Consider the following 99,631-nt stretch of genomic DNA (forward strand, 5'->3'; position numbering starts at 1 on the left):
TGCAGCCCTCCCGCTCGGACATCGCGCTGCCGGACCCCGAGGCGGGGCTCTACGTGCGCACCCGCGGCGGGCAGGAGCGCAAGGTGATCATCCCGCGCGACTGCATCGCGTTCCAGATCGGCGAGAGCTCGCAGATCACCACCGGCGGCCTGCTGCGCGCGACCCCGCACGCCGTGCAGGCGCTCGCGTACCCGGCGAGCCGCAACATCTCGCGCGCCACCTTCGCGGTGTTCATGCAGCCGGACAACGACGTGCGCATGCGCGCCCCCGAGGGCACCCCCGAGCGCGAGGTGCGCGTGGGCGCCTTCGAGCCCGGCATGACCTTCGGCGACTTCGCGAAGGCCACCTTCGCCCGCACCTACAATCCCTACGCCTAGTTCCCCGCGCGCCGGGCCGCCTCCAGGCCCTGCGCGCAGGACGGGTCCCCGGCGTGCGCGATGCACTCCTGGAAGGCCTCGGTGGCCTGCGGGTACTGCCGCAGCTGCAGCAGGGTGACGCCCAGGTCGTGCCAGGCGGTGGCGTGCTCGGGGGAGAGCTGCACGGCGGTGCGGAACTCGGCCGCCGCGGCCTGTAGGTCCTGCTCGCCGAACGCGAGCTCGCCCAGCGCGTGGTGGGCGTCGGAGAGCTCCGGGTTCACGGCGAGGATCTTGTGGAGCTCGGCGCGCGCGCGGCGCCGGTAGTCGGCGTCCTTCTCGGCCAGGCGCATGTACGCGAGCCCCAGGTTGAAGCGGGCCTCGTTGAAGGCGGGGTCCACCTTCAGGGCGCGCGTGAAGCTCTCGGCGGCCTTCGAATAGGCACCCTCCTCGAAGTAGAGCACCCCGAGGTTCTGGTAGGCCTGCAGCTGCTCCTGGTTGAAGCGGATGGCGCGCACGAACGCGGCCTTGGCGTCCTGCTTGCGCCCGTCCTTCAGCGCGATGAGCCCCTTGTTCACCCAGAGGTCGCCGTCCTTCGGCGAGTACTCGAGGCCCAGGTCGCACTCGGCCTCGGCCTTCACCAGGTCGCCCTGCGCGAGCTCGTGCGCGCAACGGTCCCGGTGGAGGGCGGCGTTCGGATGGGGCCTCTGCGCCGGGGCGCACGCGAGGGCGAGCAGGGGCAGGAGCAGCGCGGCGGAGCGGGGCAGGGCCATGGAGCGCGGGAGTGTAGGGGGCGCGGGACGGGTCCAGCAATCCGCGCTTTGACCGACTCCGCGCCACCCGGTTGCATCTAGAGTGCGCGCCACCATGCGCCTCGCTCTCCTCGTCTCCGGCCTGCTCTGCGCGCTCGCTGCCGCGCCGGCCCACGCCCAGTACGCGAACCACAGCCTGGGGCTGTCCGCCGGCTACATGCGCTTTGCCGAGCCGAGCGCGGGAGAGGCGCAGCTGGAGCCGGGGCTCTTCCTGGGGCTCGAGGGCAGCTACTACCTGGACGCGGGCTTCGAGCTGGTCTCGCTCACCAAGCTCACGCTGCCGCGCGAGCACGTCACGGGAAAGCGCGTGGTGGGCGTGGCCCCGAGCCTGGGCCTGCGCTACCTCTTCTCCGAGGAGACGGTGCGGCCCTACGTGGGCGCGGACCTGAGCTACCTGATGGTCTTCGCGCCCGCGCAGACGCTGCAGTACGGAGGCGTGGGGCCGAACGTCGGCCTGGACCTCTTCGTGGGCGAGAGCACCAGCGTGGGGGCGCGGGCGCAGTACAACTTCTACCTGCGCCTCAACGAGCCGCTGCAGACCTCGCTCACCTTCAGCCTCGGGATGGCGACCTGGTTCTAGCGGGCCGGGTCCCAGCGCATGTCGTAGGTGGTGTCCAGGGGGCCGGTGGTCCAGCCCTCCACCTGCACGCGTGTACTGGCCAGCGTCTCGAGCGTCTGGCGCAACAGCCCGACGTGGTAGGCGGGCGGCATGAAGTCGCGGCGCATGGCCATCACGCAGTGGGTGGGCTCGGGCCACACCAGCGTGCGCTCGCCATAGGTGACGGCCGTCGCGTACGCGGACGGCGCGTTCTGCATCACCGTGCGCACGTCGCGGCCGGCGACCATCAGCAGCACCTTGCCCATGGGAGAGCCGAGGAAGGCGCCGATGGCGCGCTGACCGAAGCCGTCGAAGGCGGCCTCCACGCTGCCGTCGCGCCCGGCGCACAGCAGCGCCGCGGGGAACACCATGCGCAGGAAGTCCGCGATGGGGTAGTTCAGCACGTCCACGAAGCGCTTGCCGCCCGCGAGCAGCCGGCACTGCTCGCGCAGCGCCGCGCCGTCCGGCAGCTCCCCCACCGCGTCCAGCACGCTGTTGAAGAACATGCCGCGCGCCTGGTCCGCGGGCCTCGCCAGGGCGAGCCGCCCGGCGAGGTCCTTCTCGAGGGCGGCGGGCAGGGGCGGGAGGCCGGGCATGGAGCTGCGCGAGCCTAGAGCTCGTCGAGGAACTCGTCGTTGTAGGTGTAGCGGCTGAGGCGCTTGACCAGGGCCTCCATCGCCTCCACCGGCTTCACGCTGAAGAGCATCCCGCGCAGCTTCTTCACCTTCTCGTACTCCTTGTGGGTGAAGAGCTTCTCCTCCTTGCGCGTGCCGGACTGGGGCACGTTGATGGCCGGGAAGATGCGCTTCTCGGCCAGCAGGCGGTCCAGGGTGACCTCGGAGTTACCGGTGCCCTTGAACTCCTCGAAGATGACCTCGTCCATGCGGCTGCCGGTGTCGATGAGCGCGGTGCCGATGATGGTGAGCGTGCCGGCCTCCTCGGTGGCGCGCGCCGCGCCGAACAGGCGCTTGGGGCGCTCGAGCGCGCGGCTGTCCACGCCGCCGGTCATCGTGCGGCCCGAGCTGTCGCCCTCCTTGTTGTAGGCGCGCGCGAGGCGGGTGATGGAGTCCAGCAGCACGAGCACGTCCTTGCCGCTCTCCACGAGCCGGCGGGCGCGCTCGATGGCGATCTCCGCCACGCGCAGGTGGTCCGCGGTGTTGCGGTCCGAGCTCGAGGCGAGCACCTCCGCCTTGATGCTGCGGCGCATGTCGGTGACCTCCTCCGGGCGCTCGTCGATGAGCACCACCATCACGTGCATCTCCGGATGGTTGGTGAGCACCGCCTGCGCGATGCGCTGGAGCATGATCGTCTTGCCCGTCTTGGGCGGGGCGACGATGAGGCCGCGCTGGCCCTTGCCCAGCGGCGCGATGAGATCCAGCACGCGCGTCACGTACTCCTTGTGGCCGTTCTCCAGCTTGATGCGCTCCACCGGGTCGATGGAGGTGAGGTCGCCGAAGTGCGGCAGGCGCGCGGCCTGCTCGGGCGGGCGCCCGTCCACCGAGTCCACCCGCTGCACCAGGCCCTTGTTGCCGCGCATCTGCGCCTGCGCCTGGATGAACTGCCCGGTGCGCAGCCGCAGCTTCTGCACCAGGTTCTTCGGGAGCTCCGCGTCGTCCGGCGCAGGCAGCAGGTTCTTCTTCACCTGGCGCAGGAAGGCGTTGGGCCCCTTGGCCTCGGTGTCCAGCACGCCCTCCACTGCGGTGAGGTTCGCCTCGCCGCGCTGCTGCTGTTGCTGCGGATGGCCTCCGCCGTGGCCACGCTGCTGCTGCTGCTGGCCTCCGCCGTGCGGGTGCTGGGGGCGCCCCTGCTGCTGCTGCTGCTGCTGGCCCTGCTGCGCCTGCTGTTGCTGCTGCTGGGCGAGGCGCTGCTGGTACTGCTCGAGCTCCTGCGGGGTGAGGAACACCTGCACCTGCTGCCCGTCCGGGCCCGCGGTCATGCGGTAGGCCTGGCCCTCGGGCGTGAAGAGCACCTGCGCGCCACGCCGCCGGCGGCGGCGACGGCGGCGGCGGCCCGTGCCCGGCGCGCCCGGCTGACCCGGTGCGCCACCCTGGCCGGGCGCTGCGCCCGAGCCCTCGCCCTCGTCGGGGCCCTCGTCCCCCTCGTCGTCGCCCTCGTCGTCGGCGCCGGCGCTGACGCCGGAGCTCCCTTCAGGCCGCACGGCCTGGGGCGGGGGGAGATCGTTGGGATCGCGGTTGTCGGAGTTCTCGCTCATGGGATTCCGTAGGCAGGCGCCCGGAAGGGGTCCAGGGTCGCGCGATGCTGTGGGGCAGGGGGCCTGCCGCGGGGTCTTCGGGGCCGGGCCTCTGTTCGAGTCCCGTGCCTCTCGACCGAAACCACCGGCCTCCTGATGCCTCCCGGGGGCCTGGGGCCACCCGGGTGGGCAGGGGAAGAATACTCACACGGCGCCCCGCGCGCCGAGCCTTTTTTCCGCCCCGTCCGGCTACTGGACGACCACGGAATAGGGCAGCGCCGCCTGGACGCCTGGCGCCAGCGCCGTGCCGGCCGCGCCGCCTACCTCCTGCAGGAAGTCCTGGAGCAGCGGGGGGACGGGCGAGGGCTGTGGCGGCAGCACGTCGTTCAGTGCCTGGCCCAGCACCCCGGGCTCCCCGCCGAGCGACGAGAAGAGCCCGCCGGCCTCCCCGAGCAGCTGCAGGTCCAGCTCCTCCGCCGCCGGCACCCCCGCGCGCTCGCGCGCCACGGCCACCGCGTCCAGCAGGCCGCCGAAGCGGTCCACCAGCCCGCGCGCCTTCGCGTCCTCGCCGCTCCACACCCGGCCGCGCGCCATGGCGTCCACCGCCGCCTTCTGCAGGTGGCGCGACTCGGCCACGTTGGAGATGAAGTCGTCGTAGGCGCTGTCCACCCAGGCCTGCGCGGCGTGCTGCTCCTCGGGCGTCCACGGCCTCCAGCCCTGCAGCAGCCCCGGCAGCGGCGCGCGGGTCACCGTCTCCTGGTGCACCCCCAGCCGCTCGCCCAGGCCCCCCAGCGCCGGCTTGAGGAAGAACACGCCGATGCTGCCGGTGAGCGTGGTGGGGGAGGCGAGGATCTCGTCGGCGCCCATGCTCGCGTAGTAGCCGCCGCTCGCGGCCACATCGCCCATGGAGGCGACCACGGGCTTGTGCTTCTTGGCCTCCAGCACCGCGCGGTACATCAGGTCCGAGGCGAGCACGTCGCCGCCGCCCGAGTCCACGCGCACCACGATGGCCGCGACGCCCGGGTCCTCCTGCGCGCGCTGCAGCGCGCGCACCACCGTCTCCGCGCCCGCGATGCGGCTCGCGCCCAGCGGGTCCTCGCGGCTCTTGCCCCCGGCGATGGCCCCGATGACCGGCACGATCGCGATGCGCCGGCGGCTGCCCCAGCGCCGGTCGCGCTCGTCGCGCGGCGCGTAGTCGGGGTCGAAGCGGCCGCCGGGCACCAGCTCCGCCGCCTTGCGGTCCAGCTCCTCGGGCACCAGCACCCCGTCCACCAGCCCCAGCTCCTTCGCCTGGCGCGCCGTCACCAGCCCGGAGGCGTAGGCCTGCTGCAGCCGGCCCGGGGGCAGCTTGCGCGCGGCCGCCACCGTGCGCTCGTAGTGGCGCACCTCAGTGTCCAGGTAGGCGTTCACCGTCTCGCGCTGCGCCTCGCTCATGTCCTTGCGGGTGAGCTGCTCGGGCGCGTTCTTGAACTCGCCCACGCGCGCCACGTCCCAGCTCACGCCCAGCTTCTCCATGGTGCCGCCCAGGTGCGTCACCGTGGCGCTGAGCCCGTTGATGCGCAGGTTCGCGGCCGGCAGTGCCCAGATCTCATCCGCCGCGGAGGCGACCATGTAGCCCGCGTCGTCCACCGAGAGCAGCACCGCGAGCACCCGCTTGCCCGAGGCGCGCAGCCGCAGCACCGCCTGGCGCAGCTCCTCGGCCTTGCCCCAGCCGCTGCCGCGCAGGCCCTCGATCTTGAGCACCACGCCCGCGAGCTGCGGGTCTCGCGTGGCCTCGTCGAGGAAGCGCATCAGGCGCAGGTACGGATCCGGCGCGCTCCAGCCGAGCACGCTGCGCACCACGCCGCTGCTGCTCGCGAGCCGGTCGTCCAGGTCCAGCAGCGCCACCTTTCCACCGCCCGTGGGCAGCGAGGCGTACTTCTCGCGGCTCAGGCGCACCGCGAGCACGTGGTCCAACCCCTCCCCGTACCCGCCGCCCGCGTAGGTGAGGCCGAGGTGCGCGGCGTCCAGGGTGACGCCGAACTGCAGCGCCAGCTCCTCGCCGCTGCGCAGGCCGTGGCTCAGCCCCGCGCTCAGGCCCACGCCGCGAAAGAGCTGCGCCTGCAGCGTGTAGCCGAGCCGGCCCTGGTTCAGGCTCTGGCCGCTCGCCACCCGGTAGTCCGCCGCGAGCGAGTAGCGCTCGCCGAAGGGACGCACGCCCACGCCCAGGTCCCACTCGCGCGGCAGCTTCGCGGGGCCCGTTCCCGGCGCGTCCACGTTGCGCACCACGAAGGAGAGCGAGAGCGGCCGCCAGGGCCGGGCGCTCAGGCCCAGGTCCCAGCTGCTCAGCGCGTCCACACGCGAGTTCTCGCCGCTCGCGTACCAGTGGTACCCCACGCCCAGGCTCAGCGGCTCCGCGCCCAGCGACAGCCCCAGGCCGCTGCGCCGGTAGCTCGCCATCTCGCGGCCGCGCAGCCACTCCACGCTCGCGCCCAGGCCGAGGGAGCCGAAGAAGGTGCTGCCGACGAAGAGCCCGTCGCCGAGCCCGTCGCGCGCCACGTCCCGCTCGTGCACGTAGACGAGCTGGCCCGAGCCCAGGGTGGAGAGCGCGGCCGGGTTGAGCGAGAGCGCGGTGGCCTCGTCCACCAGGGCGGGAGAGGTGGGCGGGAGCGTGATGCCGCGCGAGGGATCGTTGGGGCGCACCAGCTCGGAGGTCTGGGCGAGCGCGAGCGACGGCAGGAGCGACAGCAGCAGGGCAGGGCGCATGGCGGGGAGCCACTCTAGGACTGCTCCCGGTGCAGGTGGGTGGCACCCGCACCCCGGCTGTCCTCGACTGGACCGCCGCCGCGGGCGTGGGGCACAGTGCGCCGATGCTGCGCTTCGCAACCGTCCTTCCCGCCGCCCTCTCCCTCCTGCTGCTCGCCTCCGCCTGCGGTGAAGGAAACACGGGCGACCCGGCCACCACCCCCTTCTCCGAGCAGCTGGGCGTGGACCTCTCCGCCATGGAGAAGCGTCCCTCGGGCCTCTACGTGCAGGACCTCACGGTGGGGCAGGGCTCGGTCGCGGCCGTGGGCAGCACGCCCTCCGTGCGCTACACGGGGTGGCTGGCGGATGGGCAGGTGGTGGACAGCAACCTGGCCGATGCGCAGCCCTGGACGTTCAAGCTCGGAGCGGGGAACGTCATCCGGGGCTGGGACGAGGGCCTGGTCGGGATGCGCGTGGGCGGCGTGCGCCGGCTCGTCATCCCCTCGGACCTCGGCTACGGCGACAAGGGCTACGGTCCCGTCCCGGGCAAGGCGGTGCTCGTGTTCCGGGTGGAGCTGGTCGCGGTGACCTTCTAGCTACCAGTCCTCGGTGCCGGAGACGGTGTCGAGCGGGTCCGTGGCCTTGCGCTTCTTCTCGGCCTGCCGGCTCTTGCCCCCGCGGTCCTCGCCGCTCCACTCCTCGGTGCCCTGCGTGTGGTCCAGCGGGTCGCTGGACTGCACTGCGCGCGCGCTGCCGCCCGCCGCCTCCGCGAAGAGGTGGTTCACCAGGCGCTCCAGCTCGCCCTGCAGCTGCCCGAACTCGTCGCCCTGCAGCTTCATCCGCCGCAGCGCGAGCCGCTTGCCGCTGCCGAGCTCGTAGAGCGCGAGCGCGAGCTCACTGCCCGCGCCGTCCGGCAGCGTGCGCACGCTGCCCAGCAGCGCGCGCTCGAGGCCCAGGCTCTTGCCCAGCGCCACCGCGGCAGGGGAGGGCGCCTCCTTGCCCAGCTCGCGCACCACCGCGTCCAGCTTCGCGCGCGCCGCGCTGTACGCGGGCGTCGCGGTGAGCGCGACCGTGACGGTCTGCTCATCCGCGCCCGCCTGCAGCAGCTGCCCCTCGGTGCGAAAGCCCGGCCGCTCCACGCGCACGAGGTGCGCGCCCACCGCGAGCGCCGGGATGCTCACCGGCGCGTAGCCCAGCGCCTCGCCGTCCAGGTACACGCGCGCTCCGGCGGGCCGCGCCACCACCGTGGCGCTGCCGCGCAGGGCCGCCGCGTGGCTGGTGCCCACCTCCGCGCGCAGGGCGAGCAGCTCGCGGCGGAAGCGCTGCGGGCTGAGCGCATAGGTGGGATCCAGCGCCATCAGGTCCAGCAGGGCGTGCTTCGCATCGTCGGGCTCGCCGCGCTCGAGCAGCATCCCCGCGAGCAGCGCCGTCGCGTCGCACAGGGGGGTGCAGCCGCGCATCGCCGCGGCGGCCGCCGGCACCTCCTGCAGGCTCGCCCGCACGCGCTCCTCCGCGCGGCCCGGCTTCTTCGCCACGAAGGCCGAGAGCGCGTCCGCGTACGCCCCCTTCGCGCGCTCGAGCGCGGCTTGAGCGCCCGGGTCCACGGGCTGGCCGTAGAGGGCCTCGGGCGTGCGCACCTGCAGCTCGTCGTAGGTTCCCAGCGCGCGCGAGAGGTCCGCCTCCATGCGCGGCACCAGGCCTTCTGCCTGAGGGTCCAGCGCCACGAGCAGCGCGGCGGCGCGGGGCGCCGGAGCGCGGGCGGGGGCAGTAGCGAGCGCGAGCGTGGGCAGCAGGAGCAGCGCGAACGGCTTCATGCGTGAGGACCCCGGGTGGGTGGGAGCCCTCGGAACGCTAGCAGCGCGCGCGCTGCGGGGTCGATACGACAACGGGCCGGGGTGGGGAGCGGGTCCTCACCCCGGCGGGGAGCGCTAGACGTCCAGCTCCTCGACGGTGGCGGCGCGGTCCATGATGAACTTGAAGCGCGCGCTCACGTCCTTGCCCAGCAGCTCGTTGATGACGCGGTCGGTCTCCAGCTCGTTGTCGATGGTGACCTTGAGCGCCATGCGATTCTTGGGGTCGAGCGTGGTCATCTTCAGCTCGTCCGCGGTCATCTCGCCCAGACCCTTGAAGCGCATGATGCTGGGCTTGGCGTTGCCCTTGGCCTTCTCGCGGATGATGCGGTCGCGGTCGGCCTCGTCCAGCGCCCAGTAGGTCTCCTTGCCGATGTCCACGCGGTACAGCGGCGGCTGCGCGATGTACACGCTGCCGTTGGTGATGAGCCCGCGCAGGTGCCGGTAGAAGAAGGTGAGCAGCAGGGTCGCGATGTGGTGGCCGTCGCTGTCCGCGTCCATCAGCAGGAAGATGCGGCCGTAGCGCAGCTTCGTCGCGTCGAAGTCCTTGCCGATGCCGCAGCCCAGCGCGCTCACGATGTCCGTGAGCTCCTTGTTGCCCGCCACCTTGTCCGTGCTGGCCTGCTCGGCGTTGAGCACCTTGCCGCGCAAGGGGAGGATGGCCTGGGTGCGCCGGTCGCGGCCCTGCTTCGCGGAGCCACCTGCCGAGTCGCCCTCCACGATGAACAGCTCGCTGAGGCCGGGGTCGGTGCTCGAGCAGTCCGCGAGCTTGCCGGGCAGGTTCATCCGGTGGCTCACGGCCGTCTTGCGGCTCACCGCGGCGCTCGCCGCACGGCTCGCCTCGCGGGCGCGCGCCGCGAGCACGATGCGCGCGATGACACTCTCGGCCACGCTCTTGTTGTCGTTGAGGTACTTCTCGAGCGCGGGGCGGACCACGTTGTCCACCTGGCCCGCAACCTCCGGGTTGTTCAGGCGGCCCTTGGTCTGGCCCTGGAACTGCGGCTCCACCACGTAGGTGGAGAGCAGCGCGGTGAGCCCCTCGCGGATGTCCTCCGCGGTGAGCGTTACGCCCTTGGGCGAGAGGTTGTGCGTCTCGATGTAGTTGCGCACCGCCTTCACCACGGCCGAGCGCAGGCCGGCCTCGTGGGTACCGCCCTGGGCGGTGGGGATGCCGTTCACGTACGAGCGGATGGACTCGTCCGTGGACTCGGTCCACACCAGCGCGCACTCCAGCCGCACGCCGTTGTCGCGCGAGAGGTAGAAGCCGGTGGTGCCCGCCGGGACCACGGCCTTGCCGCGCTCGGTGACCACCTTGGTCAGGTACTCGGCGAGGCCGCCGTCGTGCTTGTAGGTGACCTCCTCCACCGGGTGGGCCGTCTCGTTGCGGAAGACGACCGTCATGCCCTTGTGCAGGTAGCTCTTCGCCTCGAGCCGCTCGCGCACCTCGTCCGCGTCGAACTTCAGCTTCTCGCCGAAGATCTCCGGGTCCGGGGTGAAGGTGGTCGAGGTGCCGGTGCCGCGGCAGGGCCCCTCCACCTTGAGCTGGCTGGTCGCGCGGCCGCGCGCGTAGTGCTGCACGTGGCGCTTGCCGTCGCGCTTGATCTCCACGAGCAGCTTGCTCGCGAGCGCGTTCACCACCGAGCTGCCCACGCCGTGCAGACCGCCCGAGTGGATGTAGTTGCCCTGCTCGAACTTGCCGCCCGCGTGCAGGGTGGTGAGGATCACCTCCACCGCCGGCTTCTTGTGCTTGGGCATGATGTCGACGGGGATGCCGCGCCCGTCGTCCGTCACCGTGACGGTCTTGCCGTCCTTGTGGATGGTGACCTCCACGGTGGACGCGTAGCCGTTGATGACCTCGTCCACCGAGTTGTCGAGGATCTCCCACAGCAGGTGGTGGTAGCCCGTCGCGTCGGTGCCGCCGATGTACATCGCGGGGCGCTTGCGCACCGGGTCCAGGCCCTCGAGGACCTGGATGTCTGCGCCCGTGTAGCTGGTCTTCTTCGTCGCCATGGCTTCGGGTTACTCCTTCTTCTCCGGCAGCGGGATGAACACCACGGCCTGCGTGACGTCCTTCACCGAGTCCTTGCGGCTCATCTCGTGGCCCTTGCCCCCGCGCCCCGTCACCTCGTACTTCGCCGGGGACAGCGTCAGCGTGCGGCCCTTGCCCGTCTCGAAGCTGATGGCCGCGTCCTTCTTGCCGGGCGCCGCGGTGAGGAAGGCCACCACGCGGTCGCCCTCGTCCACCTTGATCACCGTGACGCCGCGCCCCGGGCCCGCCAGCTCGTTGATCTCCTGCACCTTGCACACCAGCGCGGCCGTGCGCTCGGTGAGCACCGCCACCAGGTCCTTGTCACCCACCGGCTGCACGCCGATGAGCTCGTCGCCCTCGGCCGCCTTCGCGTAGCGGCGGCCCGCGCGGGTAGAGACCTCGGTGTGCGCCTCGAGCGGGAAGCGCATGCCGTAGCCGTGCTTGCTCACCGCGAGCATCTTGGTGGGCTGCGGCAGGCGCGGGTCCAGGGACAGCGCGCCCACGATGCGCTCGCCGTCGTCGAACTTGAACAGCTTCTGCACCGGGTCGCCGTAGCCGGTGGAGGCCGGCACGTCGTTGAAGCGCGTCACGTACGCAGTGCCGAAGTTGCTGAACAGCACCAGGTTCGCCTTGAGGCTGCCCGCGAGCACCGCCATCACCGCGTCGCCCTCGCGCAGGCGGGTGGTGGAGGGGTCCTTCACCTCGCGCACGCGCTTGATCCACCCGTCCTGCGTGAGCACCACGTGGGCGTCCTCGTCCGCGATGAAGGCGTCCTCGCTGAACTCCACCTCCTCGATGGAGCCGCCCACCTTGGTGCGCCGCTTGTCGTTGTAGGCGGCCTTGATCTCGCCCAGCTCGTCGCGCACGGTGGCCCAGATCTTCTTCTTGTCCCGGAGGATCCCCTCGATGCGCTTGACCTCGGCGCGCTTCTCCTTGAGCTCGTTCTGCACCACGAGGATCTCGAGGCGCGCGAGCTTGTAGAGCTTCATCTCGAGGATGGCGTCCACCTGGACCTCGTCCAGGCTGAAGCGCGCCATCAGCTTGCTCGCCGCGTCCGCCTTGCCCTCGCTCTTGCGGATGATGCGGATCATCTCGTCGAGCGCGTCGTAGACCTTCTCGAAGCCCTCGAGGATGTGGACGCGGCGCTTGAGCTCCTCCAGCTCGTGTTGGAAGCGACGAGTGACCACGCCGAAGCGGAAGTCCAGGAAGTACTGGAGGATCTGCTTGAGGTTGAGGCGCTGCGGCGCGCCCACCTCGGGGTTGTCCGTGGGGGTGAGGCAGGTGAGGTTGACGTTGAAGTTCGTCTGCAGCGGCGTGTTCTTGTAGAGGTACGCCATCACGAGGTCCGGGTCCGCCTCGCGCTTGATCTCCAGCACGATGCGCACCTCCTTCGTGGACTCGTCGCGCACGTCGAGCAGCGGCGGCAGCTTCCGCTCGCGCACCAGGTCACCGATCTTCATCACCAGGGTGCTCTTGTTCACCGCGTAGGGGATGGAGGTGATGACGATGTTCTGGCCGCCCTTCTTCTGCTCCTCGAGCTTGTACTCGCCGCGCACGCGCACCGAGCCCTGGCCGCTCTCGTAGATCTCGCGCAGCTCCTTCTTGCTGTTGAGGATCTGCCCGCCGGTGGGGAAGTCCGGCCCCTTCACGTGCTTGAGCAGGTCCTTCGTCTCGAGCTCGGGGTTCGCAATGAGGTCCACGCACGCGTCCACGAGCTCGCCGAGCTGGTGGGGCGGGATGTTGGTGGCCATGCCCACCGCGATGCCCGTGGTGCCGTTCATCAGCAGCTGCGGCATGCGGCTGGGGATGACGATGGGCTCGTTGCGGGTGCCGTCGTAGGTGGGGCGGAAGTCCACCGTCTTGCGCTCGAGCTCCATCAGCAGCTCGGTGGAGAGCTTCTCCAGGCGGCACTCGGTGTAGCGGTAGGCCGCGGCGCTGTCGCCGTCCAGCGAGCCGAAGTTGCCGTGCCCGTCCACCAGCGGGTAGCGCAGGGAGAAGTCCTGCGCCATGCGCACAAGCGCCTCGTAGATGGAGGCGTCGCCGTGCGGGTGGTAGCGGCCCATGATCATGCCGACCACCTGGGCGCACTTCTGGTACTTCGTGTCGTGGCCGAGGTTCAGGTCGTTCCACATCCCGTAGAGGATGCGGCGCTGCACCGGCTTGAGGCCGTCGCGCACGTCCGGCAGCGCGCGGGACGTGATGACCGACAGCGCGTAGTTGAGGTAGCGGCGGCGCGCCTCGTCGGCGAGCCCCGCGGGCACGATGCCGTCCCCGCCGCTGCCGCCCGCCGCACCACCGGCGCCATTGCCCCGGCCGGCGCCACCCGCGCCACCTGAACCGGGCTGCTTCTTCCGCGTCTTGATCTCGGCTGCGTCGACCATGCTCATGAGTTCTGAAGGCTGAAGGGAGGACTGCCCGCCACCCGAACGCGGCGCGCAGCTTGCGCAGTCCGCGCCCCGGAGGGCCGGCAGCTCAGTGTGGCCGGCGGACTACCACGCCGGGTGGCCAAAGGGAACGAATACGGGGGGTTAAGCCGTCTCGGTACGAGCAATACTGTAATTACGTTCAGGGTCTGACACCACGAAATCACAGGCTTTTTCCCCTTCGGGACGCCTGCCTGCCCGCCCCCACGGCGCGTGCGGGAAACGGGCAGCCGGGGGCGGAAGAGGGGCTCCCCGGCGACCGCCGGGAGGTGCAGAGTTACCCACCTTCGCCCGTCGCCCAGGAGCCTTCAAGGAGCCCCCATGAGCCCCCCGCCGAGCCCGCAGACCCCGCTCTACACCCGCCAGCTCAAGCTCGGCCCCATGGACAACTTCGTCTACCTGGTGGGCGCGGCGGACGCGCCCGAGGTGCTGGTGGTGGACCCGGCCTGGGACGTGCCGGCCATCGAGCGCGCGCTGCAGGAGGACGGCAAGCGGCTGGTGGGGGCCTTCGTGAGCCACTGCCACAAGGACCACATCAACGGCCTGGGCGAGCTGCTCTGCCGCCACGACGTGCCGGTGTATGCGCAGCGCGAGGAGGTGGACTTCTCGCCGGACCTGCGCGAGCACGCGGGCGCCCTCAAGCCCCTCTCGCCGGGAGACACGCTGCAGGTGGGCCCGCGCGCCTTCCGCGCCCTACACACGCCCGGGCACACGCCGGGCTCGCAGTGCCTGCACGCGGAGGACGCGCTGGTGAGCGGCGACACCGTCTTCATCAACGGCTGCGGCCGCTGCGACCTGCGCGGCGGAGACCCCGAGGCCATGTACAGGAGCCTCACCGGCGTGCTGGGAAGGCTGCCGGACGGCACGCGCCTGCTGCCCGGCCACGACTACGCGGACGTGCCCGTGGCGCCCCTCTCCGACGTGCGCGCGAAGAACCCGTACTTCGGCTTCCCGGACGTGGCCTCCTTCGTCGCGTTCCGCATGCGCCCGCGGCGCTAGCCGGGGCGTAGAGGGCTGTAGCGCAGCAGCGCCCCGTGCGGGTCGGCGAGCGACCGAGCCACGTGGGCGCAGGTACGCCTCGTGCCGCATGTGCCGCACTCACGGACGCGTAACCCCCCGCGCTCTCTCGCGTGAGACTTGCGCGCACCTGCACTCGCGCAACCGAGTTGCACTATTCCTCCGGGCCTACATTGACCCGGCGTGAGTCCGCGATGACACTCGCTCGCGTTGTGTGGGGCGGGTGCAAGCACCTTCGATTTCACACCTGAGCAGCTGACCCGGAAGCGCGCGGAGAGGCCCCGCCGCGAGTGCGCTGGGAGGGGACATTCGAATGAAGCGGTGGATGAGCGGTTGGCTTGCGGCCTCGGCCCTGGTTGCGACTGCGTGTGGTCCCACGGACGAGTCCGAGCTCGCGCAGGACGCGCGCGTGACCGCGCAGGAGGCCACGGGCACCGACCAGGTGCTGCCGCGCTGGGAGACGGCGCAGGAGCGCCAGGTCAGCGCGATGGCCGCGGGCGACGCGTTCTGGGCCTGGCAGTGCGACCCGAGCACCTACCAGTTCACCTCGGTCGGTACGGGCGCGCGCTTCCCCACCGAGGCCGAGAGCACCACGGGCGTGCTCATCGGCTGGCCGGACTACGGCTGCACCGTGCCGGAGCTCGCCGGCCTGGTGAAGGCGGGCCTGCAGGGCAACACCCAGGTGAGCATCCTCACCGCGCCCAACAACAACAACGGCGTGACCAGCTGCCTGCGCCGCGCGGGCCTCACCGACGCGCAGCTCGCGCGCGTGGAGTACGTGCCGGTGGACGTGGACTCCGTGTGGATCCGCGATTACGGCCCGGAGATCCTCACGAAGACGGACGGCAGCCGCCGCTTCGTGGACATGAGCTACTACCCCGTCACCTCCAGCACCTGCAGCAACATGCAGGGGCGCGTGCGTGACGACGCCTCGCCCACCCGCCTCGCGGCGCAGTGGAACGCCGAGGTGGTGCGTCCCAAGCTGCGCCTCGAGGGCGGCAACCTGCAGACGGACGGCAAGGGCACCTGCTTCCGCGCGCAGCGCAACGCCGAGGCGCGCAACAACTTCAGCGAGTGGCAGTACACCCCGGACGAGCTGAACGAGGTCATCGGCGCCGCGCACAACTGCAAGGTGCAGGTGATGGAGTCGCTGGTGGGCGGCGTCATCGACCACATCGACATGTTCATGACGGTCATCTCGTCGAAGACCATCCTCGTGGGTCAGTACGACCCGGCGGATGACGCGACCAACGCGGCCATCCTGGACCGCAACGCGGCCAAGCTCGCCGGCCTCGGCTACCGCGTGGTGCGCGTGCCCATGCCCAAGACCTACTGCCGCAAGGTGCTCGCCGGCTGCTACGGCCAGGAGCAGCAGGTGCAGGCCTGCGACGGCACCAACGAGCGCGTGTGGGCCACGTACATGAACAGCATCCGCCTGGGCAACGTGCTGGCGGTGCCGGTGTTCAAGTGGGTGCCGGCGGCCGACAAGGCCACCGTCGCGGCGCAGGAGGCGAAGGCGCTCTCCATCTACCAGTCGGAGATGGACCGCGAGTTCGGCAAGAACAAGGTCAAGGTCGTGACCATCCAGGGCGACGGCCTCATCCCCTGCCAGGGCTCGCTGCACTGCACGACGATGACCTACAAGTAGACGGCAGCTCCGGCTGCTGAAGTGGGGAAGGGCGCGCAGGGACCTCCGGGTTCCGCGCGCCCTTCGCCTTTTTGCCAAGCAGGCAGGCGAGCGCGCCGCCACGTGCCGGCCCGTGCGCCCCCGGCTGCCTGCCGGGCGGGAGCGCGGTGCTTACTCCTTGGGGAACGCGACGTACGACACACCGAAGCCCCAGGGAGGCTGCACCATGAGCGACAAGGACACGCTGTTCCCGGACAAGAAGGCCCCGCACGAGGTGCCCGCCGCACCGCGCACCCCTGCGCGCGAGGGCGACGCAGAGGCGCCGGTGATCCGCCCGCAGGAGGGGCCCGCGGGCACGCCCGGCGAGAGCGACGACGGGCGCGTCATCAAGCCGCAGCCCGTGCGCGACCCGTACCCCGGCGTGAAGGTGTTCTAGACGGCGCCCCGCCCGCGGGGACGGCGCGCGGCAGCCGGCAGGCTGCCGCGCTCGGCGCCGCCCCGCAGGCACGCGCGCACGGCGAGCGCGAGCAGCAGCGCGCCGAGCCCCGTCCACAGCACCGCCCACAGCACGGCGGGCACGTGGGTGAGCTGCGCGAGCAGGGCCGCGTCGCTCTGGTCGCGGGTCGCGGCGCTCCACAGGTCGTCGCGCAGGTCGAAGAGCGCGTAGAGCGCGGTGAAGGCCGCGAGGAAGAGGTTGAGCGCGTCCACGGCGCCGTCCGGAAGCAGCCGCGCCGCGAGCGCGAGCCCGAGCGCCATCACGCCGCAGAAGAGCAGGGTGAAGGGGTCTCCCGCGTACAGGAGGCCCATCGCCGCGAGCCACCCGCACGCGGCCACCAGCACCGCGCGCCGCAGCCGGAAGCGGAAGGTGGCGAGCAGGAGCAGCGCACCGGCCACCGCGCTGCCCACATAGCCCGCCGAGTACACGGCCACCGCACGGAAGAAGCCCGGCGGCACGCGCGAGAGACAGGCCCCCGACTCGTCCAGCGCCACGTGCACCCGGTCCACCTGCCCGCCCATGAACAGGGTGGCCAGCGCGTGCCCGCTCTCGTGCATCATCACCACCAGCAGCTTGAGCGGCGCGAGCAGGGGCGAGTCCCAGAAGTACCAGCCCACCGCGAGGCAGAGCAGCAGCGCGCCCAGCCGCACCGGGTCCAGCCTTCCTCCGCTCGCGGTCCGCATCGGTTGCGCCTCCCGGGCTGCTGCCCCTCTCACCTCTCCACGAACGGCGGCTCGCGTCAATTGCAGGCCGCCCCTGCAGAGGGTAGGGATCGCGTCATGACCAAGACCCTCGTTCTGGCACTGGCCCTGGCGGCCTCCCCCGCGCTCGCGGTGGAGGGGAAGTGGACCCCGCAGCAGGTCCTCGAGCTGTCTCCTGCGTGGCTCAAGGCGCAGGGGCTGCAGGTGTCCCCGCAGCGGCTCTGGGATCCCAAGCGGGGCACCGGCCTGCTCGCGGCGACGGTGAACACCGGCGGCTGCTCCGGCTCGTTCATCTCGGGCACCGGCCTCATCATCACCAACCACCACTGCGCCTTCGGCATCATCCAGGAGCACAGCACCAGCGGGAAGGACCTCATCACCCAGGGCTTCCTCGCCCAGAGCCGCGAGCAGGAGCTGCCGGGCAAGGGCGCGCGCGTGCAGGTGCCGCGCAGCTTCACGGACGTGACGAAGCAGGTGCTCGCCGCGGTGCCCGCGGGCGCCACGGACGCGCAGCGCTTCAAGGCCATCGAGGGCAAGCAGAAGCAGCTGGTGGCCGACTGCGAGAAGCGCCCCGCCACGCGCTGCCAGGTGGCGGTGTTCGACGGCGGGCTCACCTACACGCTCATCGACGCGGTGGAGCTCAAGGACGTGCGCCTCGTGTACGCGCCGCCGCGCGCCGTGGGCGAGTACGGCGGCGAGGAGGACAACTGGATGTGGCCGCGCCACACCGGTGACTTCTCCATCATCCGCGCCTACACCGCGCCGGATGGCTCGAGCGCCCCGTTCAGCGAGAAGAACGTGCCCTACAAGGCCGAGTTCTTCTTCCCGCTCGCGACCCAGGGCGTGCAGCCCGGCGACTTCGTGATGGTGCTGGGCTACCCGGGCCGCACCTACCGCGAGCTGCTCGGCGAGGAGATGGCGGAGCGCCAGGCGCGCGCCTACCCGCGCCTGCGCGACGCGGGCGGCGAGTACATCCGCATCATGGACGAGGAGGGGGAGAAGAGCCCCGAGGGGAAGATCCGCCTCGCCTCCAACGTGAAGAGCCTGAACAACCGCTGGAAGAACGCGGCCGGGCAGCTCGACGGGCTCGCGCGCGGGCACCTGGTGGAGAAGCAGCTCGCGCGCGACGCCGAGGTCGTGAAGTGGGCCCAGGGCAAGGCGCAGTACGCCGAGGGCCTGAAGGCGCACGACGAGCTGCTGCGCCTGCAGCAGGAGGCGGGCAAGACCTTCGAGCGCGAGTTCCTGCTCGGCTTCGTGGGCTCCGGCGCGCGCGCCGTGTCGCTCGCCACCACGCTGAACCGCCTCGCCGTGCAGCGGCAGAAGCCGGACCTCGAGCGCCGCCCCGCGTACATGGAGCGCGAGCTCGCGGGGCTCAAGGATCGGCTCGAGCGCGAGCAGACCAACTACTTCCTGCCCGCGGACCGCCGCCTCTTCCTCGCCTTCGTGCGCCGCGCCCAGGCGCTCGGGCCCCAGGAGCGCATCGCGGCGGTGGACAAGCACTTCGGTGGCCGCTTCGACGAGCGCGCGGTGCTCGCGAAGATCGACCAGCTCTACGCCGGCTCCAAGGTGATGGACGCGGCCGAGCGCATGAAGATGTTCACGGAGACCCCCGACCAGCTCGCGGCGCGCAAGGACCCGCTGCTCGCCTTCGGCGCGGACCTCGCGCAGGAGCTCGAGGCGCTCGAGGAGGTGCAGGACGCGCGGGCCGGCGCCTCGCTGCGCCTGCGCCCCGAGTGGCGCAAGCTGGTGCTCGCCCACGCGGGCAAGCCCGTGGCCCCGGACGCCAACAGCACCCTGCGCGTCACCTTCGCGCACGTGAAGGGCTACGCCCCGCGCGACGGCGTCGTGTACACCCCGCAGACCACGCTCACCGGGATGATGGCCAAGCGCACCGGGAAGGAGCCCTTCGAGGTGCCCGAGAAGGTGGCCCAGGCGGCCGAGGCCAAGCGCTTCGGACCCTGGATGGACAAGCGCCTCGGGGACGTGCCGGTGGACTTCCTCGCGGACGCGGACACCACGGGCGGCAACTCCGGCAGCCCCACCGTCAACGGCAAGGGGCAGCTGGTGGGCGTGAACTTCGACCGCGTCTGGGAGAACGTGGCCAACGACTTCGGCTACAACCCGGACATCGCGCGCAACGTGAACGTGGACGTGCGCTACGTGCTCTGGAACCTGGACCAGGTGGAGAACGCGGACGCGCTCCTGCGCGAGCTGGGCGTGCGCAAGGGCCCCGCGCCCGCGGCCGCTCCGGGCTCCCGCTAGGCGGCGCGCGCGAGCCCCGGCGACCAGGCAGGCCCCGGCCCGGCACTTGGGTCGGGGCGGGAAGTCGCGGTACACCGGAGAGCACATGTCCAGCGGTCCCGACGCCCCCGAGTCCCCTGCAGCGGAGTCCACCGTCGCCTCAGCGCCTGACGGTCTGCCTCCGCTGCCCGTCTTCGCCGCCGCGGAGCAGGTGTGCGGAAACTGCAAGCTCTGGCGCGCACACTCCGTGGACCACCGCGGCTGGGTGGGCCCCTGCCGCATCCAGGGCGGGCGCGGGATGTTCCCGCCCTCCGCCCCCATCTGTGACAAGTACGTGGCCAAGGGCTCTGCGGCACCGGCTTCGGCGCCGGCCGCCGCGCCGCGCGCGCGCAACGTGCTGCGCGGCGGGAGCCCGGGCATCGGTCCGCGGGTGGTGCGCCACCGGCCGGGCCCCCAACAGCAGGTCGACCTGGGAGACTTGAGCATGACGCGCGAGGAGCTGATGGAGATCTTCCGCGAGGCCGCGGGCGAGGGCGAGGCCCCGCCGCTCGCGGGCAAGTGGGAGGGCGGAACGCTGCAGCTCATCCCGGGCAAGCCGGAGCTGCAGGCGAAGGAGCTGCCCATCGACAGCCTCTTCCACAAGGTGGTGATGGTGCGCGACCGGCTGCGCGTGCTCGAGCAGAAGCTCAATGCGCACCCCAAGCTCACGGACGCGGAGAAGGTGGAGCTGCAGAGCTACATCACCCGCGTCTACGGCTCGCTCACCAGCTTCAACCACCTGTTCCGCGACAAGGACGACCAGTTCACCGGCGCCAAGTCCGAGGAGTAGGCCCCCCGGGGGCCCCGCGCTACTCGGCCTCGTCCTGGCGGGTGAGGCCCCAGTCCTTGAGCCGCTTGAACAGGGTGGAGCGCGCGACGCCCAGCTCGCGCGCCACGCGCTCGCGGTTGTTGCCGCAGCGGCGCAGGGTCTGCTCCACGATCTGCCGCTCCAGCTTCTCGAGCATCTGCTCCAGGGTCATGCCCGGCGGCATTTCCGGAACGCTGATACCGGTCTCGGGGTTCATCTCCTGATCGAAGGTGAGATCCGTGGCCTCGATGAGCGTCCCCTTGCGCAGCAGCAGCGCGCGGTGCACCACGTTGCGCAGCTCGCGCACGTTGCCGGGCCAGGCGTGGGCCTGCAGCCGCTCGGCGGCCGCGGGGGTGAGGCGCACGCTCTGCCCCTTGGGCGCGAAGGTGCGCACGAAGTGCTCGGCGAGCGCGAGCACGTCGCCGCGGCGGTTGCGCAGGGGCGGCAGGTGCAGCGGGATGACGCAGAGGCGGTAGTAGAGGTCCTCGCGGAACTTGCCCTCGCGCGCCGCGGCGAGCAGGTCGCGGTTGGTGGCCGCCACCACCCGCACGTCCACGTTCATCGGGCGGCTCGCGCCCACGCGCTTGATCTCCCCGCTCTCCAGCGCGCGCAGCAGCTTCGCCTGCAGGTCCAACGGCAGCTCGCCGATCTCGTCCAGGAAGAGGGTGCCGCCATCCGCCTCCTCGAAGGCGCCCTTGCGCGCGTTGGTGGCGCCGGTGAAGGAGCCCTTCTCGTGGCCGAACAGCTCGCTCTCGATGAGCTCCTTCGAGATGGCCGCGCAGTTCACCGGGATGAGCGGCGCGCCCGCGCGCCCCGAGCAGGCGTGCAGCGCGCGCGCCACCAGCTCCTTGCCGGTGCCGCTCTCGCCCAGGATGGCCACCGCCGCGCTGGAGGGGGCCACGCGCTGGATGAGCTCGGTGAGCTGCCGCATGCTCGCGTCCTGGCCGAGGATGCCGTGGAAGGCCGAGTCCTTCTTCGCGGCGGCGGCCGAGGCCGGCAGCGCGGCCTCGAGCACCAGCTCGGTCTCGCCCACCCGCAGCGTGGTGGGCAGGGGCACCTCCACGTCGAAGATGCGCACCGGGCCCAGGAAGGTGCCGTTGGTGGACTGCTGGTCCACCACGTGGAAGACCGCGTCGTTGCGGGTCACCTTGAGGTGGCGCCCGGAGATGAAGCGGTCCTGGAGCACCAGGTCGTTGCCCGCGTCCTTGCCTACGGTGAAGCTCTCGCCGCTGAGCCGGTGCACCGCCTCGCCCCCCGCCTGGCGCACCCGCACCTGCGCGGGCTGCCAGCGCGGCTGCTCGCGCGCCTGCAGCTCGGTGTGGCCCTCGCCCACGGCGGTGGCCGCCTCGCCCTCGCTCCCGCCGCGCAGCCGGAACACCGCGCGCCACTGCCCGAGCTGGATGTCCGCCCCGTCCGTCAGCGGCGCCTCGCGCACGCTGTGACCGCCCACCCGCGTGCCCTTGCCGGAGAGGTCCTCGAGCCGGAAGGCCGTGCCGTCGAAGGAGAGGGCCACCTGCTGCCGGCTCACCTCCGGGTCCGGGATGACGACGTCGCTGCGCTCGCCGCGCCCCAGCACCACCCGCGTGCCGTCCAGCGCAAAGCGCAACACCTCTTCGCCGCGACGAAAGAACACCAACTCGGACATGCACCCCTCCCACGAAGACCGCCCGGGGCCTTAGCACGCCGATTTTTCGGCTTTCAACCCTGCGGGCTGGAGGAAAGCCCTGGTTGGGGTATGCAGGGGCCATGGCGAAGGCGTCCGGTAAGACGAAGCAGCCGCCCCGGGAAGGCAGTGAGCCCCGGGAGCCGCGCGACCCGCAGGCCCCCGTGGTCCCCGCACCGGCCTCGCCGGCGCGGCTCTCGCGGCGCGGCCGCTGGGTGCTCGCCGCGGTGCTCGTGCTGGTGAACCTGCCGCTGCTCCACCGGCTGCTGCGCGGCGCGCCGGACGTCACCGTCACGCTGCCCTACACCAACGACTTCAGCCGCCGGGACACGCTCGCGCAGGACTTCTGGTCGCTCGGCGGCGGGCTCTGGGTGGTGGAGGAGGGGCAGCTGTACTCGCCCGCGGTGCGCGGCAACCCGCTGTGGCTGCAGGCGCGCCTTCCCCAGGACGTGGTGGTGGAGTTCGACGTGCGCGCGGCGGACGCGGGCGGCGAGGCCCAGCTCACGCTGTTCGGAGACGGCCGCGACAGCAGCCTGCGCAACACCGGGCAGGCACAGACGAGCGGCTACCTCCTCACCCAGGGCGTGCGCGGCGGCGCCACCGCGCGGCTCGCCAAGCGCGACGAGCTGGCCTGGCCGCTCGCGGACCTGCAGCGCCGCGGCACCCTGCGCGAGGACAGCGCCTTCCTCGTCGAGGCCTCCGCGCCCAGTGTGCCCATGGACCGCAGCTCCCACTGGCGCGTGGAGCGGCGCGGGGCACGGCTGCGCTGGTTCATCGACGGCGAGCGCGTGCTCGAGGTGGAGGACCCGTATCCCCTGCAGGGCCGCGGGCACGACCGGCTCGGGCTGAGCAGCCGCGACACGCCGCTCTTCTTCGACAACCTCAGCGTGCGCCCCCTCGCGGCGGGTGAGGACTTCGTCGCGCGCCCGCAGGCGCCCCTCGCCCCGCCCGCGCCCTTCTCGGACGCCTTCGACGCGCCCGCGCTCGGCGAGGCGTGGCGCCCCACGGCGCCCGCCGCCGTGCAGGTCTCCGACGGGGCGCTGGTGGTGGAGAACCTCCACAACCGCCCCGTGTGGCTCAGCCGGCCGCTCGCGCAGGACGCGGTCATCGAGCTGGACGCTTGGACGGACGACCCGCGCGGCGACATCAAGCTGGAGGCCTGGGGAGACGGGCGCTCCGCGTACGCGGGCGACCTCACGCGGCAGTACACGGCCACCGGCTACGTCTTCATCTTCGGCGGCTGGAAGAACAGCGCCTCGGTCATCGCGCGCGGCAACGAGCACGCAGCGGGCAACGCCGTGCGCGAGGGCGCCGCGGTGCAGCCCGGCAAGCGCTACCACTTCCGCATCACCCGCCAGGGCGGCCGCTTCACCTGGGAGGTGGACGGCAAGCCCTTCCTCTCCTACGAGGATGCGCAGCCGCTCTACGGCCCGCGCAACCAGTACCTCGGGCTCTCCGGCTGGGAGACGCGCGTGCACTTCGACAACGTGAGCGTGCGCCCGCTCTAGCGCGCGGCCCTACCCGCCGTGGCCGCCGCACAGGCGGATGATCGTCTCCGGCTGGCCCGAGACGTTCTCCTTCGTCGCGCGGATGCACTCCGCGGCGTCCGCGCGCGGCGCGGCGCAGAGGCGCACGACCGTGTCCGGCTGGCCGGAGACGAGCTCGCGCGCCGCGCGGATGCAGGCCGCGGAGGCCGTGTTCGCGCTGCGGCAGAGGCGGGCGATGGTGTCCGGTTGGCCGGAGACGTTCTCGGCCGCCGCGCGGATGCACTCCGCGGTGCCGGGCCGGGCGTCCGTGCACAGGCGCGCCACCGTCTCCGGCTGCCCCGACACGCGCTCGCGCACGGCGCGGATGCAGGCGGCCGAAGAGCTGGTCTCCGGCACGCTCGCCTCGACACGCGGCGCGCTGCCGCAGCTCTGGCGGAACTGGGAGAGCTGCAGCTCCAGCGTGCGCGCGAGCTCGAAGCAGGACTGTGAGCAGCTCTGCTGGCAGGCCGCGAGCGCCTCGCGGGCGTCCTCGGCCCTCGCCTGCGTGGAGGCGAGCGAGAGCAGCAGGGCGGGGGGGACGAGCAGCAGGCGCATCATGCGGAGGCTCCGGACGGGGCGGGTTGCGCGGGCGCGGACTGGGCGCCCCGGCCGGATATTCAACCGCGGCTAGCGGGCGGGCAGGAAGCGCGGCCCCGAGAGGTAGCCGGAGAGGCGTGCCGAGCGGAAGCCGGGCTCCTGACGGTCCATGGGCAGGATGGTCAGCGCCGAGCCCAGGATCCCGAGGCGCTTGGTGAACTCCGGCTCGGCCTTCACCTTGAGGTCCATGGCCAGCTCGCTGAAGGGCAGATTCTTCGCGAGCTTCACGGTGCCGCCGCCGCGCAGCTCCAGGTCGTCGCTCTTCGCACTCAGGGCCTCCACGGTGCCCACGCCCTTGTCCACGTTGATGCGCACGTCCACATTGCCCAGCGCGATGCGCGGCAGGTCCACCGGGGTGGGCGTGCCGTAGAGCGGCACGGTGGCGGTGCCGCCCTTGATGGTGAGGCCGCGCCCGTCCAGCGTGATGGCGCCCTGCGCGGCCGAGTAGTCCGGCGCCTTGGCGGGGGTGTTGTCCACCGGCACGTCCAGGCGCACGTCGCCCGAGAGCTTGCCCTCGAGGTCCAGGCCGCTGAAGCCCTTGAGGTTGCCCTGCGTGGTGTCCAGGTCCTCCAGGTGCAGGCGCACGGCGCGCGTGCCCAGGCCGCCCACGGCCCCCGTCACCGTGCCGCCCAGCGCGTCCGCGTGCAGGCTGACGCCCAGGGGCAGCAGCGAGGGACGGAAGGCCACGCTCTTGATCGCGAGCGCCTCGCCCAGGTCCCCGACCACCACGCCGCCCGTGACGAGCGCGTCGAGGGTCTCGGGGGGCAGCGGCTGCGCGGGCTTGCTCAGCCGCACGTCCGTGGCCGTGATGCCGTGCAGGCCCGGGCGCAGGTTGCCGATGCGCACCGCGTAGCCTGCCGCCGCCGCCTCCGTGACGATGCGCGCGCGCAGCGTGTCGTACGGGAAGGTGAGGGCGAGGCAGAGGAGGAGCGCGATGAAGGCGAAGGCGCCGTACGCGAGCGCCAGCTGCCAGCGGGGGGTCTTCGTTTCGGTGGGCATCAGGGCTTCATCTTGTAGGTGGCGACGGTGGTGGACGCGGCGAGCGTGTCGCTGCCGGGGCGGGGATCCAGGCGCAGGTTCTTCACCTTCACCATGCCGGGGCCGCTCTCCACCGTCTTGAGGAAGTCGGTGAACTCGCGCAGGTCCACGTCCGTGAAGGTGAGCTCCACGGAGCTCTCCACGATGCGCCCGTCACCCAGGCTCACGTCCGGCTTGGGATTGAACGACGGCACCTCGAGCCCCGCCGCCGTGGCCTTCTCCTCGATGTAGCTGATGAGGCGCACGTCCGACTGGGTGAGCTGCTGCTCCACCTGCTGGCGCGCCTGCTCCGCCTCGCGGTAGCTGGTCGCGAGCGTCTGCACCTCCTGCAGCTTCGCCACCTTCTGCTTCGTGCGGGTGCGGTATCCGTCAGCGCTCGAGGAGAAGGAGAAGAGGATGATGAAGAGCAGGAAGACGGTGAAGGCCGCGGCGAGCCCGCCCACCATCCGCTGCTCGCGCGCGTTGAGCCGCTCGAACCACGCGCGTGCGTTGGCCAGCAGCGCCTTGAGCTGTTCCTTGAGGTTGTCCATGGCCGCCTAACCCTCCGCCCGCTGCTCGGCGGGGCACTGCACCTGGATGCTGAGCCGGAAGGTCACCTTGTTGCCCTCCCGCGTGCGCTCCACCTTGCCCTCCTGCACCTCCTTCACGCAGCGGTGCGAGCGAAGGGCGGCGGTGAGCGAGTCGATCTGCTTGGAGCTGTCCGTGGTGCCCATCAGCTGCACGCGGTCCGGGTCCACCAGGATGCGGTCGAAGGTCACCGGCACGTCCGCGGGCACCTTGGCAGTGAGCTCCGCGAGCAGCTCCACCGCGCTCGTCTTCGGCAGCGCCGCCGCGGGGCTCTCCTGGCCGCGCAGCAGGTTGAGCGCGCGGTCGTAGTTCGTCTCGCAGGTGCCCAGGATGCGCTTCGTGGTCTCGCACAGCATCGCGTCCACCTGGTGCTCGCGCCGCGCGAGGACCTGGTTGCGCACGATGCCGCCCACGATGAGCAGCACCAGCAGCGTGGCGGCGAAGGCGCCCACCAGCCCCAGCCGGTCGCGCACGTAGTCGTAGCTGCCCTTGAAGCTGAACTCGCCGCGGCGCAGGTTGAAGCGCGGCGCCTTGGCGCCCGAGGCCGCGCCGCGAAGCGCGAGCGCGTAGGCCTGGGTGGCGGAGGGCTGGATCTCCGCCGGGGCCACGGCCGCCACGTCCGCGGGCAGGGGCAGGAGGCTCGTGGGCAGGTTCAGGTCCCGCCCCAGCTGCTCGGCGAGCCCCGGCATGCGCGCGCTGCCGCCGCACAGGAACACCGCGCCCACGCGCTTGCGGCTGCGCGCCGTGTAGCTCTTGAGCGTGGGACGCAGCTCGCGCAGGAGCGGCTGCAGGCCGCGCGCGAAGGCCGCCGCGGCGCGCTCCGCGTCCGGGCCCACCGCGGCGCTGGCCATGGCCCCGTGCGCCTCCTTCCAGTGGTGCGCCTCGGGCAGCGGGGTGTTGAACTCCACGGCCAGCGCGCGGCTGAGCTCGCGGCCGCCGCCGGCGAAGGTGCGCGCGAACTCCACGCCCACCCCCGGCTTGCCGATGGCCACCGTGGTGCGATCCTGACCGATGTCCACCAGCGCTACCGCCTCCGCCTCCGCCGCGCCGTCGAAGAGGGCGGGGTGCTGCAGGAGCAGGTTCTGGTAGGCGACGCCCGGGTGCGTGACGATGCGCGGGTCCAGCTTCAGGTCCGCGAGCGTCTGCAGCAGCGGGGCGAGCTCGTCCTTGCGCACCACGCCCACCAGCAGGTCGCTCGCCTTCTCCTTCTGCGTGGTGACCTGGTAGTCGAACACGGCCTCGGAGAGATCGTAGGGGAGCTGTCCCTCCACTTCGAAGGGCACCACCGAGTCCAGGCGCTTGGGGTCGTTGAAGGGCAGCGTGAGCTGGTGCGTGGCGAGCGAGGCGCCCGGCAGCGCGATGATCACCTGGTCCGCGCGCAGCTCCGGATGCTGCGTGAGGAGCTGCTGCAGCGCCGCGCGCAGCGTCTCCACCGGCTCGCCTTCCGCGCGGCGCACCTCGGCGTAGGCCTTGGGCGTGGGGCTACGCCCGGAGCTGTCCAGGACGAGCCCCTTCACCGAGTAGCTGCCGAGATCGAGGCCAAGGATGCGGGCCATGTGCGTCTATTCCTCTCTCCAGTAAAGGAGCTTGCCGAGCGTGTCGTCGAGCCGCACGACCGCGTGCACGGTCTTCTGCACGGAGCCTGCCTCACCCACGGAGGTGATGCTGAAGGTTTCGCTCTTGTCGGTCAGCGGGCCGCTCGTACTCTGGGCGGTGGTGAGACGCGGGTCCATTGTTACGCCGTAGCGCGTGACGGCCCCACCCACGACGCTGACGAAGGTCTTCACGTCCATGCCCAGCACGCTGATCTGCCGCGCGAGCTTCACGGCGTTGATTGCCTCCTGCAGCGCCACCGGCTTCTGCAGGAGCACCGGCCGGGTCTGCGGGGTGACGGCGGAGAGGATGGCGGAGATGAGCACCGTCGTGTCGTCCGAGTTGATGTTCAGGCCGTGTGACTGGTCCGGATACACGGTGAAGCGGTCGCCGAAGGCGGCCATCAGCTTGTCGTTCACGCCGTGCACCCGGTACAGCTCGTCCAGGCTGTCGAAGAGCGCGTTCTTGGGCCGGTAGCGCGGCTCGTAGCTGTCGTAGCCGCTCGTCTCGCTGGCGAAGCCCGTGGCGAAGGGAGGACCATTCGGATCCGGGTTGAGCGCCGACTGCGTCTCGTCCTCGTCCATCCAGTCCTTCAGCGCGATGACCACGTCCTGGGCCGTCACCTTCGTCCCGTTCGCATCCTCGTGCTCCCAGAGGAAGTCGTAGTGCTTGTCCGTGAGCATGGTGAGGAGCTGGTCCGTCGTAGAGCGCGCGTCCGGCCCCGTCGCCAGGGCGAGGCGACGCAGGTTCAGCTTCGTCTCCTCGTCCTGGATGGTGGAGAGGAAGCAGCCCTCGAAGCCTCCGAAGGACTTGCGCTTCTGCGTCGTCGCCTCCTCGGGAAGCTCCTCGTCGGAGCTGGAGGCCACGGTGCGCGGCGCGTTCTCCTCGAGCGCGCCCTTCTCGTTGCTCTGCACCATGCCCTGCAGCATCTGGCAGTCCACGCGCGCCATCTTCCAGATCTGCAGGTTGAGCTTGGGCATGCCGGGGATGGCCGGCATCTGCATCCCGTTGAGCTGCTTCTGGAAGCGCAGCAGCAGGCGCGACATGCCGATGCCCGACTGGGCGAGGTAGTGCGCGCGCAGCTCGTCGCGCTGGTTCGTCGCGAGCTGCAGGTCCACGCGCGTGTTGTAGGCGAAGTCGGTGGCCACCACCGTGAGCAGGGTGATGGCGACCACGGCGATGATCAGCGCCACGCCGCGCTCACCCGGGCGGCCGGCGCGCCGGCGGCGGCGCGGGGCAGGGGAGGGGCGGCTCATCGGTACGCCTCGAGGGTGGTGTTGAGCATCAGCCGGGTCTGCGTCGTGTAGCGCGTCTCCTTGCCGTTCTCGTCGTTGGCCACCAGCGTGATGCGCACGCGCGTGGGCAGCAGGTTCTGGCGCTCGGGGCGGCGGGTGTCCCACTCGTCGTCCCACTCCTTGCGCTGGCTGTCCCAGTAGGCGAACTCGATGCTCTTCACGCCCTCGAAGAGCACCTCCTCGCTGCCGCCGCGGTCCATGCGGTCCTCCACGTTGGCGTTCGCCCGGCGCATCAGGTCCTGCCGGCCGCGCGCGTCGCGCTCGGAGCTGGTCTTCACCGAGTACTCGAGCACCGCCTGGTCGCTCTCCTTCGCGTCCGTGTAGAGGCGCTGGTTGGAGAAGGAGGTGAAGAGCAGGTGATCGCGCTCGCCGATGAAGTTGGTGGGGCGGTCGTTCTGGTCGCGGTAGCGCTTGTGGTCGTAGCGGTCGCTCACGTACGCGTTGCCGATCTCGCGCGCCATGCGGTTCATGGCTCCCCGCAGCATCCGGTAGTGCTCCGCGTCGGCCTCCACGGACTCCTTCGCCGTGAAGCCCGTCTGGAAGGCCATGGCGATGATGCCGCCCATCATCGCGGTGATGGCCACCGCGATCATGACCTCCATCAGCGTGAAGCCGCGCGCGCGGCGCCGCAGGGCCGGGGCGCTCATTGGAACACGCTCCCGCTCTTGTTGAAGCCCGGCGGCTGAGTGCCCGGGGTGGGGCGCCAGTTCCCGTTGTTCTGGCCAGCGCCCGCGGGAGGCGAGGCGTACATGATCTGCCCGGTGTACTTGTTGATCCACTGCCCACCGCGGCCCGTGATCATCGCCGCGGGCACCATCGTGCCATCCGCGGCGTACATCGGCCCGGGGGGCTGCTGGCCGTCGGCAGGCGGAGCGCCATCACCGCCACCACTGCCAGGCGTGTTCGTCACAACCCCGGACTCCGCCGCCTGGCCGCCGTTGCGGTCCGAGCCCGTGCCCAGCGAGACCACGTGCGTCACCAGGTCGAAGCTCTCCACCTGCGTCCCGTCCTTCCAGGACACGGTGAGGTGCACCTCGCGCACGCTCTTGGTGATCTGGTCGATCATCTGGGTGAACTGCCCCTGGATGAGCGGGCCCATGGCGCCCGCGATGCCTGCCGATGCGTCCTGGGTCGCACCCGGAGGCAGTGCGGGGTTGGCCGCCCCGTCCTTGCCGCCCTTGCCCCCGAACGAGTCCAGCATCTCCTGCAGCCCGCCCGTGCCCATCGGCACGTTGAAGATGGCGCTCACCATCTGCTCCGGGGACACGCCCTGCGTCTTGGGCGCGAGGATGCGGGCGCGCCACTTGAACTGGCTCCAGCCCTCTTCGGAGAAGTCGCCGGACTCCTCGTCGTCGTCGTTGGAGAAGCCCTTGTCGTAGAGCTGCTGCTCCAGGTCCGTCATCTTCGAGCGCGCGAGCAGCGTCGCCACGGTGAGCTTCTTCGTGTACGCGTGGTTGGCCACCGCGCCCGCGTTCAGGTCGAAGATGGCCATCAGCGCGAGCGCCAGGATGGCGAGCGCGACGACGGTCTCGAGCAGCGTGAAGCCCCGGGGGCTCGGAGGTACGCGGCGCTGGCTCATGAGCTCGGGACCTCCAGCTCCTCGCCCACCACGTCCACCTTGCCGGTGAGCGGCTGGATGCGGAGCGTCCACACGTTGCTGCCCTGGCGCACGTACACCTGGGCGCGCTCGGTGAAGCCCTGCGGGAAGAAGTAGAGGTACGCGAGCCCCTTGTCCGCGGGCTCGCGCTGGTGGCGCGTCCACACGCTCACCTTCACGTCCGAGGGCAGCTTGCGCGGTGAGATCTCGGGCGCGGTGAACTCGGAGAACTGGGCGGCCTTCTCCACGCGGCCCTTCTCCGCGCTCAGCTCCTCGTCGAGGTTGGGGCCGCTCTCGCTGCGGAAGTCCTTCATGCGGCTCGCGCCGCCTCCGGACTTGTCGTTGCGCGCGAGCTCGTCCGCGCTGCGGTTGCTCTCGCGCAGCTCCACGTCGCGGTCGCGCGAGGTGGTCACGTTGCCGGCCGCGCACTCCGCGCGGTAGCTCGTGCTGCCGTCCGACTTGGGGTCTGCAATCTCGAACACCAGCCGGCAGGTCTTCCCGCTCAGCGCCGCCGTGTCGTAGAGCGAGCGGATGGTGCCCGCGAGCTCCGAGGTCGCCGCCTTCGCCTTGGTGCCGGTGATGGAGCCGATGCTCACCACCACCGCGCCGAAGAGCACGGCGGCGATGGCCAACGCCACCATGATCTCGATGAGCGTGAGCCCGCGCGGGGCCCGGGAGCGCGCAGGCCTCATGGGCGCGAGACCTCGCTCGCACCGCCCGCGTCCAGGTCCGCGGCGTCCCCGCTGCCGCCGGGCATGCCGTCCTCGCCGAGCGAGAACACGTGCCCCTCCTTGCCGCTCTTCACGTAGTGGTAGGGCCGGCCCCAGGGATCCAGGGGGATCTCCTTGAGCACGCCGGACTGCACGATGGTGGTGAACCCCTCCGCATCGGAGGGGTAGCGCCCCATCATCCGGTAGAAGTCCTTGAAGAGGCCGTCCAGCTTGCGGATCTCCCCGCGCGCCTGCCGCTGCTTCGGGCTGAGCGTGCTGTCGTTGGTCAGGTACACCACCGCGAAGGCGAGCACCGTCGCGCTGAGCATCACCAGCCCGAGCACGAGCTGCGCCGCGCGCGGGGCGCGCGGACGGCTCTGCGTCGGGCTCTGGGCGGGCAGGGAGGTCACGTGGAGGGTCCGGAGCTACTTGTTGCTGGCGGAGGCGCCGACGTCCTTGGACGAGATGTCCGCGCTGCTGCCCTCACCGCCCTGAGTGCCGTCCGAGCCGTAGGAGATGATCACCGGCTTGCCACCCTCGTTGAGGTAGACGAAGTCGTTGCCCCAGGGGTCCTTGGGCAGGGTCTCGAGGTTGTTCGTATCGACGAGCGCCTTGAGGCCCGTGGCGGTGTCCGGGTAGTTGCCCTTCTTGGCGTAGTAGAGCTTCAGCGCTCCCTGGATGGTGTGGATGTCGAGCTTCGCGCGCTCCACGCGGGACTCGTCCAGCTTCGGGATCACGGCCACACCCACGGCGGCGGCGATGAGACCGAGGATGGTGATCACCACCATGATCTCGATCAGGGTCATGCCGCGGCGGCGGCGGCGCTGCTGCTTCGTCAGGGTCTGGGTCATGGCGTCTTCTCTCCTCTGTCTTGGTCGGTGACTTTTCGGCAGGCGCGGAGCGCCGGGCTGGGTCTTTCTGTCAAAGCGGGCTACGGGGCGCGGGCCGAGGCGGCGGCGGGCGGGGCCGGAGCAGCGCCGGAGGCGGGCGCGTAGAGCACCACGCCCACCGTGACCAGCGTCGCCGCCAGGGCGACCAGGGCCGCGAGGGCCACGCGCTGGATCCACTGGTCGACTGCGTCATTCATCGCGAGCGTCCTCGAAGTGTGCAGCGCCTCGGGGAGCCGGGGCGCTAATGGATGGCCGAGTTCACCTGCAGAATCGGCATCAGGATCGAGAAGGCTACGAATGCAATAATCCCGCCCATCACCACGATGAGGATGGGCTCCATCAGCGAGGTGAGGGCGCCCACCTTCACGTTCACCTGGTTCTCGTAGCTGTCGGCCACCGAGATGAGCATCTCCTCGAGCTGGCCGCTTTTCTCGCCGATCGCGACCATGTGGTAGACGAGCGGCGGGAACTCGCCCGAGCGCTTGAGGGGCGTGGAGATGCTCTCGCCCTCGCGGATGGCGTCGCGGGCCTTCTCAACAACCTCCGCGAGCACCGAATTCGTCATCACCGCCTTCACGATGTCCATGGCTGCCAGGAGCGGGACGCCGCTCTTGAGCAGGGTGGAGAGCGTGCGCGCGAAGCGCGAGATGGCCAGCAGGCGGACGAGGCTGCCGAAGATGGGCGCGTGCAGCGCGAAGCGGTCCCACTTGGGGCGCCCCGCGGGGCTGCGGAAGTAGGCGACGAGCGCCATGGTGCCGCCGATGAGGCCCGGAAAGATGATCCACCAGTAGCCCTGCAGCGTGTTGCTGAACCAGATGAGCGCGCGCGTGGTGAAGGGCAGGGTGGCCTTCATGGTGGTGAAGATCTTGGTGACCTTCGGCACCACCACCGTCATCAGCAGCACGAGGATGCCGCCGCCCACCACCATCATGATGGCGGGGTAGAGCAGCGTGCCCATGACCTTCTGGCGCAGCTTCGCCTGGCTCTCGGTGAAGTCCGCGAGCCGCACCAGCACGGCGTCCAGCGCGCCCGAGCTCTCGCCCGCGCGGATCATGTTCACGTAGAGCGAGCCGAACACCTTCTGGTGCACCGCGAGCGCGTCCCCGAGGCTCGAGCCCTCGTTCACCCGGCTCTTGACCTCGGAGAGGATGCGCTTGAGCCGCTCCTTCTCCACCTGGTCCACGAGCGCCGTGAGCGCCTCCACCAGCGTGACGCCCGCGCCCAGCAGGGTCGCGAGCTGGCGCGTCGTGATGGCGATGTCGTCCGTGGTGACGCGGCCGCGCGCGAGCTTGCCGAGGTTCACGTCGCGCGAGGCGGCGGCCGCGCTGGCGCCCGCCGCGCCCTTGCGCGCTGCGGTGCGGGCGTCCGCCATGCCCAGCACCTCGGTGAGGTACACGCCGTTCTTGCGCAGGTTCGCGCGCAGGCTCTTGGCGGAGTCGGCCTCGAGCAGGCCGCTCACCGTCTTGCCCGCCTCGCTCAGCCCCTTGTACTCGAAGACCGGCATACCAATCCCTCGCGCCAGGGGGCGCTAGATGTCCTCCTGCGTGATGCTGAGGACCTCGGCGATGGTGGTCTCACCGAGCGCGATCTTGCGCGCGCCGTCGTCGATGAGCGTCAGCATGCCCTTGCTCACCGCCATCTTCTTGATGGTGGAGGCGTCCACGTTCTTGAGCACGAGCTGGCGGATGTCGTCGTCCACGAGCAGGAACTCGTAGATGCCGGTGCGGCCGCGGTAGCCGTTGCGGTTGCAGTTGGCGCAGCCGGTGGCCTTGTAGATCTGCTCCACGCCGTAGCGCTCGCGCATCAGCTTCTTGCTGAGGCCGATCTCCTTCAGCTCCTCGTCCGTGGGCGTGTACTTCACGCGGCAGTCCGGGCACACGCGGCGCACGAGGCGCTGCGCGAGCACCGCCGTGAGCGAGGAGGCCACGAGGAAGGGCTCCACGCCCATGTCCACGAGGCGGGTCACCGCGCCCGGCGAGTCGTTGGTGTGGACCGTGCTGAACACCAGGTGGCCCGTGAGCGACGCCTGGATGGCGATCTCCGCCGTCTCCTTGTCGCGGATCTCGCCGACCATGATCACGTCCGGATCCTGGCGGAGGAAGGAGCGCAGCCCCTGGGCGAAGGTCAGCCCGATCTTCGGGTTGATCGCCATCTGGCCGATGCCCTTGAGCTGGTACTCGACCGGGTCCTCGACGGTGAGGATGTTCAGGTCCACCGTGTTGATCTTGCTGAGCGCGCCGTACAGCGTGGTCGTCTTGCCGCTACCGGTGGGGCCGGTGACCAGGATGATGCCGTGCGAGCGCTTGATCACGCTCTCCATGCTCGCGAGCGTGGCCGCGCTCATGCCGACCTCTGCGAGGTCCAGCAGCGTCGCGCTCTTGTCGAGCAGACGCATCACGATGCGCTCGCCGAAGGCGGTGGGGATGGTGGAGAGGCGGATGTCGATGTCGCGGCCGGCGAGCTTGATGCGGATGCGGCCGTCCTGCGGCAGGCGCTTCTCGGCGATGTTCAGCTGCCCCATCACCTTCACGCGCGAGACGATGCTGTTCTGGTAGCGCTTGGGCGGCTTGATGATCTCCTGCAGCACGCCGTCCACGCGGAAGCGCACCAGCAGCTCGCGCTCCGCGGGCTCGATGTGGATGTCGCTCGCGCGCTCCTTCGCTGCGCGGAACAAGAGCGAGTTGACGAGGCGGATGATCGGCGCCTCGTCGTCGGTGTCCAGCAGGTCCTGCGGCTCCTCGAGCTCGTGGGCGAGCGTGTCGAGGTCCGCGGACTCCATCTCGCCGACCAGCTGCTCGGCCTCGTTCACCGCGCGGTCGTAGACGCTGTTGATCGCATCCACGATGGTGGAGCCCAGCGCGATGCGCGGGCTGATGCTCTGGCCCAGCAGCGTGCGCGCGTGGTCCAGCACGGGCGTGTCCAGGGGGTCCGCGACCGCGAGCGCCACCACCCCGTCCTCCACGGAGAGGGGGAGGATGCGCGCCTGCTTGGCGAAGTTGATGGGCACCCGCTTCACCAGGTCCGGGTCCACCTCCTCGGCGAAGATGCGCGCGAGGTAGGGCAGGTCCAGCTGCAGGCCCAGGGCCTTGGCCACGTCCTCCTCGCCCACCGCCTTGAGGCCCACCAGCACCTCGCCCAGCCGGCCGCCCTTCTCGGCCTGCGCGGAGAGCGCCTCCTCGAGCCGCTCGGCGCTCAGGCCGGTGGTGACCTGGAGGATCTCCCCCAGCATGCGGCCGCACAGGGCGGACGGCTGGAAGAGGTTGGGCGCGGGCGCGGGGGGGGTGGGCGCGGCGTCAGGAACGGAGAGGGGGAGCACGTCGGCAGGGGTCATGAGCGGGTGGCGCTGGTGCTATCGGGCTGGACGCGGATCCGCTCGGGAGGCGGCTCCTGCACCGGCGCTGAAGGAGAGGAACCGCTCTCGGGAGACGCGTCTTCCCGCTCGCTCGGGGGCTCCGCGGGCGTGGGGGAGGGAGCGGGCGGGGAGGCGGGGGCCGGGTTGCTCGGCGTCACCTCGCCCGGGCTGGCGGGCTCGGCCGGGTTGATGATCCGCTGGCCCGGGGCGCCGGGGCCGCCGTTCTCCGCCTTCGTCTCCTCCTCGAGGAGCGAGCGGTTCATGCGCCCCAGCGGGCCGGGCTTGCGCTGGAAGTCCACCGCGACCTCGTAGCCCGGCACCTGCCCGTAGAACTGCTCCACGAACTGCTGCCGCTCCTTCATCTTGCGCTCGAAGATGCGCCGGAAGTCGCTGCTGTCCTTGATGATGTAGGGCGTGAGGAAGAGCAGCAGGTTGGTCTTCGTCTTCTGCCGCGTGGTCTGGCGGAAGAGGTGCCCGATGATCGGCACGTCCCCGAGGATGGGCACCTTGGACACGCTCTCGATGGTGCGGTCCTGCATGATGCCGCCCAGCACCACGGTCTCCTGGTCCTTGGCGACCACCGTGGTCTTCGCGCTGCGCTTGGAGGTGGTGGGGCCGAGGGTCGGGTTGTTGGAGGCGATCTCCTCGGTCTGCTCCGCGATGACGAGGCGCACGAACTCGCTCTCGTTGATCTGCGGCTTGATGGTGAGCTTGAGCTCCACGTTCTGGCGGGTGATGGGCGCGTAGAGCGAGCCCAGGCCACCGAGGCTGCCCAGGATGGAGGCGTTGAGGCCGTTGGCGCCGTTGACGCCCGTGTTGCCCAGCGCGCTGCCCACGCTCGAGGGGCTGAAGCCCGCCTGGAAGGGCACGTTCTGGCCCACCGTGATCTCCGCCTCCTCGTTGTCGCTGGTGAGCAGGTGCGGCGTGGACAGCACGTTCACGTCCGAGCTGGTCTGCAGCGCGTGCAGGATGACGCCGAAGGAGGGGATGCCCAGCGCCTTGAGCTCGGGGATGACCGGGCCCTGCAGGCCCGCGAGGAAGCCGCCGAAGCTCGCCAGGTTCGCGAGGTTGGTGGAGGGCGGCAGGCCGCCCTGATTGTAGTTGGTGCCCACCACGCCGATGGACTGGTTGTCGCCGCTGCCCAGCGCGTAGCCGGAGTGCAGGTTGATGCCGAAGTCCGACTTGCGGTCGAGGTTGACCTCCATGATGACCGCCTCCACGAACACCTGGCGGCGCGGCTGGTCCAGCTCCTCGATGACGCGCACGATGTTGCGGTAGTCGCTCTGGCTCGCGACGATGACGAGGCTGTTGGTGCCCTTGTCCGCGGAGATCTTCACCTCACCGCTGAACAGCTCCGCGGCGCCCGAGCTGCCGCCGGGGCGCGGGGCGACGCCGGGGATGTTCGCGGGGGCGCCCGTGCGCGGGCGGTTGCTGGTGCCCTGCGCGAGGCTCTGAAGCGTGCTCGCGATGTCCTCCGAGTTCGCGTTGGCGAGCCGGTACACGTTGATGCGGCCCTCGCCGGAGATGGGCACGTCGATCTCGCGCACCAGCTGCCCGATGCGCTCGAAGGCGGCGGGGCTCGCCACGATGATCAGCTTGTTGGTGCGCTCGTCCGGGATGATCTGCGAGAGCGTGGCGGGGCCGCCCGAGCCCGCGCTGCCGCTGTTCACGCCCTCGCCGCCCGCCTGCGCCGCAGGCGGAGCGAAGGTGCCCGCGCGCTGGCCAGGGCGGTTGCTCTTGGCCTCGAAGATCTTCTGGATGGTACCCGCCACGTCCTGCGCGCTCGCGTAGCGCACCTGCAGCACGCGCACCTCGTCGCTCGAGGCGCGGGTGTCCAGCTGGTCCACGATCTTCTCGAGCCGGTGGATGTTGCTGCCCACGTCGTTCACGATGATCGTGTCCGGCGGGTAGGGGATGGTGTCGCCGTCCTTGCTCACCAGCTGCTGCAGCACGCCGCGCAGGGGCTCCACGTCCGCGTAGCGGATCTTGAAGAGCCGGGTGATCATCTGCTCGTTGAGCGTGTACTCCTGGTCCGGGTCCACGATCGTGGGGATGGTGTTCTGCTTCGCGCTGCGCTTGTCGACGATCTTGAGGAAGCGCCCGGAGGGGTAGACCGCGAGGCCGTTCGCATCCAGCGCGGCGAGGAAGGCGGAGTAGAACTCGTCCGGGCCCACCTCGAGCCGCCCGTTCTCCGGGCCGATGATGGAGATCTTCCCGCGCACGTTCTCCGGGAGGATGAAGCTGCGGCAGGTGGCATCCGAGACCGTCTGGATGAGCTTCTCGATGTCCACCTTGTCGAAGTAGATGCCGTAGCGCGCGTTGCGCCGGGCCTGCTCACAGGTGGGCTTGCCGCGCGTGCCCTCGCCCTGGGCCTCCTGCGCGGGCGTGATCTGCCGCTCGCTGGCGCCCGCACCGGCACCGCGCGCCGGGGAGGCCGGGGCTGCAGGCTGTGCGGGGGCGGGGGAGGGCGCGGGAGTGGGGCGCACGGGCTGCGCGCCCGCGGGCGGCAGCGTGCCGGGGCGGCGCTGGGCGAGCGCCGGGAGAGCGAGCGCGAGGCACAGCGGGAGCGTCCACGTCGAAAGCGTCTTCATGGTTCAGGGCCTGGGCGGGGTGCTGTGCGGCTTAGCGGATGTTGTACGTCTTCTTGACCGGCGCGCCGTTGCGCTCGAGCTCGATCTCGATGCGGCTCGACTCCTTCAGCTTGGAGTAGACCTCGAGCGCCTTCTCGGGACTGTTCATCTCGAACCCGTTGATACGGCGGATGACATCACCGTTCTGCACGCCGATCTTCGAGTAAAGCGAGTCCGGACGGATGCTGAACAGCTTGAAGCCCTGCGCCTGGCCATCCTTGAAGGCCGGCACGATGCGCGCCTGCATCGCGAGGTTGTTGAGGTTGTTGAGCGCGTTGTCGATCTCGGGGCGCGGGACCTCGTAGTCGTTCTCGCTGGTGGCGCGGATGCCGGAGCCCAGGGTGCCCGTGGGGGCCGCGGTGTTCACCGCGACCGGCGCCACCACCGGCGTATTCGTGGGCAGCGAGGAGCCGTCACCCGGCTGCCCGTCGATGTACTCGCGGCGGTTGTTGTTGAGCACGATCACGCGCTCGCGCTCGATCTCCCTGACCTCCGCGCCCTGCACGGTGTCGCCGACCATGTACGTCTGCGAGCGCTGCGTGCCCATGTCCTGGATGGAGGCGAAGGACCACTGCGGCTGGGAGGCCACCAGCGTGCCCAGCAGCTTCACGCGCAGGCCGCTCTTCACCGGCGCGGCGTTCGGATCGTAGGCGGCCTGGGTGGGCGCCTGAACCGCCACCTCCGGCTGGGAGATCTTCAGGCCGGTGAGCTTGCTGAGCCGCTCCAGGTCCAGCGTGGCGCGCGCAGGGGTGGCCTTCGCGCGCTGGGCGCGGGCCACTGCCCCGGTGGGCAGCGGCGCGATCGCGGACTCGACGAACACGTTCACCGTGCGCGCCACGATGAAGGCGGCGAGCAGGATGAACAGCGCCGTCACGGTCCAGAAGTACTTGCGGAAGAAGAGTTCCATCCAGGTCCCAGGAGATACTGCGTACCGACACAGCAAGCGAGGTGCCACCGGCAGGGGGGCGCAGGCCGGGGGAAGGACGACTAAGCCCCCGGAATTATTCCGTCCCTCGGGGGGCGGGCAGGGGGGCCGGCGGTGCCCGTGGCCGCCTGAGACATTTTGTCAGCGGCCGGTGCGCGCCGCGTGACGCGGTGTCAGCGCGCGGGTGCGTCCGGGAAGGGCCTAGGAGGCGTCCTCGTCGTCCTCCCGGGAGCCGTCGCTGGAGCCTTCCTTCGCGCTGCCCGCCGCGGCCTCGGCGCCCGCCGCGTCGCGCTCGAGCTTGCGGTAGATGGTGCGCGCCGCGATGCCCAGCAGGCGGGCGGCCAGGGTCTTGTCCCCCTTGGTGTGGCGCAGGGTCTCGTGGATCACGCGCCGCTCCACCTCCTCCATCGGCGTGCCGATGGGGATGACCAGGTGGCCGGCGCTGCCGCGCGGACCCTTGCGCACGCCCTCCGGCAGGTCGCTCGCCTCGACCACGTCGCCCTTGGCGAGCACCACGCCGCGCTCCACCGCGTGCTCCAGCTCGCGCACGTTGCCCGGCCACGCGTAGCTCTCCAGGAGCACGGTGGCCTCGGGAGAGAAGCCGCGCAGCGCGCGCCCGTTCTTCGCCGCGTGGCGGCGCAGGAAGGCGTCCGCGAGCAGCGGGATGTCCTCGCGGCGGCTCGCGAGCGCGGGGATGCGCACCTCCACCACGTTGAGGCGGTAGTAGAGATCCTCGCGGAAGCGCCCCTCGGCCACCTCGCGGGTGAGGTCCTTGTTCGTGGCGGCCACCACGCGCACGTCCACGCGCACCGTCTGCGTGCCGCCGAGCCGCTCGATCTCCCCCTCCTGCAGCACGCGCAAGAGCTTCACCTGAGCGCTGGGGCTCATCTCGCCCACCTCGTCGAGGAAGAGGGTGCCGCCGCTCGCGCGCTCGAAGCGGCCCTCCTTGCGCGCCACCGCGCCGGTGAAGGCGCCGCGCTCCACGCCGAACAGCTCCGCCTCGAGGATGCTCTCGGGCAGGGCCGCGCAGTTGATCGCCACGAAGGGCCCGCGCGCGCGCGGCGAGAGCTCGTGCACGGCCCTGGCGGCGAGCTCCTTGCCGGTGCCGCTCTCGCCGATGAGCAGCACCGTGGCGCTCGAGGGAGCCGCCTGGCGCAGCGTGTCCATCAGGGCGCGAAACGCCGGCGACTGGCCCACCATGGCGCGGCTGCCCGCGGCGCCCATCTCGGCGAGCTTCGCCTTGAGCTCGCGGTTCTCCGCGACGAGCGACTGCTTCTCCAGCGCCTTCTGCACCGCCTTCACCAGCGCGTGGCGCTTGAGCGGCTTGGTGATGAAGTCGTAGGCGCCGTCCTTCATCGCCGCCACGGCCGTCTCCACCGTGCCGTAGGCGGTCATCAGCACCACCTCCACGTCCGGGCGGATGGTGCGCGCGGCGCGCAGCAGCTCCTGCCCGTCCATGCCGGGCATCATCAGGTCCGTCACCATCACGCTCACCTCGGGGCGGCGCAGGTGCTCGAGCGCCTCCTGTCCCTGGCTGGCGGTGAGGGTGGCCAGCCCCTCGCGCTGGAAGATGCGGGCCACGGAGTCGAGGTTGGCGCGGTCGTCGTCGACGACCAGGACGGTAGCGGAGCTCATGGGGCGGTGTGCCGGTGCAAGGGTCGGGCCCGATCCTCGCACGGAAGGAGCGCCCTAGTCTTCGTCGCCCTCGCCGCCACCGCCGCCGCCCATGCGCCCGATGTCCTCGCGCTTCACCTTGTCCACGTTGAAGCGCTGCACGCTGCCCAGCATGCGCGCGACCGCGTCCTCGAAGTCCGGGGGCTCGCCCTTGTGGAAGCGCAGGAAGTTCGCGCGCGCGACCACGAAGTTCTTGAGGTAGGGGCTCTGCAGGCCGCGCTCCTTCAGCCGGCCCACCACGGCGTTCACCGCGTCGTCCAGCTCCAGCAGTTGGTCGGCGCGCGCCTCGCGCAGCGGGAGGGCCTCGGAGAGGGGCTCGTCGAAGAAGGCCTCCAGGCGCTTGACGAAGGGGTGGTAGGCGCCGGCGCTGAAGCGCGGCCGCTTCTGGTACGCCGCGCCCAGGGTGATGAAGGCCGGCTCCTCGAAGAGGTGCGCGTAGTCCGCCTCGTTGCCCTCGCGCACCGCCGCGAGGTCGCGGTACATGCGGATGACCTCGAGCGAGCGCTCCTTCAGGTTGTGCGCCTTCTCCGTGTTGAGCGCGAGGATCTGGTACGCCACGTCCACGTCCGGCAGCACCAGCGCCACCACCGTGCGCGCGCCCAGCAGCTTGGAAGCGTGCAGGCGGTGGTTGCCGTTGGGCGTCCAGTACTTGCCGAGCTCTGCGTTTCGCACCGCGATGACCGGGTCGAGGAAGCGGTCGAGGCGCTCCATCGCCGTGGCGAGCCGCTTCACGTGCGGCTCGGAGAGGTCGCGCTGGTAGGGGGTGGGCTCCACCTTGTCCACCGGCAGCGCCGCGAGCAGCACGGGGTGGCCGCCGAGGGGGTCCCGGTACTGGCCGATGACCTCTCCGCCGTCCTCGCGGATGAGGGCGGCGAGGGCTTCACCCTGGGGCATCGAGGAGGCCACGTCGCGCGGGGGGAGCCCGCGCGAGCTGGGTTGCGCCTTCTTGCGGCGGGGCTTCTTTGCCTTCGGCTTGGTCTTCGCCTTCGTGGCCATGGTGAGGGACCTTGGCCCTCTCCCAGGGGGAGAGGGGAACTATTCTCCCGAGATCGTCAGCTGCTTGAAACGCAGCGTGGGCGCGCCCGAAGAGCCGCGGAACTGCAGGTCGCTGCCGATGCCGTCCAGGTCCTGCAGCATCTGCAGCAGGTTGCCGGCCACCGTCACCTCTTGCACGGGATGCGCGAGCTCGCCGTTCTCGATCCACAGCCCGTTCGCGCCGCGCGAGTAGTCGCCCGTCACCGGGTCCGCGCCACGTCCGAGCATGGACGTCACGTAGAAGCCCTGCTTCACCTCTTTGATGAGCTGCTCGGGCGCGTGCGCACCCGGCTCGAGGTAGAGGTTGTTCGTGCCGATGGAGGGCAGCCCCCGGTAGCTGCGCGCCGCGTTGCCGGTGGTGCGCGCCTTCGCCTTGCGGGCGGTGAAGGAGTCGTAGAGGAAGCTCTCGAGCACGCCCTCGTTCACGATGGCGGTGCGCCGCGTGGCCACGCCCTCGCCGTCGAAGGGGCTGGTGCCGAGCCCCCGCGCGAGCAGGCCGTCGTCCACGATGGTGACGTTCTTGGCGGCGAGCCGCTTGCCCATCAGCGGCGCGAGCACGCTGGACTTCTTGTACACCGCGTCCCCGTTCGCCGCGGAGGCGATGCTGCCTACGAAGGAGGCGGCCACCATGGGGTCGAAGATCACGGGCACCTGCTGGGTCTTCACCTTCTTCGCCCCCAGCATGCGCAGGGCGCGCCGCGCGGCCTCGCGGCCCACGCTCTCCGGGCTCTCGAGGTCCCCGAGGAAGCGCTTGTAGTCCATCCAGTAGCTGGTCTGGAGGCCCTGGCCGTCGGACGCCACGGGAGAGGCGAAGAGGTACACGTAGGTGCCCGCGTACGCGCCGCTGAAGCCCTCGCTGCTCGCCACGTACACGTCCGAGACGTAGTCGCCCGCGCCCACGCTGTCGAAGGCGGTGATGCGCGGGTCCACGCCCTTCGCCGCGCGCTCCACCTCGAGCGCCGTCTTGATCTTCCAGTCGCTCGCGAGGCTCGCCACCGCGGGGTCGAAGAGCTCGCCCACGTCCGGGGGCTTGCCCAGGTCGCGCTTGCCGGGAAGGCCGTTGAGCTTGTTGGGCGCGGCCGCCTGCGCGAGCTGCACCGCGCGGTCCACGAAGGCGTCCAGCGCCGCCGGGTCGAAGTCGCTCGTGGAGGCGAAGCCGAGGCGCCCCTTCACGATCACGCGCAGGCCCACGCCCTTGCTGGTGGCCTCGGTGAGATCTTCGATCTGCCCCTCGCGCACGCGGCAGCTGCTCTGGCGGCCCACCTCGAGGAAGGCCTCCGCCTCGGTGGCGCCGCGCTTGAGCGCGCGCTGCACCAGCCGCTTCGCCAGCTTCTCGTAGTCGTGCTGTGCCATGGCTAGCTCCGCACCTTGGTGCCGCCCACGGTCATGTTGTCGATGCGCAGCGTGGGCAGCCCCACGCCCACCGGCACGCTCTGGCCGTCCTTGCCGCAGGTGCCGAGGCCCGGGTCCGGCATGGGATCGCACCCCACGCGGGAGACGTTCTTGAGCGCCTCGGGCCCCACGCCGATGAGGATGGCGTTCTTCACCGGGCGGCCCAGCTTGCCGTCCTGGATCTCGTAGGCCTCGCTCACCTCGAAGACGAAGTTGCCGTTGGTGATGTCCACCTGGCCGCCGCCGAAGTGCGCGCAGTACAGGCCGCGCTTCACCTCCTTGAGGATGTCCTCGGGGTGGTGGTCTCCGGGCGCGAGGTACGTGTTCGTCATGCGCGGCAGGGGCATGTGCTTGAAGGACTCGCGCCGCCCGCTGCCGGTGCTCTTCTGGCCCATCAGCTTCGCGTTGTGCTGATCGTAGAGGTAGCCCTTGAGCACGCCCTTCTCGATCAGCACCTTGCGCTCGCCGGGGCTGCCCTCGTCGTCCACGTTGATGGAGCCGCGGCTGTTGGCCACGGTGCCGTCGTCGATGACGGTGACCAGGTCGCTCGCGACCTTCTCGTTGAGCTTGCCGGCGAAGAGGCTGGTCTTCTTGCGGATGAAGTCCGCCTCGAGCCCGTGGCCCACCGCCTCGTGCAGGAGGATGCCGCTCCAGCCCGGGGCGAGCACCACCGTCTGCGGGCCCGCCTCGCACTCCACCGCGCCCAGCGTGGCGATGGCCTGGCGCGCGGCCTCCTGCGCCACGCTCTCCGGGGTGAAGGTGTCGAAGTGGCTGAAGGCGACGCGGCCGCCGCCGCCGTAGAAGCCCGTGCGCCGCTCGCCCTTCTTGCCCTCGGCGACCACGTAGACGCTGAGGCGGCACAGGTCCTGGGTGTCCTCGCTGTAGTGGCCCAGCGTGTTGGCCACCGCGATGCGCTTGGTCTGGTCCACGTAGGAGGCGTTCACCTGGCGCACGCGCTTGTCGAAGGCGCGCGCCGCGAGGTCCGCGCGCACGATGAGGTCTGCCTTGCGCGCGACCTCGATGTCCGCGAGCGAGGTGGGCACCTTGTAGAAGCTGGGCGCGGGCACCCGGCTCACCTTGAAGCCCTGCTCGCTCCCGCCACCCTGCGCGATGAAGGCCGCCGTCTGCGCGGCGCGCAAGAGCGCGGGCTCGTCCAGGTCGTCCGAGTAGGCGTAGCCCACCTTGGCGCCCGCGATGACGCGCACGCCCACGCCCTGCACCAGGCCCGTCTGGGCGCTCTTGATCAGCTGCTCGTCCAGCACCACCGCAGTGGTGGTGGCGCGCTCCACGTACACCTCGGCGAACTCGCCGCCGCGCGCCATGGCCACGCCGAGCAGCCGCTCCATCAGCGCGGGCGCGAGAAGGGGAGAGGCAGGGCGGTGGCGGGTGGCGAGCGGAGCGAGAGGCGGGGGCTGGGGCCGCTTGGCGGCGGCCGACGCGCGAGGCATGCAGGGACTCCTGGGCAAGGGGCAGGAAGGCGAACGGGGGACGGTAACGAGCACCCCGGGGTCGGGCAACGGCCAAGGCGCGAGGGGTGTTCCTCGGCGGCACGCCCGCAGCGCTCTCCTGGAGGGCAGAGGGGCGGGCGCCCCTCAGCTGTGGCTCGCCCACACGTAGACGGTGTGGCTCGCATCGTCCACGAGCACCCTGCCGCCGTCGGCCTGCGCGTCCTGCGCCACCTCGAAGAGGCGGCCCGCCTGTACGCCGCGAGGGTCGAAGGCGCTCCCGCCGGGCGGCAGCTGCAGCAGGCGCGGCGTGCAGCGCCCGCTGCCTGCGTCCACGAAGACGGCCGCGGTGTCGGGCGGGAGCTCGACAGGCAGCGTCTGGCTGGCCGGGTCGCACAGGCGCTGCGGCCGCACCGCTGCGAGCCCCGGCGAGGCTGCAAGGAAGGTCTCGATGGCGTCGGAAGAGGCCTCGAAGCGCACCCAGCCGCTGCGGCTGAAGAGGTTGCCAAGGGTGCGCACCTGCACCTCCTGCGCTCCGGCGGGCAGGGGAGCGAGGCGCGCGAGCGCGAGCACCTCGGGCGTCGGAGGCGGGGAGGCACAGGCGCAGAGCAGGCACACGGCAATGATGGGGCAGGAGCGCATGGGGCTTGCGCTTGCAGAGGGCGTGCCGGCCGCTTGCGGGCGCAGGAGTCCCGGAGGCGTGTGCGAGGATGCGGCGGCACGCCGGTCGAGGGGAGCGAGATGAGCGAGTCGTCACTGCGGGAGCTGGGGCTGGACCTCATGGCGGAGCGGCAATTCGAGCGCGCGCTCGCCGTGTTCGCGGAAGGGGTGCGCCGCAGTCCCGCGGACCACCGCGCGCGCATGCTCGCGGCGCGCTGTCTCGTGGAGTTGGGCGAGCGCGAGCGCGCCGTCACCACGCTGCACGCCTGCGCGGAAGGGCTGCTGCGCCGCGACTACCTGCTGTCCGCCATCGCCGCGTGCAAGCTCGCGCTCGAGCTCAGCCCCACCGAGCGGCGCCTGCGCGACACGCTGGTGCGCGTGCACGCGCGCGCCGCCCGCGCGACGTCCGGAAGGGCCCAGGTCCCGCCGCCCCTGCCGCCGGACGCCCTCTACGACGGCCGGGTGGACACGGACCTGATGGGGCTCGCGGGCGAGCAGCTGGTCTCGCGCGCCATCGAGGTGCTCGCCGCGCCCGACCCCGGGGGCGCGGCGGACGCGGACGCGCGCCCGCCGCTGCCGCTCTTCGCGGACCTGGAGCGCGAGGCCTTCCTCGACCTGGTGGGGCGCATGGGCTACCGCAGCGCGGAGGAGGGCGAGGCGGTGAGCCGCGAGGGCGAGCGCGGCGACACGCTCTACGTGCTGGTGGCCGGCAAGGCGGAGGTCGCGCGCCGCAGCGAGGGCAGCGCGCGCACCCTGGGCTTTCTCGGCGGCGGCTCCATCTTCGGCGAGCTCGCGCTGCTCACCGGCGCGCCGCCCACGGCCACCGTCACCGCCGTGGCCCCCTCGGAGCTGTTCGAGATCCGCCGCGAGCACCTCAACGCCGTGGCCAAGAGCCACCCCTCGGTGCCGCAGGTGCTCGCGGACTTCGCCCAGCAGCGCATGGCCCGCAACCTCACCGCGACGAGCCCCCTGTTCCAGGGGCTGCCGGAGAGCGAGCGCGCGGCGCTGCTGCAGCGCTTCAGCTTCCGCGCGCTGCAGCCGCAGGAGCACGCGCTCACCGAGGGCGAGCACTCCCCCGGCCTCTTCCTCGTGCTCGCCGGGGAGCTGGTGGTGCAGAAGGAGGACCCGGCCGGCGGCCACGTGAGCCTGGGCATCCTGCGCGAGGGGGACGTGGCGGGGGAGATCTCCCTGCTCACCGGCCTGCGCGCCACCGCCACCGTGGTCTCCACGCGCAAGACGGCCGCCGCCTTCCTCGAGCGCCGCTCCTTCGACGACCTGGTGCAGCGCTACCCGCACACCCGCAGCTACCTCGAGCAGCTGAGCACCCGGCGCCTGAAGCAGATCGGCGAGGCGCTGCGGCCCGCGGAGATCATCGACGCGGACGAGCTGGTGGTGGACGCCGAGCGGGAGCTGCGCCCGTGACGCTGCCCGCGGGCAGGGTGCTGGGGGTGGTGCTCGCGCTGGCCGCGGCGGGGCTGGTGCTCGCGCTGTGGCCCTCGAAGGAGCCCGGGGTGCCCGAGGCCATCGAGCGGCGCGTGCGCGAGCTCGCGCACGCGGCCGAGGAGCACGACCTGGGCGAGCTCAACGACGGCGTCTCCGAGCGCTTCCACTCGCGCGAGGGCTGGGGCAAGGACGAGGTGCGCCGCGTCTTCGCCGCCCAGGTGCTGCGCGCCGAGTGGCTGCGCGTCTTCGTCGCGGACCTGCACGCCGAGGAGGCCTCGCCCACCCGGGGCACCTTCCGCGCGAAGCTGCTCTTCGCGCGCTCGGAGGCGAAGTCCCTGGAGGGGCTCTCGCGCGACGCCGTGACGAGCGCCTACCTCATCGAGGGCACCTTCGAGCGCGAGCAGGACGGCACCTGGCGGGTGGTGGAGGCGCGCCACCGGGCGCTGGGGGCGAGCGAGCTCTTCTAGTGCTCCCTCAGTGCTCGGTGACGACCGCCTGGGCCTCGTTGAGCCACAGGCGCGAGAGGCGCGACTTGCCCGCGCCCAGCAGCCGCCGGTTCACCGCCTTCACGTACCCGTGCAGCTGCGGCTGCACCGCGCCGCTGCGCCCCATGCGCGCGAGCGCGTAGAAGGCGTGCTGGCAGCCGGCCGAGAAGTCCCCTTGCGCGAAGAGCAGCTCGCTCATCGCCCGGTACGCCTCGGCGAGCGTGCCGGTGCCGTCCTCCGGGGCGAGCGGAGAGAGCAGGGCGCGCGCCGGCTCGTACTGCTGGCGCTGCACGAGCAGGGCCCCCTTGGCCACCTGCGCGCGCGCGTGCAGCACGCCGCGCGCGGCGATGGCGTGGTCGAAGGCGCTCAGCGCCTGGTCGCTCTGGCCCAGCGCGCTCAAGAGCTCCCCGCGCGCGAGCCAGTAGCGGTCGTCCGCGTCCAGCGCGGGGGCGCCGCTCTCCCCGCCCAGCCGCACGCCGCGCTGCGAGGCCTCGTAGGTGTCCAGCAGCGCGAGCGCCCCGGTGGCGTCGCCCGCGTCCTGCAGCAGGCGCGCCCCCTCGAGCACCAGGCGCGGAGCGCCGCCGCGCCGGGCGATCGCCGCCTCGTACGCGGCGCGGGCGCCGGAGTCTCCCTTCACCGCGAGCGCGCGGGCGCGGGCAGCGAGCGCCCAGGGCTCGTTGGGCACCAGCGCGAGCGCGGCCGTCACGTCCGCGAGCGCGGCGTCGGCGCGCCGCTGGTAGAGCGCGAGCTCGGCGCGGATGGCGAGCGCGCGCGCCCGCATCCCCGGGGTGAGCTCGCTGCGAGGCTCCAGCAGCGTGGCCACCGCGCGGCGCGCCTCGGGGAGGCGCTCGCGGCGCAGCACCTGGGTGAGCAGGCTGCCCGTGCGGGCCCCCAGGTGCTGGGGGCTCGCCGTCAGCGCGCGGGCGAAGGCGTCCGCCGCCTGGGCGTAGCGCCCGTCGTCCAGGAGCGTCTCGCCGTAGGCCACGGCGTAGCGCGGGTCCTGCCAGCCGGCCTCGGCGGCGCGCGCGAGCGCCTGGCGCGCCTCGTCCATGCGCCCCAGGGCCTGCAGCGTCGCCCCGCGCGCCAGCAGCAGCTTGGGGCTGCTGGACTGGGTGCGCTCCAGCTCGGTGAGGAAGGCGTCCGCCTCGTGCACCCGGCCCGCGTCCAGCATCAGCAGCACCTCGGCGGCGTAGCGCTCGCCGTTGTGCGACTCCAGCGCCCGGGCCCGCGCGAGCGCCCCCTCCGCGCGCACCCGCGTGTCAGGTTGTCTGTGGACGGTCCAGAGCTCGGTCAAAATGTCCGCCGCGAGCGCGTGGGCCACCGGCACGTCCGGGTCCTGGGCGCGCAGCCGCTCCAGCTCGCCCAGCGCCGCGTTGAGGTCCTGCGGGTTGCCCCGGAGCGCCAGGTCGCGGGCGGCCAGCACGTGGGTCTCGACGAGGCGCCGGTGCACCGCGTGCTGCACCACGGCGTACACCGCGCCCCCCAGGAGCAGGGCGGCGAGTGCCACCTGAACCAGGGCGTGCGGCAGTGTCTCGCGCCGCACCCAGTCCCGCGCCCGCTCCGCCGCCGCCGCCCGAACCCCCGCCAGCCCCACCCGCATCCCGTCCGAACCCGCCATCTGAACCCCCGACCCGAACGACGCCCCCAGCGAACGACCCCCGCGCGCGTGCCGCACGCCGGCCCTGGCCCCGGACGTGGCACTGTCCTAGGACTGGAGATGGTGTACCGGAAAGCAGGCCCGGGTCCCACCCGGCGCAGGTAGGAGAGGAACGTGGCGCTCTATACACATTTGGAGCCCCAAGTATTCGAGCGAATCGCAGAGGCGTTCGACCTGGGGGCAGTGCTGCGCGTGGAGGGCATTGCCCAGGGCTCCATCAATACCAACCACCGGCTGGACACCGCCACGGGCCGCTGGTTCGTACGCCACACCACGCAGCGCTCCGCGCAGGACCTGCGCTACGAGGCGGCGCTGCTCGCGCACCTCGCGGCAGGGCACTTCCCCGGCCCCACGCTGCGGCCCACCCGCGAGGGCGCCCCCTTCCTGGAGCTGACGGGTGACCGGACGCCGGCGCTGCCCCAGGCCCTGCTGGAAGTGCTTCCCGCGGGCGCCTCGGCGGTCGCCCTGCCCGGGGGCATGCCCCGGGCGGTGGTCGACGCGCGGGCCTCCGGCGCCGTGGCCCCGGGCGCGCTAGGAGGCGGAACGGCCGACGGCGGGCGGGTGAGCGTGTTCGCCTGGCTGCCCGGGGAGGAGCGCACGCGCGCGCAGCTCACCCCCGAGCACCTGGAGCGCCTGGGCGCGGAGCTGGGCAAGCTGCACCGGCTCACGCAGTCCTTCGGCCCCTCGCGCGAGAACCCCTACGGCCCGGCGCAGGTGACGGCGTGGCTGCGGCAGCTCAACGGCCAGCGCGACCTGGAGCTGCGCGCGCTCGCGCCGGAGCTGGCCCGGGCGCTCGCGCGCGCCGAGGCGCTGGAGCAGCCGCTCGCCCCGCGCGGCGCCATCCACGCGGACCTGTTCCTGGACAACGTGAAGTGGCTGGGCGACCGGGTGGGGGCCTTCTTCGACTTCGAGATGGCCTGCCACGACGCCTACGGGCTGGACCTGGCCATCACCCTCAACGCCTGGTGCTTCGAGGAGACCTACCGGCCCGAGCTCGCGCAGGCGCTGGTGCGCGGCTACGGCTGGGAGCGCGCGCTCGCGCCCGAGGAGCGCGAGGGGCTCTTCGCCCACGCGCTCTTCGGTGCGGTGCGCTTCACCGTGAGCCGCATCCGCGACTACCACCTGCCGGGGCTGCCGCCGGAGCGGCTCGCGCCCAAGAGCTTCCGCACCTATCTCGCCCGCGTGCGCGCGCTCGAGGCGATGGGCCCCGCGGGCTTCGCGGCGCTCTGCGCCCTCTAGATGCCGGAGAGGATCTTCCAGCCGTTGCCGGTGCGGTTGAACACCATCACCTCGAGCTCCGAGTCCTGCTGGGGCTTGTTGTTGAGGTGGGGCATCCGGTAGCGCGCGTTCCAGAGGTAGACGGCCTGGGCCTTGGCCCCCTCCACGTCGATGCGCTTCACCGTGAACTCGAGGTGCACGTCGTCGAACTTCTTCAGGCGCGCGGGCAGCTCGCGCATGAGGGAGTCGTAGGTGAGGTCGTCCCCGGGGTCCTCGGTGCCGGCGTTGTCGCGGAAGTTGGGGTCCACCATCGCCTGGATGGCGGCCGCATCGCGCGCCTCGAGGGCGCGCCGGTAGTTCTCCATCACGCCGAGGATGGCGCGCGTCTCGTCGGTGTCGCGGATCTCCGTGCCGGGGATGCGCCGCGGGGCGCAGGCGGCGAGCGGGAGCAGCAGCAGCGTGCAGGCGAGGAGGGGACGCAGGGTCATGTCGGGTCTCGGGGGGGATCAGGAGTCAAAAGCTTCTGGCCTCGCCATGCAAGAGCCGGGCTCAGCCCTTGCGGACGACCTCGGCAATGAAGCGGTTGAGCACCGGGAGCTCGCCGTCGAGGATCTTCATGCCCTCGCTCTTGATCACCTGCTCGCCGATCATGGCCAGCGGCTTCATCAGGAAGGGGAGCTTGAGCGAGATCTCGCCGTCCATGGTGCGCTCGGTCTGGCCGCCGCCCGCGTCGCGCAGGCGCAGCACGCCGGTGTTCACCACCATGCGGCTGATGGCGCCCGAGGTGGGCACGTTCTGGAAGGTGAGCTCCTTGCGCTTCTTGTCGTAGGTGGAGCTCTCCACGAACGCGAAGTACTCCGGCGGCACGGTCTTGGGGCCGATGGAGGCGATGACCGGCTTGGGGCGGTAGCGCACCTTGCGCAGCACCTTGTCGCCCTCCTCGCGCCGCTCCAGCGGCTGCACCTCGAGCAGGACGCCGTGGTGCTTGAGGAGGAAGTCGAAGTAGCGGGGATCGAGCAGTGCCCGCTCCACCTCGTCCACCGTGCCCTGGATGCGCTGCCTGGCTTCGAACTTCATCGCGTGGGGCCTCCTGCTTGCGTGAGGGCCACTGGCCTTAGCGGAAAGCCTCCTCGGGCACCAGAGGTCCCTTGAGCTGCCTATCCTCGAAGTCACAGCGCGCTTGCCACTCCTGGGCCTCGCGCAGCAGCGCCCGCCCCAGCTCCGGCAGCGCCCCCACCTCGTGGCGCACCGCGCCGCAGTCCCCGGCCTCGTAGGCGCTCTGCACCTGCAGCCGCAGCGCCTCGCGGCGGATCTCCGCGGGCAGGGGCTCCTCGCCCCCGCGGGGCGCGAGCGCCTGCGCCAGGTGCTCGAGCGCGAGCCGGGGGGCGCCGGCCTGCGCGAGCCTGCGCCCCAGCAGGTAGTGCAGGTAGGGGTCTCGGGGCAGCTGCTCGAGCGCGAGCGCGAGCCGCAAGAGGCGCAGCTCCTCCGCGTCCTGGCGGAAGTAGCCCCCGATGGCGCGCGCGCGCGCCGGGCTCTCGAGCGCGGCGAGCTTCACCTGCGCCGTGCGGGTGGCCTCGGGGGTGGCGGCGAGCTGCAGCGCCCGCTCGAGCGCCGCGCGCGCCTCCTCCGGCCGCTCGCGCGAGAGCGCCAGGTCCGCGACCGCGAGCTGCACCTCCGCCTCCTGCGCGTCCTGGCCCTTCACGCGGGCCGCGAGCTGGCGCAGGCGCTGGGCGGCCTCGCCCTTGCGGTCAAGGCGCTCCAGCGCGCTCGCCGCGCCCAGCTCGAAGCCCGGCTCGTCCGGCTGCAGCGCGCTGCAGCGCTCGTAGCGCGCGAGCGCCTGCTCCGGGTCGCTCGCGAGGAACTCGGCGGCCTCGCTGGAGAGCCGCGCCACCTCGCGCGCGCACGAGCGGGCGAAGAGGCTGGGCGTGCGAAAGCGCAGCAGCGCGCGGGCCACGGCCGCCTCGTCCAGGGGCAGCGCGTCCAGCATCTTCTCCCACTCGGTGACGAGCGCGTCCGTGCTGCGGCCGTAGGTGCCCTCCAGGTCGCCGTGGGCGTAGAGCGCGCGCAGCTTCTCGGCCCCGTAGGTGTCCGCGAGGTGGCGCAGGAAGGAGCCCACCAGCGTGTACGCGCGCGCCGGGGCCGCCTGGTAGAAGCCCTTCGGCCCCAGGATGGTGCGCAGGTCCGGCGCGAGCCCCTGCTTGCGCATCCCCGCGGCCCACTCGTGCAGGGTGAGGCCGCCCTGCACCGGGTCGTCCGCGCTCACCGCGAGCCCCTCGATGATGCCCATCAGGGGCCACAGCCCCCCGGCCACTGCCGCGACCTTGAAGGGGCCGCTGCCCGCGGGCGCCGCCATCACGTGCGCCAGCTCGTGCTTGAGCGTGGGGTGGGGAAAGGGCCGGTCCCCGACGTGCAGCTCCTGGCGCCAGGGCTTGGCGAACTGCGTGCGCCCCGCGCCCACCAGCTGCCGCTTCTCCTCGTCCGAGCGGTACACCCACACCGTGATGCGCCCCACCGGCGCCACGCCCAGGTACTGCGCGAGCTGCGTGTGGCGGAACTCCAGGTCGCGCGCGAGCCGGTCCACCGAGAGCTTGTCCTTGCCGCGCGGGTACACGATGCGGAAGTGCGGCGTGAGCCGCTCGCCGCCGAGGCGCTCCGCGAGGTAGCCCTCCGTCATCCGCGTGCCCAGGGACGGAGCGCGCTCCTCCAGCGCGGCGACGCCGAAGGCCACCAGCCCCAGCAGCACGAAGGCCCCGGGGCGCACGTGCGGGCGGCGCAGGCGCCCCTCGCGCATGTCCAGGAAGAAGGCGGCGAGCAGCCACAGCAGCGCCGCGAGCAGCAGCGTCTGCAGCCGGAACCAGAGCATCCCGGCGGTGAGCTGCAGGGCCTCGTCGTAGAGCGGCCCGGGCAGGAAGCCGAGGAAGTGGTTGTAGGCGTACACCTGCGGCCCGGCCACCAGCGGCCACACGGTGAGCACGAGCGAGAGCGCCACCAGCAGCGCGTAGAGCCCCAGCGCGCGGCCCGCGCCGCGCGCCCAGAAGCCGCAGAACACGCCCGCGGCAGCCGCCAGGGCCGCGGAGGGCAGGGTGAGCAGCGGGTAGAAGCCCAGGAGCGCGAAGGGGCTGCACGCGGTGGACAGCAGCGCGAAGAGCACCGAGGTCACCAGCGGGGGCACCAGGACGGCGGTGTTGAGCACCATCGCGCTGCACGCCGCCACCCAGGCGCTGCCCACCGCCCCGTCCTCGCGCAGCGCCCCCTTCGGCCGGGGGTCTCGCCCCTGGATGAGCCGGCGCTCCTGGAAGGCCGCCGCGATGCCCACCCCGCCTCCCAGGAGTCCCACCCCCAGCGACAGGGCGAGCCCCAGCTCGAAGCCGGGCACCCCGAAGAGCGGGAGGGCGACGAGGGCCGAGCCCCCCCCCGCGAGCAGCAGGACGAGCAGGAGGACGGCCGGACGGCGCAGCAGGGCGAGGGCGCGGAGGAGGACTTGCCGCATGGCCTCTCCTATACTGGCCCTCGCGATGCCCGAACAGAAGCCTGGCGCCGAGACGCGCCACCACAACCGCGCCCCGATCGAGCTCAAGGTCGATTACAAGAAGCTCAACTCTTTCTTCGCGGACTACACGAAGAACATCTCCAAGGGGGGCACCTTCATCAAGACGAAGAAGCCCCTGCCCATCGGCACGCGCTTCCTCTTCAAGCTCACGGTGCCCTCGCGCGAGGCGCCCTTCGAGCTGCTGGGCGAGGTGGTGTGGAGCAAGGCCGAGGGCGAGGAGCCCGGCATGGGCATCCGCTTCATCTACTCGGACGACCGGCAGCGCCGCGACTTCGAGAGCGTGGTGGAGCGGCTCATGTCCGACAGCCTCGGCTCCGAGCTGACCGGCAAGCTGCTCAACAAGCCCCTGCACTCGTGAGCCTTCGCCCGGGCCTCGCCGCGCTGCTCCTTCTCGCCGCCGGCGCCGCGCGCGCCGTCCCACCTCCGAGGCAGGCCCCCGTGCACGACGTCAGTGCCCAGAACTACGCCGCGCCGCCGCTGCCGCGCGGGCGCGTGCTGCTGAAGGACGCGCAGGGCCACGTGCACCGCGTGGAGGTGGAGATCGCCGCCACGCACGCCTCGCGCACCCGCGGCCTCATGTGGCGCAAGGAGCTGCTGCCCGGCCACGGCATGCTCTTCGTCTTCCGGGAGGACGAGGTGCAGAGCTTCTGGATGCGCAACACGCTCATCCCGCTGGACATGCTCTTCATCGACTCCAGCCTGCGCGTGGTGGGCATCCTCGAGCGCGCGGAGCCGCGCACGCTCTCACCGCGCACGGTGGGGCGCCCCGGGCGCTACGTGCTGGAGGTCCCCGGCGGCTGGTGCGCGAGCGTCGGGCTCGCGCCCGGAGGCCGGGTCGAGCTCGAGGGCGTCGAGGGGCTGCGGGTCGAACCCTGAGGCTGCGTCCGCCGCGGCAGCAGGCGCCGGAGCATGGGTGGACACGCTCTCGGCCGCCGCGGCCAGGGCGCCCGCCTCGACGTGCTGGGTGGCGGTGAGGCTGCGCAGGCGGCGCACCAGCCCCTCCAGCTCCGCGGCCCGCAGCTGCACCTGGCCGCTGCGCACGCCGAGCAGCGCGCCGCGGGTGCGGCTGAGCAGCGCCACCTGGGCGCGCAGCCGCGCGACGAGCCGCTCGCGCTGCAGCTGCCACTCGCCGAGCCGCTCCTGCTCCTCGCGCAGCGCCCGCGCCGCGAGCGCGAGCTGCTCGCGCGCGAGGGCATCGGGCGTCGCGCGCGCCCGCTGCTCGAGGTCATCCGCCTCGGCGGCCAGCTGCTCCTGCGCGAGCGACTCCGCCTGCGCCTCCACGCCCCGCCACGCGGCCGCGAGCTCCACGCTCTCGCCGGTGAGCGCGCCGAGGCTGCGCGCGAGCGCCTCCTGCGCGGGCTCTCGCGGCAGCCGCGCGAGCAGCTGCGTGCACTGCCGGTAGAGCCCGAGCGCGCGCGAGGCGAGCTCCTGCAGCTCACCGGAGAGGCCCGAGAGCAGCGCCTCGCAGCGCGCCTCCACCGGATCCGGGGTGAGCCCCAGGTGCGCGGCAACGGCCGAGAGCCCGAGGAACAGCCCCGCGATGGCGCCCGCCGCCGCCTCCGGCACCGCCGCGGGCGCCGCGGAGAGCACGAGCCACTGCGAGAGCACCCGCGCAACCTCGAGCCCCGCGAGCAGCAGCGCCGCCGCGCACAGCGCCCCGAGCAGGTAGTGCCCCGGCGCAGGCCTGCGCCCGCCCAGCTCGCCCTCCGCCTGCAGGCCGTTCACGTGCGCGCGCACGAGCAGCGCGCCGCCCGCGGCCGCCGAGAGCCCCGCGGCCCAGCCCTCCTGCAGCTCGAGCGCCCAGGGCAGCCCGGAGGCGAGCAGTGCGAGGCCTGCCACCAGGACCCGGTCGAGGCGATCCCCGCGCGCCGCCGCCCCCACCACGGCCGTCACCACGAGCCAGGGCAGGGGAGGCGCGAGCCCTGCGCGCGCGGCGAGCAGGTGCAGCAGCCCCGCCGCCGCGCCTGCGAGCAGCGCGCGCCCCACCGTGCGCTCGAAGGCCTCGCGGTGGTGGACCTGCAGCACGGCGACGGACGACGTCATGGGGGCACCTTCCAGGCGCGGGGGACCGACAGCCCCCCTGCGAACGCACGGGCACTGAAAAAGGTCTGTGCCGCTTCACGGGGCCGCCGTGGCACGTACCCGCGCAGGCGTGCACCCACATGGAAAGGCGCGGCCCGGCCGGGCTAGATCGAGGGCATGAGCCTCTCCCTCGCCATTGCGGCGCTCGCGGCCGCCGCCTCCGTCTTCCTGCTCTTCCAGTTCAGCGACCGGCTGCTGCCGGGCATCGCCGTGGTGGTGAGCGCGGTGGAGCTGCTCTTGCGCCTCGACATCCTGCGCCTGGACCTGCGCGGCGTGTCGCTCGGGCTGGTCCTGGGTGCGGCGCTCGCGGTGGTGGGCGCGGTGATGTACTTCCGCGTGAGCAGCAAGGCGGCCGTCACCGCGGCCACCTGCGTGCTGCTGGTGGGCGCGCTGCAGCTGCTCGGGGCGCTTCGCCTGGTGGGCTAGAAGGCTAGGCCTTGGGGCGCGAGATGGGCCCGACCTTGCCCTTCGTCACGCGCAGGTAGTCGGCCGGGGCGAGCAGCAGCTGCGTGCCGCGCACGCCCGCCGAGACCGAGACCACGTCGAAGAGCTCGAGCGTCTCGTCCACGAAGACGGGGTAGTCCTTCTTGCCGCCCAGCGCGGTGACGCCGCCGCGGATGTAGCCGGTGAGCGGCTGCAGCTCCTTGAGCGGCACGGTGTCCACCTTGCGGTCGCCGCTCAGGCGCGCGAGCGCCTTGAGGTCCAGCTCCGCGTTGCCGGGCACCACGGCGAGCAGCACCCTGGTGCGATCCCCCCGGGCCACCAGCGTCTTGAACACCTGCTCCGCCGGCAGGCCCACCTTCGCGGCCACCGTCTCCGCCGAGAGATCTTCGGGGTCGAAGGTGTACTCGCGCAGGGTGTAGGGGACGCCCAGCGTGTCCAGGAGCCGCGCGGCGTTGGTCTTCACGGACGGGCTCCCCTCTCAGGCCCCGAGCAGCGAGCGCGCCTGCTTCACCCGGGCGATTGCCTCCTCGGGCGTGCTGCCGGAGGCGGAGATGTGGCCCATCTTGCGGCCCACGCGCGCCTCGCGCTTGCCGTACAGGTGCAGGCGCACCCCGGGCAGCGCGAGCACCTCCTCGAAGCGCGGGCCGCCCTCGCGCAGCCAGATCTCCCCGAGCAGGTTCACGATGACCGCGGGGCGCACGACCTCGACCGAGCCCAGCGGCAGGTTGCACACCGCGCGCACCGCCTGCTCGAACTGGCTGGTGAGGCAGGCCACCTCGGTGGAGTGGAAGCTGTTGTGCGGGCGCGGGGCGAGCTCGTTCACGAGCAGGCGGCCGTCCTTGAGCAGGAACATCTCCACCACCAGCAGGCCCTCGATCTGCAGCGCGTCCGCCATGGCGCGCGCGATCTCCTGCGCGCTCGCCGCGAGCTTCGGATCGAGCTGCCCGGGCAGCAGGCTCCAGTCCAGGATGCGGTCCTCGTGGTGGTTGTAGGCGGGCGGGTACACCGCCGTCTCGCCGCGCGGGCTGCGGGCCACGAGCACGCTGAGCTCGGCCTCCAGGTCCAGCGCCGCCTCGGCCACCACGGGGCCTGCGCCCAGCTCCTTCCAGGCGCGCTCCGCCTCGTCCGCCCCCTTCACCGTCACCTGGCCGCGCCCGTCGTAGCCGCCCTCGCTGCTCTTGACGAAGCAGCGGCCGCCCAGCGCCGCGATCGCGGAAGCGAGCTCCTCGGCGCTCTTCGCCTCGCGCCAGGGCCCCTGGGGAAAGCCCCCCTTCGCGATCCACGCGCGCTGCCGGCCGCGGTGCTGCACCACCTCGAGCACGCTCGCGCCCGGGCGCATGGGGGCGTGCTGGGCCACGGCGCGCAGGGTGGAGAGTGGGATCTTCTCGATCTCCAGCGTCACCACGTCGCAGGCGCGCGCCATGCGCACCGCCTCGTGCGCATCCGAGAAGGGCGCCGTGTAGCACTGGTCCACGACGAAGCGCGACGAGCAGGCGGGATCCGGGTCCAGCGTCTGCACCTGGTAGCCCAGCGTGCGCGCCGCGAGCGCCATCATCCGCCCGAGCTGTCCGCCGCCCAGGATGCCCAGGGTGCCGCCGGGGGGGACCACGGCCTGGCCATTCGGCGCGCTCACGCGAGCTCCTTCTCGCGCAGCACCTCATCCGTGCGCGCCTTGCGGAAGGCCGCGAGCCGCTCGCGCAGCTCGGGGTACTTCAGCGCGAGGATGGCCGCCGCGTGCAGGGCCGCGTTCGCCGCGCCCGGCTTGCCGATGGCCTGCGTGCCCACCGGGATGCCCTTGGGCATCTGCACGATGGAGAGCAGCGCGTCGAAGCCGTTGAGCACGGTGGTGGGCATGGGCACCCCGAGCACCGGCAGCAGGCACTTGGCCGCCACCATGCCGGGCAGGTGCGCGGCGCCGCCGGCCGCCGCGATGATCACCGAGAGGCCGCGCGCCTCCGCCGTCTCCGCGTACTGGAACATCCAGTCCGGGGTGCGGTGCGCCGAGACGATGCGCACCTCGTGCGGGATGCCGAGCTCCTGCAGGATGTCGATGCCGGGGCGCAGGAACTCCAGGTCGCTCTTGCCACCCATGATGACGCCCACCCAGGGGGTGCTCGTACCAGCCATGTCCCAATCCTCGCTTCCGTGCGACGGGAGAGGCAGGCGGAGATAGGTTTTCCCCCCGGAAGGGTCAATGAGAATGCGTGGGCCCTGCCGCCTCAGTAGGTGGAGCCCACCCGCCCGTAGCCCTTGCGCGCCTTGGAGCGGGCCGCCTTCACCGCGCTGCCCACGGCCGCGCCGTCCTCGGCCCGCTCCATCTGCGCCGCCACCTCCTCCTGCGCGACCACGTCCGCGGCCACCGCCGCGGGGCTCGCCACCGCGCCCGCCTGCTGGAAGAGCGACTGGTTGGCCTGCAGCAGGCCGCGCGCCTCGTCCTTGCGCCCTTCGCCCAGCGCCTGGGCCGCGCGCTCGAGGTTCTGCGCCGCGCGCGCCCGGGTGGCCAGCACCGTGGCCTCCTTGTCCTGGCGCGCGAGCACCTCCTCGGCGCGGTCCGTCACCTGCGCCTGCAGCGCCACCGCCACCTCGCGCGCCGCCCCTTCCCCCTGCAGGTCCGCGTAGCGCAGCCGCAGCCCGGCCACCGCGAGCGGCGTCCCCGGGCGCGCGCCCTTCACCCGCACCCGCGCCACCACGCGCTCGAGCTGGCCCGCGCTGAAGTCCGGCAGCCGCACGCGCACGCTGCGGCCCTGCATCTCACTCGCGTAGCCCAGCACCTCGTCGAGCTGCACGCCCTCGGGCAGCTCGAAGGCCAGCTCCACGTCGCGCGCCACCGCGGTGGTCGCCTGCTGCAGGTCGCGCTCGAAGAGGGTGGCGAGCTGGCGCGCGTCCTCGAGGAAGCCGTAGGCCCCCGCGCCCGTCTCCGCGAGCCCCTGCATGAGGCGCTCGTCGTAGTCGCTGCCCACGCCGATGGCGCTCAGGGTGAGCCCCTGGCCCGAGCGCAGGCCACGCACCTGCTGCAGCAGCGCGGCCGCGTCCGTGAGCCCCTCCGTGGGCTGGCCGTCGCTCACCAGGATGAGCCGGCGCACGCCGCCCTGCACCGGCGCGAGCTGCTGGGCGGCGCGCGCGAGCCCCGCCGAGATGTTGGTGCCCCCGTCGTCCACGAGCGCGTCGATGTAGCGCTCCATGCGCTCGCGGTTCTCGGGCGTCGCGGCGAGCAGCGGCAGGCCCCGCACGTCCGAGCCGTAGTCCACCAACGCCAGCCGGTCCTCGGGCCCCAGCAGGGAGACGAGGTGGTGCGCGGCGCGGCGCGCCTGGGCGAGCTTCTCGCCCGCCATGGAGCCGGAGCGGTCGATGACCAGCGCGAGGCTCACCGGGCTGCGGCGGGTGCCGGGCACCTTCGCCCCCTGCACGTCCACCGTGAGGTAGAGCTCGGAGGCGCCCACGGGCAGCACCGGGTGCGAGAGGCGGCCGCTGAGCCGCAGCGTGCCCTCGCCACTCGAGGCCGAAGCCGGTACCGCTGCGGCAGGTGGGATGGGGGAGGGAGCCGCGGCGCGCCGGGGCAGGCCGAGCACCAGTGCGCTCAGGGCGAGCCCGACGGCGAGGGAGACGAAGAGGAGGGTGCGGTTCATGGCGGGGCTCCTGGCGACGAGGAACCCCGCTGTGCACGCACGAGCGGCGAAAAGGATCTACGCCGGGAGCTAGGAGCCCGCGTCCACGACCGGCGGCGCGCCCGCGCAGAAGTACGGGTTCGTGTTCTCGCCGAAGGTGTTGCGGTAGGCGGCCGGGTCCTCCTGGCGCAGCCGGTCCAGCGTGGTCTGGTCGAGCAGGAGCGCGCGGCACTCCATGCGCTCCTTCAGGTCGGCCGAGGCCTCACCGGAGACCGTGTCGCAGGTGGCGCCCCCCGGGATGCAGGCCTCGCTGCAGTAGCCGGTGGCCGGGTCGTTCGGGCCGCCGACGACGGGGGAGTCCTTGTCGTGGACGCAGATCAGCTCCACGCAGTCCGACGCGCCGAAGGAGATGAAGTCCTGGCCCGCGACCAGCTCGGAGTTGAGCACCACGGCGAAGGGCGCGACGCCGTTGGGGTCCTTCTTCACCAGCTGGCACTTCTTGCCGATCTCGGTGGAGTCGGTGCAGGCGGTGAGGAGCAGGGGAGAGAGGATCAGCGCACCGAGCGTGCGGACCAGGAGCGAGCGGCGGGGCATCGACGGGCCTCGAAAGGGAACGAACACGGCCGCGCACGCTATCACACGCGGGAGGTGCGCCAAGCGCTGCCGCCATTGCCAGAATTTTCGATCTCGCGTCTGCAAGACGCACCTTTTGCCACCTCTTTTGCACGTTGCTGGACTTCGATCCGGGCCGCTAGAGTGCGGACGTTTTTTGCCCGCGGTCCCTCGGCGGAAAGCGCGCCTCTCCACAGCATGGAGCCCTGGATTTGAACCGCCCTCTCATCACGTTGCTCGCGCTGTGCCTGCTGTCGGCACCGGCGCTCGCTCAGAACGATCCAGGCATGGGCCTGGACCTCACGCAGGATGCCAAGGAGCCCGCGAAGCAGGACGAGGCCCCGCCCGCGCCGCCGAAGGACGTGCCCAGCGTGGCCGCGCCGGCGCAGACCGAGCGCTCGCCGGACGCGGACCGCGAGATCACCCAGGACGACCGGGTGAAGAGCGTGCAGCGCAAGGTCTATCTGAAGAAGGGACGCTTCGAGCTCGCGCCCTTCGTCAGCGTCTCCGTCAACGACCCGTACTACACCAAGTACGGCGGGGCGCTGCGCGGCGCCTACTACCTGGCGGACTCGCTCGCCATCGCGGGGCGCTTCTCGTTGATGCAGTCCACGGGCACCGACGACGTGGTCTCGGCCAAGCGCACCTTCGGCAGCCGCATCTTCAACTCGGTGCCCAAGTGGTCGGCCATGGGTGACGTGGAGTGGAGCCCGCTCTACGGCAAGGTGGCCTTCTTCAACTCCATCCTCCACCTGGATGCGTACCTGCTCGCCGGCGCGGGCGTGGTGAACACCGAGGCGAGCGCGCTGCCGGAGATCGGCGTGCAGATCCCCGCCGGTGGCACCGTGGACGACGTCGCCAAGCGCGGCCCCCGCATCGCCGGCGACCTGGGCGTGGGCGCCCGCTTCGTCGCCAAGGACTTCCTCGCCTTCAACGTGGCGCTGATCAACACCACCTACGTCGACCAGCCCAAGGGCAGCACCAAGGGCTCGACCCAGAACCTCATGACCCTCAATGCTGGCGTCTCGATCTTCTTCCCGTTCCACTCGACGGGCCGGGAGGCCGAATGAGCCCGCGGCTGCGCTCTGTTCCGGCGGCGCTCGCGCTGCTGCTCTCGATCCTCGTGCCCCTGCGCGCGCACGCGCAGGACAAGGACCAGCCCACGGCGTCTCCGAGCTCGTCGGAGTCCGAGGCCGGTGACGTCTCCGAGGTGGACAAGGATGCCCAGGGGCCGCTGCGCGAGCGGATCCGCCCGGTGTCCGGCAACCTCTTCCTGCGCAAGGGGCGCTTCGAGCTCAGCCCCTCGGTGGGCGTCTCGATGCGCGACGCCTTCTATACGAAGTACCTCCTCGGCGGGACGCTGACCTACCACCCGCTCGAGACGCTGGGCATCGGGCTGCGCGCTGCGTACTCGGTGCCGGTGGTCTCCGGCTCCGCGCAGATCTGCTCCTTCGAGGCGGACCAGCGCGGCTGCCGCAAGCCCACCGAGGAGGAGCTCAACCGCGGCGGCCTGGGCAACCTGCGCCTGCTGGCGGGCGTGGATCTGCAGTGGGCGCCCATCTACGGCAAGCTCTCGCTGCTCTCCTCGTACTTCGCCCACTTCGACATGTACGGCATCGCGGGCGCGAGCCTGGTGCAGTACCGCGGCCCCACCCCGAACACCGAGTCGCAGGTCCAGGACTACTGGACCCCGGGCGGCAACGTGGGCGTGGGCTTCCACTTCTTCCTCACGCGCTCCATCACGCTGCGCACCGAGCTGCGGGACCTGATCTACGTGGAGAAGGTCCGCTTCGCGGGTGACACCAGCTTGCGCAACCAGCTGCTCTTCGAGCTGGGCGTCTCCTTCTTCTTCCCCAGCACCACGCCCGAGTCATGAACCGACTGAACCGGATCCTCCGCGTCGCTCTCGTCGGGCTCGCCCTCACCTGGGCCCTGCCCGCGCCGGCCCAGAGCTTCGAGGGCCTCGACACCACCGAGACCAAGCCCAAGAAGAAGAAGGGCAAGAAGAAGAAGACCACCGACAGCTCGACGGACAGCACCAGCAGCAGCTCGGGCTCGAAGCACTCCAAGCGCAAGGGCAAGTCCACGTCCAAGTCGACGGCCACGTCGACCGAGGCTCCGGCGGAGGCCGCGCCTGCCGCCCCGGCTCCGGCCGCTGCGCCGGGCAAGTCCGCCGCGCCCGTCACGCCCGCGCCCGCCCCCTCCATGACGCAGGGGCTGGACCTCACCCAGCCCGAGCCGCCGAAGGCGGCGCAGAAGCCCGCGCCCACCACCACCTTCGAGGCGCTGGACGTGTCCGGCAAGAGCGGGGACCGCCAGAAGCTGGACGCGGCCATCTCGCTGTTCCGCGACGAGAAGTACGAGCAGGCCTCGATGGCCGCCTACGAGCTGATGAAGGACCCGAAGGTGGCGGACCTGCACCTCGAGGCCCAGTACGTGCTCGCCAAGAGCCTGTACCGCATGGGGCTCTACCACTCGAGCCTCGGCGAGTTCTCCAAGATCCTCGCGCGCGGCCCCTCGTCCAAGTTCTTCAAGAGCAGCCTGGAGTGGCTGTTCTTCATCAGCCGCAAGACGAAGAACGAGACCGTCATCCTGGACGAGATCGCCAAGTACGCGAACAGCGAGTTCCCGGAGAAGTTCCGCAACGAGTTCCGCTACCTGCTCGCGCGCTACCACTTCGTGCGCGGCCGCGCGCTGGACCAGGTGGGCCAGAAGGGCGAGGCGGACAAGAGCTTCGACGAGGTGAAGCGGCTCGCGCTGATCATCCCGCGCTCGGATCCGTTCTACCCGCGCGCCAAGTACCTCGAGGGGCTCGCGTACTTCCGCGCCGGCAGCCAGGTGAAGGACCCGGCGCAGAAGCGCACGGACCCGAACTTCCGCGCCTCCATCGAGAGCATGAAGGAGGTCATCCGCCTCACGCGGCCCGGCACCAAGACGGGCGAGGAGGCGAAGCTGGACCAGAGCCTTCGCGAGCTCGCGTTCATGCAGCTGGCGCGCACGCACTACGGCCTGCAGCAGAACCGCTTCGCCATCTTCTACTTCAACAAGGTGGAGCGCGGCGGCAACCAGTGGCTCGAGAGCCTCTTCGAGAGCAGCTGGGCCAACTACCGCGTGGGCCAGTACGAGCAGGCGCTCGGTAACCTCATCACCCTGAGCAGCCCCTTCTTCCGCGAGGAGTACTTCCCCGAGGCGCTGATCCTCAAGGCGGTCATCTACTACGAGAACTGCCGCTACCGGGAGAGCACCCTCATCCTCGAGGACTTCGAGCGCATCTACCTGCCGGTGCACGACCAGCTCGAGCTCATCGCCAACAAGCAGATGGACCCGGCCGAGTACTACGGCATCCTCGCGGACATCCAGAAGAAGAACCGCGAGGCGCAGGCGAGCAACGCGCCCAAGAACTCCACGGACGTCATCCTGGAGCGCATCCTGCGGCTCGCCCTCACCGACCAGGACCTGAAGAAGACCAACGACTCCATCCTCGAGCTGGAGTCCGAGATGGACTCCTTCGGCGAGAAGCCGGACACCTTCAAGTACTCGGAGCTCTCCAAGAGCCTCATCGAGGGGCTCAAGGTGCAGCGCTCGGAGCTGGTGAACAAGGCCGGCATCATGGCCAAGGGCAAGCTGGAGACCGAGCTCGCGGCGCTCAAGCAGCTGCTGGCCAACGGCCTGCGCATCAAGTTCGAGACGACCACCAAGGAGAAGGAGTTCCTCGAGGAGCAGCTCAAGGCGGGCGGCCGCACCGCGATCGTCAAGAGCTACAAGTACTCGGTGGCCGTGGCGGACGACCAGCTCTACTGGCCATTCGAGGGCGAGTACTGGCGCGACGAGCTGGGCACCTACCAGTACACGCTCACCAAGGGCTGCATCGACCGCGACCGCGCAAACCGCACCGTGCCGGCCAGCGCGCAGTAGTAGGCTCCGGCGCCGCGAGCGCCCGCTTCCGGGCCGCCCCTCCCCACGAAGGAGGTGGCGGCCCGGTTCGTTCCAGGGGCCACAGAGAAAGGGCAGGGCGCCGGGGTGGGTCACGAGGCACAGCGGGAGCAGGGGGCGGCGCCGGGCTCGCTCGGGGTCATCTTCAGCATCGTGGCGCTGGACCTCATCGGGTTCGGCCTGCTCATCCCGCAGCTGGGCGTGTACGCGGTGAAGTTCGGCGCCTCGCCCCTGAGCGCGGCGCTGCTCTTGAGCGTGTACTCGCTGATGCAGCTGCTCTTCGCACCCTGGCTCGGGCGCTTGAGCGACCGCTACGGGCGCAGGCCCGTGCTGCTGGTGAGCCTCGCCGGCAGCCTCGCGGGCTACGTGCTCTTCGCCTTCGCGCACTCGCTGCCGCTGCTCTTCGTGAGCCGGGTGGTGGACGGGGTGAGCGGGGCGAACATCGCCACCGCGCAGGCCTACGTGGCGGACGTCACCCGGCCCGAGGAGCGCGCGCGCGGCATGGCGCGCATCGGCATGGCCTTCGGCCTGGGCTTCGTGCTCGGACCCGCGCTGGGCGCGCAGCTGGGCTACTGGGGCGGAAACCTCGCCATCGGCCTCTTCGCCGCCTCCTTGAGCGGGCTCAACCTGGTCTGGGCCTTCCTGCGCCTGCCCGAGTCGCGCCGCGAGGACAGCGCGCCCGCGCCCCAGCGCACGGTGCGCGGGGCCTCGGGGCTCCTGCGCCTGCCGGTGGTGGGCGCAGCCCTCGCCCTCTTCCTGCTCTTCCTCACCGCCTTCGCCCAGATGGAGGGCACCTTCTCCGTCTTCGTCCTCTCGCGCTTCCTCGCGCAGGGCCCCGTGGCGCTCGAGGCAGGGGGCGGCGGCCTCTTCGCGCTGCACGCCCGCGCGCCCGAGGCGCTCCTGCGCGAGGCGAGCCTGCGCACCGGCTACCTCTTCGCCTTCGTGGGGGTGCTGTCCGCGGCGCTGCAGGGGCTCTACGGGCGCATGGCCGCGCGCGGGCGGCGCCGGCACGGGGGGAGGGCGGGGCCGGGCGAGGCGGGGCTCGCGGTGGTGGGGCTCGCCGGGGTGACCCTGGGGCTCGCGCTCTTGCCCCTCGCGCCGAGCTACGCGCTGCTCTTCCTGCCCATGGCGCTGCTCGCGCTGGGCAGCGCGCTGGTGAACCCCTCCTTGAGCGCGCTCGTGTCCCTGCACGCGCCCGCGGGGCGGCAGGGGGAGGCCCTGGGGGCCTTCCAGGCCTTCGGCTCGCTCGGCCGCATCCTGGGGCCCGCCCTGGGCGGCCTGCTCTTCACGCAGGCGGGGCCCTCGGCGCCCTACGCGGTGGCGGCGGCCCTGTGTCTGGTGGCCACGGGGGCTGCCCTCCTGCTGCTCGGGCGGGTGAGAATGGGTGGGGCCCGGCGCGGGTGAGGGCCTAAGATGGGGGGGACCATGGCGAAGACCGTCACCATTGCCTTCGACGTGATGGGCGCCGACCACGGCCCCGAGGAGGTGGTGCGCGGCGCGGCGCAGCTCTCGCTCGAGAGCCCCCACATCCACGCCCTGCTGGTGGGCGACCGGGCAGTCATCGACGCGGCGCTCGCGGAGACGCGCCACTCGGGCGAGCGCATCTCGGTGCACCACGCGCCGGACTTCGTGGCCATGGACGAGAAGCCCGGCGAGGCGCTCGCGCGCAAGCCGCAGGCGAGCGTGGCGGTGGCGGCGCGGCTCGTCGCCGAGGGCGAGGCGGAGGCGCTCGTCTCCGCGGGAAACACGGGCGCCTGCGTGCTCGCGTGCGCGCGCAACTTCACCCTCATCCCGGGCGTGCGCCGCGCGGCGCTCGCCGCCGTGTACCCCACGCGCCGCAGCCGCGGCGAGAAGGACGACCCCTTCAGCCTCATCCTGGACGTGGGCGCCACGGTGGACGCCACGGCCGAGGACCTGGTGGCCTTCGCCGTCATGGGCACCGCGTACGCGCGCATCGTGAGCCGCAACGAGCGGCCCACCGTGGCGCTGCTCTCCAACGGCTCCGAGCCGCAGAAGGGCCCGCCGCGCGTGGTGGAGGCGCATCAGCGGCTCGCGGCCCTTCCCGGCGTGAACTTCGTCGGCAACGTGGAGGGCGTGGACATCCCCAAGGGGACGGCGGACGTGGTGGTGTGCGACGGCTTCGTGGGCAACGTGTGCCTCAAGATGCTCGAGGGCGTGCACGACACCGTGGTGGAGCTGGCCAAGTACGCCTACAAGGAGCGCCTCATGTGGCGCGCGGGCCTGGCCATGCTCTCCAGCGGCATCGAGCGCATCAAGGACATCACGGACTGGGAGCAGTACGGCGGGGCGCCGGTGCTCGGCTTCGACCGCATCTTCATCAAGGCGCACGGCCGCGCGCGCGCGCGCGCCATCGCGAACGCGGGCAAGGTGGCCGCGAAGGCGGTGGCCAACGACCTGGGCCGCTCCATCCAAGAGGGCCTCTCCGGAGGGCTCGCGCGGTGAGGCGCCCGTGAGCCTCCCGGACCGCATCGACCCGCGTCCTCCCAAGCGCATCTACCGCTGGGACCTGGACAAGACCTACCTGCGCACGGAGTTCGACTCCTTCCGCGACCTGGTGCGCACCGCCTTCCAGAAGGCGCACGAGAAGGTGGCGGTGCCGGGCGCGAGCGCGCTGATCAAGGAGCTCGCGTCCAACGGCGACAGCCGCCTGTGCATCGTCTCCGGCAGCCCGCGGCAGATGCGCGCGGTGCTCGAGGAGAAGCTGAAGCTGGACGGCGTGCACTGGGACGAGCTGGTGCTCAAGGACAACGTGGGCAACCTGCTGCGCGGGCGCTTCCGCGCGCTGCGCGGGCAGGTGGGCTACAAGCTGCCCGTCATCCTCGAGAGCCGCCTGAACGCGCCGGTGGACGCCGAGGAGGTGCTCTTCGGGGACGACGCCGAGGCGGACGCCTTCATCTACTCGCTCTACGCGGACCTCATCGCGGGGCGCGTGGACGAGCGGGTGCTGGGCCAGGTGCTCGAGGCCGGCGGCGTGTACCCGGACGACGCGGCGCGCGTGCACAAGGCGTGGAAGGCGATCGCGGTGGGGGACCCCGTGCGCCGCATCTTCATCCACCTGGACCGGCTCACCCCGCCCGCGCAGTTCGCGCGCTACGGGCCGCGCGTGGTGCCCATCTTCAACTACTTCCAGGCGGCCCTGGTGCTGATGGCGGACGGGCACCTCACCGCGCCGCAGGTGCTGCGCATCGCGGTGGAGATGGTGCAGACGGCCGGCCACAACCTCATCACGCTCTCCAACTCCTTCCAGGACCTGCTGCGCCGCGGGCTCCCGCTGCAGCAGGCGGCCGCCGCGCTGAGCCAGGCGGTGGAGGGGCGCAACCCCCTGCTCAACGTGATGCGCCCCGTGCCGGACATCCTCAAGGCCTTCACCCAGCGCCTCGCCGCGCTGGGCACCCCGCCGCCCCCGCCGCCCGCACGGCCCGTGAACTACCTGGAGCTCATCGAGCACGCCCTGCCGCGCACCCACAAGGCGCGCAAGTCACACTAGGGCAGGGGGGAGTCCGCGGCGCCGGGACGGGTGCGCTATGCTCCGGCGTTGCGGCCCGCTGGCGCAGGGCCGCAGCCCCGGAGGGCGCATGCACACCACGACGCGGAGCACCCGAGGAGCCGTCACGCTGGGCCTGCTGCTGGGCGCCGCCGCCCTCGCCGCGCCCGGCAAGCACGCGCCGCCCAAGAAGCCGCTGCCGGTGGTGCGCGCGGAGCCCTCCACGACGCACCCCGCGGCCCTCTCGCGCTACCCCGCGCAGCTGCCGCTCGCGGAGAAGGTGGAGGGGGAGCAGAAGCACAAGAACGCCCTGGTGCGCGACGTCACCTTCGCGGGGCTCGACGCCTCGGACCGGATGCGCGCCTACGTGGTGCAGCCCGCGGGCCGGGGGCCCTACGCGGGCCTGCTCTACGTGCACTGGCTCGGCGACCCCGAGACGACCAACCGCAAGCAGTTCCTCGACGACGCGGTGGTGATGGCGAGCCAGGGCGTGGTCTCGGTGCTGGTGGACGCGATGTGGTCCGAGCCGGGCTGGTACGCCAAGCGCACCTACGAGACCGACTACGAGCGCTCGGTACAGCAGGTGCAGCGGCTGCGGCGCGCGCTGGACCTGCTGGTGGCCCAGCCAGGCGTGGACCCGAAGCGCATCGGCTTCGTGGGCCACGACTTCGGCGCGATGTACGGCGCCCTCATGGGCGCGGTGGACGGGCGGCCGCGCGCCTACGTGTTCATGGCGGCGAACCCCCACTTCAGCACCTGGTACATGCTGGGCAAGCGCCAGCCCAAGGACCCGGACGCCTACGTGAAGCAGATGTCCGTGCTGGATCCCACGCGCTACCTGCCCGAGCTCTCGCCCGCGCCCGTGTTCTTCCAGTTCGCCACGAAGGATCGCTACGTGAGCGCGAAGGAGGCGGACGAGATCTACGCCTCCGCCGGGGAGCCCAAGCTCGAGCGCCGCTACCCCACGGACCACGGCCTCGAGCTCAAGCGCGGCGCGCAGGATCGCTTCCAGTGGCTGCAGCGCCAGCTCGAGCTGCGCCGCTAGCTCCCGCGCCGCCTCAGGGCGAGACGCCGATGGACAGGTACACGCGCACCTCGCCCGGGTTCACGCCGTACGCCACGTCCACGCCGAGCAGCGGCAGCACCACGGTGGCCAGGTACAGCCTCAGGCCCACGCCCACGCCCTGCGCGACCTCGGCTCCGCTCCGGCCCTGGGCCTGGCCCGGGAGGTAGCCGCGCGCGAGCTGACCGTCCTGGTCCAGCAGCTGGCCCGAGGCCGGCAGGTCCCGGAAGTAGGTGATGGCGGTGTCCGAGAAGCCCACCCCGCGCACCTGCAGGGCGCGGATGTCGAAGAGCGGGAAGTGGTACTCGGCCGTGACGGAGGCCCGGGTGTCGCCGCGGAACTGGCGGTGGAGGAAGCCGCGCAGGTTGCCACCGCCGCTGAGCAGCTCGGTGTGGAAGGGCAGGTCGCGCGCGTACTGCCCCTCCACGCGCAGCGTGAGGTTCTGCGACTCGCGGACGCGGAACCCCTGCCGGTAGAGCAGCCCGTACTTCTGGTAGTCGTAGGCGGACCCAAGCTCGGCGAGGGAGAACTCCGTGGACGCCTCCAGGTTGAGGCCCTCGAGGATGGGCCCCAGGTTCTGGCGCGTGTCGATGCCCGCCATGAGCCGCATCGAGGCATCCGAGGTGGTCTCGTGCGCGACCTCCGCGGGCGCGGTCACCGGGTAGCCCTCCTGCGGCGCGAGCGGGTGCACCCGCGTGAAGCGGTACTTCACCGCGGTGCGGAAGGTGTCGCGCCAGTTGATGGTGAACTCGGTCACCACGCCGAAGGTGTTGATGCGCGTGCTGCGCAGCACCTGGGGGTCCGGGTCGCCGGGCCCGTCCCCGTACTCCTGCATCCGGTCGCTCTTGAGCTGGCCCTCGAAGGAGAGCCGGAACTGGGGGTTGTTGAAGACGTTCGGGTCCAGGAAGCCCACGTAGACGCCCGACTCGTTCGTCGTCGTCTGCGCGCCCACGACGAACTTCTTGCTGAGCCCCAGCACGTTGTTCTCTGCGTAGATGAGCCCGCCGCCCGTGTTCGAGGAAGAGGACGTGAAGATCGGCGCGACGATCCAGGAGAGCTTCTCCGTCACCTCGATGAGCAGGCGGATCTCGCCGGGGCCGGCGGGCACGGCCGTGAGCTTCACGTCCTTGAACAGCCCTGTGGCGTCCAGGTAGCGCCGGGCGCGCACCTCGTCCTCGGGACCGAAGGTGTCCCCCACGCCCACGCGCGAGTACGCGACGATGACCTCCGGGTGCGTGCGCCCGTCGGTGGTCGCCTCGATCTGCACGACGCGCGGCGCCTGGGCCAGGGCGAGCGCCGGCAGCAGCAGCGCGAGCACACCGGCCACGACGCGCACGGAGCACGGGCAGGGGCGGGAACGGGGCGGGGCAACCTGCATCGGGACAGGAACCCTCCAGCATTCAACCTAGGGCGGCGCTCCGCGATTCAACGTGTGCCGCGGTGCACCTTGCACGTCGGCAACGCCCCAACGCCCGAGGAGCCCCGCACGCCCGCCTTCCAGGCGATTGATTCACAAATCAACGAAGCGGGGGTGGGGTGGGAAGCGTTCGCCAGTGGACGCGAAATAGGGTCCTCGCCGGGTGAAGCGCACCCCGAGAGGAGCGCAGGCGCATGTCCGCACCAGAGCCGACGTCGGGCCCGTCCACACGCAGGTCTGCGCGGAGGCGCGCCCTGGCCATCGGCCTCGGCCTCGCCGTCCTCGCGCTCGCCGCAGCGCTCGGGTGGGGCAGGGGAGAGGGGCGCGAGGGAGCGGCAGCGGCAGCGGCTTCGGCCCCTGCAGGCGCGCAGCAGTCGGGGCGCGGCGGCGGCCGTGCTGCGCAGGGCAGCGCCGCCTCGGCCGCCGCAGCCGAGGCGCCCGCGCATGCGCCCGAGTTCGAGCCGGCCGTGTGCTGGAACGACCTCGAGCGCTTCGACGCCGAGGTCACGCTCGCCACCTTCCGCGAGTGGTCCGCGCCGATGCTTGCCTCCCGCGACGGGTTCGTGCGCGACTACCTGAAGGAGCGGCTGGGCGAGCTCATCGGGGGAGATCCCGCCCGCGCGCTGGAGGTGCTCGGCTGGGCGCAGACCGCGGAGGACCGGTCCTACGGCCTCTTCCTGCGCGCCGTGCGGGACTCGGAGGCCGTGCAGCGCCCGGAGGTGTCGTCGCGCCTGCTCGAGCTCGGGCTCGACCCGCGCCTCCCCTCCGAGCGCCGCGCGGGCATCCTCTCCGCGCTGGATACGCAGAGGCGGCTCACCCCGCAGGCGCTCACGCAGCTGACGCGCTTCGCGAAAGACCCGGTCTCCGGAGAGGCCGGCTGGGCCGCCACCCGCACCATCGCCCGGGTGATGAAGCGCGAGCACGCGCAGCGCGCGGACATCTCGCCCTACCTCACGGACCTGCTCACCATCGGCGCCGAGTCACCGGACGAGCAGATCCGCTACCTCGGCCAGATGATGCCCATGCACGCCGCGCCGCTGCTGGACGCGGACGCCACGGCGCGCTTCGAGCAGATCCTCCTCGGCGAGGGCAACGAGGCGGGCCGGGACGCCGCCGCGCACAACCTCTCGCTCTCCTCGGACAAGGCGCGGGTGCTCGCGCTGTTCGCGAGCACCTTCCCGAAGGAGCCCTCCGTCTGCGTGCGCTGGGCGCTGTTCCGCTTCTCCGCGCGCACTGCCGGCAAGCGGGCGCTCCCGGTGATGGCGCGGATGGCGGAGCTCGACCCGCGCTTCGCCGCGCCCTACCGGGACTTCGAGCACCTCTACGCCCTGGGCACCCTGGACTTCGTCCGCGTGTGGCAGGGCCTGCAGGACCAGGACCCCTTCCACTGTCTCGACCGCCACGAGTGAGGGCCACCCCATGAACCGGCTCACGTTGCTCCTCCTCTTCGTCCTGGCCTCGGCGCGGCCCGCGCACGCGCAGAGCGCAGCGGCCCCCGCGCTCCGCGAGTCGACCTGCAGCGTCGAGGGCCTCGGCACGGCGCTGCGGCGCTCGCGCAGCTCGCACTCCGCGGCGTACCGCAAGTACCTGCACGAGCTGGCGAAGGAGGCCGCCGTCACCCTTCCCGCCGCCGAGCTCCAGGCGGCCTTCTGGCGCGAGCGGGACCCGGCGCTCGCGGAGGACCTCGCTGCCGCGGTGGTCGCCCGCACCGAGCGCGGCGCGGACCCGGCCGCCATCCGGGAGGTGGCGCGGCGTGCGCTGGAGGAGCCGGACCCGAAGCTGCGCGCTGCCGTCGTGCGCTCGCTGCGCCGCACCAGCGCGCTGGAGAGCACGGGCGCGCTGTACGAGCAGCTGGTGAAGGACGCCTCGCCCGAGGTGCGCGCCGAGGCGGCGACCAACATCGTCGAGGACGTGCGCGAGGTGTACGCGGGCTTCCACGGACCCGCGTCGGACGCCGCGGTCTCCGCTGCGCTCGCCTCGGATGATCCGGAGGTGACCGCGAAGATCCTCGGCACGCTGGACACGCAAGCGATCAGCGCCGACTCCGCCGGGAGGATTGGGGAGTTGCTGCGCGACGACGCGGTGCAGGTGCGGCGGGCAGCGGCGCTCGCGCTCGGAGGAGTGCCCGCGGAGCAGATGGCGCAGGCGCGCCAGCAGGTGCTCGCGCAGTACGGCGAGGAGCCGAGCCTCGAGGTGCGGCGCGCGCTGCTGCAGAGCCTCGCGCAGCTCGGGTTCATCGGCGCCATCCCGGACCTGCAGCGGCTGCGCGGCGTGGAGCCGCGGCTGTCCGAAGAGATCGACGCGTGGGTGCGCGTCCTCGAGCTGGACCTTCAGGAGTGGAACCTGATCCTGAGGGAGAAGGAGCGGTACGCCCAGGTTCGTTGAAGTTCCCTTGGTCGGAGACCCCGAAAGGAACGAAGTGATGCTCAACCTGAAGAAGAAGTCCCTCGCGCTGCTGGCCTGCCTGGCGCTGCTGCCAATGGTGGCGGACGCGCACACGGTGAAGGGCCCGTACTCCGGGACCATCACCACGACGACGTACTACTCGAGCGGCAGCTTCCACGGCGCGGTGGACGTGGCTGGTGACGGCGCCTGCAACTACTGGGGCGTGCAGACCTCCGTGGTCGGCTCCGTGTACTGGAACATCACGATCAACACCTCGACCAACGTCTGCTACGGCAACGGCAGCGGCAACCAGAACCAGGCGCGCCACGTCTGGGCGAGCGGCTGGAGCTTCCGCCTCTGGCACTGGAACAAGACCGGCAACTCGTACGACCGCACCTGCGACCGCTGCCAGATCGGCGACGAGGGCGGCACCGGCAACGCCACCGGCCCGCACACCCACCTGCAGCAGGACAAGAGCGGCACCCTGGATACGTCCTGGTACTCCGGCTACACCGTGAAGGGTGAGCACGTGGACCGCAGCGAGACGCTCGGCGTCCTCGACTAGGCTCGCGGAGCTTCGCGCAGGAGCCGCCCGGGTGCAGCAGGGCGGCTCCTGTGTATGAGCGGAGGTTTCGAGATGGACGGCGACGACCGCAACCTCGCAGTGATCCGGTCCTACCTGCAGGACCTGGCGGCAGGTGCCGTCGGGGACCGGCTGGCGGCGTACTTCACCCCGGACGCCGTCCAGGTCGAGCTCCCGAACCGCCTCAACCCGCAGGGCGGCAGGAGCGACCTCGCCACGCTGCTCACGCGGGCCGAGCAGGGCCAGCGCGTGCTGCGCGGGCAGCGCTATGAGATCCGCTCGGCGGTGGTGCAGGGCGACCGCGTCGCAGTCGAGGCCCTGTGGACGGGAACACTGGCCATCGCGCTGGGGTCGCTCGCCCCGGGCGCCGAGATGCGGGCGCACTTCGCGATGTTCTTCGAGCTCCAGGACGGCCGCATCCGCTCGCAGCGCAACTACGACTGCTTCGAGCCCTGGTAACCAGGCTCTTTTCCAGGACTGCCCGGCGTGAGGGCGTTAGTCGGAACCGGATGACGGACCCACGGCTCACCCTCTCGGTGCTGGACCTCATCCCGGTTCACAGCACGCAGACCTCGGCGCAGGCGCTCTCGGCCAGCCTCTCGCTCGCCCAGGGAGCGGAGGCGCTCGGCTACCACCGCTACTGGGTCGCCGAGCACCACAACATGGAGGCGGTCGCCTCCACGAACCCCGCCGTGCTGCTGGGGCTCATCGGCTCGCGCACGCAGCGCATCCGCCTCGGCTCGGGCGGGGTGATGCTGCCCAACCACGCCCCGCTCGTCGTCGCCGAGCAGTTCGCGCTGCTCGAGGCCGCCTTCCCCGGCCGCGTGGACCTGGGGCTGGGGCGTGCGCCCGGCAGCGACCCGGTCATCACCGCGCTGCTGCGCCAGAGCGGCGCCGTGAGCGAGGTGGAGGCCTTCGAGCGCAACGTCCTCGACATCGGCGCGCTCTTGAACCCCGAGGGCGCGGCGCTGCAGCTGCGCTCCGGGCAGGTGTACGGGCTGCGCGCGACGCCGCGGGCCGCCTCGACCCCGCGGCTGTGGATCCTGGGCTCCAGCGACTACTCGGCGCGGCTCGCAGCGCGTCAGGGGCTGCCCTACGTGTTCGCCCACCACTTCTCGGGGGACGAGCAGGCCACCGGCCACGCGCTCTCGCTGTACCGCCAGGGCTTCACCCCCACCGAGGCGCTGCCGCGTCCGCAGGCCTTCATCGGCGTCAACGTCTCCGTGGCGCCGACGCGCGAGGAGGCCTACGCCCAGGCGCTGCCCCAGCTGCAGCTCATGGCCCGCCTGCGCAGCGGCCTGCCGCTGGGCCCCGTGCCCACGGTGGAGGAGGCCGAGGCCACCACCATGGGGCCGCTGCAGCAGGAGCTCATGGACGACATGGCCCGCCGCTGGATCATCGACGCGCCTGCTGCTGCCGCCGAGCGCCTGCGCGACCTCGCCCGCCGCCACGAGCTGCATGAGCTGATGGTGGTCCCCTACGGCGCCGCGCGCGCGGGCTCGGACCCCTCGCAGGCCGCCGCGCGCATCCGCACGCTCCAGCTGCTCGCGGAGGCGATGGGGTAGGGCACTCAGGCCACGATGCCGCGCGGGGTGAGGGGCTGGTCGCGCGGCAGGAGCCCCTCCTCCTGGAACCAGCGCAGGGCCTCGCGGATGCCGAGGCGCACCGGGCGCGGGTGGTAGCCCAGCTCGCGCATCGCGCGCCCCGAGCTCTGGTAGGCGGGCAGGGTGAGCGCCTGCAGGAACGCGGTGTTCACGAACTTGAACAGCTCCGGGCTGAGCCGCCCCACCACGTCCCCGAGGCGTCCGGCGCCCTGCAGCGCGGCCCGGGGCATGGGCAGGCGCGGCGGCGCCACGCCCACCTCCTCGGCGATGGTGGTGAGGAACTGCCGGTAGGTGAGGTTCTCGCCGCCCAGGATGTAGCGCTCGCCCGGTGCTCCCTTCTCCATCACCAGGCGCAGCCCCTCGGCCACGTCCGCCGCGTTGACGACGTTGATGCCGCCGCTCGGGTACGCGGCCACCACGCCGCGCGCCACGTAGAGCAGCAGCTCGCCCGAGGAGGGGCGCACGTCATAGGGCCCCACGACGTAGCCGGGGCAGCCGGCGAGCACCTCGAAGCCCGGCGCGTTGGCGGCGAGCGCGAGCTGCTCGGCCTCGCGCTTGGACTGGTGGTAGGGGTTGTCGCCCGCGTAGTTGAAGGGCGTGCTCTCGTCCGCCGGGTGGTCCAGCGTCCCGTGGCCCCCCGCGGCCACGCTGGAGACGAACACCAGGCGGCGCACGCCGGCGGCGCGCGCGGCCTCGAGCACGTTGCGCGTGCCCTCGGTGTTGATGCGCACCAGGTCCTGGCGGGAGAAGGGATCGAAGCGCACCGTGCCGGCGGCGTGGTACACGTGGGTGACGCCCCGCAGCGCCTCGCGCAGGGAGGCGGCGTCGAGGATGTCCCCCCGGGCCTCCTCGTAGTCGCGGCCCCGGACGAGGCCCCGGAGCCCCCTCCGGTCGCTGCGCTCGCGGGCGAGGAGCCTGGGCTTCTCCCCCCGGCTGCACAGCAGGTGGGCGAGGTTGGCGCCCACCAGGCCGGTGGCTCCAGTCAATAGAGTGGTCATGTCCTACTTCCTCCGGGGCGGGATGCGGTATAGACGCAGCCCTCAAAAAAGCCCGCGATGACGCGCGAATCCACTGAAATCCCGCCTGCTGGCGGCCCCGCTGAGCCTGCGCCCGAGACCGCGCGCGAGGCTGCCCACCTGGGCACAGAGGGGGCCGCCGCGCCCGAGGTCAACCCCATGTCGTCGTCTACCGAGCAGCAGCCCGAGCACGCGCTGCGCGTCTCCTCCGAGGTCGCTGCGCTGCCCGTCCCCGTCGAGGCCGAACCTGCCTCCACCCCTGCCTCGCCCGCCGCCTCCGGCCCCGCCGACGCGGAGCTCGTCGCGCCCACCACCACGGCCAGCGGCGAGCCGGCCGAGATCAACCCCGCGGACCTGGACCCGGACGCGCTGAAGGTGGTGCTGCGGCTGCAGCACCACGGGCACGAGGCCTACTTCGTCGGCGGCTGCGTGCGCGACCTGCTGCTGGGCCGCAAGCCGAAGGACTTCGACATCGCCACCAGCGCCACCCCGAACGAGGTGCGCGCCACCTTCCGCAACTGTCGCCTCATCGGCCGGCGCTTCCGGCTCGCGCACGTCTACTTCAAGGGCGGGAAGATCATCGAGGTCTCCACCTTCCGCGCGAACCCCACCGAGGTGGAGGCGAACGGCGAGGAGGTGGACGCGAAGGACGGCGAGGACGGTGGGCTGCTCATCACCCACGACAACGTCTTCGGCACCGCGTGGCAGGACGCGCGCCGGCGCGACTTCACCATCAACGGGCTCTTCTACGACGTGAGCGAGGGCCGGGTCATCGACTACGTGCGCGGCCGGCGCGACCTGGACGAGCGGCTCATCCGCACCATCGGCGACCCCGAGGTGCGGCTGCGCGAGGACCCGGTGCGCATCCTTCGCGCCGTGCGCTTCGCCTGCAAGCTGGGGCTGGACCTCGAGAGCCGCACCTACGCGGCGATGGAGGGCGCGGTGGAGGATCTCCCGCTGTGCGCGCCCGCGCGCCTGCTCGAGGAGAGCTTCCGCCTCATCCGCACCGGCGTGTCCGCGGGCAGCTTCAAGCTGCTGGACGCGCTGGATGCGCTGAAGATCCTCCTGCCCCCGGTGGCCAGCTTCTTCAAGGAGCACGGCAAGGAGGGCGAGCGCACCTTCTACGCCTTCGCCGAGGCGCTGGACCGCCGCATCGCGCGCGGGGAGCAGCTGGACGACGCGCTGCTGCTCGCGGCGCTGCTGGTGCCCATCTCCCGCGCCACGCCGCCTCAGCAGACCGAGGGCGGCGAGGGCGGGGACGTGCCGGCCAACGCCACGGTCGCGGCCTCCATCGAGCACCTGCTCGGCGAGTTCGTGCGCACCGCGCGCCTGCCGCGCCGCATCGCCGAGCGCTGCCGCATGCTGCTCATCGCGCAGCGCACGCTCACCGGCGAGCGCCGCCGTCGCGGCAGCCTCGCGAGCTTCCGCCGCCACCCCATCTTCCAGGACGCGCTCACGGTGTTCGAGCTCACCGTGGAGGCCACCGGCCAGCACCGCGAGATGCTGGAGCAGTGGAAGAGCGGCGAGGCGCCGCGCCCGCCTGCGCAGGAGAAGGCCGCGGCCCCCAGCGCCGAGGGTGCGGGCGAGGCCGCCGCGCCCCGCAAGCGGCGCCGGCGCCGGCGCGGAGGCCGCCGCGGTGAGAGCGGTGGCAACGCCGAGGCGGGAGACCCCACGCCCCCTGGACAGGACTCCCACGCCGAGTCCTCGGACGCCTCCGACACCTCGGACGAAGAGTAGCCGTGTCCTCCCTCTCCCTCTGGGAGAGGGTCGGGGTAAGGGTGCCGGGCGAAGCTGCGCCCCTCAGCGCTTCTTGTTGCGAGGATCTCCGGGCGGCTGCTCTTCGCCACCCACGATGTCCGCGGTCGTCACGGCCTTGGAGCCGAAGCGCTCGGCGATCTTGTCCAGCGCGGCATTCAGCTTCGCGCTGCGCGGGGGCGGCGCGCTGAACAGCCCCAGCTGGGCCGCGCCCGTGTCGAGCTCCTGCGCGCTCACGCCGGTGAGCCGCACGGGCCGATGTCCGTGGGCCCGCTCCAGCAGCTCGAGCGCCGCGCGGTAGAGCACCTGGCCGTCGTCGGTGGGCTCGGCGAGCGTCGTGCGGCGCGTGATGAGGGTGAAGTCCGCGAACTTGAGCTTCAGCTGCACCACGCGCCCCTTCACGCCGGCGCGCCGCAGCCGCCGCCCCACGCGCAGGGCCTGGTCGTGCACGTTCGGACGCAGCGCCTCCAGGCCCTCCAGGTCCTCGTCGAAGGTGTCCTCGGCGCCCACGCTCTTGGCGGCGCGGTCGGGCACCACCTCGCGCGGGTCGATGCCGTGGGCGAGCTCCCACAGCCCGCGCCCGCTGGAGCCGAAGCGGTCCTCGAGCCAGCGCACGTCGCGCGCGGCGACGTCTCCGATGGTCCGCAGCCCCGCCGCCCGCAGGCTCTCCTCGGTCTTCGGTCCCACGCCCCAGAGGCGCGAGACGGGCAGGGGCGCGAGGAAGGCGACGGTGTCAGCGGTGGGCACCTCGCGCTGGCCGTTGGGCTTCGCCAGGTCGCTGGCCATCTTCGCCACGAACTTCACGCCGGCGATGCCCGCGGAGGCCGGGAGGCTCACCTCCTTGGCGATCTCCGCGCGGATGCGGCGTGCAATGTCCGCGGGCGCGCCGAAGAGGCGCACGGAGGCGGTGACGTCGAGGAAGGCCTCGTCCAGCGAGAGCGGCTCGATGAGCGGGGTGTAGCGTTCGAAGATGCCGAAGACCTGGTCGCTCGCCTGGCTGTAGGCCGAGAAGCGGGGGCGCACGACGATGGCGTGGGGTGCGAGCTTCACGGCGCGCGCCATGGGCATGGCGCTGCGCACCCCGAAGGGGCGCACCTCGTAGGAGGCCGCCACCACCACGCCGCGCTTCTCGTGCCCGCCGACGATGAGCGGCTTGCCCCGCAGCTCCGGGTGGTCTCGCTGCTCCACGGACGCGTAGAAGGCGTCCATGTCCACGTGGATGATCGCGCGGCTCACCCGCACAGTCTAACGGCCCCGGCTTCGGGAAGCAGGCTCCTCGCGAGCGGGCGCCGGGCGGCGGACGGGTGACGGGTGTCACCCGCCGCGGGCCCTCGACCGGGGCGCTGCGGCTACTGCGTCGCGTGGTCGCGCACCATGCGCAGCTGGATGGCGGCCGTCTTGTCCTTCGTGTCGTTGTGCGTGTAGCCGCTCGAGGAGAAGACGCGCTCGCCCGTCTGGCCGGGGATGCGGCTCGTGTACTCGTAGTAGACGACGCCGCCGTAGCCGATGACCTCGTCTTGAGTGCTGAAGAGGCTGTAGCGGTAGGCGCCCTCGTAGCCGCTGCTCGAGTAGAGGTTTTGCAGGAAGGCGCTGCGGCCGCTCACGCCCACGCCGTTCCAGTAGCCCGGGTACAGGCCGTTGGTGGAGCCGCAGGTGGGGGTGGTGGGGCCGGTGCTGTAGCAGGCGGTGAGCCCGCGGTTGGCGCCCGAGATGCCCACGAAGGTGTCCACGCTGCCGGTGAGGCTCGCGCCCACGTAGTACTGCCCGCCGTCCGCGGCGTCGCTCGCGTAGCCTCCGAGGATGGCCTTGCGCGCGAGCGTCACGCCCATCGAGTGGGCGACGATGTCGACCTTCGCCGCGCCGGTGTAGGCCTTCACGGCCTCGATGAACTTGCGCACCCGCATCACGTTCTCGCGCGAGTGGTACTGCTGCGAGGTGTAGAGCACGTTCGCCGGCCCCCACGTCGTCGCATACAGCTCGCGCGGGCGGTAGCCCTGCGACTCGAAGTAGTTGATGGACGCGCTCCAGCCCGTGTAGCTCGCGCTCCCGTAGGCGAGCGCGCGGTCGGAGTTGCCGTGGATGAAGATGACGGGGTGGCGCGTGACGGCGTCCGCGTCGCTCGCCTTGCCGCCGTAGGAGCCGCCGGCGAGGTCGCCGCGGTTGAAGTCGTAGCTGCCGTAGCCGTTGTTGCTCAGCCAGGTGCGGAAGTGCGAGGTGAGGCCCGCGGGGTTCACCAGCGCCGCGGACTGCGAGCCCACCTCGGCCGCCGGGGCGGCCTCCGGCAGCTCCTCCGCCGGGCCACAGCCCAGCACCACTCCCACGCACAAGGACAGCAGGGGCAACGCGCGCATCACGACCTCCGCACCACGCTCAGGGCCCTCCGCGGCATGCGGAGCCGGCCACCGGGGGCAGACCCTACGCAGCGCCCGGGGCCGCCCGCACGCCGCAGCGCGCGCCCTCTGTGCACCACTGCACGAACATGAAGGTGAATTCAGGTTCAGGCGCGCTGCATGCGGAACTCCGACTCCAGCCGCCAGGTCACCCCGTCCGGCTCGAGCACGTGCCCCTGCCAGAGGAAGCGCTCGCGGGTGATCTCCTCGAAGTTCCAGCGGATGGGGCGCTCGTCGCGCAGGCCCACCTGCACCACGCGCTCGCCCACGCGCTGGCCCACCAGCTCGCAGCGCACGCCGCGGGTGGGGCTGATCCACGTCACCTGCCAGTCCTGCGTCGCCGGGCGGAACACCCGCAGCGTGGTGCCATAGCGCCCCGCGGGGGCTCCGGGCAGGCCGCGCTCCGGACGGGCGGGGGAGATCCACAGGTCCTGCACCGCGCGCCCCTCGAGCGACCAGCAGAAGTGCACCTCCGCGCTGTGCACCGTGGAGGGCTTGCCCACCGGGAAGTCGTGCACCTCGCCCCGCCAGCTGCCGATGAGCCGGCCGTAGGTGTCCGCGTGGCCAGCGAGGAGGGGGTGGGGGCCGGGGGAGGCGAGGGCCTCGAGGAAGGAAGGAACCATGGGCGTGCTCCTGCGGGTGTGAGAGGCTGCCAGTGGACCTCGCCCCTGCCCGCCGCGACTTGGCGGAAATTGCGCTCCCGATGCCTGCCCCTCTCCAGACCCCGCTCGCCCTCGCGCTCGCCCGCAAGCAGCGGGCGGGGGCCGCGGGTGGCGCACGGGGAAGGCGGCTCGCGCAGGGAGCGGGCTGGTGGGTGCAGGAGGTGCTCTGCACCTCGGGCCCCACGGACGCGCGCTTCGAGGAGCGCCACGGTGCGGCCTCGGTCTCGCTGGTGCTGGAGGGGCAGTTCACCTACCGCGCCGAGCGGGGCCCGGTGCTGCTGTCTCCCGGCGCGCTGCTGCTGGGTAACGCGGCCCACGCCTTCGAGTGCAGCCACGAACACGGCGAGGGCGACCACTGCCTCTCCTTCCAGTTCGAGCCGTCCCTGCTCGAGGCGCTCGCGCGCGACGCGGGCGTGCGCCGCCCGCGCTTCGCCCACCACCGGCTGCCCCCGCTGCGGGCACTCGCGCCCCTCGTCGCGCGCGCGGTGGCCCTGGCGCGCGGCAGCCCGGGCGAGGCTTCGCTCGAGGAGCTCGCGCTCCGGCTCGGGGCGGCCGCCCTCGTGCACAGCGCGAACGAGGCGACGCCGCCCCCGGTGAGCGGTGCGGACCTGCGCCGGGTGGGGCGGGTGCTGCGCGAGGTGCAGGGCCGTCTCGCCGAGCCGCACGGCCTGGAGGCGCTCGCCGCGCGCGCAGGGCTCAGCCGCTTCCACTTCCTGCGCACCTTCCGCCGCGTGACGGGCGTGACGCCGCACCAATGGCTCCTGAGGGCGCGCCTGCGCGAGGCGGCCCGGAGGCTCGCCACCACGCGCGCGCCGGTGACCGAGGTGGCGCTGGAGGTGGGCTTCCAGGAGCTCTCCCACTTCACGCGCGCCTTCCGCGCGGAGCTGGGCGTGACGCCCGGCCGCTTCGCGCGCTCCGGGCGCTGAGCTACAGCCCCGAGGCCGTCGCCGCAGGGCGGGCGCCTGCAGCGAGCGCTGCGCGGGAGGCGCGCGACTCGAGGTGGCCCCGGCGGAGCACCCGGGCGAGCGCGAGCGCTGCGAGCGCGAAGGTGAGCAGCTGCGGCACGCCGCTCAGCAGCGCGAGCGTCCGCGGCGCGAGCGTCCAGTCCAGCGGCCAGAACACGTTGAGGCCCAGCCAGGTGAGCCCCAGCGCCGCGAGCGTCCTCGCGTGCGGCGCGGCGGTGGCCGCCAGCAGCGTGAGGAGCCACAGCGGCGTGAAGGCCGCGTAGGCCTGCGGCAGGAAGGGGCTGCGCAGCGTGGCGAGCAGGAGGAGGGTGAGCCAGGCCAGGGGACGCTCGGCCGGGGTCGATGTGCGCCGGCCAGCTGCCCATGCGGCCGCGATGACGACCAGCGTGTACACCCACCCGAGCGCCTTGGCCGCCGCGAAGCCCATGCCCGGCACGCCGAACAGCTTCAGCTTGAAGGCGAGGCCGGGCACCGAGAAGTTGATCGCCATGGCGGCCGGGTTGCGGAAGGCCGGAAAGGCCTCGCCTCCGAGGATCTGCGGCAGGCGCTCGAGGAACGCCGCGTAGGGGGCCCCGCCGAGGTCCAGCAGCGAGAGGCCGAGCCACACCGCACCCATGACTGCCGTCCACGCGAGGGCCCTCCACTGGCGCCGCGCCAGCAGGTAGACGAGCAGCATCCCGGGGAAGAGCTTGCTCAGCGTCACGAAGGCGAGCACCGCTCCCCCCGCGGCCCAGCGGCGCCGCTCGAAGAGCAGCATCGCGAGCATCGACGCGGCGATCACCGCGCCCTGCACGTTGCCCTTCTGCAGGACGCTCAGCGTGGGGTACGCGACCCAGACGAGCGGCGACATCAGCAGGGCGCGCGTGCCCACGGTGGGCCCCAGCGCCCGAGCCACGGCGAGCAGCGCGCCCAGCATCAGCCCTGCCTCGAGCGCGAACCACAGCAGCCGCTGCCGAAGGAAGTCCGGTGCGAGTACTCCCACCGCGCGCGGCAGCAGGAGGAAGGGGGGCGGGTACTCGAAGACGTCCACGCGGAAGGGCCCGAGCATCCGGGGCGTGCGCACGCCGGTCGCGCTGCTGCCGGGCGCGTCGTACAGCGCGTCGTCGTAGATGCGCGGGGTTCGCTCCACGGCCTGCGCCGCCACGGAGTAGGCCGTGAGACAGGAGTGGCGCACCTCCCAGTCGCTCGAGGGCACGAGCGAGGCGCCGACCTGCGCGGGGTCCGCCATGAAGACCAGCAGGCGCGTGAGCAGCACCAGCGCCGCGAGTGTCCCGGGGCCGGAGAGCCACGCGAGGCCGCGGGAGCTCGCCGCCGCATCCAGCGCGACGGCCGGGTGACGCCAGGTCGCCCAGAAGCCGAGGGCGGCGCAGAGCCCCGCGGCCACCGCCACCAGAGCCCAGGGGGCCCCGAGGCCCGCGGCCACCGCCACGGCGAGGAGTCCCACTGCCAACGCCACGGACAGGGCCACGAGCACGCGCATGATGGAGAGGCCTGGCCCTGCGCCGTCCCGAGCAACACTGGACGCGGGTGCGAGCGCCGCGAGGCCCGCTGTGCCTGGCTGCTGGGCGCGCGGCTGCGCAGGTCCGGACAGTCCACCTTACCGGGAGCGGGCACGCGGGGCGCGACCTCGCGCGGAGATGGCCCTATGCTCTGCCCCTCTCCGCCGCACCGCTCCGATGACCACCGACACCCGCGCCCCCGCCGAGCAGGCGCTGCAGGCCTCCCGCTTCCGCCTCTTCACGCTGTGGCTCGGCCCCCTGTGCGGGCTGTTCACGGTGCTGTACCTGGTGGCGGCGCTGGCGCTCGGCGCGCCGCGCTTCCTTGCCGCGAGCCTGCTCGCGCTGCTGCTCGGGCTCTCGTGCGCGGTGGGGCACGTGTGCGCCCGCCAGGGGCGGCTGGAGGCGGCGGCGTGGGCGGTGGGCGGCACGCTGCTCGCGGTGGCCTTCCTCTTCAGCCTGGTGCTGCCCTACGCCTACCCCACGCTGGTGGTGATGCCGGTGGCGGCGATGGCGCTCGTGCTGCCCTACCTGCAGGGCCTGTCGCTGCGGCGCTTCGCGGCGTGCGCGGCGGCGGCCTCGCTGGGCAGCGCTGCGGCAGGGCTGGGGCTGCGCACGGCCTCGGGAATTCCGGCGGAGCTCGAGCGCCTCTTCGTGCTGGCCACGCTCGCCATCGCGGTGAGCCTCACGCTGCTCGCCCTCTGGCAGTTCAGCTCGCGGCTGCGCGAGCTGCTCGAGCGCGTGCGCGAAGCGGACACACGCAAGAGCGACTTCGTGGCGGTGCTCTCGCACGAGCTGCGCAACCCCCTCGCCTCCATCCGCACCGCGGCGGCGCTGCTCTCGCGGCCGCTTCCCAACGGGCTCACCGCGCCCCTCGCCACGGCGCAGGCAGAGCTCGTGGAGCGCGAGGCTGCGCACATGGCGCGGCTGCTCGAGGACCTGCTGGACACGGCGCGCCTGGGCCGCGGAGAGCTGGTGCTGCGCCCCGAGCCCGTGGCCGTGGCGGAGCTGCTCGCGCGCGCCGCCGAGCTGGTGCGCCCCGCGCTCGCCGCGCGCGGCGGCACGCTGCAGGTGGACGCGGGCCCGCCGGGGCTCGGCGTGCACGGAGACCCGGTGCGCCTGGTGCAGGTGCTGAGCAACCTGCTGCACAACGCGGTGAAGTACTCGCCGGACGGGGCGCGCATCGGGCTGACTGCGCGGCAGGTGGGCGGGGACGTCGAGCTCGAGGTGCGCGACGCGGGCCAGGGCGTGGAGGCGCAGGACCAGGCGCGCATCTTCGAGCCCTTCGCCCAGGGCGGAGACCCCCTCACCCGCAGCGGCGGGGGCTTGGGCCTCGGGCTCGCGCTGGTGCGCCAGCTCGTGGCCCTGCACCACGGCAGCGTGCGGGTGCACAGCGCGGGGAGGGGACAGGGCTCCACCTTCACCGTGCGCTTGCCCGCGCTCGCCGAGGCCGTCATGCATGCGCCCGAGGCCGCAGCGCCCGCGCCTTCGCCGCAGGAGCAGGGCGCACGCGTGCTGGTGGTGGACGACAACGTGAACGCCGCGCGCAGCCTCTCGCTCCTGCTCAAGCTCTCGGGCTACCAGGTGGAGGTGGCCCACGACGGGCCCAGCGCGCTGGTGCGCGCGCGCGAGTGGCAGCCCACGCACGTGGTGATGGACATCGGCATGCCGCAGATGGACGGCTACGCCGTGGCGCAGCAGCTGCGCGCACAGCCCGCGCTCGCCGGCGTGCGCCTCTTCGCGCTCACCGGCTACGGGCAGGAGGAGCACCGCGAGCGCGCACGCTCCGTGGGCTTCGAGGAGCACTTCACCAAGCCGGTGAGCCCCGAGCTGCTGCTGCGCGCGCTGGCGTCGAACGCCTGAGCGGCGCGCTAGCCCTGGGGTGCCGCTTCCCCGGACGGCTCGGAGGGCAGCGTGAGCCCGTGGCGCTCCAGGCTCGCGCGCAGCTCCGCGGGCAGGGGGCTGTGCACCCAGAGGGGCTGGCCGCTCGTCGGGTGGGTGACGCCGAGCGCGCGCGCGTGCAGGAAGAAGCGCCCGAGCTCGGGCTCCGCGCGCCCGCCGTACAGCGCATCGCCCACCAGCGGCGCGCCCACGGCGGCGAGGTGCGCGCGGACCTGGTGCAGCACGCCGGTGAAGATGCGCACCTCCACCAGGCTGTACTCGCCCTCGCGCGCGAGCACGCGGAAGCGCGAGTGCGCCTCGCGCGCGTCCGGGCCGCCTTCCGCCGCGGGCTCCACGCGGTCCGGGTGGCGGGGGTGGTGGCGCAGGGGCAGCTCGATGTCGCCCTCGTCCCCGAGCGGCCCCGTCACCAGCGCAAGGTAGCGCTTGTCCACGTCGCGCCCGCTGAAGGCCTGGCGCATCGCCTCCCACGCCTCGCGCGAGCGCGCGGCGAGCAGCACGCCGCTGGTCTCCACGTCCAGGCGGTGGCACAGCCCGCCCTCGCGCGGGTCGGTCGAGGCGCTCGCGCACTCGGGGTAGCGCGCGACGAGCGCGTTGGCCACCGTGCCCGTCTCCCCGGGCTGCAGCGGATGGCTGGGGCGGCCCGCAGGCTTGTCCACGAAGACGAGCGCCGCGTCCTCGTGCAGCACGGAGAGCGCGAAGGAGGTGGCGTCCGCCACGGCCTCGCGCTTGTGCTCCTCCACGGTGACGCGCACCGCCTGGCCGGCCTCCACCAGCTGGCCCTTCTTCGCGCTGCGCCCGTTCACCCGGATGGCGCCCTCGTCGAAGAGGCGCTTGAGGCGCGCGCGGGACAGGCCCAGCGCGTCCCCCACGAACAGGTCCAACCGCGTGCCGGCCTTCTCGGCGGGCACGCTCAACTCGTGCGTCGTCTCGTCGCTCACGGCGCTTCCCTTACTCCGAAAGCGCCTCGAGCACCTCCTCCGCGGTCTGGTACCGGTCGTCCGGCTCCTTGCGCATGAGGCGGTGGGCCACGCGGGCGAGCTGCACGTCGCCCCGGAGGTTGAGGGCGAGCAGGGGCACGGGCTCCGTCTCCAGCACCTTCTGCCACAGCTCGTAGGGGGTCTTCGCGTCGAAGGGGGGCTGGCCGCTGAGCAGCTCGTAGAGGATGACCCCCAGGCTGTAGAGGTCCGCGCGCGCGTCCAATTGCTCGCCGAGGATCTGCTCCGGAGCCATGTACCGGAAGGTGCCCACCAGGCGGCCGTCCGCCGTCACCTGCGCGTCGTCCGCGAGGAACTTGGCGAGCCCGAAGTCCATCAGCCGCACCTGCCGGTCCTCGTCCACCATGATGTTGGAGGGCTTGAGGTCGCGGTGCACGAGGCCGCGCTGGTGGATGTAGGCGAGCGCCTCGCACAGCTGCAGCATGGAGTCCTTCAGCCGGCCCACGCGCTCGGGGCGGTTGAGCTCCTGCAGGTCCGCGCCGCCTGCGCGGCCCGCGTGCGCGGCGGCGTCCGCCCCCACCAGGCTCACGTCCGGGGGCAGCACGAAGGCGCCCGAGTCCCCGCGCGTGTCCGGCTCCTCCATCGCGCGGGCGAAGGCGCGCAGGGACTCCGGGCCGGAGACCTCCTCACTGGGGGACTCCTCGCCGAAGGCGGCGAGCCCGAAGGTGCCGTCGTGCGACACGTCCTCCGAGAGCGAGAGCTCGTCCGAGTCGTCGGAGGCGAAGGCCTCCGGGTCGCGAAGCGCGCGCAGGTCCAGGCGGGGCCCCTCCTGCCAGCGGGGGACATGGTGAGAGCCGGAGCCGGAGCCGGAGGCCGAGGGGGAGAGGAGATCCTCTCCGCGCAGCGAGAGGTAGTGGCGCAGCGTGAGCCCCTCGATGAGCTCCATGGCCAGGTAGGGGTAGCCCTGGTACACGCCGGTGTCGAAGACCTTCACCACGTTGGGGTGGGCCAGGTCCGCCAGCGTCTCGAACTCGCGGGCGAGCCGCCGCGCCGCGCGCGGGTCCAGCGCCGGCCCCGCCGAGAGCAGCTTGAGCGCCACGGCCTCGTTGTTGCGCCGGTCCACCGCCCGATAGACGGTGCCGGCGCCGCCAGCGCCAAGCGTGTCGAGGACGCGGTAGGGACCGATCACCTTCGGAGGCATGGAAGGCTCAGATGTTAGGGACCGGCTCGCGCGAGGGTCAAACTCCCTGACACAGCGTGCGGGCGGCCGATTGGGGAATCAGCAGGATTTCACACCCGGTCCGGGCTGTCATGGGGCCGGGGTAGGGGGCGCGGGGGCCCGGCCGGGGAGCGGGCCGCCAGCAGTCCGCCGGCGCACGCCCGGGGTGCGGGCGGGGAGGTCCCTGAAAACAGGGCGTGGACGCGGCTTTCCCGGGCCTCTATGGTGCGCGGCCTCATGCAACCCCCCCTCGCGCCGGTCCCGGCTCCCACGGCCCTCGAGCTCCAGGTGCGACAGCTCCCGCTGCCGCGCCACGTGGGCATCATCATGGACGGCAACGGGCGGTGGGCGGAGCTGCGGGGCAAGCCGCGCCTCGAGGGGCACCGCGAGGGCTCGGCGAGCGTGCGCGAGGTGACGCGGTGCGCGAGGCGGGTGGGGCTCGAGGCGCTCACCCTGTACGCCTTCAGCAGCCAGAACTGGGCCCGGCCGGCCGAAGAGGTGGCGGGGCTGATGGAGCTCCTGCGCGACTACCTCGAGCGCGAGCGCGCCGAGATCCTCGACAACGGCATCCGGCTCAACGCGATCGGCGAGGTGGACCGGCTGCCGCGCTACGTGCGCGAGCCGCTCGAGCGCCTGCGCGAGGAGAGCCGCCAGAACACCGGCATGACGCTCACCCTGGCGCTCTCCTACGGCGGGCGCGAGGAGCTGCTGCACGCGGCGCGCGCGATGGCGCAGGCGGCGGCGCGCGGCGAGGTGGCGCTGGAGCGGCTCGAGCCGCGCGACCTCGAGCGCTTCCTCTGGACGGCGGAGCTGCCGCCGGTGGACCTCATCGTGCGCACCAGCGGCGAGTACCGGCTGTCCAACTTCCTCCTCTGGCAGGCGGCGTACGCCGAGCTCGTCTTCACGGACGCGCTCTGGCCCGACTTCCGGACGGAGGCCTTCCTGCGCACGCTCGCCCAGTACCAGCAGCGCGAGCGGCGCTTCGGGATGACCTCCGCACAGGTGAAGTGCGAGGAGCCTCCCCAGCGGGCCAAGGCGTGAACGAGAAGAACAAGAACCTCGTCATCCGGGTGGTCTCGGCCTTCGTGCTGCTGCCCGTCATCCTCTTCCTGCTCTTCAAGGGCGGCTTCTACAGCGCCGCGCTGCTGGGCTTCGCCGCGGCCGTGTGCGCAGGCGAGTACTACACCATCGTCTACAAGCGGCTGTGGCCGGCGGCCTGGGTGGGCGCGGCCGTGGCGCTGCTGCTGCCGATGCTGCCCGCGCTCGCGCCGCGCGCGTACGCCGAGGCCGCGTTCTGGCTCGTCGCCGCCTTCTTCTTCTTCTCGTGGGTGTACCAGCTGCTCGCGGGCGGAGCGCTGCAGGAGGCGCCCACTCGCGCCTCGCACCTGCTCACCGGCTGCCTGTACGGCGGGGTGGGGATGATGGCGCTCAGCGCGCTGCGGCTGCGCGAGGACGGCTTCTGGTGGGTGTTCGCCGCCCTGGTCATCACCTGGCTCAACGACACCATGGCCTACTTCGCCGGGCGCTTCCTCGGGCGGCGCAAGCTCTACCCCGCGGTGAGCCCGAACAAGACGTGGGAGGGCTTCCTCGGCGGGCTGCTGGGCTCGGTGCTGGGGCTCTTCATCCTGCGCGCCGTGGCCTTCCCGGTGCTCACGGTGGTGGACTGCGCGGTGCTCGGCGTGCTCGGCGGGCTGCTGGGCCCGATGGGCGACCTGTGCGAGAGCATGCTCAAGCGCGCCTACGGGGTGAAGGACAGCAGCCGGCTCGTGCCGGGCCACGGCGGCATGCTGGACCGCATCGACGCCCTGCTCTTCAACGCCCCGCTGGTGTTCCTCTACGCGTCCTACGTGCGCGCAGTGCTGAACTAGTCGGGCAGGCACGGCGGCCCCGGGGGCCGCCAAGTGCGTTGTCCAGGCAGGGGGCCACGGTTACTCTCCTGCCCATGGGGAATCTGGGGTACTTCGTCCTGCTGCTCGGCGTGCTCGTGTTCGTCCACGAGCTGGGCCACTTCCTCGTCGCCAAGTGGTGCGGCGTGAAGGTGGTGCGCTTCTCCATCGGCTTCGGCCCCAAGCTGCTCAGCTTCACGCACGGGGAGACCGAGTACCAGATCGCGCTGCTGCCCCTGGGCGGCTACGTGAAGATGGTGGGCGAGGCGGCGGTGCAGGGCGGGGAGGAGGAGCTCGCGCCCGGCGACGAGAAGCGCAGCCTCGCCGCGCAGCCGCCCTGGAAGCGCGTGGCCATCTTCGTGGCGGGCGCGGCCATGAACCTCCTCTTCCCGGTGCTGGTCTACTTCTTCGTCTTCGTGGGGGCGAGCCAGGCCATCGCGCCGCGCGTGGGCTACGTGTCCCCGGGCCTGCCGGCGGCGAGCGCGGGCGTACGCCCCGGCGACACGGTGCTCGCGATCGACGGCGAGCCGGTGCGCTCCTTCCAGGAGGTGCAGAGCAAGCTGCAGTCGCGCTACGAGCGGCCCATCCAGCTGAAGCTCGAGCGCGAGGGGCGCGTGGAGACGGTGACCCTCACGCCCGCGAAGACCGAGGGCAGCGACGGCGTGCAGTCCACGCCGCGCGGGATGATCGGCATCATGCCGGTGCGGCTCGCGCCGATGCTCGGCGTGCCCGAGGGGTCTGCGGCGGCCGCCGCGGGCCTGCGCACCTTCGACCGCGTGCTCTCGGTCAACGGCCAGCGCGTGGCGGACGAGGTGGAGCTCTCCCGCGTGCTCGAGCGCGCGCAGGGCGAGCTCACCCTGAGCGTGCAGCGCATGGCGCGGGTGGAGGTGGGGCCGGTGACGGGGCGCGTGCCCTCGGTCGAGACCGTGAAGCTCGCGCGTCAGCCCGGACAGGGCTACGCGGCGCTGGGGGCGGAGAGCGCCGAGCTCTACGTGGCGGCGGTGGCCCCGGGCTCCAGCGCGGCGAAGGCGGGGCTGAAGGTGGGCGACCGCCTCGTCTCCTTCAACGGCAAGCCGCTGGAGACCTTCCTCCAGCTGCAGACGGCGCTCAGCGGGCTCAAGGAGCAGCCCTTCTCGCTCGCGTGGCGCACGGGCGCTGACGAGCGCACGGCGCAGCTGCAGCAGGCCTACCTCACGGAGAAGGACGAGCTGGGCAACGAGTCGCGCGCGCTGGTGCTCGGCGTGAGCTCGCGGCTCGCCCTGCCCAGCGCCACCGTGGAGCCCGAGCGCGTCACGCTGCACACCGGCCCCGCCGAGGCGCTGGGCCAGGCGCTGCAGGTGGTGCCGCGCATCACCGGCCAGCTCATCGGCGTGCTGGGCGGGCTCATCACGGGCTCGGTGCCGCTGAGCAACGTGAGCGGTCCGCTGATGATGTACGAGCTGGCCGGCAAGACGGCCGCGCAGGGCATGGACAGCTTCCTGCACCTGATGGCGGTCATCTCCATCAACCTCGGCGTGATGAACCTGCTGCCCATCCCCATCCTGGACGGCTTCCACATCCTCGCGGCCGTCTGGGAGGGCGTGCGCCGCCGGCCCATCCCGGCGCGGGCGCGCGAGGTGGCCAACATGGTCGGGCTCGCGATGTTGATCATGCTCATGGTCCTGGCCTTCGCGAACGACGGCAAGCGGATGCTCGGGCTCTAGTTGCCCGGGCCTCGGACGAGAGGAGCAGTGCCCATGCACGCAGCCCGCTCCCTGTTGGTCGCAGCGCTCCTCGCCGGGCTCGCGGCCTGCGCGCCGCGCGCGGCGAAGCCGGACACGCGCGAGCCGCCGCCGGTGGCGAGCCGTCCGCCCGCGCCCGCGCCCCCTCCGCGTCCCGCGCCTCGCCCCGAGGTGAAGGGCTACCTGGGCGAGGGGCTCGCGTCCTTCTACGGGCCCGGCCTGCACGGGCGCCCCACGGCGAGCGGCGAGCGCTTCAACCAGCACGCCCTCACGGCCGCGCACCGCAAGCTGGCCTTCGGCACCTGCCTGCACGTGGTGAACATGGAGAACGGCCGCAAGGTGAACGTGCGCGTCAACGACCGCGGCCCGTACGTGGAGGGGCGCATCATCGACGTGTCCCACGCGGCCGCAGTGCGGCTCGGGATGCTCGACAAGGGCGTGAGTCGCGTGCGGCTGTACCGCTGCGAGAACGCGCCGCAGGACGCAAAGGCGTCGCGCGCCAGCGCCCGGGCGGGGTAGAGAGGCGCCCACCATGCTCCTCGCGCTCGACACCTCCACGCTCACGCTCTCGCTCGCGCTCGCCGAGCGCCTGCCGGACGGGGGCCTGCGCACGCTCGAGCACCACGTGGTGGGCCCGCCGCACAAGCAGAGCGAGGTGCTGCCCGGCGTCATCGGCGAGCTGCTCGCGCGCCACGGCGTGAAGCTCTCCGCGCTCGAGGGGCTGGTGGTGGGGCTGGGGCCGGGCTCCTTCACCGGCCTGCGCATCGGGCTCTCCGCCGCGAAGGCGCTCGCGTACGCGGCGGGGCTGAAGCTCGTCGGAGCCTCCTCGCTCGCGGCGCTCGCGCTGGAGGGGCCCGAGGGCGTGCCGCTCTACTGCCTCGCGGTGGCGCGCAAGGACGACCTCTACCTCGGGCGCTACCTGCGCACGGGCCGGCAGGTGGAGGCGCTCGCGCCCGAGGACGCCTTCAGCCCCGAGGAGATTGCCCGGCAGCTGCTCGCGGAGCCCCGGGCGCTCGCGCTGGGCCCCGCGCTCGCGGACTACCGCGCGGCGCTCGAGGCCCACGGCGTGCCCGCGGAGCGGCTCCTCTCCGGGCCCCTGTTCCCCTCGGCGGTGGCGCTCGCGGAGCTCGCGAAGCTCCCCGAGACGCAGGCCATGGAGGCGGTGTTCGCACTGGAGCCGCACTACGTGCGCACCTCGGGCGCCGAGCGCAACCCGGCCTTCCCGCCGCTGCCGGGCCCCGAGCCCACGAGCCGCCTCAAAGAGGACTGACTCGCCGTCGGGGGAGGGCGCCTGACGAAGCCGTGGCTCCCCGTGCCCTGCTGGCGTAAAGGAACCCCCATGAACGAGAACCTTCGAATCGCCGTGGTGGGCGGCACGGGCGTGGTGGGGCGCGAGGTGCTCAGCGCGCTCTTCGACCAGGGCATCGACTCCGAGCGCATCACGGTGCTGGGCTCCGAGCGCAGCCAGGGCGAGGAGCTGGAGTATGGCGAGGACTCGCTCGAGGTGGAGCCCGTCTCCCAGAGCACGGCGGCGGAGGCCTTCCGCGGCCACGGCCTCGTGCTGCTGTGCACCCCGCCGGACGCCTCGCGCACGCTGGCGCCCGCGGCGCAGGCGGCCGGCGCGTGGGTGGTGGACGCGAGCCCGGCGTTCCGCGGTGACGGCACGGTGCCCCTGGTGATGCCGGGGCACAACCTGGAGGCGGTGGCGGGCGCGATGAAGGGCCGCATCGTGTGCCTCCCGTCCGCCGTGACGAGCGGGCTCGTCACCGTGCTCGAGCCCTTGCGCGCGGCCTTCGGCGTGGCGCAGGTGCAAGTGACGGCGCTGATGAGCGCGTCGGGCGCGGGCGAGCGCGGCGTGAAGGAGCTGGAGAAGCAGACGGCGGACCTGCTCTCGGGCCGCGACCCGGAGCCGAGCCTCTTCCCGCACCGCATCGGCTTCAACCTGGTGCCCCAGGTGAGCGGCTTCCTCGAGAACTCGCCCTGGACGCAGGAGGAGGCGGGCTGGACGCTGGAGGTGGCGCGCCTCTTCGCCGGCCGGCCCGACATGCCAGTGGTGGCGGGCACCGCGGTGCAGGTGCCCACCTTCTACGGCCACGGCCTCAGCCTGCACGTGCGGCTGCGCAACGCGGCGCCGCTCGAGCAGGTGCGCGCCGCGCTCAAGAAGGGCGTGAACCTGAAGGTGCTCGATGCGCCGGGCGAGAAGATCTACCCCATGCCCAGCCTCATCACCGCGGACCCCGCGGTGCACGTGGGCCGCCTGCGCGCCTTCCCCCAGGCCCCCGAGTGGCTCACGCTCTTCGCCGTGGTGGACAACGCCGGCCGCGGCGCGGCGCTCAACGCCGTGGAGACCGGGCTCTTCCTCGCGGGCCGCAAGGCCTGACAATTTGGCAGCGGGCCTGCGCCCGGTCTGCCCATTTGGCCTCCCCGGCCCCCCGCGCACAGGCGAACACGGCGCGGGGGCGGGGATTGTTGCTGGCCCTGGCCTTGCTAGGCTCCCCTCCGCCCATGCGCTCCTCTCTGCTCCTGCTCTCTCTGCTGCTGCCGGCCGTGGCCAGCGCGCAGACCCTCACGCTCGGCTTCGTCACCACGTCGACGAACACCGCGGCCTCTACGACCCGCACCGTGGGGCCGGCTGACTGCGGCACGAACGTGTCCATCACCTGGTCCGTGGATACGGCCCAGGTGTGTGACAATCTGGTCGTGTGGGTCCAGCCCTTCGCCGATAACTGCCCTTCGGACGGGACGCTGCCCGCGAACCGGCTCACGGTGTTCACGCGCACCCCCAGCCAGGTCGCGAGCGCGTCGCCGCTGTCGAACGTGAACGGGTCGCAGCACGGCGGCACCGAGAACATCGCCCTCGACACGCTGCTCACCACGGTGGGGACCCCCACTGCCGTGGGCAGCAAGAACGCCTGCGGGGCGGACGTGCAGGAGACCCGCCTGTTCCGGGTCTGTGGGTTCACGAAGGCGTCCAGCGACCTGGTCGGGAGCTGCAGCAGCACGAAGAACATCACGTCGACCCCGAGCGATCTGCAGATCGCCTACGATCACGAGAAGCCTGCGCCGCCTGCGCTGACCGTGAAGGGACAGGACGGCAAGCTCGTGGTGACCATCCCCGATGCGGATGACATCGCGACCGCGCAGGTGGAGTACCGCAAGGAGACGGACACGGGCTTCACCCCGGCCGGGAGCCACAGCCCGACCAAGTCCTTCGAGATCTCGAACCTCGACAACGGTGTGACGTACTTCGTGCGCGCGACCCAGACGGACCTTGCCGGCAACGTGAGCGACCTCTCCGCCGAGGTGGCGGGGACCCCGGTGGCAGTCACCGACTTCTACGAGGCCTACCAGGCCGCGGGTGGTACCGAGACCGGCGGCTGCGGGGTGGCGGGGGGCGCGAGCCTCTCGACCGGTGCGGCGCTCGCGGTGCTCGGGCTGTGGGTGGCTTCGCGGAGGCGTGCGTCATGAAGCGTTGCATCCTGATGGGGCTGTTCCTGACGCTCGTGGCCTCGAGCGCGAGCGCCCAGGTCATCGACCCGGCATTCACCGGAAGGTCTCCGCGCACCGGCGCCCTGCTCATGCGGCTCGGCAGCTACCTGCCGCGCATCGACCAGGGGGAGGGCATGACCGGCACCCCCTACAAGGACTTCTTCGGCAACAGCGGCATGCTGCTGTTCGAGCTGGAGGGCCAGCGCTACTTCTACCAAGGCTACGGCTCTGCCGGGCTCTCGCTCTCCGCGGGCTACGCGGAGAAGTGGGGCGAGGGCTTCGACGTGAATGGCCAGCGCGCCGGTGAGAAGAGCGGGCTCCAGGTCTTCCCGCTCAGCCTCGGGGCCTTCTACAAGATGGACTACGCCGCCGAGCGCTGGGGCATTCCGGTGGTTCCCTACGCCGAGGCGAGCTTCCGCTACATCCCCTACCGCTTCCTCAACACCGCCCAGAGCATCCACGGCGGGAAGATGGGCTACGGCCTGACGGGCGGCGTGGAGGTGTACCTGGACTTCATCGAGCCCACGCTCGCCCGCAACCTGGACACGGACACGGGCGTGAACCACACCTACCTCTTCGCCGAGTACACGCGCGCCGAAGTGAACAACTTCGGAAAGGGAGGGCTGGACCTCTCCAGTCGGGGCTGGATGTTCGGGTTCGGGGTGGACTACTAGGCCGCTATGCGGCCTCCCTCGCTCTCCGCCCCTCGCGCAGTCCTCGCCCTCGTCTCACTCGTCGCGCTGGCGGCCTCCGGCTGCCACCGCGCGGTGAAGCCGGACCTGGGCCCCGAGCGCACGGTGGAGGCGGGGATGCCGGTGGACTTCGGCTCGCAGGCGCAGGGCGCCCCGGAGCTCTCCTGGGACTTCGGCCAGGGCGGCTCCCTGCACAAGGGCGCGCACGTGAGCCACGCCTTCCCGCGCGCCGGCACCTACACGGTGCGGGCGCTGGACGCGGACGGCAAGGACGAGCTGGGCCGGGTGCGCATCACCGTGGTGCCGCGCCCGCTGCTGCGCGCGGTGCCGCGCAGCGCGGAGGCCGCGTTCTTCGTCCCGCGGCTGCGCGGCAACGTGGGGCCGCTGGTGGACTTCTTCGAGCGCCTGGTGGGCGCCGAGAACGCCCAGAACGCGCTCGCCCAGGCGCCGCTGGTCTCGCTGGTGCTGCAGAGCCTGTCCGGCAGCGGTGAGGCGCGCGGCGTGGTGGACCCCGAGGAGGGGCTCGGCTTCTTCACGCTGGAGGAGTTCTCCGGCGGCATCGCGCTCGTCGGCATCACCGAGCCGGACGCGGCGCTGGATGCCGTGGAGGCGGACATCCGCGAGCACGGCGGGCTCGCGCGGCGCGCCGAGGACGGCAGCGTGCGCATCGCCGCCACGGACGGCCCCGAGTTGCTCGCCTTCGTGGACCGCGGCTACCTCTACGTCATCACCCCCGAGCGCACCGGGACGCTCGACGACGGTGGCGTGCAGAAGGCGCTGGCGCAGGAGCAGGTGGCGAAGACCTCGGCGGACGTGGCGCGGGTGCGCGCCATCGTGAGCTCGGCGGCGCCGGAGGGCCTCGCCTCGCACCCGCGGCTCGCGGCGCTGCAGGCCAAGGTGGCCCCGGGCAACCTCTACTTCTACGCGGGGAGCCCCCACGAGAAGACGGACGACGCCATCCCCGGCCTGTGGAGCAGCATGCGGGTGGATGCGAAGGGGCTCGAGGTGGACGGCTTCGCCGCGACCGCGCGCCCGCTCTTCGCCAACGCGCAGGCCCCGGTGGGCGCGCTGCTGCAGCAGGCACCTGCGGGGGCCTTCGCCGCGCTGCAGCTCTCGCTGCCTCCCCGGGAGATGGCGGCGCTGGCCTTCGGCAGCGAGGGCTCGCCGCGCCGTGCCCGCCACGTGGCCCGGCTCAAGGCCGCGGGCATCGACGCGGAGGCGCTCATCGGCGCGCTGCGCGGAGACCTCGCGCTGCTGGCCTACTTCGATGCGCCCGGCTTCCTGCAGAACCTCGCGCGCAGCGGCCAGCCCCAGCCGCGCGGCAGCCTCCTGGTGGACGCGGGCCTGCTGAAGGCGGCGCCCGTGCTCGCGTACCTCACGCACCAGCTGGAGAGCAGCCCCTTCAAGGTGGACACGGTGAAGGAGAAGGACACCACGCGCTTTCGCGCCACGGTGCTCGCGCAGCCCGTGGAGGTCGCGGTGTCCGAGCAGCGGCTGTCGCTGCGGGCGGGCACGCCGCAGCAGGGCCGCCCGAACGTGGACGTGGCGGCCGCGCTGCACCAGCGCTTCGGCGGTACGAGCTTCGGCCCCGGTCACCTCTCGCTGATGCTGGACGTGGAGCGGCTGCGCGAGGACCTGGACGCGGTGCGCGAGGTGAAGGGCGTGTCCCCGGCGCAGCTCGCCGGAATGCAGACCCTGGTGGGGGCGCTGCTCGAGCAGACGCCCTTCGACCACGCCTTCCTGGACCTGAGCCCCGAGGAGGGCGGAGCGCGGCTCAAGGGCCGCGTCGTCCTCCGGGAGCGCTAGCGCGTGGCCGACGCCCCCGTCACCGTCCTGCTCTTCGCCGCGGCGCGCGAGCGCGCGGGGCTCTCGCGCACCGAGGTGCCGCACTCGCCGGGCCTGCGGGTGAGCGCGGTGCTCGCCCTGCTCGCGCAGCGCCACCCCGCGCTCGCGCCCCTGCTGCCGCACCTGCGGGTGGCGGTGGACCAGGAGTTCGTGGACCTGGAGGCCCCGGTGCCCGCGGGCGCCGAGCTCGCGCTCATCCCGCCGGTGGCCGGAGGCAGCGGGCGCTTCTGCGTGGTGGACCGGCCGCTGGTGCTCGAGGAGGTCGTCTCGGCGGTGGCGGGCGAGGCCTACGGAGGCCTCGTGACGTTCACGGGCTCCGTGCGCGACAGCACGCGGGGCCGGCGCGTGGTGAAGCTCGAGTACGAGGCCTACCCGCCCATGGCCGAGCGGCGGCTCGCGGCGATCGGCACCGAGGTGGCCGAGCGCTTCGGCGGCACGCGCCTGGCCATCGTGCACCGGGTGGGCACGCTGCTGCCCGGGGAGCTCGCGGTGGTCATCGCCGCCGCGGCGCCGCACCGGCGCGAGGCCTTCCGCGGCTGCGAGCACGCCATCGAGCGGCTGAAGGAGGACGTGCCCATCTGGAAGAAGGAGCACTTCGAGGACGGCGAGGTGTGGGTGGGCCTGGGGCCCTGAGCCCGCGCTACTCGACGGTGATGCGGTTGGGCAGCAGCACGGTGGTGCCGCCGTCCTCCTCGGCCTCGAGCTCCTCCTGGGTCATCTCGCGCGCGGGCGTGGCCACGCCCAGCGCCTCGCGCTTCGCCGCGTCCTTCTCGCGCTTCGCGGCGAGCGCGCGCTCGGTCATCTCCACCTGGCGCGCCGGATCCGGCCCGTAGGCGAGGAAGGCCACCGGCAGGCCGATGAACGCGAGGATGCCCGCGGCGACCATCACCGCGTCCTTGGCGCGCAGGCCCTGCACGCGCTTGCTCACCACGGAGGGGTGCACGTGCAGCGAGAGCTCGCCCGCGCTCAGCCGCAGCACCTCGCCCGCGCCCAGCAGCACGGAGGGGCGCTCGCCCGGGAGGGTCTGCGCAGGGGTGAAGGGCTGCTTCGCGCCCGCGCGCCGCTCCACGCGCATGCCGGGGGCGGGGTACACGCGGTAGGCGCCGTCCGCGGGCGAGAACTCGGCCAGCAGGTAGGGCTCCTCGGGCAGCGCGAAGCCGTAGAGGGGCAGGGGGGCCGCCTCGTCGGGCGCGGCGAGCACGCGCGGCTGCGCGGGGCCGAAGCTCCAGGTCTCGCTGAGGTTCTCGCCCCAGTACAGCTCGCAGTAGAGGCCAGTGGCGGTGGCGCGCGGGGTCGTCATCAGGGGCCGGAGGATAGACGCTTCAGCGCCCCGGCGGGACTGCTCCCCCGGTGGGCAGGCCGCCATCCGTGCGCGGCAGGACGGAGGGCAGGCCGGCGTCGCGCGCGGCCGGAGCCGGAGCCGCGGCCGGGGCCTGGAAGAGCCGCAGCCCGCGGCGCAGCTCGCTCGCGGCGATGGCCACCACCGCGCCCACGAGCAGGAGGAAGCCCAGCGTCTGCAGCAGCGTCTGCACGCGCCGGTTGACCGCGCGCCCGGTGAGCCCCTCGAGCGCGAGCAGCAGCACCCGGCCCCCGTCCAGGCTGGGGATGGGCAGCAGGTAGAAGAGGCAGAGCGCCACGGACACGCTCACCAGCAGGCGCAGGAAGGTGTCCAGGCCGGAGGTGGTCGCCTCCGAGGCCTGGCGCACCAGGGCCGTGGGGCCGGCGAGCTCGCGGCCCGGGTGGCCCTGCGCGAGCCCGACCACCAGGTCCACGCCCTCGCTCGCGATGCGGCCGGTGTGCAGCAGCGCGAGCCGCAGCGCCTCGGGCAGCGGGTGGGCGCGGTACACGTACTGCTGGGTGACGCCCACGCGCCCCGCGCCCTGCTCGCCGGGACGCGGGGTGAGCAGCACCTCGCGCCGCTCCCCGGCGCGCTCCACCGTGAGGTGCAGGGGCTGGCCGGGGTGCGCGGCCACGGCCTCCACGAACTCGCTCCAGCGCGCGACCTGCGAGCCCTCCACCTGGCGGATGACGTCCCCGGGCACCAGCTGCGCGCGCGCCGCCTCGGAGCCCGGCTCCACCGTGCCGATGGCGAGCGGCACCGGCACGTGCGTGCCCGCGGCGTAGAGCCCCGCGAGCACCGCGAGCGCGACGAGGTAGTTGGTGAGCGGGCCCGCCAGGTGCACGAGCGCGCGGCGCCAGCGGGGCAGGGCGACGAAGGAGGCCGGGTCCTCGGGGTCTGCCCGCTGCTCGTGCGGGTTCATCCCGCGGATGAGCACTGCGCCGCCCAGGGGCACCGCGGCCACCGTCACCCGCGTGCGCCCCGCGCGGAAGTCCAGCAGCGCCGGCCCGAACCCGAAGGAGAAGCGCTCCACGCGAAGGCCGAGCAGCCGGGCCATCACGAGGTGGCCCAGCTCGTGGACCGCGAGCAGGAGCCCCAGGGCGAGGAGTGCGTAGAGGTAGCGCACGGGGGGTTACAGCTTGCGCCGCTCGCCGGTGCGCCGGTAGCGCAGGTAGTCCTGCAGGATGGTGCCGTGGTCGAAGGCGAGCTCCTTGGGCAGCGCGTCGCGCGGGAAGGCGCGCGCCTCGCTCGCGTCGTCGCCGCCGGTGGGCTCGCCCTCGGCGCTGCCCAGGAACACGGTGGAGACGGTGTGCTTGCGCGGGTCGCGCTTCGGGTCCGAGTAGGTGAAGAACTGCTCCTGCAGCTTCACGTCCAGCCCCGTCTCCTCCTTCACCTCGCGCACGCAGGCGTCGTGCAGCGCCTCGCCCTCGTCCACGAAGCCGCCCGGCAGCGCCCAGCCCAGGGGCGGGTTCTTGCGCCGGATGAGCACCACGCGCTCTCCGGGCAGCTCCAGGATGCAGTCCACCGTGGGCACCGGGTTCTTGTAGTCGGACATGCGTCCACTCTAACCCCTGCAGCCGGGCCGGGGCTCCGCTAGATTGCCGCCGTGGCCTCCCACCGTCCGCTGCCCCGCCTCCTCGTGCTGTCCCTGACCGCGCTGCTCGCCAGCGCCTGCACCAGCGCCTACACGCAGCAGGAGGGCAGCTACGCGTTCACCGCCACGGAGGAGATCGTGGACGACTGCGAGCTGCTCGCCGCTCCGGACGAGCTCTGGGACGCGCAGCTGCTCATCGCCGGCGAGACGCTGCGCATGGACTACGGCCTCTTCGGCCAGGACGGACAGGGCGGCACCGAGCTGGTGGGCTACTTCCTCGGGGTGAACGACCGCTTCACCGTGGACGGCAGCGTGGTGAACGTGAGCACCGTCGTGCGCGGCCAGCAGTGCCTCCTGGACACCGCCACGGTGCACCTGGAGGGGCGCACCGACTGCCCCAGCGAGTTCAGCGGCACCCTGAAGGTGGTCTACGAGTCGCGGCGCAGCGCCGGCTGCAACTGCGAGCTGTGGGTGCGCTACCGCGCCACGCAGCCCGGCAGCACCTGCGCCCCCGCCCCCTAGTTGGACTGCGCGAGATGCAGAAGGGCTCGCACGGGGTGTGCGCCCGGGAGGTAGGCGAGAGGGCTGGCGTGTTGCATCCCTGAGGAGGCACACGTCATGGCCCGAGCTGCTGCTGCTGC

General features: G+C 72.3%; 90 protein-coding genes (1 of these 90 cut by a window edge). 41 read left to right on the top strand and 49 right to left on the bottom strand.

Going from position 1 to position 99,631, the window contains the following annotated elements; genetic code table 11:
- A protein-coding gene (locus FGE12_RS20960) for a 2-oxoglutarate and iron-dependent oxygenase domain-containing protein (protein WP_153868305.1) crosses the window boundary here: on the top strand, positions 1–377 show its final stretch. 727 nt of this gene lie to the left of the window's left edge; the window shows 377 of its 1,104 coding nt (coding positions 728–1,104); the start codon falls outside the window, past its left edge; its stop codon occupies positions 375–377.
- On the opposite strand, the gene FGE12_RS20965 is transcribed toward FGE12_RS20960, so the two are convergent.
- Positions 374–1,126 carry a tetratricopeptide repeat protein gene (locus FGE12_RS20965; protein WP_194798122.1) on the bottom strand — a complete coding sequence of 251 codons (753 nt, stop codon included), beginning with the start codon at positions 1,124–1,126 and terminating at the stop codon, positions 374–376. The two genes, FGE12_RS20960 and FGE12_RS20965, sit on opposite strands and share 4 nt — an antisense overlap.
- 94 nt (positions 1,127–1,220) lie before the next feature.
- Here FGE12_RS20965 and FGE12_RS20970 point away from each other — a divergent pair, with 94 nt between their 5' ends.
- On the top strand, positions 1,221–1,745 hold the full coding sequence (locus FGE12_RS20970) for a hypothetical protein (RefSeq protein WP_153868307.1): 525 nt from the start codon (positions 1,221–1,223) through the stop codon (positions 1,743–1,745).
- Here FGE12_RS20970 and FGE12_RS20975 read toward each other — a convergent pair.
- The 3 genes from FGE12_RS20975 to sppA all read right to left on the bottom strand — a co-directional run bounded on the left by FGE12_RS20975 (position 1,742) and on the right by sppA (position 6,699).
- On the bottom strand, positions 1,742–2,359 hold the full coding sequence (locus FGE12_RS20975; RefSeq protein WP_153868308.1) for a TIGR02265 family protein: 618 nt from the start codon (positions 2,357–2,359) through the stop codon (positions 1,742–1,744). The genes FGE12_RS20970 and FGE12_RS20975 overlap by 4 nt on opposite strands.
- A 14-nt stretch (positions 2,360–2,373) precedes the next feature.
- The gene (gene rho / locus FGE12_RS20980; RefSeq protein WP_153868309.1) at positions 2,374–3,975 is read right to left on the bottom strand and encodes a transcription termination factor Rho; all 1,602 of its coding nucleotides are present in this window, start codon (positions 3,973–3,975) and stop codon (positions 2,374–2,376) included.
- A 228-nt stretch (positions 3,976–4,203) separates the two neighbouring features.
- On the bottom strand, positions 4,204–6,699 hold the full coding sequence (gene sppA / locus FGE12_RS20985) for a signal peptide peptidase SppA (protein ID WP_153868310.1): 2,496 nt from the start codon (positions 6,697–6,699) through the stop codon (positions 4,204–4,206).
- 104 nt (positions 6,700–6,803) lie between these two features.
- On the opposite strand from sppA, the gene FGE12_RS20990 reads away from it, so the two are divergent.
- Positions 6,804–7,274, top strand: coding sequence for an FKBP-type peptidyl-prolyl cis-trans isomerase (locus FGE12_RS20990; RefSeq protein ID WP_153868311.1), 471 nt, complete (start codon positions 6,804–6,806; stop codon positions 7,272–7,274).
- Here FGE12_RS20990 and FGE12_RS20995 read toward each other — a convergent pair whose 3' ends face one another.
- The 3 genes from FGE12_RS20995 to FGE12_RS21005 all read right to left on the bottom strand — a co-directional run bounded on the left by FGE12_RS20995 (position 7,275) and on the right by FGE12_RS21005 (position 12,938).
- Positions 7,275–8,492, bottom strand: a complete 1,218-nt coding sequence (locus FGE12_RS20995; protein ID WP_153868312.1) for a PEGA domain-containing protein — start codon at positions 8,490–8,492, stop codon at positions 7,275–7,277.
- 114 nt (positions 8,493–8,606) lie between these two features.
- Complete coding sequence (locus tag FGE12_RS21000; protein WP_153868313.1) at positions 8,607–10,538, bottom strand: type IIA DNA topoisomerase subunit B; 1,932 nt, start codon at positions 10,536–10,538, stop codon at positions 8,607–8,609.
- A 9-nt stretch (positions 10,539–10,547) separates the two neighbouring features.
- A complete protein-coding gene (locus FGE12_RS21005; RefSeq protein ID WP_153868394.1) occupies positions 10,548–12,938 on the bottom strand; it encodes a DNA topoisomerase (ATP-hydrolyzing) subunit A in 2,391 nt (796 codons plus the stop codon).
- Positions 12,939–13,301: 363 nt separating this feature from the next.
- Here FGE12_RS21005 and FGE12_RS21010 point away from each other — a divergent pair, with 363 nt between their 5' ends.
- The 3 genes from FGE12_RS21010 (at position 13,302) to FGE12_RS21020 (ending at position 16,060) form a co-directional block, all read left to right on the top strand.
- Entirely contained in the window at positions 13,302–13,979 is a 678-nt protein-coding gene (locus FGE12_RS21010; RefSeq protein ID WP_153868314.1) for an MBL fold metallo-hydrolase, read from the top strand.
- Between the two features lie 343 nt (positions 13,980–14,322).
- Entirely contained in the window at positions 14,323–15,645 is a 1,323-nt protein-coding gene (locus tag FGE12_RS21015; protein ID WP_194798123.1) for an agmatine deiminase family protein, read from the top strand.
- A 205-nt stretch (positions 15,646–15,850) separates the two neighbouring features.
- The gene (locus FGE12_RS21020) at positions 15,851–16,060 is read left to right on the top strand and encodes a hypothetical protein (RefSeq protein ID WP_153868316.1); all 210 of its coding nucleotides are present in this window, start codon (positions 15,851–15,853) and stop codon (positions 16,058–16,060) included.
- On the opposite strand, the gene FGE12_RS21025 is transcribed toward FGE12_RS21020, so the two are convergent.
- Entirely contained in the window at positions 16,057–16,803 is a 747-nt protein-coding gene (locus tag FGE12_RS21025; RefSeq protein WP_153868317.1) for a M50 family metallopeptidase, read from the bottom strand. The two genes, FGE12_RS21020 and FGE12_RS21025, sit on opposite strands and share 4 nt — an antisense overlap.
- A 96-nt stretch (positions 16,804–16,899) precedes the next feature.
- Here FGE12_RS21025 and FGE12_RS21030 point away from each other — a divergent pair, with 96 nt between their 5' ends.
- A complete protein-coding gene (locus FGE12_RS21030) occupies positions 16,900–19,083 on the top strand; it encodes a S46 family peptidase (protein ID WP_153868318.1) in 2,184 nt (727 codons plus the stop codon).
- Between the two features lie 85 nt (positions 19,084–19,168).
- The gene (locus FGE12_RS21035) at positions 19,169–19,891 is read left to right on the top strand and encodes a hypothetical protein (protein ID WP_153868319.1); all 723 of its coding nucleotides are present in this window, start codon (positions 19,169–19,171) and stop codon (positions 19,889–19,891) included.
- A gap of 19 nt (positions 19,892–19,910) precedes the next feature.
- Here the strand turns inward: FGE12_RS21035 and FGE12_RS21040 are convergent, their stop codons facing one another.
- The gene (locus FGE12_RS21040; protein ID WP_153868320.1) at positions 19,911–21,554 is read right to left on the bottom strand and encodes a sigma 54-interacting transcriptional regulator; all 1,644 of its coding nucleotides are present in this window, start codon (positions 21,552–21,554) and stop codon (positions 19,911–19,913) included.
- A gap of 101 nt (positions 21,555–21,655) precedes the next feature.
- On the opposite strand from FGE12_RS21040, the gene FGE12_RS21045 reads away from it, so the two are divergent.
- Entirely contained in the window at positions 21,656–23,080 is a 1,425-nt protein-coding gene (locus tag FGE12_RS21045; RefSeq protein WP_153868321.1) for a hypothetical protein, read from the top strand.
- A 9-nt stretch (positions 23,081–23,089) separates the two neighbouring features.
- Here FGE12_RS21045 and FGE12_RS21050 read toward each other — a convergent pair whose 3' ends face one another.
- The 20 genes from FGE12_RS21050 to FGE12_RS21140 all read right to left on the bottom strand — a co-directional run bounded on the left by FGE12_RS21050 (position 23,090) and on the right by FGE12_RS21140 (position 44,480).
- Complete coding sequence (locus tag FGE12_RS21050) at positions 23,090–23,656, bottom strand: hypothetical protein (protein ID WP_153868322.1); 567 nt, start codon at positions 23,654–23,656, stop codon at positions 23,090–23,092.
- Positions 23,657–23,725: 69 nt separating this feature from the next.
- Entirely contained in the window at positions 23,726–24,694 is a 969-nt protein-coding gene (gene gspN / locus FGE12_RS21055) for a type II secretion system protein GspN (RefSeq protein ID WP_153868323.1), read from the bottom strand.
- Positions 24,694–25,263, bottom strand: a complete 570-nt coding sequence (gspM, locus tag FGE12_RS21060; RefSeq protein WP_153868324.1) for a type II secretion system protein GspM — start codon at positions 25,261–25,263, stop codon at positions 24,694–24,696. Before gspM ends, gspN begins: the two co-directional genes overlap by 1 nt.
- A 6-nt stretch (positions 25,264–25,269) precedes the next feature.
- A complete protein-coding gene (pilM, locus tag FGE12_RS21065; protein WP_153868325.1) occupies positions 25,270–26,856 on the bottom strand; it encodes a pilus assembly protein PilM in 1,587 nt (528 codons plus the stop codon).
- Between the two features lie 6 nt (positions 26,857–26,862).
- Entirely contained in the window at positions 26,863–28,149 is a 1,287-nt protein-coding gene (locus FGE12_RS21070) for a general secretion pathway protein GspK (RefSeq protein ID WP_153868326.1), read from the bottom strand.
- A complete protein-coding gene (locus FGE12_RS21075; RefSeq protein ID WP_370459087.1) occupies positions 28,146–28,835 on the bottom strand; it encodes a type II secretion system protein GspJ in 690 nt (229 codons plus the stop codon). Before FGE12_RS21075 ends, FGE12_RS21070 begins: the two co-directional genes overlap by 4 nt.
- Positions 28,832–29,767, bottom strand: a complete 936-nt coding sequence (locus FGE12_RS21080) for a prepilin-type N-terminal cleavage/methylation domain-containing protein (protein ID WP_153868327.1) — start codon at positions 29,765–29,767, stop codon at positions 28,832–28,834. Before FGE12_RS21080 ends, FGE12_RS21075 begins: the two co-directional genes overlap by 4 nt.
- Positions 29,764–30,477, bottom strand: coding sequence for a Tfp pilus assembly protein FimT/FimU (locus FGE12_RS21085; protein WP_153868328.1), 714 nt, complete (start codon positions 30,475–30,477; stop codon positions 29,764–29,766). Before FGE12_RS21085 ends, FGE12_RS21080 begins: the two co-directional genes overlap by 4 nt.
- Positions 30,474–30,905, bottom strand: a complete 432-nt coding sequence (locus FGE12_RS21090; RefSeq protein ID WP_153868329.1) for a type II secretion system protein GspG — start codon at positions 30,903–30,905, stop codon at positions 30,474–30,476. The genes FGE12_RS21085 and FGE12_RS21090 overlap by 4 nt, the downstream gene beginning before the upstream one ends.
- Before the next feature lie 15 nt (positions 30,906–30,920).
- Positions 30,921–31,346 carry a type II secretion system major pseudopilin GspG gene (gene gspG / locus FGE12_RS21095; protein ID WP_153868330.1) on the bottom strand — a complete coding sequence of 142 codons (426 nt, stop codon included), beginning with the start codon at positions 31,344–31,346 and terminating at the stop codon, positions 30,921–30,923.
- Between the two features lie 80 nt (positions 31,347–31,426).
- Positions 31,427–31,582 (bottom strand): hypothetical protein, encoded by a 156-nt coding sequence (locus FGE12_RS30080; protein WP_194798124.1) that lies wholly within the window; start codon positions 31,580–31,582, stop codon positions 31,427–31,429.
- 44 nt (positions 31,583–31,626) lie between these two features.
- Positions 31,627–32,889: a type II secretion system inner membrane protein GspF gene (gspF, locus tag FGE12_RS21100; RefSeq protein ID WP_153868331.1), complete on the bottom strand. Its 1,263-nt coding sequence runs from the start codon at positions 32,887–32,889 to the stop codon at positions 31,627–31,629.
- Positions 32,890–32,913: 24 nt separating this feature from the next.
- A complete protein-coding gene (gspE, locus tag FGE12_RS21105; RefSeq protein ID WP_153868332.1) occupies positions 32,914–34,716 on the bottom strand; it encodes a type II secretion system ATPase GspE in 1,803 nt (600 codons plus the stop codon).
- Positions 34,713–37,328 (bottom strand): type II secretion system secretin GspD, encoded by a 2,616-nt coding sequence (gene gspD, locus FGE12_RS21110; protein ID WP_153868333.1) that lies wholly within the window; start codon positions 37,326–37,328, stop codon positions 34,713–34,715. Before gspD ends, gspE begins: the two co-directional genes overlap by 4 nt.
- A 31-nt stretch (positions 37,329–37,359) precedes the next feature.
- Positions 37,360–38,274: a type II secretion system protein GspC gene (gene gspC / locus FGE12_RS21115; protein WP_153868334.1), complete on the bottom strand. Its 915-nt coding sequence runs from the start codon at positions 38,272–38,274 to the stop codon at positions 37,360–37,362.
- 219 nt (positions 38,275–38,493) lie between these two features.
- Positions 38,494–39,927, bottom strand: coding sequence for a sigma-54 dependent transcriptional regulator (locus FGE12_RS21120; protein ID WP_153868335.1), 1,434 nt, complete (start codon positions 39,925–39,927; stop codon positions 38,494–38,496).
- 54 nt (positions 39,928–39,981) lie between these two features.
- Positions 39,982–40,962, bottom strand: coding sequence for a ParB N-terminal domain-containing protein (locus FGE12_RS21125; RefSeq protein WP_153868336.1), 981 nt, complete (start codon positions 40,960–40,962; stop codon positions 39,982–39,984).
- Between the two features lie 39 nt (positions 40,963–41,001).
- The gene (locus FGE12_RS21130; RefSeq protein WP_153868337.1) at positions 41,002–42,354 is read right to left on the bottom strand and encodes a TldD/PmbA family protein; all 1,353 of its coding nucleotides are present in this window, start codon (positions 42,352–42,354) and stop codon (positions 41,002–41,004) included.
- A gap of 2 nt (positions 42,355–42,356) precedes the next feature.
- Positions 42,357–43,841 carry a TldD/PmbA family protein gene (locus FGE12_RS21135; RefSeq protein WP_153868338.1) on the bottom strand — a complete coding sequence of 495 codons (1,485 nt, stop codon included), beginning with the start codon at positions 43,839–43,841 and terminating at the stop codon, positions 42,357–42,359.
- 144 nt (positions 43,842–43,985) lie between these two features.
- Positions 43,986–44,480, bottom strand: coding sequence for a hypothetical protein (locus FGE12_RS21140; protein WP_153868339.1), 495 nt, complete (start codon positions 44,478–44,480; stop codon positions 43,986–43,988).
- 99 nt (positions 44,481–44,579) lie between these two features.
- Here FGE12_RS21140 and FGE12_RS21145 point away from each other — a divergent pair, with 99 nt between their 5' ends.
- Positions 44,580–45,920, top strand: a complete 1,341-nt coding sequence (locus FGE12_RS21145) for a cyclic nucleotide-binding domain-containing protein (protein WP_153868340.1) — start codon at positions 44,580–44,582, stop codon at positions 45,918–45,920.
- Positions 45,917–46,408 carry a hypothetical protein gene (locus FGE12_RS21150; RefSeq protein ID WP_194798125.1) on the top strand — a complete coding sequence of 164 codons (492 nt, stop codon included), beginning with the start codon at positions 45,917–45,919 and terminating at the stop codon, positions 46,406–46,408. Before FGE12_RS21145 ends, FGE12_RS21150 begins: the two co-directional genes overlap by 4 nt.
- A gap of 7 nt (positions 46,409–46,415) precedes the next feature.
- Here the strand turns inward: FGE12_RS21150 and FGE12_RS21155 are convergent, their stop codons facing one another.
- The gene (locus tag FGE12_RS21155; protein WP_370459089.1) at positions 46,416–47,933 is read right to left on the bottom strand and encodes a cellulose synthase; all 1,518 of its coding nucleotides are present in this window, start codon (positions 47,931–47,933) and stop codon (positions 46,416–46,418) included.
- Between the two features lie 264 nt (positions 47,934–48,197).
- Here FGE12_RS21155 and FGE12_RS21160 point away from each other — a divergent pair, with 264 nt between their 5' ends.
- Complete coding sequence (locus FGE12_RS21160) at positions 48,198–49,322, top strand: homoserine kinase (protein WP_153868341.1); 1,125 nt, start codon at positions 48,198–48,200, stop codon at positions 49,320–49,322.
- On the opposite strand, the gene FGE12_RS21165 is transcribed toward FGE12_RS21160, so the two are convergent.
- From FGE12_RS21165 to FGE12_RS21175, 3 genes are all read right to left on the bottom strand, one after another.
- On the bottom strand, positions 49,319–49,789 hold the full coding sequence (locus FGE12_RS21165; protein ID WP_153868342.1) for a nuclear transport factor 2 family protein: 471 nt from the start codon (positions 49,787–49,789) through the stop codon (positions 49,319–49,321). The two genes, FGE12_RS21160 and FGE12_RS21165, sit on opposite strands and share 4 nt — an antisense overlap.
- A 61-nt stretch (positions 49,790–49,850) precedes the next feature.
- Positions 49,851–50,378 carry a hypothetical protein gene (locus FGE12_RS21170; protein WP_153868343.1) on the bottom strand — a complete coding sequence of 176 codons (528 nt, stop codon included), beginning with the start codon at positions 50,376–50,378 and terminating at the stop codon, positions 49,851–49,853.
- Between the two features lie 37 nt (positions 50,379–50,415).
- A complete protein-coding gene (locus FGE12_RS21175; RefSeq protein ID WP_153868344.1) occupies positions 50,416–52,791 on the bottom strand; it encodes a hypothetical protein in 2,376 nt (791 codons plus the stop codon).
- 25 nt (positions 52,792–52,816) lie between these two features.
- On the opposite strand from FGE12_RS21175, the gene FGE12_RS21180 reads away from it, so the two are divergent.
- The 3 genes from FGE12_RS21180 (at position 52,817) to FGE12_RS21190 (ending at position 55,359) form a co-directional block, all read left to right on the top strand.
- A complete protein-coding gene (locus tag FGE12_RS21180; protein WP_153868398.1) occupies positions 52,817–53,209 on the top strand; it encodes a TIGR02266 family protein in 393 nt (130 codons plus the stop codon).
- An 80-nt stretch (positions 53,210–53,289) separates the two neighbouring features.
- Positions 53,290–53,727, top strand: a complete 438-nt coding sequence (locus FGE12_RS21185) for a DUF192 domain-containing protein (RefSeq protein WP_370459090.1) — start codon at positions 53,290–53,292, stop codon at positions 53,725–53,727.
- Between the two features lie 1,323 nt (positions 53,728–55,050).
- Positions 55,051–55,359 carry a hypothetical protein gene (locus FGE12_RS21190; protein WP_153868345.1) on the top strand — a complete coding sequence of 103 codons (309 nt, stop codon included), beginning with the start codon at positions 55,051–55,053 and terminating at the stop codon, positions 55,357–55,359.
- A gap of 4 nt (positions 55,360–55,363) precedes the next feature.
- Here the strand turns inward: FGE12_RS21190 and ybaK are convergent, their stop codons facing one another.
- From ybaK to cglC, 5 genes are all read right to left on the bottom strand, one after another.
- The gene (ybaK, locus tag FGE12_RS21195) at positions 55,364–55,840 is read right to left on the bottom strand and encodes a Cys-tRNA(Pro) deacylase (RefSeq protein ID WP_194798127.1); all 477 of its coding nucleotides are present in this window, start codon (positions 55,838–55,840) and stop codon (positions 55,364–55,366) included.
- A 15-nt stretch (positions 55,841–55,855) separates the two neighbouring features.
- Positions 55,856–57,010: a 5-(carboxyamino)imidazole ribonucleotide synthase gene (gene purK, locus FGE12_RS21200; RefSeq protein WP_370459092.1), complete on the bottom strand. Its 1,155-nt coding sequence runs from the start codon at positions 57,008–57,010 to the stop codon at positions 55,856–55,858.
- Positions 57,007–57,504: a 5-(carboxyamino)imidazole ribonucleotide mutase gene (gene purE, locus FGE12_RS21205; protein WP_153868346.1), complete on the bottom strand. Its 498-nt coding sequence runs from the start codon at positions 57,502–57,504 to the stop codon at positions 57,007–57,009. Before purE ends, purK begins: the two co-directional genes overlap by 4 nt.
- A 92-nt stretch (positions 57,505–57,596) precedes the next feature.
- Positions 57,597–59,003, bottom strand: a complete 1,407-nt coding sequence (locus FGE12_RS21210; RefSeq protein ID WP_153868347.1) for a VWA domain-containing protein — start codon at positions 59,001–59,003, stop codon at positions 57,597–57,599.
- A gap of 69 nt (positions 59,004–59,072) precedes the next feature.
- Positions 59,073–59,576 carry an adventurous gliding motility lipoprotein CglC gene (gene cglC, locus FGE12_RS21215; RefSeq protein WP_153868348.1) on the bottom strand — a complete coding sequence of 168 codons (504 nt, stop codon included), beginning with the start codon at positions 59,574–59,576 and terminating at the stop codon, positions 59,073–59,075.
- 230 nt (positions 59,577–59,806) lie between these two features.
- Here cglC and FGE12_RS21220 point away from each other — a divergent pair, with 230 nt between their 5' ends.
- From FGE12_RS21220 to FGE12_RS21250, 7 genes are all read left to right on the top strand, one after another.
- Complete coding sequence (locus FGE12_RS21220; protein WP_153868349.1) at positions 59,807–60,664, top strand: outer membrane beta-barrel domain-containing protein; 858 nt, start codon at positions 59,807–59,809, stop codon at positions 60,662–60,664.
- Positions 60,661–61,470, top strand: coding sequence for an outer membrane beta-barrel domain-containing protein (locus tag FGE12_RS21225; protein WP_153868350.1), 810 nt, complete (start codon positions 60,661–60,663; stop codon positions 61,468–61,470). The genes FGE12_RS21220 and FGE12_RS21225 overlap by 4 nt, the downstream gene beginning before the upstream one ends.
- Complete coding sequence (gene gltC, locus FGE12_RS21230) at positions 61,467–63,509, top strand: adventurous gliding motility protein GltC (RefSeq protein WP_153868351.1); 2,043 nt, start codon at positions 61,467–61,469, stop codon at positions 63,507–63,509. The genes FGE12_RS21225 and gltC overlap by 4 nt, the downstream gene beginning before the upstream one ends.
- A gap of 105 nt (positions 63,510–63,614) precedes the next feature.
- Positions 63,615–64,931: an MFS transporter gene (locus FGE12_RS21235; RefSeq protein ID WP_194798128.1), complete on the top strand. Its 1,317-nt coding sequence runs from the start codon at positions 63,615–63,617 to the stop codon at positions 64,929–64,931.
- A gap of 21 nt (positions 64,932–64,952) precedes the next feature.
- Complete coding sequence (gene plsX / locus FGE12_RS21240) at positions 64,953–65,990, top strand: phosphate acyltransferase PlsX (RefSeq protein WP_228530961.1); 1,038 nt, start codon at positions 64,953–64,955, stop codon at positions 65,988–65,990.
- Positions 65,991–65,997: 7 nt separating this feature from the next.
- Positions 65,998–67,035, top strand: a complete 1,038-nt coding sequence (locus FGE12_RS21245; protein ID WP_194798129.1) for a phosphatase domain-containing protein — start codon at positions 65,998–66,000, stop codon at positions 67,033–67,035.
- A gap of 88 nt (positions 67,036–67,123) precedes the next feature.
- A complete protein-coding gene (locus FGE12_RS21250) occupies positions 67,124–68,077 on the top strand; it encodes a S9 family peptidase (RefSeq protein ID WP_153868353.1) in 954 nt (317 codons plus the stop codon).
- 13 nt (positions 68,078–68,090) lie between these two features.
- On the opposite strand, the gene FGE12_RS21255 is transcribed toward FGE12_RS21250, so the two are convergent.
- Positions 68,091–69,422 (bottom strand): BamA/TamA family outer membrane protein, encoded by a 1,332-nt coding sequence (locus FGE12_RS21255; RefSeq protein WP_370459093.1) that lies wholly within the window; start codon positions 69,420–69,422, stop codon positions 68,091–68,093.
- A gap of 284 nt (positions 69,423–69,706) precedes the next feature.
- On the opposite strand from FGE12_RS21255, the gene FGE12_RS21260 reads away from it, so the two are divergent.
- Genes FGE12_RS21260 through FGE12_RS21280 form a run of 5 tightly spaced genes read left to right on the top strand, consistent with a single transcriptional unit; the run spans position 69,707 to position 74,045 of the window.
- Positions 69,707–70,921 carry a hypothetical protein gene (locus tag FGE12_RS21260; RefSeq protein ID WP_153868355.1) on the top strand — a complete coding sequence of 405 codons (1,215 nt, stop codon included), beginning with the start codon at positions 69,707–69,709 and terminating at the stop codon, positions 70,919–70,921.
- Positions 70,922–70,931: 10 nt separating this feature from the next.
- Positions 70,932–71,897, top strand: a complete 966-nt coding sequence (locus tag FGE12_RS21265) for a HEAT repeat domain-containing protein (RefSeq protein ID WP_153868356.1) — start codon at positions 70,932–70,934, stop codon at positions 71,895–71,897.
- Positions 71,898–71,934: 37 nt separating this feature from the next.
- Complete coding sequence (locus FGE12_RS21270) at positions 71,935–72,462, top strand: hypothetical protein (protein ID WP_153868357.1); 528 nt, start codon at positions 71,935–71,937, stop codon at positions 72,460–72,462.
- A 54-nt stretch (positions 72,463–72,516) separates the two neighbouring features.
- A complete protein-coding gene (locus FGE12_RS21275; RefSeq protein ID WP_228530962.1) occupies positions 72,517–72,939 on the top strand; it encodes a nuclear transport factor 2 family protein in 423 nt (140 codons plus the stop codon).
- A gap of 50 nt (positions 72,940–72,989) precedes the next feature.
- Positions 72,990–74,045 (top strand): LLM class flavin-dependent oxidoreductase, encoded by a 1,056-nt coding sequence (locus tag FGE12_RS21280; protein ID WP_153868358.1) that lies wholly within the window; start codon positions 72,990–72,992, stop codon positions 74,043–74,045.
- Positions 74,046–74,050: 5 nt separating this feature from the next.
- Here the strand turns inward: FGE12_RS21280 and FGE12_RS21285 are convergent, their stop codons facing one another.
- Positions 74,051–75,082, bottom strand: a complete 1,032-nt coding sequence (locus FGE12_RS21285) for an NAD-dependent epimerase/dehydratase family protein (protein WP_153868359.1) — start codon at positions 75,080–75,082, stop codon at positions 74,051–74,053.
- 57 nt (positions 75,083–75,139) lie between these two features.
- On the opposite strand from FGE12_RS21285, the gene pcnB reads away from it, so the two are divergent.
- Complete coding sequence (pcnB, locus tag FGE12_RS21290; RefSeq protein WP_153868360.1) at positions 75,140–76,837, top strand: polynucleotide adenylyltransferase PcnB; 1,698 nt, start codon at positions 75,140–75,142, stop codon at positions 76,835–76,837.
- A gap of 63 nt (positions 76,838–76,900) precedes the next feature.
- On the opposite strand, the gene FGE12_RS21295 is transcribed toward pcnB, so the two are convergent.
- The 3 genes from FGE12_RS21295 to FGE12_RS21305 form a co-directional block, all read right to left on the bottom strand.
- Positions 76,901–78,091, bottom strand: a complete 1,191-nt coding sequence (locus FGE12_RS21295) for a DNA polymerase IV (RefSeq protein WP_370459094.1) — start codon at positions 78,089–78,091, stop codon at positions 76,901–76,903.
- Positions 78,092–78,204: 113 nt separating this feature from the next.
- Positions 78,205–79,206 (bottom strand): lipase family protein, encoded by a 1,002-nt coding sequence (locus tag FGE12_RS21300; protein WP_153868361.1) that lies wholly within the window; start codon positions 79,204–79,206, stop codon positions 78,205–78,207.
- A 146-nt stretch (positions 79,207–79,352) separates the two neighbouring features.
- Complete coding sequence (locus FGE12_RS21305; RefSeq protein ID WP_153868362.1) at positions 79,353–79,868, bottom strand: hypothetical protein; 516 nt, start codon at positions 79,866–79,868, stop codon at positions 79,353–79,355.
- Positions 79,869–79,948: 80 nt separating this feature from the next.
- Here FGE12_RS21305 and FGE12_RS21310 point away from each other — a divergent pair, with 80 nt between their 5' ends.
- Positions 79,949–80,833, top strand: coding sequence for an AraC family transcriptional regulator (locus tag FGE12_RS21310; RefSeq protein ID WP_153868363.1), 885 nt, complete (start codon positions 79,949–79,951; stop codon positions 80,831–80,833).
- Between the two features lies 1 nt (position 80,834).
- On the opposite strand, the gene FGE12_RS21315 is transcribed toward FGE12_RS21310, so the two are convergent.
- The gene (locus tag FGE12_RS21315; RefSeq protein WP_153868364.1) at positions 80,835–82,352 is read right to left on the bottom strand and encodes a glycosyltransferase family 87 protein; all 1,518 of its coding nucleotides are present in this window, start codon (positions 82,350–82,352) and stop codon (positions 80,835–80,837) included.
- 196 nt (positions 82,353–82,548) lie between these two features.
- On the opposite strand from FGE12_RS21315, the gene FGE12_RS21320 reads away from it, so the two are divergent.
- Positions 82,549–84,231, top strand: coding sequence for an ATP-binding protein (locus FGE12_RS21320; RefSeq protein WP_153868365.1), 1,683 nt, complete (start codon positions 82,549–82,551; stop codon positions 84,229–84,231).
- 8 nt (positions 84,232–84,239) lie between these two features.
- Here FGE12_RS21320 and FGE12_RS21325 read toward each other — a convergent pair whose 3' ends face one another.
- Both FGE12_RS21325 and FGE12_RS21330 read right to left on the bottom strand, forming a co-directional pair.
- On the bottom strand, positions 84,240–85,208 hold the full coding sequence (locus FGE12_RS21325; RefSeq protein ID WP_194798130.1) for an RluA family pseudouridine synthase: 969 nt from the start codon (positions 85,206–85,208) through the stop codon (positions 84,240–84,242).
- 10 nt (positions 85,209–85,218) lie between these two features.
- Positions 85,219–86,406 (bottom strand): serine/threonine-protein kinase, encoded by a 1,188-nt coding sequence (locus tag FGE12_RS21330; protein WP_153868366.1) that lies wholly within the window; start codon positions 86,404–86,406, stop codon positions 85,219–85,221.
- Positions 86,407–86,661: 255 nt separating this feature from the next.
- Between FGE12_RS21330 and uppS the strand changes: the two genes are divergently transcribed.
- The 10 genes from uppS (at position 86,662) to FGE12_RS21380 (ending at position 96,690) form a co-directional block, all read left to right on the top strand.
- Complete coding sequence (uppS, locus tag FGE12_RS21335; protein WP_153868367.1) at positions 86,662–87,465, top strand: polyprenyl diphosphate synthase; 804 nt, start codon at positions 86,662–86,664, stop codon at positions 87,463–87,465.
- The gene (locus tag FGE12_RS21340) at positions 87,462–88,292 is read left to right on the top strand and encodes a phosphatidate cytidylyltransferase (RefSeq protein WP_194798131.1); all 831 of its coding nucleotides are present in this window, start codon (positions 87,462–87,464) and stop codon (positions 88,290–88,292) included. Before uppS ends, FGE12_RS21340 begins: the two co-directional genes overlap by 4 nt.
- Positions 88,293–88,366: 74 nt before the next feature.
- The gene (gene rseP / locus FGE12_RS21345) at positions 88,367–90,013 is read left to right on the top strand and encodes an RIP metalloprotease RseP (RefSeq protein WP_153868368.1); all 1,647 of its coding nucleotides are present in this window, start codon (positions 88,367–88,369) and stop codon (positions 90,011–90,013) included.
- 33 nt (positions 90,014–90,046) lie between these two features.
- Entirely contained in the window at positions 90,047–90,550 is a 504-nt protein-coding gene (locus FGE12_RS21350; protein WP_153868369.1) for a septal ring lytic transglycosylase RlpA family protein, read from the top strand.
- Between the two features lie 13 nt (positions 90,551–90,563).
- Positions 90,564–91,301 carry a tRNA (adenosine(37)-N6)-threonylcarbamoyltransferase complex dimerization subunit type 1 TsaB gene (tsaB, locus tag FGE12_RS21355; RefSeq protein ID WP_153868370.1) on the top strand — a complete coding sequence of 246 codons (738 nt, stop codon included), beginning with the start codon at positions 90,564–90,566 and terminating at the stop codon, positions 91,299–91,301.
- 69 nt (positions 91,302–91,370) lie between these two features.
- Positions 91,371–92,411: an aspartate-semialdehyde dehydrogenase gene (locus FGE12_RS21360; RefSeq protein WP_153868371.1), complete on the top strand. Its 1,041-nt coding sequence runs from the start codon at positions 91,371–91,373 to the stop codon at positions 92,409–92,411.
- Between the two features lie 125 nt (positions 92,412–92,536).
- Complete coding sequence (locus FGE12_RS21365) at positions 92,537–93,499, top strand: MXAN_2561 family MXYO-CTERM-anchored protein (RefSeq protein WP_153868372.1); 963 nt, start codon at positions 92,537–92,539, stop codon at positions 93,497–93,499.
- The gene (locus tag FGE12_RS21370; protein WP_153868373.1) at positions 93,496–94,194 is read left to right on the top strand and encodes an MXAN_2562 family outer membrane beta-barrel protein; all 699 of its coding nucleotides are present in this window, start codon (positions 93,496–93,498) and stop codon (positions 94,192–94,194) included. Before FGE12_RS21365 ends, FGE12_RS21370 begins: the two co-directional genes overlap by 4 nt.
- 6 nt (positions 94,195–94,200) lie before the next feature.
- Positions 94,201–96,018 (top strand): PKD domain-containing protein, encoded by a 1,818-nt coding sequence (locus FGE12_RS21375; protein WP_153868374.1) that lies wholly within the window; start codon positions 94,201–94,203, stop codon positions 96,016–96,018.
- A gap of 3 nt (positions 96,019–96,021) precedes the next feature.
- Entirely contained in the window at positions 96,022–96,690 is a 669-nt protein-coding gene (locus tag FGE12_RS21380; RefSeq protein ID WP_194798132.1) for a molybdenum cofactor biosynthesis protein MoaE, read from the top strand.
- Positions 96,691–96,697: 7 nt separating this feature from the next.
- On the opposite strand, the gene FGE12_RS21385 is transcribed toward FGE12_RS21380, so the two are convergent.
- The 3 genes from FGE12_RS21385 to FGE12_RS21395 are packed head-to-tail and all read right to left on the bottom strand — an operon-like array spanning position 96,698 to position 98,951.
- Entirely contained in the window at positions 96,698–97,357 is a 660-nt protein-coding gene (locus tag FGE12_RS21385; protein WP_153868375.1) for a hypothetical protein, read from the bottom strand.
- Positions 97,358–97,379: 22 nt separating this feature from the next.
- On the bottom strand, positions 97,380–98,522 hold the full coding sequence (locus tag FGE12_RS21390) for a M50 family metallopeptidase (protein ID WP_153868376.1): 1,143 nt from the start codon (positions 98,520–98,522) through the stop codon (positions 97,380–97,382).
- A gap of 6 nt (positions 98,523–98,528) precedes the next feature.
- Positions 98,529–98,951 (bottom strand): NUDIX hydrolase, encoded by a 423-nt coding sequence (locus FGE12_RS21395; protein WP_153868377.1) that lies wholly within the window; start codon positions 98,949–98,951, stop codon positions 98,529–98,531.
- 51 nt (positions 98,952–99,002) lie between these two features.
- On the opposite strand from FGE12_RS21395, the gene FGE12_RS21400 reads away from it, so the two are divergent.
- Positions 99,003–99,512: a hypothetical protein gene (locus tag FGE12_RS21400; protein ID WP_153868378.1), complete on the top strand. Its 510-nt coding sequence runs from the start codon at positions 99,003–99,005 to the stop codon at positions 99,510–99,512.
- Positions 99,513–99,631: the final 119 nt, after the last annotated feature.

The organism is Aggregicoccus sp. 17bor-14 (assembly GCF_009659535.1).
GTDB lineage: Bacteria > Myxococcota > Myxococcia > Myxococcales > Myxococcaceae > Aggregicoccus.

Bases quoted from the DNA above. Each gene is read 5' to 3' on its own strand.
- FGE12_RS21135 (WP_153868338.1), bottom strand. From the start codon at position 43,841: ATGCCTCGCGCGTCGGCCGCCGCCAAGCGGCCCCAGCCCCCGCCTCTC.
- gspD (WP_153868333.1), bottom strand. From the start codon at position 37,328: ATGAAGACGCTTTCGACGTGGACGCTCCCGCTGTGCCTCGCGCTCGCT.
- FGE12_RS21210 (WP_153868347.1), bottom strand. From the start codon at position 59,003: ATGAACCGCACCCTCCTCTTCGTCTCCCTCGCCGTCGGGCTCGCCCTG.
- FGE12_RS21015 (WP_194798123.1), top strand. From the start codon at position 14,323: ATGAGCGGTTGGCTTGCGGCCTCGGCCCTGGTTGCGACTGCGTGTGGT.
- gspN (WP_153868323.1), bottom strand. From the start codon at position 24,694: ATGCCCACCGAAACGAAGACCCCCCGCTGGCAGCTGGCGCTCGCGTAC.
- rho (WP_153868309.1), bottom strand. From the start codon at position 3,975: ATGAGCGAGAACTCCGACAACCGCGATCCCAACGATCTCCCCCCGCCC.
- gspE (WP_153868332.1), bottom strand. From the start codon at position 34,716: ATGACCCCTGCCGACGTGCTCCCCCTCTCCGTTCCTGACGCCGCGCCC.
- FGE12_RS21145 (WP_153868340.1), top strand. From the start codon at position 44,580: ATGAGCGAGTCGTCACTGCGGGAGCTGGGGCTGGACCTCATGGCGGAG.
- FGE12_RS21375 (WP_153868374.1), top strand. From the start codon at position 94,201: ATGCGGCCTCCCTCGCTCTCCGCCCCTCGCGCAGTCCTCGCCCTCGTC.
- FGE12_RS20965 (WP_194798122.1), bottom strand. From the start codon at position 1,126: ATGGCCCTGCCCCGCTCCGCCGCGCTGCTCCTGCCCCTGCTCGCCCTC.
- FGE12_RS21035 (WP_153868319.1), top strand. From the start codon at position 19,169: ATGTCCAGCGGTCCCGACGCCCCCGAGTCCCCTGCAGCGGAGTCCACC.
- FGE12_RS20995 (WP_153868312.1), bottom strand. From the start codon at position 8,492: ATGAAGCCGTTCGCGCTGCTCCTGCTGCCCACGCTCGCGCTCGCTACT.
- FGE12_RS21120 (WP_153868335.1), bottom strand. From the start codon at position 39,927: ATGAGCTCCGCTACCGTCCTGGTCGTCGACGACGACCGCGCCAACCTC.
- FGE12_RS20990 (WP_153868311.1), top strand. From the start codon at position 6,804: ATGCTGCGCTTCGCAACCGTCCTTCCCGCCGCCCTCTCCCTCCTGCTG.
- FGE12_RS21250 (WP_153868353.1), top strand. From the start codon at position 67,124: ATGCACACCACGACGCGGAGCACCCGAGGAGCCGTCACGCTGGGCCTG.
- rseP (WP_153868368.1), top strand. From the start codon at position 88,367: ATGGGGAATCTGGGGTACTTCGTCCTGCTGCTCGGCGTGCTCGTGTTC.
- sppA (WP_153868310.1), bottom strand. From the start codon at position 6,699: ATGCGCCCTGCCCTGCTGCTGTCGCTCCTGCCGTCGCTCGCGCTCGCC.
- purE (WP_153868346.1), bottom strand. From the start codon at position 57,504: ATGGCTGGTACGAGCACCCCCTGGGTGGGCGTCATCATGGGTGGCAAG.
- plsX (WP_228530961.1), top strand. From the start codon at position 64,953: ATGGCGAAGACCGTCACCATTGCCTTCGACGTGATGGGCGCCGACCAC.
- FGE12_RS21395 (WP_153868377.1), bottom strand. From the start codon at position 98,951: ATGTCCGACTACAAGAACCCGGTGCCCACGGTGGACTGCATCCTGGAG.
- FGE12_RS21190 (WP_153868345.1), top strand. From the start codon at position 55,051: ATGAGCCTCTCCCTCGCCATTGCGGCGCTCGCGGCCGCCGCCTCCGTC.
- FGE12_RS21020 (WP_153868316.1), top strand. From the start codon at position 15,851: ATGAGCGACAAGGACACGCTGTTCCCGGACAAGAAGGCCCCGCACGAG.
- FGE12_RS21300 (WP_153868361.1), bottom strand. From the start codon at position 79,206: ATGCGCGCGTTGCCCCTGCTGTCCTTGTGCGTGGGAGTGGTGCTGGGC.
- tsaB (WP_153868370.1), top strand. From the start codon at position 90,564: ATGCTCCTCGCGCTCGACACCTCCACGCTCACGCTCTCGCTCGCGCTC.
- FGE12_RS21005 (WP_153868394.1), bottom strand. From the start codon at position 12,938: ATGGTCGACGCAGCCGAGATCAAGACGCGGAAGAAGCAGCCCGGTTCA.
- FGE12_RS21370 (WP_153868373.1), top strand. From the start codon at position 93,496: ATGAAGCGTTGCATCCTGATGGGGCTGTTCCTGACGCTCGTGGCCTCG.
- FGE12_RS30080 (WP_194798124.1), bottom strand. From the start codon at position 31,582: ATGAATGACGCAGTCGACCAGTGGATCCAGCGCGTGGCCCTCGCGGCC.
- FGE12_RS21045 (WP_153868321.1), top strand. From the start codon at position 21,656: ATGGCGAAGGCGTCCGGTAAGACGAAGCAGCCGCCCCGGGAAGGCAGT.
- uppS (WP_153868367.1), top strand. From the start codon at position 86,662: ATGCAACCCCCCCTCGCGCCGGTCCCGGCTCCCACGGCCCTCGAGCTC.
- gltC (WP_153868351.1), top strand. From the start codon at position 61,467: ATGAACCGACTGAACCGGATCCTCCGCGTCGCTCTCGTCGGGCTCGCC.
- cglC (WP_153868348.1), bottom strand. From the start codon at position 59,576: ATGCCCCGCCGCTCGCTCCTGGTCCGCACGCTCGGTGCGCTGATCCTC.
- FGE12_RS21365 (WP_153868372.1), top strand. From the start codon at position 92,537: ATGCGCTCCTCTCTGCTCCTGCTCTCTCTGCTGCTGCCGGCCGTGGCC.
- FGE12_RS21175 (WP_153868344.1), bottom strand. From the start codon at position 52,791: ATGCGGCAAGTCCTCCTCCGCGCCCTCGCCCTGCTGCGCCGTCCGGCC.
- FGE12_RS21010 (WP_153868314.1), top strand. From the start codon at position 13,302: ATGAGCCCCCCGCCGAGCCCGCAGACCCCGCTCTACACCCGCCAGCTC.
- FGE12_RS20970 (WP_153868307.1), top strand. From the start codon at position 1,221: ATGCGCCTCGCTCTCCTCGTCTCCGGCCTGCTCTGCGCGCTCGCTGCC.
- FGE12_RS21225 (WP_153868350.1), top strand. From the start codon at position 60,661: ATGAGCCCGCGGCTGCGCTCTGTTCCGGCGGCGCTCGCGCTGCTGCTC.
- pcnB (WP_153868360.1), top strand. From the start codon at position 75,140: ATGACGCGCGAATCCACTGAAATCCCGCCTGCTGGCGGCCCCGCTGAG.
- FGE12_RS21350 (WP_153868369.1), top strand. From the start codon at position 90,047: ATGCACGCAGCCCGCTCCCTGTTGGTCGCAGCGCTCCTCGCCGGGCTC.
- FGE12_RS21080 (WP_153868327.1), bottom strand. From the start codon at position 29,767: ATGAGCCAGCGCCGCGTACCTCCGAGCCCCCGGGGCTTCACGCTGCTC.
- FGE12_RS21275 (WP_228530962.1), top strand. From the start codon at position 72,517: ATGAGCGGAGGTTTCGAGATGGACGGCGACGACCGCAACCTCGCAGTG.
- FGE12_RS21085 (WP_153868328.1), bottom strand. From the start codon at position 30,477: ATGAGGCCTGCGCGCTCCCGGGCCCCGCGCGGGCTCACGCTCATCGAG.
- FGE12_RS21320 (WP_153868365.1), top strand. From the start codon at position 82,549: ATGACCACCGACACCCGCGCCCCCGCCGAGCAGGCGCTGCAGGCCTCC.
- FGE12_RS21000 (WP_153868313.1), bottom strand. From the start codon at position 10,538: ATGGCGACGAAGAAGACCAGCTACACGGGCGCAGACATCCAGGTCCTC.
- FGE12_RS21070 (WP_153868326.1), bottom strand. From the start codon at position 28,149: ATGAGCCGCCCCTCCCCTGCCCCGCGCCGCCGCCGGCGCGCCGGCCGC.
- FGE12_RS20975 (WP_153868308.1), bottom strand. From the start codon at position 2,359: ATGCCCGGCCTCCCGCCCCTGCCCGCCGCCCTCGAGAAGGACCTCGCC.
- FGE12_RS21385 (WP_153868375.1), bottom strand. From the start codon at position 97,357: ATGACGACCCCGCGCGCCACCGCCACTGGCCTCTACTGCGAGCTGTAC.
- gspF (WP_153868331.1), bottom strand. From the start codon at position 32,889: ATGCCGGTCTTCGAGTACAAGGGGCTGAGCGAGGCGGGCAAGACGGTG.
- FGE12_RS21130 (WP_153868337.1), bottom strand. From the start codon at position 42,354: ATGGCACAGCACGACTACGAGAAGCTGGCGAAGCGGCTGGTGCAGCGC.
- FGE12_RS21025 (WP_153868317.1), bottom strand. From the start codon at position 16,803: ATGCGGACCGCGAGCGGAGGAAGGCTGGACCCGGTGCGGCTGGGCGCG.
- FGE12_RS21360 (WP_153868371.1), top strand. From the start codon at position 91,371: ATGAACGAGAACCTTCGAATCGCCGTGGTGGGCGGCACGGGCGTGGTG.
- FGE12_RS21030 (WP_153868318.1), top strand. From the start codon at position 16,900: ATGACCAAGACCCTCGTTCTGGCACTGGCCCTGGCGGCCTCCCCCGCG.
- FGE12_RS21050 (WP_153868322.1), bottom strand. From the start codon at position 23,656: ATGATGCGCCTGCTGCTCGTCCCCCCCGCCCTGCTGCTCTCGCTCGCC.
- FGE12_RS21075 (WP_370459087.1), bottom strand. From the start codon at position 28,835: ATGAGCGCCCCGGCCCTGCGGCGCCGCGCGCGCGGCTTCACGCTGATG.
- FGE12_RS21165 (WP_153868342.1), bottom strand. From the start codon at position 49,789: ATGACCCTGCGTCCCCTCCTCGCCTGCACGCTGCTGCTGCTCCCGCTC.
- FGE12_RS21260 (WP_153868355.1), top strand. From the start codon at position 69,707: ATGTCCGCACCAGAGCCGACGTCGGGCCCGTCCACACGCAGGTCTGCG.
- FGE12_RS21305 (WP_153868362.1), bottom strand. From the start codon at position 79,868: ATGGTTCCTTCCTTCCTCGAGGCCCTCGCCTCCCCCGGCCCCCACCCC.
- gspC (WP_153868334.1), bottom strand. From the start codon at position 38,274: ATGGAACTCTTCTTCCGCAAGTACTTCTGGACCGTGACGGCGCTGTTC.
- FGE12_RS21265 (WP_153868356.1), top strand. From the start codon at position 70,932: ATGAACCGGCTCACGTTGCTCCTCCTCTTCGTCCTGGCCTCGGCGCGG.
- FGE12_RS21315 (WP_153868364.1), bottom strand. From the start codon at position 82,352: ATGCGCGTGCTCGTGGCCCTGTCCGTGGCGTTGGCAGTGGGACTCCTC.
- FGE12_RS21285 (WP_153868359.1), bottom strand. From the start codon at position 75,082: ATGACCACTCTATTGACTGGAGCCACCGGCCTGGTGGGCGCCAACCTC.
- pilM (WP_153868325.1), bottom strand. From the start codon at position 26,856: ATGGCCCGCATCCTTGGCCTCGATCTCGGCAGCTACTCGGTGAAGGGG.
- FGE12_RS21270 (WP_153868357.1), top strand. From the start codon at position 71,935: ATGCTCAACCTGAAGAAGAAGTCCCTCGCGCTGCTGGCCTGCCTGGCG.
- FGE12_RS21140 (WP_153868339.1), bottom strand. From the start codon at position 44,480: ATGCGCTCCTGCCCCATCATTGCCGTGTGCCTGCTCTGCGCCTGTGCC.
- FGE12_RS21180 (WP_153868398.1), top strand. From the start codon at position 52,817: ATGCCCGAACAGAAGCCTGGCGCCGAGACGCGCCACCACAACCGCGCC.
- FGE12_RS21310 (WP_153868363.1), top strand. From the start codon at position 79,949: ATGCCTGCCCCTCTCCAGACCCCGCTCGCCCTCGCGCTCGCCCGCAAG.
- gspG (WP_153868330.1), bottom strand. From the start codon at position 31,346: ATGACCCAGACCCTGACGAAGCAGCAGCGCCGCCGCCGCCGCGGCATG.
- FGE12_RS21280 (WP_153868358.1), top strand. From the start codon at position 72,990: ATGACGGACCCACGGCTCACCCTCTCGGTGCTGGACCTCATCCCGGTT.
- gspM (WP_153868324.1), bottom strand. From the start codon at position 25,263: ATGGACAACCTCAAGGAACAGCTCAAGGCGCTGCTGGCCAACGCACGC.
- FGE12_RS21125 (WP_153868336.1), bottom strand. From the start codon at position 40,962: ATGGCCACGAAGGCGAAGACCAAGCCGAAGGCAAAGAAGCCCCGCCGC.
- FGE12_RS21040 (WP_153868320.1), bottom strand. From the start codon at position 21,554: ATGTCCGAGTTGGTGTTCTTTCGTCGCGGCGAAGAGGTGTTGCGCTTT.
- FGE12_RS21330 (WP_153868366.1), bottom strand. From the start codon at position 86,406: ATGCCTCCGAAGGTGATCGGTCCCTACCGCGTCCTCGACACGCTTGGC.
- FGE12_RS21170 (WP_153868343.1), bottom strand. From the start codon at position 50,378: ATGAAGTTCGAAGCCAGGCAGCGCATCCAGGGCACGGTGGACGAGGTG.